The 84,656-nt window shown below is 59.7% G+C and carries 78 protein-coding genes; 40 read left to right on the top strand and 38 right to left on the bottom strand.

All coding sequences use genetic code 11. The features are described from left to right. Together PY649_RS26890 and PY649_RS26885 are read right to left on the bottom strand one after the other, a co-directional pair. Positions 1-240 (bottom strand): cysteine hydrolase family protein (locus PY649_RS26890; RefSeq protein ID WP_285871921.1); only part of this gene is annotated, 240 nt, incomplete at its 3' end. A 175-nt stretch (positions 241-415) separates the two neighbouring features. After that, entirely contained in the window at positions 416-1,411 is a 996-nt protein-coding gene (locus PY649_RS26885) for a LysR family transcriptional regulator (protein WP_285871919.1), read from the bottom strand. 173 nt (positions 1,412-1,584) lie between these two features. Here PY649_RS26885 and PY649_RS26880 point away from each other — a divergent pair, with 173 nt between their 5' ends. Together PY649_RS26880 and PY649_RS26875 are read left to right on the top strand one after the other, a co-directional pair. Next, a complete protein-coding gene (locus PY649_RS26880) occupies positions 1,585-2,130 on the top strand; it encodes a 4-hydroxylaminobenzoate lyase (RefSeq protein ID WP_285871918.1) in 546 nt (181 codons plus the stop codon). Positions 2,131-2,148: 18 nt separating this feature from the next. Next, a complete protein-coding gene (locus PY649_RS26875; RefSeq protein WP_285871917.1) occupies positions 2,149-3,150 on the top strand; it encodes a LysR family transcriptional regulator in 1,002 nt (333 codons plus the stop codon). On the opposite strand, the gene PY649_RS26870 is transcribed toward PY649_RS26875, so the two are convergent. The 5 genes from PY649_RS26870 to PY649_RS26850 form a co-directional block, all read right to left on the bottom strand. Continuing rightward, positions 3,105-4,784 carry an FAD-dependent oxidoreductase gene (locus PY649_RS26870; protein WP_285871916.1) on the bottom strand — a complete coding sequence of 560 codons (1,680 nt, stop codon included), beginning with the start codon at positions 4,782-4,784 and terminating at the stop codon, positions 3,105-3,107. The two genes, PY649_RS26875 and PY649_RS26870, sit on opposite strands and share 46 nt — an antisense overlap. Before the next feature lie 818 nt (positions 4,785-5,602). Beyond that, the gene (locus PY649_RS26865) at positions 5,603-6,373 is read right to left on the bottom strand and encodes an SDR family NAD(P)-dependent oxidoreductase (RefSeq protein WP_285871915.1); all 771 of its coding nucleotides are present in this window, start codon (positions 6,371-6,373) and stop codon (positions 5,603-5,605) included. A gap of 57 nt (positions 6,374-6,430) precedes the next feature. Next, positions 6,431-7,738: a histidinol dehydrogenase gene (gene hisD, locus PY649_RS26860; protein ID WP_285871914.1), complete on the bottom strand. Its 1,308-nt coding sequence runs from the start codon at positions 7,736-7,738 to the stop codon at positions 6,431-6,433. Positions 7,739-7,789: 51 nt separating this feature from the next. Beyond that, positions 7,790-8,755 (bottom strand): VOC family protein, encoded by a 966-nt coding sequence (locus PY649_RS26855; protein WP_285871913.1) that lies wholly within the window; start codon positions 8,753-8,755, stop codon positions 7,790-7,792. 32 nt (positions 8,756-8,787) lie between these two features. Next, on the bottom strand, positions 8,788-9,666 hold the full coding sequence (locus PY649_RS26850) for a fumarylacetoacetate hydrolase family protein (protein ID WP_285871912.1): 879 nt from the start codon (positions 9,664-9,666) through the stop codon (positions 8,788-8,790). A gap of 140 nt (positions 9,667-9,806) precedes the next feature. Here PY649_RS26850 and PY649_RS26845 point away from each other — a divergent pair, with 140 nt between their 5' ends. The 8 genes from PY649_RS26845 (at position 9,807) to PY649_RS26810 (ending at position 18,353) form a co-directional block, all read left to right on the top strand. Next, on the top strand, positions 9,807-11,444 hold the full coding sequence (locus PY649_RS26845) for a bifunctional 3-(3-hydroxy-phenyl)propionate/3-hydroxycinnamic acid hydroxylase (RefSeq protein WP_285871911.1): 1,638 nt from the start codon (positions 9,807-9,809) through the stop codon (positions 11,442-11,444). Beyond that, complete coding sequence (locus PY649_RS26840; protein ID WP_285871910.1) at positions 11,434-12,330, top strand: SMP-30/gluconolactonase/LRE family protein; 897 nt, start codon at positions 11,434-11,436, stop codon at positions 12,328-12,330. The genes PY649_RS26845 and PY649_RS26840 overlap by 11 nt, the downstream gene beginning before the upstream one ends. Before the next feature lie 26 nt (positions 12,331-12,356). Then, entirely contained in the window at positions 12,357-13,067 is a 711-nt protein-coding gene (locus PY649_RS26835) for a GntR family transcriptional regulator (RefSeq protein ID WP_285871909.1), read from the top strand. Positions 13,068-13,118: 51 nt separating this feature from the next. Further along, on the top strand, positions 13,119-14,096 hold the full coding sequence (locus PY649_RS26830) for a sugar ABC transporter substrate-binding protein (RefSeq protein WP_285871908.1): 978 nt from the start codon (positions 13,119-13,121) through the stop codon (positions 14,094-14,096). Between the two features lie 37 nt (positions 14,097-14,133). Next, positions 14,134-15,654 carry a sugar ABC transporter ATP-binding protein gene (locus PY649_RS26825; RefSeq protein WP_285871907.1) on the top strand — a complete coding sequence of 507 codons (1,521 nt, stop codon included), beginning with the start codon at positions 14,134-14,136 and terminating at the stop codon, positions 15,652-15,654. 53 nt (positions 15,655-15,707) lie between these two features. Next, positions 15,708-16,622: an ABC transporter permease gene (locus PY649_RS26820; protein WP_285871906.1), complete on the top strand. Its 915-nt coding sequence runs from the start codon at positions 15,708-15,710 to the stop codon at positions 16,620-16,622. A gap of 3 nt (positions 16,623-16,625) precedes the next feature. Continuing rightward, positions 16,626-17,570: an ABC transporter permease gene (locus PY649_RS26815; protein WP_285871905.1), complete on the top strand. Its 945-nt coding sequence runs from the start codon at positions 16,626-16,628 to the stop codon at positions 17,568-17,570. 93 nt (positions 17,571-17,663) lie between these two features. Further along, complete coding sequence (locus PY649_RS26810; protein ID WP_285871904.1) at positions 17,664-18,353, top strand: GntR family transcriptional regulator; 690 nt, start codon at positions 17,664-17,666, stop codon at positions 18,351-18,353. 51 nt (positions 18,354-18,404) lie between these two features. Here the strand turns inward: PY649_RS26810 and PY649_RS26805 are convergent, their stop codons facing one another. The 5 genes from PY649_RS26805 to PY649_RS26785 all read right to left on the bottom strand — a co-directional run bounded on the left by PY649_RS26805 (position 18,405) and on the right by PY649_RS26785 (position 22,740). Then, positions 18,405-18,917, bottom strand: a complete 513-nt coding sequence (locus tag PY649_RS26805) for a universal stress protein (protein ID WP_285871903.1) — start codon at positions 18,915-18,917, stop codon at positions 18,405-18,407. Positions 18,918-19,042: 125 nt separating this feature from the next. Next, on the bottom strand, positions 19,043-20,497 hold the full coding sequence (locus tag PY649_RS26800; RefSeq protein ID WP_285871902.1) for a GntP family permease: 1,455 nt from the start codon (positions 20,495-20,497) through the stop codon (positions 19,043-19,045). Between the two features lie 3 nt (positions 20,498-20,500). Further along, a complete protein-coding gene (locus PY649_RS26795; RefSeq protein ID WP_285871901.1) occupies positions 20,501-21,541 on the bottom strand; it encodes a patatin-like phospholipase family protein in 1,041 nt (346 codons plus the stop codon). A 147-nt stretch (positions 21,542-21,688) separates the two neighbouring features. Then, positions 21,689-22,096, bottom strand: coding sequence for an ArsR/SmtB family transcription factor (locus PY649_RS26790; protein ID WP_285871900.1), 408 nt, complete (start codon positions 22,094-22,096; stop codon positions 21,689-21,691). Beyond that, positions 22,093-22,740: a peroxiredoxin gene (locus PY649_RS26785; RefSeq protein WP_285871899.1), complete on the bottom strand. Its 648-nt coding sequence runs from the start codon at positions 22,738-22,740 to the stop codon at positions 22,093-22,095. Before PY649_RS26785 ends, PY649_RS26790 begins: the two co-directional genes overlap by 4 nt. Positions 22,741-22,867: 127 nt before the next feature. Between PY649_RS26785 and PY649_RS26780 the strand changes: the two genes are divergently transcribed. The 5 genes from PY649_RS26780 (at position 22,868) to PY649_RS26760 (ending at position 26,875) form a co-directional block, all read left to right on the top strand. Further along, positions 22,868-23,806: an MBL fold metallo-hydrolase gene (locus PY649_RS26780; RefSeq protein WP_285871898.1), complete on the top strand. Its 939-nt coding sequence runs from the start codon at positions 22,868-22,870 to the stop codon at positions 23,804-23,806. A 5-nt stretch (positions 23,807-23,811) separates the two neighbouring features. Continuing rightward, positions 23,812-24,240 carry a YeeE/YedE family protein gene (locus tag PY649_RS26775; RefSeq protein ID WP_285871897.1) on the top strand — a complete coding sequence of 143 codons (429 nt, stop codon included), beginning with the start codon at positions 23,812-23,814 and terminating at the stop codon, positions 24,238-24,240. Next, on the top strand, positions 24,240-24,680 hold the full coding sequence (locus tag PY649_RS26770) for a YeeE/YedE family protein (protein ID WP_285871896.1): 441 nt from the start codon (positions 24,240-24,242) through the stop codon (positions 24,678-24,680). The genes PY649_RS26775 and PY649_RS26770 overlap by 1 nt, the downstream gene beginning before the upstream one ends. Positions 24,681-24,746: 66 nt before the next feature. Beyond that, positions 24,747-25,538: a sulfite exporter TauE/SafE family protein gene (locus PY649_RS26765; protein ID WP_285871895.1), complete on the top strand. Its 792-nt coding sequence runs from the start codon at positions 24,747-24,749 to the stop codon at positions 25,536-25,538. Between the two features lie 128 nt (positions 25,539-25,666). After that, positions 25,667-26,875 (top strand): NnrS family protein, encoded by a 1,209-nt coding sequence (locus PY649_RS26760; RefSeq protein WP_285871894.1) that lies wholly within the window; start codon positions 25,667-25,669, stop codon positions 26,873-26,875. Between the two features lie 46 nt (positions 26,876-26,921). Here the strand turns inward: PY649_RS26760 and mog are convergent, their stop codons facing one another. The 11 genes from mog to PY649_RS26705 are packed head-to-tail and all read right to left on the bottom strand — an operon-like array spanning position 26,922 to position 40,532. Continuing rightward, on the bottom strand, positions 26,922-27,443 hold the full coding sequence (mog, locus tag PY649_RS26755) for a molybdopterin adenylyltransferase (RefSeq protein WP_285871893.1): 522 nt from the start codon (positions 27,441-27,443) through the stop codon (positions 26,922-26,924). A gap of 39 nt (positions 27,444-27,482) precedes the next feature. Beyond that, positions 27,483-27,959 (bottom strand): hypothetical protein, encoded by a 477-nt coding sequence (locus tag PY649_RS26750; RefSeq protein WP_285871892.1) that lies wholly within the window; start codon positions 27,957-27,959, stop codon positions 27,483-27,485. Positions 27,960-27,966: 7 nt separating this feature from the next. Beyond that, on the bottom strand, positions 27,967-28,536 hold the full coding sequence (locus PY649_RS26745) for a DUF2478 domain-containing protein (RefSeq protein WP_285871891.1): 570 nt from the start codon (positions 28,534-28,536) through the stop codon (positions 27,967-27,969). 56 nt (positions 28,537-28,592) lie between these two features. Continuing rightward, positions 28,593-29,840 carry a molybdopterin molybdotransferase MoeA gene (locus PY649_RS26740; protein WP_285871890.1) on the bottom strand — a complete coding sequence of 416 codons (1,248 nt, stop codon included), beginning with the start codon at positions 29,838-29,840 and terminating at the stop codon, positions 28,593-28,595. A gap of 2 nt (positions 29,841-29,842) precedes the next feature. Then, positions 29,843-30,130: a hypothetical protein gene (locus tag PY649_RS26735; protein ID WP_285871889.1), complete on the bottom strand. Its 288-nt coding sequence runs from the start codon at positions 30,128-30,130 to the stop codon at positions 29,843-29,845. A 9-nt stretch (positions 30,131-30,139) separates the two neighbouring features. After that, positions 30,140-31,036 carry a peptidylprolyl isomerase gene (locus tag PY649_RS26730; RefSeq protein ID WP_285871887.1) on the bottom strand — a complete coding sequence of 299 codons (897 nt, stop codon included), beginning with the start codon at positions 31,034-31,036 and terminating at the stop codon, positions 30,140-30,142. Between the two features lie 5 nt (positions 31,037-31,041). Then, the gene (narI, locus tag PY649_RS26725) at positions 31,042-31,773 is read right to left on the bottom strand and encodes a respiratory nitrate reductase subunit gamma (RefSeq protein ID WP_285871886.1); all 732 of its coding nucleotides are present in this window, start codon (positions 31,771-31,773) and stop codon (positions 31,042-31,044) included. Between the two features lie 13 nt (positions 31,774-31,786). Beyond that, positions 31,787-32,497 (bottom strand): nitrate reductase molybdenum cofactor assembly chaperone, encoded by a 711-nt coding sequence (narJ, locus tag PY649_RS26720; protein ID WP_285871885.1) that lies wholly within the window; start codon positions 32,495-32,497, stop codon positions 31,787-31,789. Next, entirely contained in the window at positions 32,497-34,023 is a 1,527-nt protein-coding gene (gene narH, locus PY649_RS26715; RefSeq protein WP_285871884.1) for a nitrate reductase subunit beta, read from the bottom strand. The genes narJ and narH overlap by 1 nt, the downstream gene beginning before the upstream one ends. Then, positions 34,020-37,766: a nitrate reductase subunit alpha gene (locus PY649_RS26710; RefSeq protein ID WP_285871883.1), complete on the bottom strand. Its 3,747-nt coding sequence runs from the start codon at positions 37,764-37,766 to the stop codon at positions 34,020-34,022. Before PY649_RS26710 ends, narH begins: the two co-directional genes overlap by 4 nt. A 15-nt stretch (positions 37,767-37,781) precedes the next feature. Continuing rightward, positions 37,782-40,532, bottom strand: coding sequence for a nitrate/nitrite transporter (locus tag PY649_RS26705; RefSeq protein WP_285871882.1), 2,751 nt, complete (start codon positions 40,530-40,532; stop codon positions 37,782-37,784). Between the two features lie 248 nt (positions 40,533-40,780). Between PY649_RS26705 and PY649_RS26700 the strand changes: the two genes are divergently transcribed. Next, a complete protein-coding gene (locus PY649_RS26700) occupies positions 40,781-41,500 on the top strand; it encodes a cyclic nucleotide-binding domain-containing protein (RefSeq protein ID WP_285871881.1) in 720 nt (239 codons plus the stop codon). Here the strand turns inward: PY649_RS26700 and PY649_RS26695 are convergent. From PY649_RS26695 to PY649_RS26685, 3 genes are all read right to left on the bottom strand, one after another. After that, positions 41,477-43,219, bottom strand: coding sequence for a GMC oxidoreductase (locus PY649_RS26695; protein ID WP_285871879.1), 1,743 nt, complete (start codon positions 43,217-43,219; stop codon positions 41,477-41,479). The two genes, PY649_RS26700 and PY649_RS26695, sit on opposite strands and share 24 nt — an antisense overlap. Before the next feature lie 212 nt (positions 43,220-43,431). Next, positions 43,432-44,709 (bottom strand): glycoside hydrolase family 5 protein, encoded by a 1,278-nt coding sequence (locus PY649_RS26690; protein ID WP_285871878.1) that lies wholly within the window; start codon positions 44,707-44,709, stop codon positions 43,432-43,434. Positions 44,710-44,951: 242 nt separating this feature from the next. Then, complete coding sequence (locus PY649_RS26685) at positions 44,952-45,716, bottom strand: helix-turn-helix domain-containing protein (RefSeq protein WP_285871877.1); 765 nt, start codon at positions 45,714-45,716, stop codon at positions 44,952-44,954. 12 nt (positions 45,717-45,728) lie between these two features. On the opposite strand from PY649_RS26685, the gene PY649_RS26680 reads away from it, so the two are divergent. Together PY649_RS26680 and PY649_RS26675 are read left to right on the top strand one after the other, a co-directional pair. Beyond that, positions 45,729-46,043, top strand: coding sequence for a hypothetical protein (locus PY649_RS26680; protein ID WP_285871876.1), 315 nt, complete (start codon positions 45,729-45,731; stop codon positions 46,041-46,043). A gap of 177 nt (positions 46,044-46,220) precedes the next feature. Further along, positions 46,221-47,396, top strand: a complete 1,176-nt coding sequence (locus PY649_RS26675) for a helix-turn-helix transcriptional regulator (RefSeq protein ID WP_285871875.1) — start codon at positions 46,221-46,223, stop codon at positions 47,394-47,396. Positions 47,397-47,419: 23 nt separating this feature from the next. On the opposite strand, the gene PY649_RS26670 is transcribed toward PY649_RS26675, so the two are convergent. Together PY649_RS26670 and PY649_RS26665 are read right to left on the bottom strand one after the other, a co-directional pair. Next, a complete protein-coding gene (locus tag PY649_RS26670; RefSeq protein ID WP_285871874.1) occupies positions 47,420-48,478 on the bottom strand; it encodes a helix-turn-helix transcriptional regulator in 1,059 nt (352 codons plus the stop codon). Between the two features lie 152 nt (positions 48,479-48,630). Then, positions 48,631-49,392 (bottom strand): SDR family NAD(P)-dependent oxidoreductase, encoded by a 762-nt coding sequence (locus PY649_RS26665; RefSeq protein ID WP_285871873.1) that lies wholly within the window; start codon positions 49,390-49,392, stop codon positions 48,631-48,633. Between the two features lie 518 nt (positions 49,393-49,910). On the opposite strand from PY649_RS26665, the gene PY649_RS26660 reads away from it, so the two are divergent. After that, entirely contained in the window at positions 49,911-50,429 is a 519-nt protein-coding gene (locus PY649_RS26660) for a DUF1269 domain-containing protein (protein WP_285871872.1), read from the top strand. Between the two features lie 176 nt (positions 50,430-50,605). Further along, complete coding sequence (locus PY649_RS26655; protein WP_285871871.1) at positions 50,606-52,351, top strand: metallophosphoesterase family protein; 1,746 nt, start codon at positions 50,606-50,608, stop codon at positions 52,349-52,351. Here the strand turns inward: PY649_RS26655 and PY649_RS26650 are convergent. Beyond that, positions 52,348-53,391, bottom strand: coding sequence for an AI-2E family transporter (locus PY649_RS26650; protein WP_432761414.1), 1,044 nt, complete (start codon positions 53,389-53,391; stop codon positions 52,348-52,350). The two genes, PY649_RS26655 and PY649_RS26650, sit on opposite strands and share 4 nt — an antisense overlap. Positions 53,392-53,631: 240 nt before the next feature. Further along, a complete protein-coding gene (locus PY649_RS26645; protein WP_285871922.1) occupies positions 53,632-53,901 on the bottom strand; it encodes a hypothetical protein in 270 nt (89 codons plus the stop codon). A gap of 391 nt (positions 53,902-54,292) precedes the next feature. On the opposite strand from PY649_RS26645, the gene PY649_RS26640 reads away from it, so the two are divergent. From PY649_RS26640 to PY649_RS26590, 11 genes are all read left to right on the top strand, one after another. After that, complete coding sequence (locus tag PY649_RS26640) at positions 54,293-55,720, top strand: basic amino acid/polyamine antiporter (protein ID WP_285871869.1); 1,428 nt, start codon at positions 54,293-54,295, stop codon at positions 55,718-55,720. 214 nt (positions 55,721-55,934) lie between these two features. After that, on the top strand, positions 55,935-57,368 hold the full coding sequence (locus PY649_RS26635; protein WP_285871868.1) for a basic amino acid/polyamine antiporter: 1,434 nt from the start codon (positions 55,935-55,937) through the stop codon (positions 57,366-57,368). A 14-nt stretch (positions 57,369-57,382) separates the two neighbouring features. Continuing rightward, complete coding sequence (locus PY649_RS26630; protein ID WP_285871867.1) at positions 57,383-58,639, top strand: arginine deiminase; 1,257 nt, start codon at positions 57,383-57,385, stop codon at positions 58,637-58,639. A gap of 46 nt (positions 58,640-58,685) precedes the next feature. Next, positions 58,686-59,234 (top strand): HdeD family acid-resistance protein, encoded by a 549-nt coding sequence (locus PY649_RS26625; protein ID WP_285871866.1) that lies wholly within the window; start codon positions 58,686-58,688, stop codon positions 59,232-59,234. A gap of 357 nt (positions 59,235-59,591) precedes the next feature. Further along, a complete protein-coding gene (gene cyoA, locus PY649_RS26620) occupies positions 59,592-60,557 on the top strand; it encodes a ubiquinol oxidase subunit II (protein ID WP_285871865.1) in 966 nt (321 codons plus the stop codon). Continuing rightward, positions 60,557-62,533 carry a cytochrome o ubiquinol oxidase subunit I gene (gene cyoB / locus PY649_RS26615; RefSeq protein WP_285871864.1) on the top strand — a complete coding sequence of 659 codons (1,977 nt, stop codon included), beginning with the start codon at positions 60,557-60,559 and terminating at the stop codon, positions 62,531-62,533. Before cyoA ends, cyoB begins: the two co-directional genes overlap by 1 nt. Before the next feature lie 3 nt (positions 62,534-62,536). Beyond that, on the top strand, positions 62,537-63,157 hold the full coding sequence (cyoC, locus tag PY649_RS26610) for a cytochrome o ubiquinol oxidase subunit III (RefSeq protein WP_285871863.1): 621 nt from the start codon (positions 62,537-62,539) through the stop codon (positions 63,155-63,157). Next, a complete protein-coding gene (cyoD, locus tag PY649_RS26605; protein ID WP_285871862.1) occupies positions 63,157-63,525 on the top strand; it encodes a cytochrome o ubiquinol oxidase subunit IV in 369 nt (122 codons plus the stop codon). The genes cyoC and cyoD overlap by 1 nt, the downstream gene beginning before the upstream one ends. A gap of 65 nt (positions 63,526-63,590) precedes the next feature. Further along, on the top strand, positions 63,591-64,814 hold the full coding sequence (hemA, locus tag PY649_RS26600) for a 5-aminolevulinate synthase (RefSeq protein WP_285871861.1): 1,224 nt from the start codon (positions 63,591-63,593) through the stop codon (positions 64,812-64,814). A 22-nt stretch (positions 64,815-64,836) separates the two neighbouring features. After that, positions 64,837-66,849: a DUF2849 domain-containing protein gene (locus PY649_RS26595; protein WP_285871860.1), complete on the top strand. Its 2,013-nt coding sequence runs from the start codon at positions 64,837-64,839 to the stop codon at positions 66,847-66,849. Then, the gene (locus PY649_RS26590) at positions 66,836-67,318 is read left to right on the top strand and encodes a DUF934 domain-containing protein (protein ID WP_285871859.1); all 483 of its coding nucleotides are present in this window, start codon (positions 66,836-66,838) and stop codon (positions 67,316-67,318) included. The genes PY649_RS26595 and PY649_RS26590 overlap by 14 nt, the downstream gene beginning before the upstream one ends. Positions 67,319-67,396: 78 nt before the next feature. Here the strand turns inward: PY649_RS26590 and PY649_RS26585 are convergent, their stop codons facing one another. Beyond that, a complete protein-coding gene (locus PY649_RS26585; protein WP_285871858.1) occupies positions 67,397-68,854 on the bottom strand; it encodes a catalase in 1,458 nt (485 codons plus the stop codon). Between the two features lie 123 nt (positions 68,855-68,977). Here PY649_RS26585 and PY649_RS26580 point away from each other — a divergent pair, with 123 nt between their 5' ends. The 3 genes from PY649_RS26580 to dapA all read left to right on the top strand — a co-directional run bounded on the left by PY649_RS26580 (position 68,978) and on the right by dapA (position 71,985). Then, positions 68,978-69,898: a LysR substrate-binding domain-containing protein gene (locus PY649_RS26580; RefSeq protein ID WP_285871857.1), complete on the top strand. Its 921-nt coding sequence runs from the start codon at positions 68,978-68,980 to the stop codon at positions 69,896-69,898. Between the two features lie 409 nt (positions 69,899-70,307). Continuing rightward, a complete protein-coding gene (locus PY649_RS26575) occupies positions 70,308-70,979 on the top strand; it encodes a 2-dehydro-3-deoxy-6-phosphogalactonate aldolase (protein ID WP_285871856.1) in 672 nt (223 codons plus the stop codon). Positions 70,980-71,040: 61 nt separating this feature from the next. Further along, the gene (gene dapA, locus PY649_RS26570) at positions 71,041-71,985 is read left to right on the top strand and encodes a 4-hydroxy-tetrahydrodipicolinate synthase (RefSeq protein ID WP_285871855.1); all 945 of its coding nucleotides are present in this window, start codon (positions 71,041-71,043) and stop codon (positions 71,983-71,985) included. A gap of 101 nt (positions 71,986-72,086) precedes the next feature. On the opposite strand, the gene PY649_RS26565 is transcribed toward dapA, so the two are convergent. The 6 genes from PY649_RS26565 to PY649_RS26540 all read right to left on the bottom strand — a co-directional run bounded on the left by PY649_RS26565 (position 72,087) and on the right by PY649_RS26540 (position 78,000). Beyond that, positions 72,087-72,227 carry a DUF2474 domain-containing protein gene (locus PY649_RS26565; RefSeq protein WP_285871854.1) on the bottom strand — a complete coding sequence of 47 codons (141 nt, stop codon included), beginning with the start codon at positions 72,225-72,227 and terminating at the stop codon, positions 72,087-72,089. Further along, complete coding sequence (cydB, locus tag PY649_RS26560; protein ID WP_285871853.1) at positions 72,227-73,237, bottom strand: cytochrome d ubiquinol oxidase subunit II; 1,011 nt, start codon at positions 73,235-73,237, stop codon at positions 72,227-72,229. Before cydB ends, PY649_RS26565 begins: the two co-directional genes overlap by 1 nt. A gap of 4 nt (positions 73,238-73,241) precedes the next feature. Then, a complete protein-coding gene (locus tag PY649_RS26555) occupies positions 73,242-74,675 on the bottom strand; it encodes a cytochrome ubiquinol oxidase subunit I (RefSeq protein WP_285871852.1) in 1,434 nt (477 codons plus the stop codon). 19 nt (positions 74,676-74,694) lie between these two features. Beyond that, positions 74,695-76,071, bottom strand: coding sequence for an aminotransferase-like domain-containing protein (locus tag PY649_RS26550; protein ID WP_285871851.1), 1,377 nt, complete (start codon positions 76,069-76,071; stop codon positions 74,695-74,697). Positions 76,072-76,396: 325 nt separating this feature from the next. Beyond that, on the bottom strand, positions 76,397-77,137 hold the full coding sequence (locus PY649_RS26545) for a glycosyltransferase family 25 protein (protein WP_285871850.1): 741 nt from the start codon (positions 77,135-77,137) through the stop codon (positions 76,397-76,399). Beyond that, complete coding sequence (locus tag PY649_RS26540) at positions 77,134-78,000, bottom strand: glycosyltransferase family 25 protein (RefSeq protein ID WP_285871849.1); 867 nt, start codon at positions 77,998-78,000, stop codon at positions 77,134-77,136. The genes PY649_RS26545 and PY649_RS26540 overlap by 4 nt, the downstream gene beginning before the upstream one ends. Before the next feature lie 333 nt (positions 78,001-78,333). Here PY649_RS26540 and PY649_RS26535 point away from each other — a divergent pair, with 333 nt between their 5' ends. The 4 genes from PY649_RS26535 to PY649_RS26520 all read left to right on the top strand — a co-directional run bounded on the left by PY649_RS26535 (position 78,334) and on the right by PY649_RS26520 (position 82,211). After that, positions 78,334-79,011, top strand: coding sequence for a response regulator transcription factor (locus tag PY649_RS26535; protein WP_285871848.1), 678 nt, complete (start codon positions 78,334-78,336; stop codon positions 79,009-79,011). 41 nt (positions 79,012-79,052) lie between these two features. Then, on the top strand, positions 79,053-80,348 hold the full coding sequence (locus PY649_RS26530) for an ATP-binding protein (protein ID WP_285871847.1): 1,296 nt from the start codon (positions 79,053-79,055) through the stop codon (positions 80,346-80,348). A gap of 136 nt (positions 80,349-80,484) precedes the next feature. Continuing rightward, positions 80,485-81,843, top strand: a complete 1,359-nt coding sequence (locus tag PY649_RS26525) for a cation diffusion facilitator family transporter (protein WP_285871846.1) — start codon at positions 80,485-80,487, stop codon at positions 81,841-81,843. Positions 81,844-81,935: 92 nt separating this feature from the next. Beyond that, on the top strand, positions 81,936-82,211 hold the full coding sequence (locus PY649_RS26520) for a metal-sensing transcriptional repressor (protein WP_285871845.1): 276 nt from the start codon (positions 81,936-81,938) through the stop codon (positions 82,209-82,211). Between the two features lie 62 nt (positions 82,212-82,273). Here PY649_RS26520 and PY649_RS26515 read toward each other — a convergent pair whose 3' ends face one another. Continuing rightward, entirely contained in the window at positions 82,274-83,218 is a 945-nt protein-coding gene (locus tag PY649_RS26515; RefSeq protein ID WP_285871844.1) for a DUF4118 domain-containing protein, read from the bottom strand. 100 nt (positions 83,219-83,318) lie between these two features. Between PY649_RS26515 and PY649_RS26510 the strand changes: the two genes are divergently transcribed. After that, positions 83,319-84,089: a 2-keto-4-pentenoate hydratase gene (locus PY649_RS26510; protein ID WP_285871842.1), complete on the top strand. Its 771-nt coding sequence runs from the start codon at positions 83,319-83,321 to the stop codon at positions 84,087-84,089. Between the two features lie 163 nt (positions 84,090-84,252). Further along, positions 84,253-84,489 carry a hypothetical protein gene (locus tag PY649_RS26505; protein WP_285871841.1) on the top strand — a complete coding sequence of 79 codons (237 nt, stop codon included), beginning with the start codon at positions 84,253-84,255 and terminating at the stop codon, positions 84,487-84,489. Positions 84,490-84,656: the final 167 nt, after the last annotated feature.

Here is an 84,656-nt window from a genome sequence, read left to right as displayed (position 1 = left end):
CCCCGGAAATACATCCTTGGCGACCTCGGGCACGAATTGACCGGCAAAGGTGTTGGCGGTGACGGTCGTCAGCACCGTGGGAAGCTTGAACAGCTTGGCAGCCTTGGCGATGATCTGCAGATTGTTTTTGATTTTTAGTCGGTCATGGCTCTCAACGCCCATGAACATCTGCGGCTGAAAATCAATGAGAACGAGAGCTGCGTCATCGGGTGAGAAATGTTGGAGGAAATTAGTCGCCATTTCTTTTCCTTTCGTGCTGAACGCTTCCTAGTGGAAGCGCGACAAGCCTAAGGAACAGCCCGCATCCTAAGTAGTGATCGAATGGCTGACTCTGTGTCCGCAGGAGCCGGACAGTGGACTGATCCCGCATCTTTGCAGCCTTAGGTTCGCCGGATCGCAACACACGTGCCGGCTATTACCTGAAGGTTGCCAGGTTTTCCCAGCCAGTGTCGCGCAAGGTCGCGCTCGATTCGACGATGATCCGACGCAGCCAGGCATGAGCCGGGTCCCTATTCTGACGTACATGCCAAAGGGAACTGACTTCGAGAACTGCCGTCGGAAACGGCAATTCCTGCATTTGTGCCTGCTTGCTTGCCTCCAGCGCCCGCCCCAACTGGCGCGGTACGACGGCCGCACACCCCTCGACGGCGAGCAGCGCCGGGAGCGCAAGAAAATGGGGGAGAACGACCCCTACCCTCGGCAGCGCCCCGCGCGAGCTATAGGCTTTTTCGAGGGCGTTCCTATCATACATATCCGAACGACGCGCCAGGCCGCGCTCGAGCAGATATCCATCGGCACCTTGTTCGTCGGCTCCGAACGAAACAACACAAAGCGTCATCTGCTGCAGTGTTTCCAGATTTACCGGCTGACGGACACCCATTCCGGTGATCAGTACATCATCATAGGAAAATAGCGGAGTTGAACGAAAACGGCTTGGAGTCGTCGCAAAGGTCCCAATCGCGATGTCAATTTTTCCAAGGTCGATCTGCTCGGCCAGATCGATGCGTGTCACGGGTCGGATGATGAGGTCAATGAGCGGTGCCTCCGCCCGCAGCGTTTGCAGGATGCGGGGCATGAGCAAGATTGTGGTCAGGTCATTGGCGGCAATCGTGAATGTGCGCTGGGCGGTAGCCGGATCGAAGGTGCGCGCCTCGATCGCCACCTCAAGGGAATGGAGCGCGTTACGCACGATGGGGGCGAGTTCGAGCGCCCGCTCGGTCGGCTGCATGCGCGATCCGATGCGCACGAAAATCTCATCGCCAAGCATCTCCCGAAGTCGTGCAAGGGCGTGGCTCACCGCCGATTGGGTCAGGTTCAGCTTTTGGCTTGCCCGCAGCACGCTCTCCTCTTCGATCAGCGTATTGAAAACACGCAGCAGGTTGAGGTCGAAGCGTCTGAATTCGTCGCTCATCTTATTGGATCACGCCTCACCTTGTTGTGATCGACATGCAATATCTTCGCATAGAATGAACTTCATTCATAGTTTGTTTGAGGAGGTTTCACTTCCAGCGGCCGCGACTAGCAGTATTCTCGTTGGAAATAGCCAGCCGATTTCATTCGGCTTACCGGTTTGGAGTGACCCTCATGAGCCATCGAGACGAACTTATCCGTCGCAGCATAGATTTTCTAAAGGTCGTGAAAGACATGACGCCTGGCGCAGAGCTGGAGCGCTGGCTCAACCTGACCTATGGCCCCGACACGCAACTATATCAGGATCTTGCACGGCTGATCCGGCTGGGCGTTGAGGACGGATGGGCGGCCAATGAGGAGATTTCCGGCGCAGATTATCGGCGCAGCCGCATTGCGGAGCCATCGGCCGAGACATTTCATTTCAGCATTACCGCCGTTTACATGAACAGCAAGGCGCCGTGTCCTTTTCCGGATGAAGAAGACGACGATGTGCTACGCGGACAATATCACGGCCATCCCTATGGCGAACTGAACCTCGTCGTCCCCCTCGATGAGAGCGCCGAATTGCGAGGGTTGCAAGGTTGGCAGGGTCCCGGGTGGACCGCACCCGATCCGGGCAGCAAGCACTACCCCGAGGTCAAAGGCGGTGCGCTGATCGCCCTTTTTTACTTGCCGGCGGGGCGTATCTCCTACGATTTCGTCCCCACGACGACACCGTGAAAAAGTGGTGGGCCGGCCGTGATCAGGAGCGATGATCTCAATGGGCTCTCGTGGGATGACTTCCGCATCGTCAGGGCAATCAGCGAGGCGGGAAATCTCGCGGCCGCGGCGGCTGCGCTCGGCCTGAACACGTCGACGATGTCCAGGCGCCTGACACAGGTGGAATCTGATTTAGGAACTCGCCTGTTTGAGCGGCGCCGAACCGGCTATCGCGCCACGGCATCGGGAGCGGAAGTTATTGCGCTGGCGGAACGCGTCGAACTCGATATCGTGAGCGTGGCCCATCGTATTTCCGGCGAGGCCCGGGAATACGCAGGCCACCTGAAAATCGCCAGTAACGATTCCTTCAGCATTCACTTGCTCACGCCCGTCATTGCCGACTTTCGGAAGCTTTACCCGGCGATCACCCTTGAGCTTCTAATAGGCAATACCTCGCTCAACCTGGCGCGCGGGGAAGCCGATATCGCCTTGAGAGCCACGGATACCCCGCCTGAGAACCTTTTCGGCAAAAGGATCGCGACGATCGGCTGGGCGCCGTATGGCTGCAAGGAAAATTGGCATAATTCCTGTCTGGCGCCCGAGCGGCTCTATGAGCAGACTTGGGTTGCCTATGGCTCCGAACTATCAAGTCTAACCGCCAGCAAGCTCATCGAAACCCGGGTGGCCCCGGACAAGGTCGTTTGCCGTGTCGACTCTATCGAAGCTGCTGCGGCAGCAATTGCGGCAAACATTGGCCTCGGATATTTGCCGTGCATATCGGGCGACACTCAGCCGCGCCTAACTCGCGTTGGCCCTGTGGAAGCATCGATCTCATCGGGCCTTTGGCTACTGACCCATCCCGACCTTCGTAGGCTGCAACGCATAAGCGCCTTCATGACCTTCTGTGCTTCGCAATTGGCCAAGCGACGTGCATCGATTGAAGGAATTTTGCACGATGACGCCCAGTGGCCGGCCGACGTCAACTCCACCGCTGCTCAAGCAGCGCCATCCAAGGCGGATCGTATCACCGCGGCCATTTGAGGCTCCGAGCGGCTGGTCACCGACAAAGCGGCCGGCGTGCTTTGACGGCGGATCTCGGTGACGAGATGTTCGGCGAGCCTGACGGCGAAGGCGACGGCGGGAAGCGTTGGGTTAGCCTGTCCTGACGTCGGGAAAACGCAGCTGCCGGCGACGTAGAGGTTAGCGACATCGATGACGCGACAGTCCTGATTGACGACGGCGTTCTTGCGGTCCACGCCCATCTTGGTCAGCCCGATCTGGTGGTAGCCGTCCTTGGCTTGCGAATCGATATGCTCTTCAAGACGTTCGGGTGCCGTGTCGAATATCAGCTTGCCTATTTTGCGCTCCTTGAGCCAGCGATCGAGGGTGAGATGCGCCTGGAGCGTGCCGCTGATGTCCTGTGGCAAATATCGGAATGAGACATCGAGCTTGAACTGGCCGTCCGCATCTTGCTCGTGCTTGAGAAAGGCGCGGTTTGAGCTGCTTGGAATTTGCTCCCCGTGGTAGCGAAGGCCGTATCTCATGTCTGGCATGCGCAGCACGAGATATGGTTCGGCCACGGCGTATTTTTGGCGAAGCAGCTCCAGCGCGGAATAGCTCGCGTCAAACGGATTGCGCAGTACGTTACGCAACACATTATAGTAACGGGACCGGTCGGCGTCGCGCCATGTTGCCTTGTGGACGACGGCTTTTTTACTGTTCCAGAGATATAGCAGCGAGAGCGCCGCGTCGGCCTCACCGAAAGCGGCCCTCCGGTTCGTCGGCCAAAATGCGATATTCGGCAGTTCGCGTGCCCGTTGCAGCTTAGGGCCAGGCTGAAACCGATTGCACACGAAGGTTCCGATGGATGTTCGCTTGAAGAGATACCGTTCGGCATGCTCCTTGGTGGTGAACTCGATCTGCGCGATCTGCCCAGCGAGGTGTCCCATGTAGAAGCGCCCGAGCGGCCCATCGCTTCCGCCGAACAATTGCGGAAACGCGACCTGGAGGTTCAGCAGCAGCCGGGTGTTGCCCCTGCCGCCACAGGCCAGCACATAGCGGTCGGCGCACACCTTGTACGAACCGCCCCGGCAGTTAATCGATATGGAATGCAGCCGCTCTTCCACCGAGTCGAATGCCAGAGCTTTGACCCTCGCGTCCAGGACGACGAAGAGGTTCTTCGAAGAAGCGAGTTCAGCCCTGTTGGCTCTCGCTGTGTTGCGTATTCGCGTCCAGCTTTCCCGGGATATCGGAAAATCAGCATCCGGTTCCGGCTCCGATCGCTCGCCGCTGACATTGCTGCTCAAAAGAGCCCGAGCCCGCTGGTAGAAAGGCGAAATCTCTTCGTGAGCAATGGGCCAGCCGGAGTGTGCGACATAGTCTCTTACTTCGAAGTCGATATCATCCAGCTCAACGCATTGCCCACCCCATCGTTCGGACGTCCCGCCAAGTCCGGTGGCCGAAGTAACTTGGTCCGCAGCGTGATGGATATCGTCTCCTATGTCGAACCCTGTTTCATTTTGCTGAGGTCTTTTCGATTGTTTCGGCCCGGCTTCGATAAGGAGGGTCCGCATGCCGCGCCTGCTCAATTCCAATGCAGCGGCTATACCGACCGGACCTGCGCCCACGACACACACGTCAAAACCCTGGTGAAACACCTCTGGACCCGCAAACATCTTCGCCCCCTGTTTTCGCGCTAATGTCCTTCCGGCAGTAGCCGCAATCACCCGTCCGTGCCCTGGACGGCATTGCGGATTAGTCTTGCCCCGGCAAGCTAGTGCCTCACCATTCGCAGAACAATTTCACTTAAAGTAGAATGAAATTAGCCCGTTACCTCTAGCAAAAGGATTAGTCACAGCTCGCACACTCTACCATCCCGTTCATCATCCAGCCGAAGCAAAAGGGATCGTCGATGCAACCGAAGATGGACACTGCCATGAAAGAAAACATCCTGCTCAATTTGATGCTCTCAACATGGCGATCAAGGTTTTGGCTGCGTTTTCGCGCGCGATCCTCCTGAACCCACGAACAATTCCACAGTTTTTATGTCGCAAACATGGCTGTCGCCAAAGACTTTCCGTAATATTCAGTCACGAAGATTGCGCATCGTCAGCAAAGTGAGGATCGCTTCTGCATTACATTGAGACTTGCATTAGACGGTGTGCTGGCGATATCCGCCCTGCCTCAATGAATTGCTTGAGGAAGACACGTGTACGCTCCTGCGGGGGCGTCGAAAATTTGCTCCAGGGGACCATGTTCCAGAAGGCGCATCTGTTCCAAGAATACAACCAAGCTGGATACTTCTCGCGCACATTGCATTTCGTATGTCGCCAGGATCATTGTCATTCCTTCGCGGGCAAGCTCTCGAATAGTGTCGAGAACTTCGCCGAAAAGCTCCGGATCCCAGGACTGAAATGATCTCATCGAGCGGAAGCGCCCGTAGACATTGACGCTGAATGCCCCGCCGCCGCCCCTCGCTCGGGCCTTTTTCCCTTCAATCTGCCGTCCATCCCCCGTCGAGCATAAGGGCGGAGCCTGTCATCAGAGCGGAAGCGTCGCTTGCCAGGAAGACGATCGGCGCCATGAGATCCTCCACCCTTCCGAGACGGCCGAGTTTGATACGCGACAGCACATCTGCCCTGAACGCCTCATTTTCGAAAAACGGCTTTGTCATGGGCGTCTCGATGAACGTCGGGCAAAGCGTATTGACGCGAATTTTATGCGACGCAAGCTCCAGGGCCATGCAGCGGCTGAAGCCCTCTATCGCCCATTTGGTCGCGCAATAAAGCGAACGACCGGCACTGCCGACATGGCCCATTTGCGATGACATATTGATGATGGATCCGGCGGTCCCGGCGGCGATCATGCGCTGGGCCACGGCTTGCGCCGCAAAGAATGCCGCGCGCACATTCAGGTTCATCATCAGGTCAAAATTCTCCGGCGTTGCTTCGACGAACGGCCCTGGCCGATTGGTGCCCGCATTGTTCACGAACACATGGTATTCGGGCCCGGTGGAAATCGCCGCGCGTACGGCCGGCAGGTCAGTCACGTCGACGACCAGGGTTTCGACCGCATGGCCGGCATCGCGCATGGCGCCTGCCGCTGCGCCGACGGCATCGGCATTGAGATCGCAGAGCGTCACCGCCGCGCCGGCGGATGCCAGCGCGGTCGCTGCAGCCAGCCCAAGGCCGCCACCCGCGCCCGTCACGAGCGCGCGGCGACCGTCAAGCCTGAGCGAGGGTGTCACAGGCAATTGTATCGTCATGGTCTTGTCCTGTCGGTTAAGTCGATGGAAGCGGACGCCTTGCGGCGCCCGCAGGTCTCATTCCGCCGCCGTGGCGTAGGGAATGTTGCGGCCGCCGTAGCGGCGAACGCGGATATTGGCCTGCTCGGCATGGCCCGCGAAGCCTTCGAGCATGCAGAGCCTCGAGCAATACTCGCCAATCATCGCCGAGGCCTGGTCGGTCGTGACACGCTGGAAGGTGCAGGTCTTCAGGAACTTTCCGACCCAGAGCCCGCCGGTGTAGCGCGCGGCGCCGAGTGTCGGCAGCGTGTGGTTGGTGCCTATGACCTTGTCGCCATAGGCGACATTGGTGCGAGACCCAAGGAAAAGCGCGCCGTAATTGGTCATGTTCTGAAGGAAGTAGTCGGGATCGCGGGTCATCACCTGAACATGTTCGGATGCTACGCGATCGGCCTCGCGCACCATCTCCTCATAACTGTCGCAAATGATGACCTCTCCGTAGTCCTCCCACGCCTTCGCCGCAACCGACGCTGTCGGTAGGATCGACAGGAGACGATAGACTTCCGACATCGTCTCCTCCGCGAGCTTACGGGAATTGGTCAGCAGGATGGCCGGCGAATTCGGCCCGTGTTCGGCCTGGCCAAGCAGGTCCGTGGCACACAATTCGCCGTCCACGCTTTCGTCGGCAATGACAAGCGTCTCGGTCGGACCCGCAAAGAGGTCGATCCCAACGCGGCCATAGAGCTGGCGCTTGGCCTCGGCGACGAAAGCATTGCCAGGGCCGACCAACATGTTGACGGGGGCGATGGACTGGGTTCCGAGCGCCATGGCACCAATGGCCTGCACGCCGCCGAGACAATAAATCTCATCGGCGCCCGCGAGGTGCTGCGCTGCGACAATGGCGGGAGCCGGCTTGCCCTGATAGGGCGGGGCGCAGGTGGCGACACGCTGGACACCAGCGACCTTGGCGGTGAGGACAGACATATGGGCGGACGCCAGCAGCGGATATTTCCCGCCGGGAACGTAGCAGCCGACGGAATTGACCGGAATATTGCGGTGGCCGAGGACGACGCCGGGCAGGGTCTCCACCTCGATGTCGACCATGGAGGCCCGCTGCTTTTCAGCGAAATTACGAACCTGGGCCTGGGCGAACTTGATATCCTCGATGTCGCGAGCCGAAAGCTCGGACATGCAGGCGCGGATTTCGGCGTCGGTCAGACGGAAATCCTTCCTGTCCCAATTGTCGAAGCGTACGGACAATTCGCGCACAGCCTCGTCGCCGCGCTTTTCGATGTCGGCGAGAATGGTCTCGACCGTCGCGCGCACTTTTGCCTGGTCTTCGGCGCGCAATTCGGCCGAGCGGCCGCGCTTAAGGAATTCCACCATGATAGCCTCCGTGGATTGATCAGATGACAGATTTAAAGGCAGGATCGGGTGCTATCGCAGCCGGTCGCTTTCGTAGTTGACGGCGAAGTCTTCCGGTGGCGTCGGCCCCCAGATGTAGAACGCATCCTCCGGCGCATGGTCGGCCGCCGGCCAATCATAGTCGGCAGAGACGAAATCAATGTCGGCGGAATATTCCGCGTAGCTACCCCATGGATCGCGCACGTAATGGAAGTAGTTCGATCCGAGGACGTGGCGGCCGAGCCCCCATCCCCTAGCGAAACCCTTGTCGGCCATGTGCATGGCGCCAAGCCCGATCTCATTGATCGAACCAACATCCCAGCTGAGATGATGCATGCCGGGCGCATCGGATTTGGCAAAAGCGACAAGATGATGGTCACTGCCATGGACGCCATGAAGGAAGGCTATGCCATCCCCCGATCGATCGGAAAGACGAAGACCCAGGACCTTGCAATAGAAAGCCACCGCCCTGTCGACGTCGCGCGTGAAGATCAGGATATGGGCAAACCTGCGGGGCTGCACGACCGGCGCTCGCGAGCGTAAGGGCGCACCCGCCTGATTGGCCGGAACCGAAGCATTGGGGAAGTCGGACTTCTCGCTCGGAGATGTCTTTTCCGCCACACGGATCTCGACAATGTTGCCGTCATGATCGCGGAACCAGATGCCGTTTGATTGAAATCCTTTGGGCGGATCAATCAGAGCCACGCCGCTGTCTTCGACATGCTTGCGGAACATGTAGAAATCATCTTCGAACACGCCAAAGGACAAAAAGCTGAGACGCTTATGCGGTCCTTCCGTCAGGCTTCCCCAGCGATGGGAATGACCGTGAGTATAAAGGCCTAACGCATTGCCCTCTTCCCGAACGTCCAGACCGAAGGCGGAGTAAAAGTCACTGGCGACCTGGAGATCGGGAACCTGGATGTTGAAGCCATCCATGGAATGGATGCCGAGCACGCCCGGCCTCCGGCTCGCACCTATATAGCCCATTATCGCCGTCATCGAAGCTCCTCCTCTTCATCGTTTCGGCTAGATCAGGCGGCCGCTCTGCCGGCAGCAACTTCGTCGCGGATAGAATTGACCAACAGGCCGATCCTTTCAATTTCAACTTCGCATATATCGCCATGTTTCATGTAAAGCGGCGGCTTGCGGCCGGCGCCCACGCCGGCGGGGGTGCCGGTAACGATCACGTCTCCGGGCTCGAGCGTCATCGTCTGGCTGAGGATCGACACAAGCGAGGCGACTCCGAAAACCATGTCATCGATATTGGCGCGCTGCACCACCTGCCCGTTCAGCCGCGTTTCGAGTGTGAGACCCGCACAGCCAGGTGGCAACTCATCCGCTGTCACGAAGACGGGACCGAAGGCACCGGTGGAATCGAAGTTCTTGCCGATCGTCCATTGCGGAGTGGCATGCTGGTATTCGCGGATCGAGCCATCATTAAAGATCGAATATCCGACGACATGGCGAAGCCCGTCCTGCTCGGAAATCTTCGATCCGCCCTCCCCGATGACCGCCACCAGCTCCCCTTCGAAATCGAGCGTATCGGAAGCCACCGGCCGGACGATCTCGTCGCGATGGCCGATCAGGCTGGAAGCGAAACGGGCAAACACCGTGGGATATTTTGGCTGGGCATAACCTGACTCGGCCGAATGGTCTCGATAATTCAGGCCGACGCAGAGAATTTTCGAGGCGCGGGAAATCGGGGGCAAATGCCGGATCGCCTCCTGCGAAATCAGCTTCCCATGCCGCAAAGCCTCCCCGGCTGCCTGCAACCCGGCTCCACCCGCGGCCAAAAGCGCATCCAGCGTTCCGGGAAAATCCGAATCGGAAACAAGAAGCCCTCGCAGCGCGCCATTGTCTTCAACGGCTAGCCCCTCATCGCCATTCAGCGAAAAACGTACAAAACGCATGATGCATCCTCCATGTGATGCGATAGATATCGACTAGAAGAAAATATTTGTCAAATAAAAATATATTTTCTTTCCGACGCCCCTGTGTTATCCATTAAGACATGTCGCCCGCCGGAGGTGCGGGCACAGGAGGAGCAACCATGAAAGACTACGATCTTGCCATCGTCGGGCGAGGCCCGGTCGGCCTCGCAATGGCCGCGCTGGCAGCGCAGCTGAAGCTGAAGGCGGTCATCATCGAAAAGCACCGCGATCTCTATGCCTTGCCTCGTGCGGGTCATGTCGACCACGAGATCGTCCGCCTTTTCCAGTCCCTTGGCGTGGCGGAAGCCATGCTGTCGGACAGCTACCCCACGACCGAATATGTCTGGGTCAATGCTGAGCGCAAATTGCTGCTCGAATTCGACTGGGGCGCAAAGGGCATCTCCGGCTACAATTCGGACTACATGCAGTTCCAGCCGGTTTTCGAAACGGCCCTTGGCGAAAAGCTTTCAGTGGCCGAAACGGTGGACCAACTGCTCGGCTGGGAGGCTCAGTCTCTGACCGAGCATTCTGATGGCGTAACCCTACGGCTCGCACGCACCCAAATGGTCCCCGGTCAAACGCGCCCGGTTGCTACCGACGAGATTCAGACCATCAACGCCCGCTACATCGTAGCTGCCGACGGTGCAAACAGCGGTATCCGTCGCATGCTCGGGATTGAGCGCGACGATTTCGGCTTCAATGAAAAATGGCTCGTGGTCGACGCCCGCAAGAAGCGCGACTTCTCGCTCGACTTCGATTGTGGCCAAATCTGCGATCCGCAGCGCCCTGTCACGGTATTGCCGCTCGGCAAACGCCACCGCCGATGGGAATGGGCGTTGCTGCCGGGCGAAACAAGCGCTGACCTCGAAAATCCGGAAATGGCTTGGCAGCTGCTGGCCGAACAGAACGTGTTCCCGGAAGACGTCGAAATCATCCGCCAGCTCGTCTACACCTTCGAGGCGCGCCATGCTCGGCAATGGAGCAAGGGACGGATCTTCCTCGCGGGCGACGCTGCCCATACAACACCGCCCTTCATGGGCCAGGGCATGTGCTCCGGCCTGAGGGACGCAAAGAACCTCGCCTGGAAGCTCGACCTGATCATCCGGGGCGTTTCCGAACCTTCTCTTCTCGATACCTACGAGCGGGAACGTTCGCCCCATACGCGCGACTGGACCCTCATTTCGCTCGAGGCCGGCAAAGTCCCCTGCACGCTTGATCAGGAAGAAGCGCGCCTTCGCGACGAAAGGTTCCGCTCCGGCTGGATGCCGCCGATGCCGGATTTTCCGAAACTTGTCGAAGGCATTCTGGCTTCACCCGAAACGGGCTCGCCAACCTACATCAGCGGCACGCTTAGCCTGCAGGCTCCGGTCGAACATAACGGTCAAGTCGCGCTCTTTGACGATTTCTTCCCGAGCACCCGCTTCGTCATGATCAGTACAGTGGCCAATCCGGCATCCGTCCTGACGCAGAGCCAGATCGAGAGCCTTGAGGCAATCGGGGTTTGGTTCGTCCATGTCGGCACGGCGCCGGGCGCCGATGTGCGGGATGTGGACGACGCTTATGGCGCCTATTTCCGCGACAATCATATCGAGGTTTTGATACAGCGCCCGGATTTCTATGTCTTTGGCGCAGGCGAGACACTCGCCGGTCTCGGCGCCCTCGTCGATGATCTCCTGAATCAGCTGCATCTGACCACCGACGTCCGCCACCTGCCGCGGGCCGAAGCAAGAGGCAAGGGTCACGTCAATGCCTATTGAAACCCGACAGATTGCCGAGGGCCTTGCCTGGCCGGAATCGCCACGCTGGCGAGATCACGTGCTCTATATTTCCGATGTACACAACTTCCGTATCGCCAAGTTGTTTTCCGATGGCCGTGTGGAAACGCTGTGCAAGGTGGACGGGCGTCCCGCCGGGATGGATTTTACCGCCGACGGGAAGCTGCTGCTGGCAACGGGCATCGGCCGTCAGCTTTTCGGCGTCGATCCCGTAACCGGCGCCATGGAAATCAAGACGTCGCTTCCGGCGGCCGAAAAATCTTACCTGAACGACCTCGTCGTCCATCCAAATGGTTGGGCCTGGTTCGGCGATACGGGTTTTCGCTTCGGCTTGGACACGCCGGAGAAAAGCGGCTGCTTGTGGGCCTATCATCCGCAAAAAGGATTGAAACAGGCCGCCACCGGCATCTTCTTCCCGAACGGCCTTGTCGTCAGCGCGGATGGAGCGACGCTCTATGTGGCGGAAACGTTCGGCAAGCGGATTTCCGCTTTCGATATCGACGCCGATGGCAACCTGACGAACAGGCGCATCCATGCGCAACTGCGCGGCGAGCCTGATGGTCTATCGCTGGACGCCGAAGGTTGTCTCTGGGTGCCCTTTCTCTTTCTCGGCGAATTCGCGCGCATCGCTCCGGACGGCTCGGAAGTTGAAGCGATCGCTTTCCCCGGCATGAATGCCATCGCCTGTATCGGTGGTGGCCAAGATCGCAAAACGCTTTTCCTGTGTGTTTGTAGGGCGGATCGTAGCGATCCGCAGAAGCCGATACTGGACGGCGAGATCCATATCACCACGCCTCGCTCGCCAGGCGTCGGATATCCCTGCGAGAAAATATGTCTTTCGCCAAAAAATATATTTTTCTTTACATGATATGTTTTATCAAGTAGAACATATTCATGAGCAAGCATATCGAATTCGCAACCCAGGCCGACCAGGTTCACAGCGAACTCCGGTCGGCCATCCTGAGCGGAGCACTCGCTCCGGGAGAGCGAATTCAAATGAACCTTATCGCTCCCCGCATGTCGGTCAGTCAGGGCGCCGTGAGAGAAGCCCTGTCGCGCCTGGCTGCGGAAGAGATCGTGATTGCGACGGCACAGCGTGGATACCGGGTCGCCTCGCTTTCCGGCGAGGAATTGAGCGACTTGACCGAGACCCGGATTGCGCTGGAGCAGATTTGCCTTCGCGCCTCGATTGCCGGAGGCACTGTGGAGTGGGAGGCCGCGCTGGTCGCGGCGCTGCATCGCCTGCTGCGGCTGCCGGAATTCGAGGATGAGGGTGGCACGCGACTGAGTGCGGCGTGGTCCGAAGCCCATCAGGCCTTTCACGCAGCGCTGGTTTCAGGCGCGCGCGGCGTGTGGATGAACAGGTTCCGCAGCGCGCTTTATGTTCAGGCGGAACGATACCGGCGCCTTTCCGTCCCGTTGCGGACAATGGACCGAGACGTAGCGGGCGAGCATCGCCAGCTGTGTGAGGCTGCGCTTGCCCGCGACGCGGACAGCGCCTGCGCGCTTATGCGTTCGCATCTGCTGCGGACGACAGAAATCCTGCTGCGGTCGCCCTTGCTGATGACGACCGCTCCCGCGAGGCAGGAGGCGGCGCGCGGTTGAATTGAAATCGCCGGAGGGAGCCGGCCATCGGATCAAATGGAGGAGAACATCATGATCGCCAGAACGATATTCTATACTGCAATGCTCGTGTCCAGCGTCGCATCCCTGGCCCATGCCGAGGCGGCTGGAAAGAAGCTGACCCTGCTGACCGGGCCAACCGAGGATCGTCTGATCAGTGCCTTTTCGCATGACTTTGACGACAGGGCAAAGGCAGCGGGAATGGTGGTGACGCAATTGACCAGCCCCTTCGATCCCGCCCTTCAGGCCCAGCAGCTCGACGACGCCATCGGCCAGAAACCGGACATGATCGTGCTGCAGCCGCTGAGTTCCGGTGCCGTCACCCCCGGCCTGCAACGCGCCAAAGCAGCCGGAATTCCCGTCTTTCTCGTCATTTCGCAGGTCGAGAAGGGAGATGGGTTGTCCGTCGGCACCATGGCGCTCGACGATGTGAAATCGGGTGAGTTGGCGGCCGAAGCCATGATTGCCGGATTGAAAGCCGGCGGCCGGACGACGGCGAAGGTCGCAGCCATCACGGGGTCGCTGGCCGAAGGCATCGCGCCGAAGCGCCTGGAAGGCTTTAAGGCGAGGCTCGCGAAAGAGCCATGGATCACGCTGGTTCAGGTCGAGGACGCTCAATGGATCCCACCCGTCACTGAGCAGATCGCCGGCCAGATGTTCACCAAATATGCCGCGCAAGGCGGTCTTGATGCCGTCTACGGCATGAACGATGCGATGGCAAATGCCATCATCAAGGCGGCTGATAGTGCCGGCCTCGATCTCGGCAATGCTCCCGGCCAGCTTCTCGTCATCGGTGGCGGCTGCCAGGAATCGGGCATCCGCAACATACAGGCAGGCAAGCTATATGCCACGCTAAGCGGCCCGCTTCCCTCCTATGACGGCCCGAAGGCCGCCGAGCTGATCACGGACTACTTTTCCGGCAAAGACATTCCCAAGCTGAGCGTCACGACGCCGCTGGAGATCGTCTCCAGTAAAAATCTGGACCAGTACGCCACGTCCTGCAGCTTCTGACCCCGGCACCACCGGATCCAATCGACAGGAGGACACCATGACGAACCAGCAGGGTTCGGCCGATGCCGCACGCCTTTCGGTACGGCGCCTCACCAAGCGCTTTGGAAGCATCGCCGCGATCGACGGGGTATCGCTCGATCTGCATAAGGGTGAGGTTCGCGCGCTCTGCGGCGGAAATGGTGCGGGGAAGAGCACGCTCGTCAAGATATTGACGGGTGTGCTGACACCCAGCGAAGGCAAGCTCGAAATCGATGGAAAGCAGCGCACGTTCCGCAATCCCGTCGATGCGCAGCGAGTGGGACTGGCGCTCGTCGCGCAGGAGCTCAGCCTCGCGCCCGATCTTTCGGTTCATGACAATCTGTGGCTCGGCCATGCCGATGCTCCATTTGCCAGGCGAACCGCGCGAAGTGCCGCGCTGGCAAGGGAAGCGCTGGACGCCGTCGGACTGGAATCGACCAGCCTCGACATCAAGGCTGGCCGACTTGCGCTTGCCGAGCGGCAATTGCTGGAAATTGCCCGCGGTCTCGCGCGCAACGCCTCCGTACTTATTCTCGACGAACCGACGGCAACCCTTTCCGAACGTGAAATCGCCAAGGTCTTCGACGCGGTCCACCGGCTCAAGGCAAGGGACTGCTCGGTGATATACATTACCCATCGCATGGGCGAGGTCTACGAACTCTGCGATTCTGTGACCGTGATGCGCAACGGGCGCGTCATTACCACGCAACCGGTCGCCGACATGCCGCGCAATCGGCTGCTGGAATTGATGATCGGCCGCGAGTTGACCGATGTCTATCCGTCCTCCACACGGCCGCCAGGTGCTGTGATGCTGGAGGTCTCGAATCTGCAGGTGCCTGGCGCAATCGAAGATTTCAGCTTGCAACTGCGCGCCGGCGAGATCGTCGGCATCGTGGGACAGATCGGATCAGGCGCCACGGAGAGTATCCGCGCGCTTGCCGGACTCGTTCATAACGCCCGCGGCGATGTTGCGATCGGTGGCCGCAAGTTGCCCCTGGGTGCGCCATCCACTGTGCTGAAATCCGGCGTGCGCTTCGTCTCAGAGGACCGCGCCACCGAAGGCGTCTTCCTCGACATGCCTGCCCGCACGAATCTGGTGGCGACGCGGTTTCCCGAACTGTCCAACGGGGGGCTGCTGCCTCCTGCGCGGCTCGGCCGCATCGCAACCCTGCTTGCTCAACAGGTCGGCTTCGACCCGTCGCGTCTGCATCTGGCGGCCGGACGGCTGAGTGGCGGCAATCAGCAGAAACTCGCCATCGGCCGGTGTTCCGATCGCCGGGCTCACGGCGTGATCCTGATGAACGAACCGACCCGCGGCGTCGACATGGGCGCGCGCGCGGAAATCTACCAGACGCTTCGGCGCCTTTGTGACGAGGGCAATGCTGTCCTGCTGGCCTCGACCGACCTTGAGGAGGTCGTCGGTCTTGTCGACCGGGTCATCACCATGTTTCGAGGCCGGATCGTCGGCCTGCACGAGCGCGGCGAGATTGCCGAAACCGTCATCCTGTCCGAGATCACCAATGCGCGGGAGGCAGCATGAACATGATCAGCGAAGTTTCACAATTACCCGCAAAGCGGACCGGGGGAAGACGCATGACGATGCCGTCGCTTGCCACCATCGCAAAGCTTGTCGCACTCGTGCTTCTGATCGGGCTGGCGCTGTCCACGCCAGGATTCCTGTCCCGACCCAGCCTGACGGCCCTTGCCAATGCCATGTCGCTCGTAGGCTGCGTGGCGCTCGCCATGACCTTCGTGACGATCGGAGGCAACATTATGTCGTTCAGCCTCGGCGCGACGGCGTCCGTTGCCGGCATCGTGTTCATGGCTATGCTCGGCCACGGCTTCCTCGCAGCAGCTCTTGCCGCCGTGCTGGCCGGGACGGTTATCACAGCCCTTCAGGGAAGCATCATCGGGGCGTTGCGCGCCAATCCCATCATCGTTTCGCTCGCTGCCTATGCGCTGCTGATCGGGCTGACGCAGATTATCGTCGGCCCGAAGATGGACGCGCCAAACCTCGATTATCAGTTCCTCAAGGGGCGTCTCGGCGGCATTCCGGTGTCCTTTCTCGTTTTCGCCGCCTTGACCGTGCTGGCGCAACTGATCGTCACGTTCACCCGCTTCGGTCATGAACTCATGCTGGTCGGCAGCAATGCGCGGGCAGCCGAGGCGGCGGGTATCCATGTTAGCCGCGTGACCGTCATCGCATATGCTCTGGCGGGCGTGTTGTCCGGGATCGGCGGCATCCTGATTGCCGCGCGCTTCGGTTCGGCGGACATGCAGACGGCACGTGGCTTCGAATATACGGCCATTGCCGCCGTGCTTATCGGCGGCACGGCAATTGGCGGCGGACGCGGCTCCATGGTCCAGAGCTTTCTCGGCATGGCGGCAATCGTAGTCATAAACGCACTGGTGCTTCTGCAGGGCTTCAGCATGGAATTCCAGCGGTTGACGGTCGGCCTTGCGGTGCTGGCCGTCGTCATTCTCCAGGGTTTGGGACGGAGGAACTGAGCGATGCGCAACCTTTTGAGCGAAGAAAGACGGGCGTGGGGCATTTTCGTCGTGGTGGCCTGCGCCTTGGCGTTTGCGCTTGCATGGCAAGGCGCGGCCTCACCGCAATTCGTCCTGTTCAGCATCCTGCAATATTTCGCAACCATAGCCCCGGTGGCCCTGGGGCTGGGCCTGACGATGATTGCCCGCGAATTTGATCTGTCGGTTGGCAGCGTGATGAGCCTCGCAGGCTGCATCGCCGTCATCATCGGGACCGGTGACCCGGTGATGGGAGCCATTATCGGCATTGCCGCCGGGCTCGCTATCGGACTGGCGCAGGGGCTGGCTATCACTGCGCTCGGCCTCAGTTCCATCTCCGTTTCCCTCGGTGTACTGATGACGGCGGCGGGGCTTGCCTACATCGTGACCGGCAATCTGACCGTATCGCTTGGCCGGCCGGACCTATCTGCCGCCATCAACGAGCCGATCTTCGTGATATTTTCCTGGCGTAGCTTGGTCGCCATTGCCTGTGTCGCCATCGCCGCCGTGATTTTCCGCTGGACCCGCCTCGGGGCTGATCTCATTGCGACCGGATCCGACCGAGCCGCGGCCAAAACGGCCGGCGTGCGGACAGGACGAATGGTCATCGCGATCTTCACCATCTCCGGCGGATTTGCCGCGGCAAGCGGCGTGCTGCTCACCTACGGCCTTTCGGTGGCATCTCCTTCCGGCCTGACCGATGTCCTGGTGCCCGCGATATCCGCCGCGATCATCGGCGGCGTGTCTCTCGCCGGCGGTCGGGGCAGCCCGATGGGAATTGCCTTCGGCACCTTGATCCTCTGCCTGCTCAATGCCGGATTGAATGCGCTCGGGGTCTCGCCGACCGCCCAGCAGGTCATTCTTTCCGCGGTTCTCTTCGCCGTTGCCATCACAGCTGCCCCGCGGTTTCATCGTCTTTTCGCACAATAATGCGGGGCGCCATCGTCACAGCCAGATGGCATTCTGCTCAGAAAACCTATATCTGCATAGGAAATAGATTCTGAACCAGATGCGAGGGGCTCAATGACGATGCGGCCGGCGCTCACCCAGGCGGATAGCGTTTACGAACGACTGAAGACCGACATACTGAGTTGCCGGCTTCGGCCGGGTGCGAAGATTCGTATCAACGAGGTTGCCCGCGAGCTGGAGGTTAGCCTGGGCGCTGTGCGCGAGGCCTTGTCGCGGCTTGCGGCCGAAGACATGGCGGTTGCCACCGCCCAGAAGGGCTTCAGCGTGCCGGACGTATCGATCGAGGACCTGTTGGATCTCACGGAAACGCGCATCAAGATCGAAGACCTTTGCATCCGGGCATCGATAAAGAATGGCGATATCGAATGGGAAACGGGGCTCGTCGCCGCATTCCATCGTCTGCAGCGCTTGCCCGAAACGGAAACGGCCAATGACAAGCGAATCCTCAGCGAACGCTGGGCCGCCGCCCATCAGCAGTTCCACGAGGCGATCGTCGCAGCATGCAACAGCCCGTCACTCATGAAAATCCGGGCCGTGCTCTATGCACAGACAGAGCGGTATCGCCGTCTTTCTGTTCCCATGCGCACGATAGACCGTGACGTAGCGGCGGAGCACAAGGCGATTTTCGACGCCGTCATCGCTCGCGATGCAAATCTGGCTGTGACATTGATGGACAAGCACCTCCGCCTAACGACGGAAATTCTCGTCGATTCACTCTCGAACAACGCTGCTATCGCGACCTGAAGTCCTCGGATTGACGTATCGGCGAAGGTAGATCGTCGCGCTTGTTGCACACTAGCGGACAGTCACGCAGGTGACGGTGCTAAGCTGGGCAACCTTGGTGGATACGCTGCCGAGCACCAGTTGCGACAGGCTTGAAAGGCCCCTTGCTCCACAGACGACGAGGTCGGGATGCACCTCCTCGATCACTCTGGCGATCTGTTCGGCCGCATCGCCCTCCATGAGATGTGTCGAAACTTGCTTTACGCCGCGCGTCTTGACGTCGGTGCTCGCCCTGTTGAGAATTTCAGTGCCGAGCGCCTGCAAGATGCGAAAGTTGCCTGCAGAATCCCTTGACGAAAATGTGACCGGAAGGCCGGGTACGAGTCCGGCCGACGCCTTGGAGTATAAGTCATCAAGATGCTCTGTTTCTACCATGCGTCGCAGATTGTCGTCGACCTCACCGGAAAGCAACACGTGCACCAAGTGGACCTCGGCCTCGTATGCCGCTGCAAGAACGGCACCAATCTCGGCCGCCTTATGTGCATGGTCGGACCCATCTGTGGCAATTAGGATCTTCTTGTACATGTCGTCTCCTCCCGAGCCGGTTTCAATGCGGAAAATAGCCGTGCAGATTCGCTAGAGTGACGCCTTCCCGTGCAGACCGCATTGAGGCGGATCAACGCTGATCGATATTTCCCTTTCCGAGGAATTCAGAATGACCCGAGAAAGGTTCCCAAAACGATCACTGCGATCAGTGCCAGGATTGCTCCGATAATTCCGACGACGACGATATTGCGGTAGCTTTCTCCGTGGGTCGAGCCGCAAACGGCAAGCAACGTAACGACTGCTCCGTTGTGCGGCAGGCTATCCAGTGTGCCTGACCCGATGACCGCGACACGGTGCAACAGTGCCGGGTCGAGACCTGTTTCGTGCGCGCGCGCCAGATAGGTACCGCCAAGCGCATCGAGAGCGATGGTCAGACCGCCTGAGGCTGAGCCAGTCAGCGCCGCCAGGATGTTGGTGGCCACCGCAATCGAGACGAGCGGTCCTCCGCCGATGCCGAGCACCCAGTCGCGCACGATCTCGAAGGCCGGCATCGCCGCGACGACCGCTCCAAAGCCGACCAGGCTGGCGACGGAGATCGCCGGCAGGACGGACGCGTTGGCACCTGCATCCATCGTCGCGCGCAATGTCGGCAACCGGCGAAAATTCAACGCAACGACAGTCGCGACCGCGACTGCCAGCGCCGTGACGACGGCCCACACACCACTTACCGCGGAGCGGGAGATCCCGCCCCACCGAGCTTCCGAAAGAAACCCCAGATCAAGCGATGGCAGGATTAGCAGCGACATGCTGAGATTGACGAGGATAACCACGGCGAGCGGCAACACCGCGACCAGGATGGGTGGTGTCGCTTGGGCACGCTTGCCACGCGCGATTTCGGCGGGGTCGAATTCCCTGCCGACCGAGGCGCGTTCGCGCATTTGCTCGTCGGAAGCGAGATCGTCTGATGTCGCGGGCGAGCCCTCTCCAAACTCTTCGCCGGATTTGCGCGCAGCCGCCTCGATGCGACGAAGCCACCATAGGCCGAAGCAAAGCATGATCGCGGAAGCGATTATGCCGAGTCCCGGCGCGGCAAACGGCGTCGTACCGAAGAAGGGCATCGGGATGGCGTTCTGTATCGACGGCGTTCCCGGAAATGCCGACATGGTGAAAGTAGATGTTCCAAGCACGATCGTCGCGGGCATTAGCCGCCGCGGAATGCCGGCCGACCGGAACAGCTCCTGCGCCATCGGCGCGAGGACGAAGAAGGCAACAAAGAGGCTGACACCGCCATAGGTGATCAGCGCACCGGCGATGACGACGGCAAGGATTGCGTGGTTCTTTCCGAGCCGCCGCATCATGAAATCGGCGATGGCGGTTATTGAACCGCTGTCCTCCATCAATTTGCCGAAGAGTGCGCCGAGCAGGAACAGTGGAAAGAACTGAGCAAAGAAATGCGCGGCGCTGTTCATGAAGGTCAGCGTCCAGTGTGCCAGCACTGGTTCGCTGGCAAAGAGCGCGGCGACGAGAGCGCCGAGCGGCGCCAGCAACAGCACGCTCCAGCCGCGGAAGGCGAGCCAGACCAGCAGCCCGAGCCCAATCAGGATGCCGAGAAGCCCCACCTTTCAGACCCCTTCCAGCAAGATATCGAGATCAAGCGACGAGCGGCTGCCGAGATCGCCACCATGAGCGCTTAGGAATGCATCGGCGGACCTGCGCCCCTCCTTATGCAGCATGGTCAGAAACTCCCATTCCGCATTGAGTTTTGACGAGTAGCCGAGGTCGGTCATGAGCTCGCTCGCGACCCGGTGGATGCGCATCGATGCCCAGCGCGCGCCCTCTTCGTCATCCAGCTGCGCGACCTTCCGGAGCAGAGCGATCATCTTCAGTTCCTTCAGAAGGACTGCGTTGAAAGAGACTTCGTTGAGGCGATTGAGGATCTCACGCGCGGACCGAGGTGTGCCCGGCCTTTCAACCGGATTGATCTGCACGAGGATGGTGTCCTGCGATGTGCATTCGCGGGCCAGCGGCGTGATCGTTGGATTGCCAGCATAGCCGCCATCCCAATAGGCTTCGCCATCGATCTCGACGGCTTGAAACAGGGTCGGCAGGCATGCCGAAGCAAGTAGCACGTCCGGGGTCAGCTCGCCGTTGCGGAAAATGCGGCCCCGGCCGGTGCGGACATTCGTTGCCGTTACGAACAGCTTGATTGGACTGGCCGCAAGCCGCTCGAAATCGACGGTTTCCGCCAATATGGCGCGCAGCGGATTGGAGGCGGCAGGATTGAGATCGTAGGGCGAGAATACACGCGCCATCATGTCCATCGCCACGAAAACCGGCGAGTGGTCGAGCGTCCAGCGACCGAGCAGGAAATCGAGGGGACCGCGTCGAAAGGGACTGAAGCGCGCCGCCTCGGATACTGTGCGCCAGAATGCCTCCAGCGCCTCGCGAGCGCCTTCGGCGCCGTTGGCGGTATAGCCGTGCGCCATGACCACCGCGTTCATGGCTCCGGCCGAGGTGCCCGAAATCCCCTCGATCAGCAGCCATGGCTCCTCCAAAAGACGATCGAGGACACCCCAGGAAAAAGCACCATGCGCGCCACCGCCCTGAAGGGCTAGGTCGACGCGAAGTGGCTCCCGTTGCATTGCCTTCGCAGTTGCCGGCATCGGCCTTGCCCATGTTTAGATTGTGCAGCGCACAAACACTATCGCAGATTTATGCGCTAGTCATCATCTGCTTTCATAAGACATCGCTTTTGCGATTTGCTATGTGTCATGTTCACGGGTTACGTCGCCCAATTCCGGATTGAAGTTTCAATCGGTTTTGTCGAGCCGCGCCCAGCGCGCCATCTCGCCTAGTGAAACGGCCCCGGCGCCGCGGCCGGCAGGAGCTTCCGCGGGAGTAGCCGGAACGGTTCCGCAAAACATCTCCATCAGCATCTCCATGACGACGGCGACGCGGTCATCGGCAATCGAATAGTAGATCTGCCGGGATTCGCGCCGTGTCCGGACGACGCCGGCTTGACGGAGTTCGGCCAGTTGCTGGGAGAGTGCGGGCTGCTTGAAGCCCAGTTCGTCCTGTATTTCGCCGACCGAGCGTTCCTTCTGGGCAATATGGCAGAGGAGCATCAACCGGCTCGGCGTGCCGAACAGCCGCATGAAGTCGGCAGCTTCCGCGGCCTTATCCTGCATCGCGTCGGAAAAAAGCGCCACATCGCTCACGCGCGGCGCTCCCGATAGTACCAGGTCTGGCCTTCGGCCACCTGCTCGGCGTCGTCCATGGAGGATGCCGCAGGCTCGATCAGCGGTTGACCTGGCCGCCAGCCTTCCGGCGTCAGCGCACATTCCCGGTCCGACGTCTGCAGGGCCTCGACGAGGCGCAGAAGTTCGTCTACCGAGCGGCCGACATTCATCGGATACCAGACGATGGCGCGGATTATGCCCTCCGGATCGATAGCATAGGTCGCGCGGACCGTACCGCTGTTTTCCGAGGACCTGTCGAGCATCCCATATGCCCTTGCGATGACCATTGCAGAATCCTCGATGACCGAGAACCGCACCTTTACGTCGAAGCTGCGTTCGATATCTCGCAGCCAGGCGACATGTGAATAGAGGCTGTCAACCGATAGTCCCAATAGGTCGCAATTCAGCTTGGCGAATTTTTCCTGGGCTCGGGCAAAAGCGATGAGTTCACTGGTGCAGACAGAGGTGAAGTCGGCCGGATGCGAGAAAAACAGAAGCCAACGCCCCCGATAGGTCGCCAGAGATACCTCACCGGCCGTGGAGCGGGCGGTAAAGCCCGGCGCTTTATCGTTGATCCGCAGGGCTTGTGGCACTTCATCCCTATTCGAATTCACTGTCTCCATTGCCAATCCTTTCCGTCGAACAGCCGCTGAATGGCTATAGCAGAGGCTCAGTTTCATGACTATCAAAAATACACACTTGCATATTTATTGTAAATATGTATTTTATGCATATCGACAGGAGGAACCCATGTCCGACTCCATCACCGATACGCATCTTTCACATGCTTCGGAAATCGTCCGCAACGCACTCGAAAATCGGGCGCAGCGCCCTGTAATCCAGTCGTTCTTTGACCCTGCGACCTTCACCGTCAGCCATGTCGTCCGCGATCCCGGCTCCAAGGCCTGCGCCATCGTTGACAGCGTTCTGGATTACGATCCTGCGTCCGGACGCACGACGAATTTGTCCGCTCGCGCCCTTATTGATTACGTAAAATCCGAAAATCTCGAAGTACAGTGGCTGCTCGAGACGCATGCCCATGCCGACCACCTTTCTGCAGCGCCGCTCCTGCAATCCGAGCTCGGTGGCCAGCTTGCGATCGGCTGCGAGATCATTCGCGTGCAGGAAGTCTTTGGCAAGATCTTCAATGCCGGTACGGAGTTTCAAAGGGATGGCAGCCAGTTCGACCAGCTCTTCCAGGACGGCGACCGGTTTAAGATAGGCAATCTGGATGCGACTGTCCTTCATGTACCTGGCCATACGCCCGCCTGCCTGGCCTATGTCGTCGGCGACGCCGTCTTCCCGGGCGACACGCTGTTCATGCCGGATTATGGCACGGCGCGCTGCGACTTTCCGGGAGGCGACGCGAGAACGCTTTATCGCTCCATCAAGCGCCTGACCCAACTTCCGGGCGAGGCACGCATGTTCATGTGCCATGATTACAAGGCCCCGGGCCGTGACGATTACGCCTGGGAGACGACCGTGGATGCCGAACGCACCGGCAATATCCATGTGCATCAAGGCGTGACTGAGGACGAATTCGTGGAAATGCGCAACAATCGGGATGCCGCGCTGGCGATGCCGAAGCTGATACTGCCCTCGGTGCAGGTCAATATGCGCGGGGGCAAGCTGCCTCCCGCTGAGGACAATGGTGTCCAGTACCTGAAGATCCCAGTCAACGCGTTGTAACAGATATGTCTCAGTTCAACTTCATCTGGCCGCTGTCAGGCGGCCTTCTGATCGGCCTTTCCGCCGCCCTCTACCTGCTGCTCAACGGCCGCATCGCCGGCATATCCGGATTGACGGCCTCGGCCTTCGGATGGACGGGCGTCGGCATCAGCGCGCTTGGCGTCGCATTTCTAGGCGGGATACTCGGCGGCAGCGCGATGGCGTTCGCCTATATCCGGCACGCGGAGCTCGCGATCACATCTTCGCCATTGCTTCTGGTCATCGGCGGTCTGTTGGTAGGCTTCGGCACGCGGCTTGGTTCCGGCTGCACCAGCGGCCACGGCGTCTGCGGATTGGCAAGGCTTTCACCACGTTCGATCGTCGCGACGATAACCTTCATGGTCGTCGCGGCGGCCACGGTCTTCCTGACGCGCCATATGATCGGAGGCCTGTGATGACCCAACGCATTCTTGTTTCGATCGTCTGCGGAATCCTTTTCGGCGTCGGACTGGTCGTATCTGATATGGTCAATCCCGGACGTGTACTGGCTTTCCTCGACGTCGCAGGCGCCTGGGACCCGACGCTTGCCTTTGTCATGGGCGGCGCTTTGATCCCGTCGTCGATCGCCTACGCCATCCGGCGCCGCCGCATTCGACCAGCCTTCGACAGCGAATTCCATGTTCCGGCCAGCCGCACGATCGATGGCAGGCTCGTCTCTGGGGCTGCTCTGTTCGGTCTTGGATGGGGGCTGGTCGGACTGTGTCCCGGTCCGGCGATCGCATCTCTCGTTACCGGCCGCTGGGAAACGGTCCTATTCGCTGTGGCGATGCTCGTGGGCATGCTCGCCTACCACGTCGCCTCGTCCCGGCGAGACGCGCCGCTTCAGGCTCACTGAAAAAGAGAAGTCCATGTACATTCGCTCAAGACGGGGGCCGCTTGACGGCGACCTGGGCCAGCGGCAATGACCCTTGATCTGATGCAATATGGTCTCGGGGCCTTCTCCGGCGGACTGGTCGGCTTCACGCTCGGCCTGTTCGGTGGCGGTGGATCGATCCTGGCCGTGCCTCTAATGGTCTATGTCGTCGGCGTCCCAAGCGCCCACCTGGCGATCGGAACGAGCGCCGTCGCCGTTGCCGCCAATGCCTTGGCTAATCTTGTCGGTCATGCAAGGCTCGGCAATGTCAAATGGCGTTGTGCCGGCGTCTATAGCGTCGCGGGCATTATTGGTGCCTTCCTCGGATCGAGCATCGGCAAGATGGTGGACGGACAGAAGCTGCTCATCCTGTTCGCGCTTTTGATGCTCGTCGTCGGGGCTCTGATGTTCCGCAAGCGTGGAGCGCAAGGGGACCCAGCTGCTCAATGTTCGCGAGGGAACGCACGGAAGGTCGCCGGTTTCGGCGGCCTGACGGGCGCGTTCTCCGGATTCTTCGGGATAGGCGGCGGCTTTCTCATCGTCCCTGGACTAATCGCCTCCACGGGCATGCCGATCCTCTACGCAATCGGCTCTTCCCTCGTTGCCGTGACGGCCTTCGGATTGACCACCGCTGTGAACTACGCCATATCCGGATATGTCGACTGGCTCCTGGCCGCGATCTTCATCGGCGGCGGCATCTTGGGCGGACTGCTCGGCGCCTTTCTGGCCAAACATCTCGCCGCGCGCAAGGGTGTGCTGAATAGTCTCTTTGCCACTCTTATCCTCGTTGTCGCAGCCTACATGCTCTATCGGAGCGGCGGACAGATGTTTTACGCCTAATAATTGCCCCTGGCGACGATCCAAGTTCGTTAACTTGACGATACCCTCTCGCTGCTTGCGTCCCGACAAAGAGGGAAGACGCTCCATGCCTTAAAAGATCGCCGACAGCAGTATTGCGGAGCGACGAAATGAGTAAAGTCGAACAGAAGGTAAGCCGGGCGATCCCGAGAGGGATCGCAAATACCGGACCTGTGATCTTCTCCTATGGGTTCAGGCCTTTCTTCCTTGGCGCCGGCCTTTGGGCCATCGTAGCCATGGCGATTTGGATGATGTCATTGATGGGGAGCGCTGAGGTAGGAGGCAGCTATGGCGCTGTTTATTGGCATGCGCATGAGATGCTTTTCGGCTTCTCCTCGGCCGTGTTGGCCGGCTTCCTGCTCACCGCCGTCCCGAACTGGACGGGACGCTTACCGGTCTCAGGCTGGCCGCTTGTCCTGCTCTTTTCCCTTTGGTGTGTAGGGAGAGTCGCGCTTCTCTTTCCCGATTTCGCCGGTGTTGTCCCGTCGGCCGTGCTGGAGAGCCTGTTCCTGCCGACGCTACTGTTCATTTGCGCCAGCGAAGTCGTCGCCGGTCGCAAATGGAAAGATCTGAAAGTCATTGCCGGCCTGCTGGCGCTATCGATCGCCAACATCGCTTTCCACGTTTCGGTGATCGGTGGCGCCTCTGACAACAGCATCGCCGTCCGGCTTGCCGTCAGCGCCTACGTGGCCTTGGTCACCATTGTCGGCGGACGAATCCTGCCAAGCTTCACGCGGAACTGGCTGAACCGCTTTGGAAGGGTCGATTTCCCGGTGCCCTACAATCGGTTCGATACGATAGCCATTCTTTGTGGCGTCGCCGCACTGGCCTTTTGGACAGCCCTGCCTGACAGTTCCCTCACCATCCTGCCCGCTGCCGCAGCGGCCCTGCTCCATGCCGTCCGTCTGGCGCGGTGGCGGGGCTGGACCGTGCGACGGGAAAAGCTGCTGCTCATCCTGCATGTGGCCTATGGCTTCCTCCCTCTGGGCTTCGCGTCTATCGCTCTCGGAGCAGCGGGCATTCTCAACGAATATTCCGTACTTCATGTCCTGACGATCGGAGCCATCGCCTGCATGATGCTCGCGGTCATAACAAGGGCGAGCCGCGGGCACACCGGGCGCGCACTGACCGCGTCGTGGTTGACCAGTGCTTCCTATATCCTGCTCGTCATGGCAGCCCTCGTGCGCCCGTTTGCCGAGGTTCTGCCAATCTTTGCCACCTCAATTTACGCAATCGCCGGCCTTCTTTGGATCGCGGCATTCGGTCTCTTCTGCTTAGAATATGCGCCGATGCTGCTGCTTGCCCGCCGCAGTTCGTAGGCCAGCAACGCGTTTGGGCGAAGACGCCGCCGGCCTGACGCCAATTTCATGAGGGGCGGAAAGTCGCGACAAAAGCCGGATCGGTTTCGATACGTCCGGCGCCGATCAGGTCGAGGCAATAGGGGATCGCTGGAAACACTGTGCCAAGGCAAAGATCGATCGACGACGGCTTGCCCGGCAGGTTGACGATCAGGGTGCTGCCGCGTGTGCCGGCCGACTGGCGCGAGAGAATTGCCGTCGGCACGGTCTCGAAGCTCGCGCGTCGCATAACCTCGCCGAAGCCAGGCAGTTCCTTGACGATCACAGCATGCATCGCTTCGGGTGTCTCGTCGCGCGCCGCCGGCCCGGTGCCGCCGGTCGTCAGCACCAGATCGACACGGTCCTGATCGCAGAAGTCGATTAGCGCGCGCCGGACGCTTTCGAAGCCATCGGGGACGATTCTCGGCAAAGCTGTCCAGGGAGAGACGATGGCCCGCTCCAACCATTGTCGGATCGCCGGCCCTGCGAGATCGGCATATTCGCCGCGGCTCGCGCGATCGGATATTGTGAGAATTCCAATGCGAACCATTCGAACAACCTCCGAGTACGGACAAATTCCGGCATGCAGTCAGAAGAAAACGAGACCATGAGATCCGGCAACGGCACCAAATGCGGTGACGGCCGCGAGCAACAGTAGAAATTCATGCAAACGGCTCAAACGGCGGATGGATGCCCTCGGGTCTAGCCGCGCGCTCTTTTCGAATTTCAGATGCAGTAGCGGTTCGATCGCAAACAGCATGAGCATGAAGATGAGCCATACGCCGAACATCGCCGACATCCACCAGAATTCCGGATCGGCGAACCGGTCCCAGAGGTCCATCCTGTAAGTCATCCAGAGACCCGTTGCACCTGCGAGCGGGACCGAGACTCGAACCTGTGCCGAAAAATGCCGTTCGACGCTTTCAAACAGCGTCAGCGCGTCTTCGGCGATCCGCTGCGATCTAGCCAGAGGCAATACGACCAATGTCACGAAGCTTAGCCCGCCGATCCAATGGATCACGGAGAGGACGTGCAGGGCGCGGGCCACCACGATGTCATCCATCATTTGCCCTTCACGCAACCACCTTCAGCGCATCGTCGGCAGGCCAATAGATGGACCGCAGACGCTTTGCAGCCACCAGCCGATCGGAGGCAAGATCCGCCAGCTCGATCTCCTGTGCAAACCCGGCTGTGAAATCGCGAAACGGCTCGAGATTGATGGCAGGGACTCCGATCAGGACGGGAACCGAAAGTTCCAGCGCCCTTGCGATCAGCGATCTGAATCCGCCGCCCTCCACCTCGGTCTTCCCGAATTTGCAGAGAACCAGCAGGTCGGTCCGGTCGGATAAACCGGCTTCCGCGGCCTCGCATGCACTCAGTAACCGGTCGGTATTCAGGACACAGCCGCGGGCATGGGGGCCGCGATCATCGGATATCGCGCGGACCTCGTCTGTCGCGAGGTCGCGGAGATACATATCGCATTTCGTGCGGCCGGGCTTCGCCTGACTGTGCTGAACGAGCCCGGCCAGCCGCATGCCCTGATCAGCCATTGTCGCGGTGACATCCTGCAGAAAGGCCTCGAACTCCGATCCCTTCGAATAGACGATCCCGGTGATCGGGAAGATTGGATGAGCGATTTGCATGCGGTCTCCTTCAAACAGAAATCAGCGCCAGATTGACAGGCGCAGCACCATCGCGTTCACGCATCGGAATGCGATTGATCGAATGGAAGCACCTCAAGGACGGCGCCCGCTTCCACAGCGGTCTGAGCATTGGGTACGATGACGATGGCATCGGCGCATGCCATCGTCATTATTCGGTGAGAGCCGTCGGGTCCGCAGCGATGGGCGATCAGACGCCCTCGCTCGACGCTCAACCGAACGGGGAGCAAGTCCGTGCGATCCGGCTTGTGGGTGAAGGTAAAGGTCATCTCCGCCGTCATACGGTCAACCGGCGCCTGACCGAGAAGAACCCTCGTCATGGGGCGCACGAAGGCGAGCGCCGCAAAGGCTGCCGCTTGCGGATTGCCCGGAAGTCCGACAAAACACGCATTGCCGAGCTTTCCAAACGCCAAGGGCTTGCCGGGCTTCATTGCGACCTTCACGACATCCAGCTCGCCGCCGGCCCGCAGGACGGCATCGCGAACGTGATCCCCTTCTCCGACCGACATACCAGCTGACGTGATCACAATGTCAGCGGTTTCCTTGATCTCCTGGAGTGCGCGCGTGATTGCCGCCGGATCATCAGAAAACGTCAGCGATACGACATCTATGTTCGGCCCCGCCAGCAGCGCAGCGAGCATGGGACCATTGGAATCGTAAATCGCGCCCGGCGGGAGCGGTGTGCCGGCGGCGTGAAGTTCGGAGCCCGTCGTCAGAACGGTGATCCTGAGAGGACGGACAACAGCAACAGTGTCGATCCCAAGGGCGCCGAGCAGCGCAATTTCCTTCCAGCCGATGATACGGCCCCGGTCGAGGACGACGCTTCCCTGTGTTACGTCCTCTCCAGCCCTCCGGATGTGGGCGCCGGGCTTCAAATCCAGACCAAGCTGCACGAGATCGCCTCGGCGTGTCACATGCTCCTGCATCACGACGGTATCGGCACCGCTCGGAAGTGCGGCGCCCGTCATGATGCGGTGAGCCGTACCCGGCGCGAGCACACCCGGCGGATCGCCGGCTATCGTGCGGCCGGTCACCGGAAGAACGGAAGGTACGCCGCCCTTGCCGGCGATATGGACGGCATATCCGTCCATGGCGGCTTGATCGAATGGCGGGAGGGACCGCGGCGCCTCGATCGGTGCGGCCAGGATGCGTCCTCGGGCGTGGGCCAATGGCACATCGTCTCGGAGATCGAGCGGTGTGGCGAGCGCCATTGCGGCTAGGCGCGCCGCTTCGAACGACACCATGACCCTTTCGAAGTGGTAGCAGTCTGGGAGGAGAGCAGGCATCGTCAAGCCGCCTCGCCCGCTTCTGGCAGGACTTTGTGCAGGATGGCGCGGACAGCGGCAAGGGTCGGATCCTCGGCGCGGTTCATGATGCCGATCAGTTGGACAAAGTGATCGTCTGAAGCTGTCTCCATGAACGACCGAACGGCCGCGGCAAGATAGGCGGCCGGTTCCATGGCTTCGGCAGCGGCCGCCTTTTCGACCCGCTCGGCCAAGCCTTCCATGCCGACCGCTCCGATGACGGCGGCCGCAGTCTGCGGATTGTCAAGCGAAGCGATGATAGATCCCAGCATGTCCTACCCTCACTGAACCAAGGGGGTGGCTGCACCCTCGAGAGCGATACCCCTGATGTCGGCACGGCCGATCAACAGCGCGATGTATTGTGCCGTCGCCTGTCGGCGGACATGGTCTTCGAGATAGTCGGCGATCCGGTTCCTGACTGCCTCGAACGGCAGCAGCGCCCCCTCGATCTTCCGTACCAGCCGAATGAGATGGACGCCGTACCGGGTTTCGACCGGAGCGGATATTTCACCGGGAGTAAGAGCGGCGAGCGCGGCTTCGAATTCCGGCGTCGTTTCCCCCGGGCTGATCTGCCCGAGGCTACCGCCGACTTCCCTCGAGGGGCAGTCGGAACAGTCCCTCGCAAGGGCTGCAAAGCGCCCCGGCTCCTGCGCCAAAACGGCGGCAAGCGAAACGGCCTTCTCCTGAGCTTCGACAAATGCCGCGGCATCCTGCCTATTTGCGGCAATCAGAATATGATCCGCCTCGAAGAGTGGTGGCGTCACAAAGCGCTTGCGATTGTTCTCGTAGAAGCGCCGCAGCATCTCTTCGTCCGCTTCGGGGATTTGTACCTCGCGTTCGACGAGTGCGCGCAGGAGTGCGTCTTCGTCGGTCTCCATCCGCCCGTCCGTATCTCTTTGCGGGCTGGCGGTCATGGCGAGGCGTTGCGCTTCGTGCAGGAGCAACTGACGGACGACAAGCGCCCGCGTTGCCGCGTGCCAGGCCGCGCCTGGATTGACGGCCGGAAAATTTTGCGTCTCAGCGGCGATATCCTTGCGGGAAATCGAAACACCGTTGACGCTTACTGGCGGCATGGTAACGGGCTCGGAGGATGCTGCCCGAACCGGGGCATGTTCATGTCGGTGATCATGGCCTTCCTGGGCCCGTTCTGTCGTGCGGTCGATGATGATCGAAACCATGTTCTTCACTCCGCCGGATGCTTGTAGGACCGCGCGGGATGCCGCTCGCGCGAGTAGCGACTGCGCACGACCTGATAGCCGGGTCGCCCGAGATACCAGATCGGTGCGCTCCAGACGTGGACCAGCCGGGTGAAGGGAAACAGCAGAAAGATCGTCATGCCGAGGATCAGGTGCATCTTGAAGATCGGATTCGCGTCCGCGACGTAAGCGGCAGCGGACGGCTGCAACGTCAGAATGCCTTGCGCCCAGTTCATGAACTTCACCATCTCGTGGCCGTCCATGTGGTTGAGGGAGACAAAAATGGTGGAGAGGCCGAGCGTGAGCTGCAGCCAGAGAATGAGCAGGATTGCCATGTCGCCAAAGCTCGACGTGGCGCGGATGCGCGGATCAAAGAAACGGCGATGCGCAAGAAGGGATATCCCGATGAAACAGGCGATGCCGGCGAGGCCACCGACGACGATCGCGAGTCCCTGCTTGAAACCATGCGAGACACCGAGCCAATCGAAGACGGCAATCGGCGTGAGCAATCCGCCGGCATGGCCGATGAAGATCACCAATATGCCGACATGAAAGAGGTTCGATCCCCAGCGCAACTGGCTGCGGCGCAGCAACTGGGAGGAGCCTGTTTTCCAGGTATATTGCTCGCGGTCGAAACGAATGAGGCTCCCGAGCAGGAAGATGGTGAGGCAAAAATACGGATACCAGCCGAACAATGCGGAATTGATGGTCTCTGACATCGTTGTTCCTCCTTCAACCGGCATTGGTGCGCGCGTCGCGGCGCGCCGCGCGCAGACGGGTCTGAAGCCGTTCGTTGGAACAGCCATCCATGCCACTGCTTCCGGGGCCGAAAGTGACGGCCGTCTCTTCCCATTCAGCGTCAAGCGCGGCGAGATCGCTATCCAGCTCTTCGGCCAATTCCTGTCGGTCGGAGGTGTCGAGAGATACGCCCGCCATGACACGGATCGCGGTCAGAACCGCCGCATATGGAGAATTCCTGTGTACGAGGCGTTCTTCAAGCGCTGCAAGGATGTGTACGGTTTCTGCGAGAAGGTTCAGCGCCTCATCCCGTGGTCTGGTCGACAGATATTCCAGGAACAGCGGTAGGTAATCCGGCAGTTCGTTGGCGGAGAGTTCCAGCCCGCCTTTCTCATATAGCGAGGCGAGGTCGACCATGGCCTGGCCGCGATCGCGGCTTTCCCCGTGCACATGCTCGAAGAGGTGGAGCGAAAGGCGCCGAGTTCTATCGAAAAGCTCGACATAACGCTCCTGCAACTCGAAAAGATCGAGCGAGGCGAGATCCTCGAGGAGCGGCCGAAGTGCCCTGGCGGCAGAAGATGGTACGAGCCTCTCGGAAGTGATTACCTCCTCGATCTCCGCTACGCTGCCGCAAAGCTCTTCGGTCGGATAGGTCAGAAGCGCGGACAGCGCCCGGAAAGTGAGATTTTCCTGTCTCTCGGGCATCATGCGATCTCCATCGGGTTTGAGGCTTTCTTCGGCTGTTTCGCGCCGAAGAGATTGGGCTCGCTCGTTCCGCCAGAGCAGCCGTTGCCAAACGAGAAACCGCAGGAGCCGCGAAGATCGTAGGCGTCTTCGCTCCATTCGCGATGCGCCGTCGGAATGACGAAGCGATCCTCGTAGTTCGCAATCGCCATGATCCGGTACATGTCTTCAATGTCGGCGCCGGTCAGTCCGACCTTTTCGGCGATACGCTCATCGATGCGCCCGTCAATGGACTTGGCGCGCATGTAACCCCGCATGGCCAGCATGCGTTCGAGAGCCAGCGCGACCGGGTCCTCGTTGCCTGCGGTCAGCAGATTAGCAAGGTATTGCAACGGGATACGCAGCGAGCGGACATCCGGCATGTCGCCATCAAGACCCATCCTGCCGGCGGCTGCGGCCGACTGTATGGGCGAAAGCGGCGGCACGTACCAGACCATCGGCAGGGTGCGGTATTCCGGATGCAGCGGGAATGCGACCTTCCAGTCCATAGCCATCTTCCAGATCGGTGATGTGAGAGCCGCCTCGATCCAGGCTTCCGGCACACCATCGGCGCGGGCCTGTGCGATCACTTTCGGATCCTTGGGATCAAGGAAGAGATCGAGCTGCGCCTGATAGAGGTCTTTCTCATCGGGGACGCTTGCCGCCGCCTCGATACGGTCGGCGTCATAGAGCAGGACGCCGAGATAACGGATACGCCCGACGCAAGTCTCCGAACAGACCGTCGGTTGGCCGGCCTCAATGCGCGGATAGCAGAAGATGCACTTCTCCGATTTGCCCGACGACCAATTGTAATAGATCTTCTTGTAGGGGCAGCCAGAGACGCACATGCGCCAGCCGCGGCACTTGTCCTGGTCAATCAGAACGATGCCGTCCTCCTCGCGCTTGTAGATGGCACCGGATGGGCATACCGCCGCGCAAGCCGGATTGAGGCAGTGTTCGCACAGCCTCGGCAGATACATCATGAAGGTATTTTCGAACTGGCCGTAGATTTCCTTCTCGATGCCTTCGAAATTGACGTCCTTCGAGCGCTTTTCGAATTCACCGCCCAGGATTTCCTCCCAGTTCGGACCCCATTCGATCTTTTCCATGCGTTCACCGGACACCAGCGACCGAGGCCGGGCTGTCGGGACGGCTTTCGATTCCTTCGCCGTATGCAGATGCTCATAGTCGAAGGTGAAGGGCTCGTAATAATCGTCGATCTGCGGGAGATCCGGATTGGCGAAAATATTGGCCAGGATGCGCCATTTCGCGCCCATCTTCGGCTCGATCTTGCCGTTACGCTTGCGCCGCCAGCCGCCGTTCCACTTCGTCTGGTTCTCCCATTCGCGGGGATAGCCCAGGCCGGGCTTGGTCTCGACATTGTTGAACCAGGCATATTCGACACCTTCGCGGCTGGTCCAGACGTTCTTGCAGGTGACGGAACAGGTGTGACAGCCGATGCATTTATCGAGGTTCAACACCATTGCGATCTGGGCACGAATCTTCATTCTGCGGCCTCCTTCGGCGCATTGGTTGAGAGCGGCCCCTCAAGCCAATCGATCTTGGACATCTTGCGGACGACGATGAACTCGTCGCGGTTGGAACCCACGGTTCCGTAATAGTTGAACCCGTAGGCCAGCTGGGCGTAGCCGCCGATCATATGCGTGGGCTTCAATACGGTGCGCGTTACCGAATTATGGATGCCGCCGCGGTTGCCGGTCATCTCGGAGCCCGGCGTGTTTATGATCTTCTCCTGGGCGTGGTACATCAGCATCATGCCCTGCTTGATGCGCTGAGAGACGACGGCGCGGGCGGTCAACGCGCCATTGGCGTTGAAGACTTCCACCCAGTCGTTGTCGACGATGCCGGCCGACTTCGCATCCACTTCGGATATCCAGACGACCGGCCCGCCGCGATTCAGCGTCAGCATCAGCAGGTTGTCCGTATAGGTGGAATGGATGCCCCATTTCTGATGCGGCGTCAGGAAATTGAGAACGATCTCCTTGTTGCCGTTCGGGCGTCGATCCTTGACGACGGCGATCGTCTTCAGGTCGACCGGTGGCTTCCAGGTGACGAATCCTTCGCCGAAAGCGCGCATCCAGAGATGATCCTGGTAAAGCTGCTGACGGCCGGTGAGCGTACGCCAAGGGATCAGTTCATGGACGTTCGTATAGCCGGCATTGTAGCAGACCTTTTCGCTCTCGATGCCCGACCATGTCGGCGACGAGATGATCTTGCGCGGCTGCGCCTGGATGTCGCGGTACCGGATCTTCTCGTCTTCTTTCGGCACTGCAAGATGCGCGTGCTCTCGGCCCGTTGCCTTCGACAACGCATCCCAGGCCTTCACCGCCACTTCACCGTTCGTCTCGGGCGCGAGCATCAGGATGACCTCGGCCGCATCGATATCGGTGTCTATCTTCGGAAGGCCCTTTGCAGCGCCATTCTCGTGCACGCCGTTGAGCGCCCCGAGCGCCGCGACTTCATGCTCGGTCTTCCAGCTGATGCCCTTGCCGCCGTTGCCGATAGAGGTCATGAGCGGCCCCAGCGCCGTGAATCGCGCGTAGATATTGGGATAGTCACGTTCGATGACCGCAACCGACGGCATGGTACGGCCCGCGATCGGCTCGATCTCGCCGCGCTTCCAGTCCTTCACGTCGAAGGCCTGCGCCATTTCTCCAGGGCTGTCGTGCTGGATCGGCGTCAGAACGACATCTTGCTCGACGCCAAGCACCTCTGGCGCGACACGCGAGAAGGCCTTTGCGATGCCTTTGTATATTTCCCAATCGGAGCGGGCTTCCCAAGCCGGATCCACCGCAGCTGACAGCGGATGAATAAAGGGATGCATGTCCGAGGTGTTGAGGTCGTTCTTCTCGTACCAGGTGGCGGTCGGCAGCACGATGTCGGAATAGACGCAGGTAGTCGACATGCGGAAGTCGAGCGTCACCAAAAGATCGAGCTTGCCGCGCGGCGCCTCGTCATGCCACACGACTTCCTTATTGCGCACTGCGCCTTGTTCGCCGAGATCCTTGCCCATCACGCCGTTCTCGGTGCCGAGCAGGTGCTTCAGAAAATACTCGTGCCCCTTGCCAGAAGAGCCGAGCAGGTTGGAGCGCCAGACAAACATGTTGCGCGGCCAATTGGCCGGATCGTCCGGATCGTGGCAGGCAAGCTCGAGCTCGCCGGATTTCAGCCCCTTCGCCACGTAGTCTTTCGGTTCCAGGCCCGCCTCCTTCGCCTTCTTGGCGATCGAAAGCGAGTTTATTTTCAACTGCGGTGCCGACGGCAGCCAACCCATGCGTTCGGCGCGAACGTTGTAGTCGATGAAGCTCTGGTTCCAGTCACCCTCCGGAGCGGTCGGGGACAGGATTTCGGAAGCCGTCAGCGTCTCGTAACGCCATTGATCCGTGTGCGCATAGAAGAAGGAGGTCGAGTTCATGTGACGCGGCGGACGGGCCCAATCGAGCGCGAAAGCAAGCGGCGTCCAACCGGTCTGCGGTCTCAGCTTCTCCTGACCGACATAGTGGGACCAACCGCCGCCCGATTGACCGATCGCCCCGCAGAAGACGAGGAGATTGATCACGCCGCGATAGTTCATGTCCATGTTGTACCAATGGTTCATGCCCGCACCGATGATGATCATCGAGCGGCCGTTGGTCTTTTCGGCATTGGTGGCAAATTCGCGCGCGACGGTAATGATCGCGTCGCGCTTGACGCCGGTGATACGTTCCGCCCAGGCGGGTGTGAAAGGTATGTCCGCGTCATAGTCGTGGGCGACATTTGCGCCGCCGAAGCCACGCTCGAGGCCATAGTTCGCCATCATCAGGTCATAGACGGTGGCAACTTTAACCGGGTTGCCAGCGGCGTCCTTGAGCGTTCGCACCGGGATATTGCGGGTCAGGATCTCGCCATGGTCCGTCGCAACGAAATGCTCGCTTGCACGGCCACCGAAATAGGGAAAATCCACCTGCTCTATCGTCGCCGCGTCCTCGCCCGCAAGCGATAGCTTGAGACTTATGTCGCGCCCGCGCCCGTCCTTTTGCTCGAGATTCCATTTGGCTTGCTCACCCCAGCGATAACCGACGGAGCCTAGGGGAGCGACCAGTTCGCCCGTCTTTTCGTCGATCGCGACGGCCTTCCATTCCGGATTGTTGGTCTCGCCCAGCCCCCCGTCGAGCTCGGAAGCACGCAACAGGCGTTCGGGAACCAGCTTGCCATTTTGTTCGGCAAGCCGCACCAGGAACGGCATGTCGGTATAGCGACGGGTATAGTCGTCGAAATAGGGAACCGTGCGGTCGAGATAATATTCCCGCAGAATGACATGGCCCATGGCGAGCGCCAGCGCAGCATCCGTTCCCTGCTTGGGATTGAGCCAGATATCGGCGAATTTCGTTGCCTCGGCATAGTCGGGGCTGACGACGGCGCTCTTGGTGCCCTTGTAGCGGACCTCCGTATAGAAATGCGCATCCGGCGTGCGCGTCTGCGGCACGTTTGAGCCCCAGAGAATAATGAAGCCGGCATTGTACCAGTCGGCACTTTCCGGCACGTCCGTCTGCTCGCCCCAGGTCTGGGGGCTTGCCGGTGGCAGGTCGCAGTACCAGTCGTAGAAGGACATGCACACGCCGCCAAGCAGCGAGAGATAGCGCGAACCCGCCGCGTACGAGACCATCGACATGGCCGGGATCGGCGAGAAGCCGATAATGCGGTCGGGGCCATGCGCCTTGATCGTATAGGCGTTGGCGGCTGCAATGATCTCGTTCACCTCGTCCCATTTCGCGCGCACGAAGCCGCCATGGCCGCGAATGGAGATATAGGACTTGCGCTTTTCCGCATCCTCGACGATCGACGCCCAGGCGGCGGCCGGCGCCATGGTCGCCCTCGCCTTGCGCCAGAGCTTCAACAGCCGCCCGCGGATCATCGGATATTTCACGCGCGCGCCGGAATAGAGATACCAGCTATAGGACGCGCCACGCGAACAGCCGCGCGGTTCATGGTTCGGCAGATCCGGCCGAGTGCGCGGATAATCCGTCTGCTGGGTCTCCCAGGTGACGATGCCTCCCTTGACGTAGATCTTCCAGGAACAGGAGCCCGTGCAGTTCACCCCATGGGTGGAGCGCACGATCTTGTCGTGCTGCCAGCGTTTGCGGTAGCCATCCTCCCACGAGCGATCTTCGTTCGTGACGATGCCATGACCGTTTGAGAATTCATCGACGTTCTTCCGGAAGAAGGTCAGCCGGTCGAGGAAATGGGACATGTATTTCTCCTGGTCTTATTCGGCAGCGGCCGCTTTGCCAGCGGTGTTGCGCTTGCCGCGCTCGATGTCGTGAAGCAGGCCGCCCTTGCGGGTATAGGCAACCCAGGTGAGCACAAGGCAGCTCACATAGAAGATGAGGAAGGCCCAGAGGGCGGCTTCGGCCCCACCTGCGAACCTGATCGAAAGGCCGTAGCCCATCGGGATGAAGAAGGCGCCGAAGGCGGCGATTGCCGAAGTGAAGCCAGTGATCGCGGCCGATTCCTTCTCCGCCTGCAGGCGACGAGTTTCAGGGGCGGCATCGGGCATCAGCCGGGTCATTTCCCTGCCCATGATCGCCGGGATCATCTGGAAGGTTGACGCATTGCCGACACCCGTGGCGAAGAAGAGCACAAGGAACGAGATGAAGAAGCCCAGGAAGGCGCCCGGTTGGTCTTTCGTCGCAATGAACCAGAGGACACCTCCGGCGCCGATCATCATCAGAACGAAGACCCAGAAGGTTACGCGTGCACCGCCATAACGATCGGCGAGCCAGCCTGTCGCGGACCGGGAGAGCGCGCCAACGAGCGGGCCCAGGAAGGCGAATTGCAGTGCGTTGACATCGGGAAACAGCGTTTTGGTAAGCAGCGGGAAGCCGGCCGAATAACCGATGAACGAGCCGAAGGTGCCGGTATAGAGCCAGCACATGATCCAGTTGTGCCGACGCTGGAAGATGACCGCCTGCTCGGCGAAGGAAGCCTTGGCCGAAGCGATGTCGTTCATCCCGAACCAGGAGGCGAAGGCCGAGATCGCGATGAAGGGAACGAAGAAGAAGCCGGCATTCTGCAGCCAGAGCGGTGCTTCGCCGGCCGTTCCTTTCGTCATGACCGGATCGCCACCGAACCAGCCGAAGATGCCGGCGGTGATGACGAGCGGAACGACGAACTGGACCACACTCACGCCGAGATTGCCGAGACCGGCATTGAGAGCCAGCGCATTGCCCTTTTCCGACCTCGGAAAGAAGAAGGAAATATTGGACATCGACGAGGCGAAATTACCACCGCCGAAGCCGCAAAGCAGAGCAAGAAGAAGGAAGACGATATAGGGCGTATCCGGGTTCTGCACCGCATATCCGATGCCGAGCGCCGGGATGATCAGCGACCAGGTGGTCAGCGTGGTCCACAGACGTCCGCCAAAAATCGGCACCATGAAGGAGTAGAATATCCGGAATGTCGCGCCTGAAATGCCAGGTAGAGCTGCAAGCCAGAAGAGCTGGTCCGTCGTAAAGGTGAAGCCGACGAGCGGCAGCTTTGCGACCACCACCGACCAGACCTGCCAGATGGCAAAGGAAAGGAGCAGCGCCGGGATCGAAAGCCACAGATTGCGGCGTGCGATGCGGCGACCCTTAGCCGCCCAGAAGGATGGATCCTCCGGATGCCAGTCCCTCAGCACGGCTCCTTCAGCGGACGAGACCTTTTCCGGCTGAGGCATGCCCTGCATTTCTGGGAAGGGAGGCAGAACCTCGAGCGCGTTTCCGGCAGCGCGGCGCTCCATCTGGCGAACGGAGACGTGCATCCACAAAAGCGCAGCCGAGACCAGAAGGAAGAGCGCCATGAAGCAGCTCGTCCACAAGCCGGTGAGATCGAGCAGAACACCAAAGAGGATCGGCAGGACGAAGCCGCCAAGACCGCCGATCATGCCGACCAGCCCGCCGACGGCGCCGACGTGAGCCGGATAATAGACGGGAATGTGCTTGTAGACGGCAGCTTTTCCAAGCGCCATGAAGAAGCCGAGAATGAAGACTGTCACCGTGAAGCCGACGAGTCCCATCTCGATGTGGAAGGTAATCGGACCAGCCACGGTGCGGACGGCGTAGTCGGCCGGCGGATAGGCAAGGATGAAGGTTGCGATGACAGAGACGAAGAAGGTCCAATAAAGCACGCGCCGTGCGCCATAGACATCAGATAGATGGCCGCCGTAGGCGCGGAAAAGGCTGGCGGGAATGGAGAAGCACGCGGCGATCACGCCGGCCGTGCGGATGTCCAGCCCATAGACGGCGACGAGATATTGCGGCAGCCAAAGGGCCAGGGCCACGAAGGCACCGAAGACGAAGAAATAATAGAGTGAGAAGCGCCAAACCTGAACGTTCTTCAGCGGTTCGAGCTCCAACCAGGCACTCTTTGGCTTGACCCCCGTCCTGCGGCGTTCGACCAGAACCGGATCATCCTTGGTGGTGAACCAGAAGATAACCGCCATGACGACGAGTGCCGCGGCCCATATCTCCGCCACGGCCTGCCAGCCCCAGGCAACGAGCACCAGCGGCGCAAGCAACTTAGTCACTGCGGAGCCGACATTGCCGGCTCCGAAGATGCCGAGCGCCACGCCTTGTCTTTCCGGAGGGAACCATCGCGACACATAAGCAACGCCGACGGCAAACGAGCCACCTGCGATACCGACGCCGAACGCCGCCAGAAGCATTTGCGGGTAGGTATGCGCATAGGTCAGGATAAAGGTCGCCGCAGCCGCTGCAAGCATGGTCGCGACGAAGACCACGCGACCTCCGTAACGGTCAGTCCAGATGCCGAGCGCGACCCGGATCAGCGATCCCGTGAGGATCGGCGTTCCGACCAGAAGTCCGAACTCGGTTTCGCTAAGACCGAGCTCCTCCCGTATTCGAATACCGATAATTGCAAAGATAGTCCAAGCGGCAAAGCATACCGTGAAGGCAACGGTGCTCGCGCCTAGGGCGGTGCGTTGATCTCTGCTGTCGAACTTCTGGATAGCAGGCATAAGCATATTCCGTTCGTGACGATGAATGACAAGTCTTCAGTCCCGAGAAAAATAGCGATTAACGCCGCCGACCACTTTGATTTGGATCAAACACAACCCAACGCGCAAAATAACGCTCAAGTTAATCAGGAGCGTTTGCGAGAATTTGCTTAATATAGGTCCAAAAATTGATTATTTTATACTTGCTACTTGATAATTATCAATCACGCACTGTAAACAGGCCGTCCGCCCGTACAAGGAGACACGCGATGCGATCGGAAAATGCTGCCAAGGTTCGGCAGTTGGCATTGTTTAGAGAGCTGCATGATAGCACGTTCCGGGACTTGATCGAAACGAGTTTTCTTCAGCGATTCCCGCGTGGCGTGAATCTTATTCGCGAAAACGAGCCGGCGGATTTCCTCCATGTGGTCGTGGAGGGGCTGGTCGAAATGTATGCGGCAACGGACATGCGGGAGACGACTTTGGAAATCATTGCTCCGGTCGGTATTTTCATCCTCGCCGCCGTCCTCAACGACCAGGTTTATCTTCAGTCCGCCAGAACATTGGAGCCATCCACCATTCTGATGATACCCGCGGAAAAAGTGCGTCACGCCATGGAAACCGATCAGGCCTTCATGCGCGCGATTGTCATGGAACTCGCGGCAAGTTATCGCCGGACAATCAAGGACCTTAAGAGTCAGAAAATGAGGAGCGGCGCCGAGCGGCTGGCAAACTGGCTCCTGCGCATGCAAAGGGAGCGCGGGCGAAATGGTGTCGTGGAAATTCCCGTCGAGAAACGTGTCCTCGCTTCGCACCTGGGGATGACGCCCGAAAACCTATCGCGCGCTTTTCTCACTCTGCGATCTCACGGCGTGAAGGTACACGGCTCGCGTGTTGAAATCGAACGGCTGGACGCCCTTCTTGTTTTTGCGAAACCAGACCCCTTGATCGACGATCCTGAAAATTTATTCCGACAGACTTCCAGCTAGCACTAAGCCCTTTGCCAGTTCCGCATTCAGGTGATCGGCGAGCCTTATGGCAAAGGCCAGGATCATTAATGTCGGATTTGCATGGCCGCTGGTCGGGAATACCGATCCGCCGGCAACATAGAGATTGGGCAAGCCGTGAACCCTGCAATCCTGGTCGACAACGCCTGTCTTCGCGTCGGCCGACATTCGTGTCGTGCCAAGCGTATGCGCCATGTCGATGATGACGACATCCTGCGGTCTGCGTTCGAGTGCCCAATTTTCAAGCATCGGGGCAGGCAGGCCGGCGCTCATCAGGGCTGTGCGTGAGAGCTCCGCGATTCTGAGGAGCGTCTGGCGTTCGACATCGTTGATCCGCCAATCGACCTTGGCGAGCGGAATGCCAAACCGGTCCTTCCGGCCGCTCAGGCTGATCCTGCTGTCGGGGTTCGGAATCTGCTCCGAGATCGCATCGATCCCCAAGCCGATCAGCTTGTGCGGCACGCCGTGATCCTGGAATTCATTGGCGACCACATTCGGGGACAGTCTGATCGCGGTGTTGACCACGAGATCCTTGAAGACCTTGGGCGTCCGGTTGTCGGAAAGGACTTTCATTCCGATTCCCTTCGCGATAAGTCCGGAACCTGACGCAACCGAAAGCAGGTCGCGTCCGACATTTGTACTGCGCCTGCGCAACAGCTTCTTCAATGCATCCCACGGATCGTCCGGCGCCCGCTCTGAGACGAAGTAAACGGCGGCGTTCAGCAACTGCTCGCGCTCCTGTATCTCCGGTGTCAGCGCCAGGCCATGCATGAACATATGCGCGCGGCCATTGTGGTGAACGCCGAAGAAGCCGAACAGCTTGGCAAGTACGGCCATTTGGTCGGTCGGAATTCTGCCGATGCGCGCTCCCGGATGATCCATCAGATATCGCCCGACGACACCGTGGTGATTGCCAATTCCGTTCGAAAACACATCGTTGGATGCCAGCAGCAGCCTGGCGTTTTCAATCCCGCTCGCCGCCAGCACGCACAATCTGGCCTCGATGCGGGCGCGCTTGCCTTCCATGCTGACGACGTCGAGATGCGAGAAACGCGATCCGTCGGGGCTCAGGCCGACACGCGTCACGGTCGCATTCAGAAGAACATGAGTATTATCCGGCCGCCGCGCCATGAATTCGTTCCCGAAGCGCATGACGTCGAGCCGATCTACGCGCGAGCGGGCAAACTGCCAATAGAAGGAATGAAGTCCCTCCTTCTCAAAACGGCTCGGCGGCTCCTTGGGGCTGAGGTTCAGCACATCCATTGCACGCAGGAGATAAGAATCGATTTGCGCGCGATCGACCGGCCATCCCGAATTTGGAACCCAGGAGCGAGCCTTGAAGTCAATGGCGCTGAAAGGTGCCGATTTCCCGGCCCAGGCATGCGTCGACCCCCCGAGCGCCCGGCAGCGAACACCGAAGGGCTGCATCTCCTGCGACCAGAATCCAGCTTGAGGGCTGTGAAATGTGATCCGCTTGAAAAACTGCTCCTCTGACATCGGCTGGCCAACGTTCTCGACCTCGTTGAGTGCCGAATGCTCGGGGTTTTCGAGTTCAAGCCCACTTTCGACGACGAGCACCTTTCTGCCCGCCCCAGCGCATTGCGCTGCGATGGTCAGCCCCGTGGGACCGCCCCCTACGACAACGAGGTCCGCCGCAATGATCGAATTGTCGTCATAGTTGGACAGTCGCTCGATTTTCATCCGGGTCATTTCCGTCAACGCGAACAGATATTCCGATGCCAGGAGCGCTAGATTAGCTTTTACGAAATTTTCGACAAGTAACCAAAAAGTCGGAAGCCTTAATACCGGTATAAATTCGATACCTTTATGCGTCGGCACCTAACACCAAAGACTAACTTGCGCGGCGATGTCGAAACTTGCCAATCGGAAGTTGGATTATCTTCCGGATGATCCTATGGCTTTTGATCGGAAATCGGACGGCCGCTATTCGGCGCGCGGAACAGTGCATCGATCACATCCGCGTGTCGGATATTCCTGTCAAACCGGCTGTGGGCCGCCAGCCGCATCAGCCCGGCGAAGGCCTCGTCAGCCTTGGGCTTTTTGCCTTCACCCCGCAGATAGCTGGCGAGACGGCGATACTGGGTGTTGCTAGGAATTTCGAGCGGATTGTTGCTACCGATCTTCTTTAGTGGCCACATGGACCAGCCGATGTCGTTCTTCTCTGCCAGCTCGACCGCGCGGGAATACCAGTCGTTGGAGTTCTCTCCCGTCTCGCCGTTCCACAGCGGCATGTCATATTGCGCGCGTAGTTTCAGGAAAGGCTCGATCGACTCCTGCGTCGTGGCGGTCCAATATTTGTGATAGCTCAGCACCGTGTTGCGGTCGGCGACGGGCAACAGACCGGCATAGTTGTTGCCCCAGCAATTGCCTTCGATGATCAGCATGTGGTTGGTATCGACGGAGCGGATCGCCCGGATGGTTCGCTCGTAAAGGTCCTGTAGCGGTTTGTTGCCGGTTTCGCTACAGCCGTGGATGTCGGCCTTGTCCTGGAAACCCCAGTTCGGTTCGTTGAGAAGATCATAACCGGCGATGGTCGGCTCATCTTTGTAGCGCCGGGCGATCTCGGCCCACAGCGCGATCATCTTCGTCTGATTGTCGCCACTCTCCCATAGGGACGGCTTTTGCGGATCGCGGTCAGAAATCGCCAGATCGTTGCCCTGGCCACCGGGCGCGGCGTGCAGATCGAGGATCAGAACCATGCGATCGGCCTTGAGCCAGGCGATCAAGGCATCGACGCGCCGAAACCCTTCCTCGTTCCAGACGATTTTACCGGTGCCACTCTTACCTGCCCTATCTTTGATGAACAGGTTCCAATGCATCGGCAGGCGCACGCTGTTGAAACCCCAGCCGGCCATGGCGTCGATATCGGCTTTCGTAACCGCATTGTCGCGCCACGACCGATAGAACTGCTCGGTCTTCCGCGCACCGATGATCTCTGAAATGCGGCTGCGGATGACACGCTGGGCGCCAAGATTGGACAGGCCTAGCATATAGCCTTCCTGGACCATCCATCCGCCCAGCGCCATGCCACGCAGGATCAGCGGTTTGCCGTTACCGTCGGCAATCCGCTGGTGATCGGCATGAACGAATCCCTGAGCGTGGGCTTCTGGCGAAAGGAGGCCCAAAGACACGGCCAACAGCACGGCGAAGGCAAGCAGATGGTTTTTCATCGGCACATCCAGCGTTTTCACCAGTTTGACGCCGGATGAGGCCAAAGCAAGGCCGTGCGCCGTGATGTCAGGTTAACCGGCGTAGCAAGGAGCAGTGGGCAAGTGTGTTCGGACCATGCCGATCCGGATCGAAGATATCCTGACCGCATAGCCGCAAGACGGCCTTCCAGATCGGATAGCAGCAACCGCGATGGGGCACTGTTTGGTCTGGAGGCAATGTCTGGTCCTGATAACGCCTGGTGTCAGGCGGAAAGACCACGCAACAGGTATTCGAGACTTGAGACGTGGTTGGCTTCCTGAGGTCTGGATTGTCCGACGAGATACCCGCAGCCATTCCATCCGGCCTCCCGCGCTTCCTTGGGGGTTACGCCGAATTCGTGCCGGAAGGTTCGGCTGTAGGCAGAGGCGTCGTAGAAACCCCATTGCTCCGCTATGCACGCGATTGGACGCATATCCGAACTGTCGGACAAGGCGTCCCGCGTGCGAAGCAAGCGCTGACGCCTGATATAGGCCGATATGCCGCCAAGCGGTTCAAACAGTCTGTACAGGCGGGATCTCGACACACCGAGTTCGATGCAGAGCATATCCGGGGTCAGATCGGCTTGTGCAAGCCTGAGGTCGATCAACCGTCGCGCCCGCTCGATCAATATCGAATTGATTGGTTTTTTGGCCTCCGCGATCCGGTTTCGCGACGGCGCCAGGCACATGGCCATGAGGCAGCGGGTAGCTTCGACGACATGGGGGAGTTCCGTCATCCGCAGCTCAGGCAAGGATCGATTGAGGAGAAGCAGGTAGTCTCCCAGCAGCGACCCGAGCCGGCCAGCAGCCTCGGCGTTCGACTTGTCATCGAGCTCGAAGGACGAGGCGAACAGATCGCGCGGCATGAACAAGGCGAGGGCTCCATCCGCCTCCATCTCCGCTTCGAAAGGCTTTGACAGGCAGTGCAGGCGCGGCAAAGCCCTACCGTTCGCAGGAGCGTCGCCGGGCTTCGATGAATGAAACGGCATCAGTACGTACCAATGATCAAGTCTGGCTTTTCTGATGTGCCGCCAGTGGTGAGCATACCCTTGTCCCGGCAGCTTGGTCCGGGTGAAAACCAGCTTTCCGAGATCCCAAACCATCTGGCGCGCCGGAAAAGACGCATCCTCGCTCTTGGCGAGAGAAAGATCCCAAACGCCTTCGTGAGCGGCGCGAAAAACGTCGAATTGATCTCTCGGAGGGAAAGCGGCCGTCGTAAAATCTATAAAACACGACAGCCTGTCATCTCGAAGCTGTTTCCGATCGCCGATTTTCAACGGGGACATACTGGTCATCGACGTACTCCAAAGCGCTAAGGCCTACGAAGTTGCTTACACGTCCACAGTCCTGTTCTTGTTATGGTCAGGAATCCCTCTGAAATGCCTGTGCAACAAACGGATTTCTGCCGGTCTTTCGCTGCGCAACTGGAAAACCATGTGGCGCATTTCATGCCAAAATAACGCAACCACAATAACAAGGTAGGCCATCATCGATTGTTGTCAATCGCCGACTCTACCAAAGATTTCAGCTTGTTATTTAAGCGATTGCGAATTATTTTCCCCCTTGAAAAATACTGTTTTTTCTTCTGCAGGCTTGCCCGTGAGTTGGGCCCAGATTCGGACCTGACATCAACATCAACACCTACTTATCGTAGACGTGTCTTATGGTTGGTCGCCATGCATAAATCCTTGGAGCATCAATCCTTGGAACTTGATCTGAGGGGCATCCAAAGCGAACTTCGCCATAACGAGTTCGTGCGAATCAGCGATGCGCTCGGCCCCACCGAAGGCATTTTCCGCACCAGGGAACACGGCCACTATCGGCGGATCGACGATTTCATCTTCCTTTACGTGCAGAATTTCGAAGTCCTTCAATCTCATAGCGTCGCGATGGCACGCAGAGGCTTCGTCTGCATTCAGATAACCATCAAGGGTTCTTATCAGCGCCTGGTCGGTGATCATGTCGAACGTGTCAACGCGGCACAGATGCAGATCACCAATTGCCCGCGCTCCATCTCGGAGGCTGCGGCCGGGGCAAAATTCCGCGGGATAATGATTGCTTGCGACAGACAATATTTTCTCAATCATTTCGGTCTGAGGCCTGACAACATTCCGGCCATGTACAAGCCAATCTTCCTCACGGATGTGGGAATGGCGGACGCCTTGAGGCTGCCCCCAACACCCTCCATCATCACCACCACAGATCAGATCATTTCGTGCAGGTACGAAGAGCCGTTGAAGATGATGTACCTCAAGGCGAAGACCATCGAGATCATCTGTGACGTCGTCGCACAGCTCAACGCTCTTTCCCTGCGAAGGGGAACCCGCTTGCGCTCCGCTGATGGCAAGGCCCAGGCGATCAAAACCGCGGCGGCGATCTACAGGCGAGAGATCCACAACCAACCCACCATCAAGCAGATGGCGCTTCGTGTCGGACTTAACCACAATGAGCTGACGATAGGCTTTCGCGAGCTATTCGGTGCCACGCCCCATGCTTATGCGCGGATGGTGAGAATGGAAGAAGCCAGGGTTCTGCTGAGCGCTGGGCAGCTGTCGATCAGCGAAATCGCGCGGCGCGTCGGCTACGAAGGCTATTCAAGCTTTTCGCGCGCCTATCATATGCACTACGGCCATGCCCCTTCCCTTATTGAGGGTCGTGGCGACACGTAACCGGCTGCAAGGTCTGGAAGCGTCTATCCAGCGAAGGTCAGCATGTTACCAAGGCTCTGCCCGTGCAAAGGAGGCCGGGTCTTGGTTTCGGCGAAAATGTGCAGACTGTCGCGAATTGCTTCTGAGCGGACATCTCGTGGCGAGATACCGAACTCGTGCCTGAAGGCCCGCGTGAAGGCGGAGGGATCGATAAAACCCCACTGCTCGGCGATCTGACAGATTGGCCGTCGGTCGTCATGGTTGGAAAGCGCTTTGCGCGTTTGAAGCAACCGCTCGCGACGAATATAGGCGTGGATGCCGCCGTTTGCTTCGAAAAGCCGATAAAGACGTGCCCTCGAAAGGCCGAGGTCCCTGCAAAGGCTGTCGACGGTCAAATCCGCATCAATGAGCTTGCGCGCGATCAGCTGCCGCGCCCGTTCCATGATCGTCCGATCGATCGGACTTTGTGCCTTTGCCATGCCGTCGCGCGATGGAGCCAAACATGCGGCAAGAAGGGCACGAGTGGCATCGACGATATAGGACGTCTCCGTCAATCGGACCTCATGCAACGACCTGCGCAGGAGCAGCATGTAATCCGCAAGCAGCGACCCTAGCCCGCCACCGAACTGGGTGTTTGCCATGTGGTCACCGGGCACGAACAAATCCCGGGGCACGTAAAGGGCCAGACTGCCCGATGCCGCCGTTTGCGCTTCAAATGGCTTTGCAAGGCAGTGCAAGGTCGGCATGGCGGCCGGAATTTCCTCGCAGTCGTCGGAGCCGGACGACTGTAGCGCTAGCAGGATGTACCAATGGTCGAATATCGCCTTCCTCAAATGGTGCCATCCATAAACATAGCCGTCGCCGGGAAGTCTGGTATAGGCGAACACCATCTTCCCGAGATCCCAAACGACTTGCCGCGCCGGAAAAGTGGGGCCGTTGCTTCGGATAAGCCAACCCTCTTCGACCCCTTCCCTCATGGACCGAAAGGCATCGAACTGCTCGTGCGGCGGATATTCCAGTGTGGTGAAATCGATCGAAGCCGTCAGCGTGTCGCCGACACCTGCGACGTCGATGGCATGCAAGAGCTGAGACATATTGATCATATGAATGCTCCTGACGATTGGTGGGCCCCATCCCACGTCACTCACGAACAAGACTATTGATTGTCGCTACACGTTGAACATGCTCGTGAAGATTAGATATAGGCGGGTGAAGATCGGTGTTATCGGAATGAGATTGCAACTATGCCGAATCATCACCGGAACCAGCCTCCGTCTACGGGCAGCGCCACGCCGTTCACCTGAGCCGCGGCGTCGGAACAGAAAAAGGCGGCGAGCGAACCGAGATGGTCCGGCGCCTTCAGCTCATAGGATAGTTGCAACTCTCCAACAGCTGTTCGCCGGCGGGCCTTGGGGCGGCGGCCGTTGGGAGGTTTGGCATCGCTACTGATCGTCTTGACGTGGGGGCTGGGCACCCAGCCGGGACAAATCACATTGCAGGTAACGCCGCGGCCTACAAGATCGAGCGCCACATCCTTCGTCAAACCGATCACGCCGTATTTCGATGCCTGGGCCGCGCTTTTGTTTTCGGCATCGGCGCGGCACATGGGTGCAACATTGATGATTCTTCCCCAACCGCGCTCAAGCATCTGTGGAAGAACCGCACGTATTGTGAGCCACACAGCCGTCAGATTGACCGCGATCGTTGCGTCCCATTGTTGGGCGGCAGATATATGCGCGGAATCAGCCGGTTGCATGCCGGCATTGTTGACCAGGATGTCGACACGCCCCATGGCATCGGTTGAATAACCGATGAGCTTGTTGGCCTCGTCCGTATTCGATAGATCTGCTGCGCCGAACGCCACGCGAACACCATAGACTTTGGCGATTTCCCTGCAGAGTGCTTCATTCGCCGAGGTGTCCCCGGGCCCATTGATCACGAGATCAGCGCCGCCCGCGGCTAGTTTGCAGGCAATACCAAGGCCGATACCGCTCGTCGAACCGGTTACGACTGCCACCCGCCCTTTCAAGATGACATCTCCTTCCCTGAAACCCGCAGAAAATCTTCCTTCCGGTTCCGAGAGGGCTGCAGCGCCATCGTCCTAAAGCGAGATGCCGAAAGACTGTGCAAGATTTCGGCTGACATCCCCCAACCCGCTTCTTACCGCGGGGCGGATCTGGGAACAGGCCGATGCAACCGTTGCCTGTCTGGCCACACAATTCGGAATATCTAGCACTGATTTTGTAGCTTGGATGAGCCGGGCTTAACATGGCCTGAAATCTCATTTCTGATCACAGAATCCCATATATTGCCTTGCAGGAGGGGGTTTGCCCTCGCTCCCCCTCAGAGGATGCCCGCCTCGCCGTGACGGGGCCAGAATATGATTGCCGTTCAGCGCTGAAGATGCGAGCGACCTCCGATTGCCACTTCAGAAAGAGACGGTGCGCACAGTTGCGGGATTCTGAACTAATTTCTTCGCAAAGCTGAAAACATACAATGCCCGCGATCCAACCTAATGTCGTCGAGGGAGCCCCCATGTCAGATCTCATCGTCATCGTTTACCCCACGGAATCCAAGGCCGAGGAAGTCCGGCAGCGGCTCCTTGAGCTGCAGAAGGAATATTTGATCAAGCTTGGCGACGCTGTGATCGCCACCAAGACGGAGTCTGGAAAGATCAAGCTCAACCAGCTCATGAACACGACGGCAACGGGCGCGATCTCGGGCAGCTTCTGGGGCCTGCTCATCGGCGTGCTGTTTCTCAACCCGATCCTTGGCGTAGCCGTCGGTGCCGCATCGGGCGCCATTGGCGGCGCATTGACCGACGTCGGTATAAACGACGCCTTTATGAAGGACCTTGCCGCCAGCCTACATCCGGGAAATGGCGCCTTATTCCTGCTGGTCCAGTCGATCACCTCCGACAAGGTATTGAAGGAAATCCAGGGATACGGCGGCCACGTGCTCAAGACGTCACTCGACGAAACCAAGGAACAGATCCTTCGCGACGCTCTTGAAAGTGCTTCCAAGGCGGCTGAACCGGACGCTGCAAAGAAGTAGTTTCGCGCGACACCCGACGAGCTGCCGAAAAGATGCCGGGATGTATCCTGTGCGTCGTTTGAGAGATCGACGCCAGGCTCCCCCTTGCGCAGCGATAATGCATTCTGAGCGAGGAAAAGGAGATCAACAATCTTTTCCGTGGTGCGACCCGTTCAGATAGGCGTTATTTGAATTTGATGACCAAGCTGATCGATCCCAGAATGGGCGACGTCGAAGCGGACGCCTCCAGCACCAAGCGGCGCTCGCTGCTGTCTCTGGCCGGCAGCCTTCTTGCGGAAATCAGCCTTCCTAAACTCATCCTGGTCTGGTTCTCGCTGATCGCCTTGCCGGCCTTGCTGCTAGGGTTGGTGCCGCTTGTCGGCACGGCCTGGCTGGCACAGTTCTCGCGCAGCCTCGCAAGTTCTTACCGGGGCATCTGGCCATTCATCATCCTGATGATCGTTGCAGCGATCGGCTGGCTCGGCGGTAAGCCGCTGCATCGGGCCGCGGAACAGGGCTTCTGGTCTCTGAATTCGCTGGCGATACAACCGGCTTACGCGCTGTTCCGCGAAGGTGTGCGCCATCTTCTGGAAGCGATGTTCGAGAGCCGGCTGAACGAGAAACGTCGCGCCCGGTTGCGCTGTGTGAGTGCAGCCGTCGCGGGCCTGCTTCTATGTCTTTTCTCCCTGGCCGTGATTGCCATTGGCTGGCCCTATTCACGTTGGACGGGCGAGCTCTCCGACTTGACGGTACCTCTTTCACTTGTCGTTCCCACCCTCGCCAACGCGCTCATCATCCTCTGCATCTATTGCGCAGGGGCAGCACTGGTCTGGGGCCTCGCCGACGCCGCCATGGACCAGCCGCAGGGCTTCACGGGCTTCAGCGATCAATCGGAGCTAACACGGAAATGGCGGGTCGCACACCTGTCCGACATCCATGTCGTCGGCGAGCAATATGGCTTTCGCATCGAGAGCGGACGGTCGGGCCCGCGCGGCAACGACCGGCTGGCTCAGCTTCTTGCGAGGCTCTCGGCGATCGACAGCGAAAATCGTCTGGATCATATCCTGATCACCGGCGATATAACCGATGCCGGTCGATCACCCGAATGGGCAGAATTTTTGACCGCGCTGTCGCGTTATCCGGAGTTGGCCGAACGAACGCTTCTTCTGCCCGGCAATCACGATATCAACGTCGTGGACCGAGCCAATCCCGCCCGGCTTGACCTTCCGATCAGTCCTGCCCGACGGCTGCGGGAGATGCGGGCGCTTTCCGGGATGGCGGCAGTGCAGTCCAGCAAGGTTCGCGTGGTGGATCACTCGACCTGGGAACTCGGCACGACCCTCGCCGAGGCACTGGTGCCATACCACGCCGATATCGCAACCTTCGCCGACCGCGGGGGCTTTCGGCTGGCTGCGAGCCTTGCCCCGGTCTGGGCAGACGCCTTCCCGATGATCCTGCCGCCGGACGGAGATGACGGTCTCGGATTCATCCTGCTGGATTCCACCGCTCAGACGCATTTCTCCTTCACGAATGCCCTCGGGTTGATATCGTCCGAACAGTCCCGGGCGACCACGGCGGTTGTAGAGCGGTTTCCACACGCCTCCTGGATCGTGGCTCTGCACCATCATCTGATCGAATATCCAGGCCTTTCGAAGGCGTTTTCGGTGCGGATCGGCACCGCCTTGATCAACGGCTCCTGGTTCGTGCGGCAACTGCAGCAGTTTGGCGACCGGATCATCGTCATGCATGGCCATCGCCATATCGACTGGATAGGACACTGCGGGAAGCTTAAGATCGTCTCGGCCCCTTCTCCCGTCATGGGGAGCACCGGCGAACACGTCACCCATTTTCACGTCCACACGCTTGGGATCGACCGGGAAGGCGCGTTGGTGATGCTTCCGCCGGAACGCGTGGGCGTCCCAGGTTCCGATCTCTCCGTTTAGCGCCGTTCCTTCCCGTCATCCTTGGCTCTCTGCAAATCCGCCAGCCACCGGGTCGCAGGAGATTGCTCACAGAATGTCAGTACAGCGATCGTGATCGGAACCCCGATGAATGCGCCGAACAGCCCCCAGATTACCGTCCACAGGAAAACCGAAAACAGCACCACGAACGACGAAATGGCCAGTGCGCTCCCGGCCACGCGAGGCTCGATATAGCTGCCGAATGTGAACTGGACGACATTGAGGCATGCGAAGACGATCAGCGCAGACTGCAGGGATTCGAATTGGGCCAATGCATAGAGCGTCGGCAACAAGGTGGCGATGAACGGCCCGATGAACGGTATGTAATTCAAGGTGAAGGCGATGATGCCCCACTCGGCGGCGAATTGAAGCCCGAACGAAAGAGCAAACACCCAGACCATTGTTCCGGTCACGATGCTCATGATCGTCCTGATCAGCATATAGCGGCGAAGCTTGGCGGCTGTCAGGCTGCAGCCGTCGATCAATATACGCGCCGTTTCCGTGCCCATCACCGTCCGAATCCTTCGGCTGACCGGGGCGATTTCGAGAAGCCCGAGCAGCACATAGACGAGGACCACGAGCCAGAAAGAAATCAAGGTGTTGAGACGCGCCGTCAGCCCCTGCAGCATTCCCATGGCCCAACGCATGTTGAAATGCTCGCTCCAAATGCCGGCGACGACTACACCATGGTCCTCCAGCCAGATGACAGCGTGGTCGTAAAGCATCTGGAAGCGTGGGGCGTCCGATATCAATGATCGCGCGATACGCCCGAAACCCCAGGCCGCCACGGAAGCGAAGAGGACAAACACGATGAGGACGACCGCGACCACAAGCGCCAACGCGAGGAGCTGCGGCAGATAGGACTGAAGCGTCCTTTGCATCGGCCATACGATGGCAATGATGAACAAGGCACAAGCGACCGGCGCAAAAATGACAGCAGCAAGATGGAGAGTGGTAAGGACCGCTATTGCGGCGATTATGCCGAGGAGAACGAGAATGGTTCGATCATTAGCCATGAATATCCATCGGAGCGTAAGAAACGATATCGTCGACTCTGTCGAAACTATTATGGATATCAGACCGAAGCCGCACGACGGCCGAAGGCGTCATCCTACGTGCTGATCTTGTCCTTGTATATCGTCCCGTCCTTCATGATCATCAGGAAATTCTTGTCGGGATTGGCGAACGAGGTAGCCGATATGTGTGGCGGGCGCATCACGCGACCTGCAAGAAAACATGGCTCCCCTCGTTCACTTGTGCGGTCATCGCACCCATTGGCCATGGATGAACATCCACTCGCCGTTGCGTTTGGTCCAGCGCGGCTGTCGATAGTGGAAGCCATGTCTCGCGGGAATCCAACGGCCGGGCACCCATACATAGTCGCGCCTGCGGACGCTCCATTCCCAGTATCCTGGCACCCAGACCTGACCACGCCGTGGCGGCGGTCTTCGCTCAGGGCGAGGGCGTGGAGGTGGACGGTTCGGTCGACTCCCTCTCTGGGCGTCTGCGTCATCTATGGGGAGGATCGCCATTATTGGCGCGATGGCGGCACCAGTCAGAAGTGCCTTCAGTAAGAAACGTCGTGAAAACATAGCTTCCCACCTATTGGCTGCCGGCAAGCTTTTGCCGAAGGAGCGAATAGAGCTTAGCTCACGATTATCCGTTCGTGATGAGCAGAGAATCTCATCCTTATGCAGAACGGCTCAATTGCGCCAAGGTTGCGGTAACGATTGCGAGCAGAGGGATTCCGGCAACACGGATGCGTAAGGGGCCTGAACGATACGCCACCGGGAAAGGATTGGGACCGGAAGCACAACTTTAGGATTCTTTGCCGATCACAGCGCCACATGGAAAAGGCTAGAATACCTGGATGCGGGCTAACAGCCCGACGTTTCCGATCATCCGGCTTCGAGTCATCAGTCCATGATTTCCGCTTCTGAACAGAAATTTTCGGTATGGACGCTGATGGCGATGTGCGTCGGCTCGATGGTCGGTGCGGGGATTTTCTCGCTGCCGCAAGCCTTCGGTCGAGCAACGGGACCATTTGGGGCTGTCATCGCCTGGTCAATCGCCGGCATCGGCATGCTCATGCTGGCCTTCGTGTTCCAGTCGCTCTCCCGACGCAAGCCAGATCTCGATGCCGGCATCTACGCCTACGCCAAGGCCGGCTTCGGCGACTATCTCGGCTTCCTGTCGGCGCTAGGCTACTGGTCGGCGGCTCTTCTCGGCAACGTCTCCTATTTCGTACTGATCAAGTCGACGCTCGGCCTGTTCTTCCCAATCTTCGGAGAAGGCAACACCGTTGCCGCGATCGCGACTTCCTCAGTCCTTCTTTGGGTTGTTCATTTTCTCATCCTGCGCGGAATAAAGGGGGCGGCGGCAGTCAACAGGATCGTCACCTTCGCGAAGATCATACCCATACTCCTGTTCATCGTCCTGGTATTCTACGGCTTCAAGGCTGATGTCTTCCGAGCCAATTTCTGGGGTAGCGGGGCGACTTTCGGCGACATTGCAGGTCAGGTCCGTGCGACAATGCTCGTCACTGTCTTCGTATTCGTCGGCATCGAAGGGGCAAGCGTCTATTCGCGTTATGCCCGCAATCGCTCCGATGTCGGCATCGCGACGCTCTTTGGATTCCTCGGAGTGCTCTGCCTGCTCGTTCTGGTGACGATGCTGTCCTACGGAGTGATGCAGAACGCGGATCTCGCTCAGCTTAGAAACCCGTCGATGGCCGGCGTTTTCGAGGCCGTGGTCGGTCCCTGGGGCGCCCTGTTCGTCAGCGCGGGCTTGATCATTTCCGTGGCAGGCGCCTATTTGTCCTGGGTTCTTCTCGCCGCCGAAATCTTGTTTTCGGCCTCGAAATACGACACCATGCCCCGCTTTCTCTCCCACGAGAACAGGAACGGTGTTCCGTCCCATGCGCTGTGGCTCACCAATATTGTCGTCCAGATATTTCTGATCCTCACGTTGTTTGCCCAATATGCCTTCCGGCTTGCGCTCGAGCTGACGAGTTCGATGATACTCATCCCCTATCTCCTTGTCGCAGCCTACGGCGTCAAGCTCGCCTGGACAGGCGAAACCTACGATCGCGATCCGGCCGGTCATCGCGGTGATCTCGTGCGATCGGGTATCGCGCTCATCTATACGATTTGGCTGATTTACGCGGCTGGAGCCACGCATCTTCTGCTGTCCGCCGCCATCTATGGTCCCGGCAGCATTCTGTTCGTCATGACGCGTCGCGAGCAGCGCAGAGCCATCTTCAGCATGGCCGAGCTGACCATGTTCGCGGTAGCAGCCATCGGCGCCGTCGTCGCAATCTACGCGATCGTTACCGGCCGCATTACCATCTGAACCGTTGCTTAGCTGAGCAAGAAATCGGATACGTGAACTACCCAGGCCATGAAATCCCGAGACGACCAAGGGCAGGCGCTCAGAACAACTACATTTCCCTTTCCTAAAAAAGGGACGCTCGGCACAAAGGTGAGATTTTCAGCTCATTCGCTGGTGGCAAAATTCAGGCATAAAATCTCAAGACGCAACCTGCGAGCAATCGGATTGGTGTCGTATGGCTTCGGGCTCCACGCAAAAGTTTTCGTTGTTCGCGCTGACAGCGATGGTTGTCGGCTCGATGGTGGGTGCGGGTATCTTCTCGCTGCCTCGTACTTTCGGGGCCGCGACCGGCCCGTTTGGCGCGATCATCGCTTGGTGTATAGCCGGCGGCGGCATGTACATGCTCGCCCGCATCTTCCAGGCGCTGGCGGAACGCAAGCCGGATCTTGACGCTGGCGTCTATGCCTATGCCAAGGCCGGATTCGGCGACTATCCCGGTTTCCTGTCGGCCTTCGGCTACTGGATCGGCAGCTGCATCGGCAACGTCTCCTACTGGGTACTGATCAAGTCCACGCTTGGCCGATTCTTCCCGGTCTTCGGCGACGGCAACACGCTCGTCGCAATCGTCGTCGCTTCGATCGGTATATGGCTGTTCCACTTCATGATCCTCAGGGGCGTGCAACAGGCCGCCTTCATCAACACAGTCGTCACGGTCGCCAAGATCGTGCCCATCCTCACCTTCATCGTGCTGCTTGCCGTCGCCTTTAAGCTCGATCTGTTTCGCGGCAATTTCTGGGGTGGCGAAGGGATGCCGGCAGCCTCTCTTCTGGAGCAAGTCCGGGCGACGATGTTGGCGACGGTCTTCGTCTTCATCGGTATCGAGGGTGCGAGCAATTACTCGCGCTATGCGCAGACGCGTGCCGATGTCGGTACGGCGACCATTATCGGATTCGTCGGCGTTACCGCGCTTATGGTGTTGGTGACGCTGTTACCCTACGCCGTCCTGCAGCGTCCGGAGATCGCAGGCATGACACAGCCTTCGATGGCGGGTGTTCTGGCGGCCGTTGTCGGGCCGTGGGGAGCGGTCTTCATCAGCGCTGGTGTCATCGTTTCGGTTTTGGGCGCTTATCTGGCCTGGTCGCTGGTGTGTGCGGAAGTTCTCTACGTTGCCGCTCGCACGGACGACATGCCACGCCTCTTCGGCACCGAAAACCAGAACAAGGTTCCGGCGGCGGCACTTTGGCTGACAAATGTCATCGTCCAGCTTTTCGTGATCAGCACCTACTGGTCTCGGGACGCGTTCGCGCTGATGCTGAATCTCACCAGCGCCATGTCACTGATCCCCTACCTCTTCGTCGCGGCATACGGCTATCTGGTCGCGCGGCGCGGGGAGACCTACGAGGTCAGGCCGGAGGAGCGCAGACGCGACCTCATCATCGCCGGTATTGCCGTGATCTATACGATCTTCATGATCATCGCCGGTGGATTGAAGTTTGTCCTTCTATCGGCACTTCTCTACGCTCCCGGCACGATCCTCTACTTCTGGGCCCGCCGCGAGCAGGGCAAGCAGATCTTCAACACGACCGCCGACTGGATAATCTTCGCCGCTGCAGTCATCGGCTGCATTGCCGCGATCGCCGGATTGTCCACCGGCTACCTGACAATCTGAAGAGGAGGTAATGCATGTCTTCTGCAAGCTCCACTCAACAAGCTTTCGGGGTTCATTCCGAGGTTGGCCAGCTGCGCAAGGTCATGGTTTGCGCGCCCGGCCGCGCCCATAAACGTCTGACACCGACCAATTGCGATGCTCTTCTCTTCGACGATGTCCTTTGGGTCGATAATGCGAAGCGCGACCACTTCGATTTCATGAACAAGATGCGCGACCGCGGCGTCGAAGTCTTGGAAATGCATAATCTTCTTGCACAAACGGTGGCAGTTCCCGAGGCCAAGAAGTGGATTCTCGACAATCAGGTCGTGCCGAACCAGATCGGTCTCGGCCTCATCAACGAGGTTCGCTCCTATCTCGAAGGACTGTCGGACCGCGAACTGGCCGAAACACTGATTGGCGGCTTGTCGACCTTCGAATTCCCGGAAAGTGTCGGTGGCGAGCAGCTGGCGCTGATCCGCGATGCGGCTGGCGTCAATGAATATCTGCTGCCGCCGCTGCCGAACACGCTCTACACGCGTGACACTACATGCTGGATCTATGGCGGGGTGACGCTCAATGCGCTCTACTGGCCGGCACGCCACGAGGAGACCATCCTGACGACCTCGATCTACAAGTTCCATCCGGACTTCGCGGGAAAGGTCAATGTCTGGTGGGGTGATCCCACGAAGGATTGGGGCCTGGCCACGTTTGAAGGCGGGGACGTCATGCCAATCGGCAAGGGTAACGTGCTGATCGGCATGAGCGAACGGACATCCCGTCAGGCCATCAGCCAGGTCGCCGCCGCTCTCTTCGAAAAGGGCGCGGCCGAGCGCGTCATCGTGGCGGCCATGCCGAAACTGCGCGCCGCCATGCATCTCGATACGGTCTTCACTTTCGCCGACCGCGACTGCGTTCTGCTCTATCCGGATATTGTCGACGGCATCGAGGCTTTCTCCTACCGCCCGGACGGCAACGGCGGCGTCGAGTTCCATCGCGATAAGGGCAGCTTCGTCGACACCGTGCGCGACGCGCTCGGGCTGAAGAAGATGCGCGTCGTTGAAACCGGCGGCAATGACTATACGCGCGAGCGGACGCAATGGGACAGCGGCGCGAACCTCGTCTGCGCCTCGCCGGGTGTCGTCTATGCCTATGACCGCAATACCTATGTGAACACATTGCTGCGCAAAGAGGGCATCGAGGTGATCACCATCGTCGGCGCCGAACTCGGGCGCGGGCGCGGTGGCGGCCATTGCATGACATGCCCGATCGTCCGTGACGCGGTCGACTATTAGGAGGATAATGCGAGGGCCGCGGCAAGGGAGAACCGGAGGTGCCGTCATGAGCAACGTGAACCAATGGGCCGGAACCGACCATACCCGATGGGTCTGGTTTCTTTGCCTTGGCATTGCGCTCGTCGCAGGCGGCATTCTCGCGATCATGTTACCCGCAATATCGAGCATTGCAGCAGGCCTCGTGCTGGGGCTCGTCCTGGCGGTTGTGGGCATTATGCAGATCGTCCAGGCCTTTCGCGTAACGGCCTGGACTGGTTTTGTCTGGGGACTGCTGGTCGGCATTGTTCAGCTTGTCGGCGGTATCCTCATCTACCTCAATCCGCTGGCAGGCGCGATCGCCCTCACCCTGCTGATCGCACTGGTCTTCATCGTTCAGGGGATCGCGCATATCCTGATGGCATTACGGCTGCGGCCCCAGATCGGTTGGGGCTGGCTTGCGATTTCCGGTATCATCGCCCTTGTCGCGGGCGCCTTGCTCGCGTTTAAAATGCCATTCTCAGGCATTTATACCCCAGGAACGGTTACGGGAATTTCTCTTCTTGTGGCTGGAGGCGCCTATCTCGCAATGGCCGCATCGTCGCGCAGAGCGCATTAGGGCAGCACCGACCATTGCCTCAATCACCCTAGATATGTGGCTTTCAGCGCGCTCGTTGAAGGCTGGCCTTAAGGCGTTTTCGCTGACCAGCGCTCCTATGTCCCAGCCGATCACGATACCGGATCGCAGCTTTCCGACAGACACCATCGTCTGAGCAGCCTTCGCGCGGCTGATGTATGGCTACGTGTCTCCAACACCATACACGTCCATCTGCTTGCCCATCCATATCCGCCAACATCGGTCACTTTGCCGCACGATTGTCGGGGCGGCTTGGATTGATTGTCGACGGAAATGCTGTTAGCCCATGCATACAAACTCAAGTGTACGGCATATACGCCTATATTTTGGAATAAATGTATGCTTCCTCGTGAAAGACAATTGCCGTCGGCTCCTCAAGGGAACGCCGACGCTCTCCGGTGGCTTCGCCTGGGAGGCGCGTTCCTGCTCCTTCTTCCGCTGACCGCCTGCGAACATATCGAACTCCTCAACCCGAAGGGCGATATCGCAGCCCAGGAAAAGACGCTGATCCTCGTCGCCCTCGGGCTGATGCTGCTGGTCGTCATCCCCGTCATGGTGCTGACCGTCGTCTTTGCGTGGCGCTATCGCGCGAGCAATACTAAGGCCACCTATGCGCCGACCTGGGCGCACTCGACATCGATCGAGGTCGTCATCTGGACCATTCCATGCCTGATCGTCACCACCCTGGCGGTCATGATCTGGGAGACGACGCATACACTCGATCCATACAAACCGCTCATAACAAAGAACCAGCCGGTTCGGGTCGAGGTCGTCGCGCTGAACTGGAAATGGCTATTCATCTATCCGGATTACGGCATCGCCTCTGTCAATCACCTGGCGATCCCGGTCGATACGCCGATCGAGTTCAAGCTGACGGCGGAATCGATGATGAATTCCTTCTTCATCCCGCAGCTCGGCAGCCAGATCTACGCAATGGCCGGCATGCGGACGCAGCTGCATCTCATCGCCAACGAGCCCGGCACCTATGAAGGCCTTTCCTCCGCCTTCAGCGGCCCCGGCTTTTCCGACATGCATTTCGATGTCGCGGCGACGAATGCGGAAGATTTCGCGGGCTGGATCGCCAAGGTCAAGGACTCTCCCCTGAAGCTCGACGCGGCGACTTACCAGACCTTGGAACAGCCGAGCATCAAGAACCCGGTCACCGTCTATGCCGGCGTCGAGCCCGCCCTCTTCGACACGATCGTCAACCGCTTCATGTCGGGCCGAATGTCCGAAATGGCCTTTGCGACCTCCGACGTCTGCACGGCGCAAACCCTTCCCCCCATTGCCTGGAACAAGAACTGATGCTTGGTAAACTCACTCTCGACGCTATCCCTTTCGACGAGCCGATCATCGTGGGAACGGGCGCGGTCGTCGCCCTGCTCGGCCTCGCGATCCTTGCCTGGATCACCTATAACGGCTGGTGGAAATATCTCTGGAGCGAATGGATCACCTCGGTCGACCACAAGAAGATCGGCGTGATGTATTTCGGGCTCGGCCTGGTCATGCTGCTGCGCGGCTTTGCCGACGCCATCATGATGCGTGCCCAGCAGGCGATCGCCAGCAACGACGCGGCCGGCTATCTGCCGCCGCACCATTATGATCAGATCTTCACCGCCCATGGCGTGATCATGATCTTCTTCGTGGCGACCCCCTTCATCCTCGGCCTGATGAATGTCGTCGTGCCGTTGCAGCTCGGTGCCCGCGACGTTGCCTATCCGTTCGTCAACTCGCTCGGCTTCTGGCTTTCGGCCGTGGGTGCCGTTCTCGTCATGATCTCGATGTTCGTCGGCGATTTCGCCGCGACCGGCTGGGTCGCCTATCCGCCGCTCTCCGAACTCGGCTACAGCCCGACGGTCGGCGTCGATTACTACATCTGGTCGCTGCAGATCTCCGGCCTCGGCACCACGCTTGCCGGCATCAACTTCGTCGTCACAATCCTCCGCATGCGTGCACCCGGCATGACATTGATGAAGATGCCTGTCTTCGTCTGGACGGCGCTGATCACCAATATCCTGATCGTCGCGATCTTCCCGGTCCTGACCGCTACCCTCGCGCTGCTGGCCGCCGACCGTTACTTCGACATGCATTTCTTCACCAACGAGCTCGGTGGCAATGCGATGATGTACATCAACCTCATCTGGGTTTGGGGTCATCCGGAAGTCTACGTGCTGATCTTGCCGTGCTTCGGCGTCTATTCGGAGGTGATTGCGACCTTCTCGGGCAAGCCGCTCTTCGGCTACAAGTCGATGGTCTATGCCACCTCGTCGATCGGCATCCTCTCCTTCTTCGTCTGGCTGCATCACTTCTTCACCATGGGTTCCGGCGCCAACGTCAATGCCTTCTTCGGCATCATGACGACGATCATCTCGATCCCGACGGGCGTGAAGCTGTTCAATTGGCTGTTCACGATGTTCCGCGGGCGCATCCGCTTTCATTCCGCCACGCTCTGGACCATCGGCTTCATGGTCACCTTCGCCGGGGGCGGCATGACCGGCGTGCTGCTGGCCGTCCCCGGCGCCGATTTCGTCCTGCACAACAGCCTGTTCCTGGTCGCCCATTTCCATAACGTCATCATCGGCGGCGTGGTCTTCGGCTGCCTCGCGGGCATGAGCTTCTGGTTTCCCAAGGTCTTCGGCTTCACGCTCAACGAGTTCTGGGGGAAGGTCTCGTTCTGGTGCTGGATGGTCGGCTACTGGCTCGCCTTCACGCCGCTCTACGTCCTCGGCTTCAAAGGCATGACGCGCCGCATGAACCACTACGACGTGCCCGGCTGGCATCCCTATCTGGTGGTGGCGCTAATCGGGGCTGTCATCATCGGCCTTGGCATCCTCGCGCTCTTGATCCAGCTTTTTGTCAGCATTCGCGACCGCAAGCAGAACAGGGACGTCACCGGCGATCCCTGGGACGCCCGCAGCCTGGAATGGGCGACCGCTTCGCCGGCCCCTTTCTACAACTTCGCCCATATCCCCGAGATCACCTCGCTCGAGCAGCATTGGGAGAACAAGCAGACCGGTCGCGCCAACGAGCGGGCGTGGGGATACGAGGATATCCATATGCCGCGCAACACCGCGGCCGGCTTCGTCATCTCCGCCTTCAGCTTCATCCTGTGTTTCGCGCTCATCTGGCACATGTGGGTCTTCGCCGCCTTCGGCCTCCTCGGCATGATCGCGACTTTCATCGCCCGAACCTACGACCGCGACGTCGACTACTACGTGCCGGCGGCAGAGGTCGCCCGAATCGAAAACGCACGCTTCGCCCTGTTGCGAAAAGGAGTATGACGGATGAATATCGTCGTTAAGTCCACGCACGGACTCCAAAAGTCTGCCGGCCATGGCCATGAGCACGACAGCGGTTCCAATACCGTGCTGGGCTTCTGGATCTATCTGATGAGCGACTGCCTCATCTTCGCGACGCTGTTCGCCACCTTCGGCGTGCTCGCGACAAATACTGCCGGCGCGCCCGGCGGCAAAGAGCTCTTCGACCTTCCCTATGTCGCGCTCGAAACCGTGGTGCTGCTGATCAGCAGCTTCACCTTCGGCATGGCTGGTCTCCAGCTACAGGCCGGCGCCAAAAGCCGTGTCATCGAATGGCTGGCCATCACCTTCGTCTGCGGCGCCGCCTTCATCGTCATGGAAGTGCATGAATTCATCGCCCTCATTCAGGAAGGCGTCGGGCCTGATCGCAGCGCCTTCCTCTCGGCCTATTTCACGCTGGTCGGCACGCATGGCCTGCATGTTACCGCCGGCCTGATCTGGCTGGCGACCATGATGCATCAGGTCTCCCGCTTTGGGCTGGATCACATCGTCCGCCGTCGGCTCGCCTGCCTCAGCCTCTTCTGGCACTTCCTCGACCTGATCTGGATCTGTGTCTTCACCTTCGTCTATCTGCGCGGTGTTATCTGATGTCCCATCCCTCCTCTCACGCCGCCCCCGGCCCCTCGCATGCCAGCCTGAAATCCTACGTCGTCGGCTTCGCGCTCTCGCTGGCGTTGACCGGACTCTCCTTTGGCGCCGTCATGAGCGGGATCGTTCCCCGGGACTCGATCCTGCCGGCGATCACCGCCCTCGCAGTGGTGCAGCTGATCGTGCAGCTCGTCTTCTTCCTGCATCTCGGTACCGCGCCCGAACAGCGCGGCAACACGACGATATTTCTTCTGACGATCATGCTCATCGCCATCATCGTCAGCGGCTCGCTCTGGGTGATCCATAACGCCAACGTCAACATGATGCCCACGAACATGACGATCGACCGCGCGATGTCGCACGACTGACAACCCTTCACATTCCCAAAGCCGCCGGACGCCCGCATGGTGGGGCGGCAGAAAAGAGCAAGGCCATGGATTATGCCGCAAGATTTGAGGCCCTCATTAGCGAGCTGAAACTCGACGGGCGCTACCGCACCTTCGTTGAGCTCGAGCGCATCGCCGGCGAATTCCCGAGCGCGCTCTGGCACGGCCCGACGGGCGAGACCCGCCACGTGACCGTCTGGTGCAGCAACGATTATCTCGGCATGGGCCAGCATCCGGACGTGCTTGCCGCCATGCATGGCGCCATCGACGACTTCGGCGCCGGCACCGGCGGCACCCGCAACATCTCCGGCACCAACCGCCAGCATGTGGCGCTGGAAACGGCGCTCGCGGACCTGCACGGCAAGGAAGCCGCCCTGATCTTCACCTCCGGCTGGATCTCGAACCTCGCCGCGCTCGGCACCCTCGGCAAGCTGCTGCCGGGCTGCGCCATCTTCTCCGATGCACTGAACCACAATTCGATGATCGAGGGCATCCGCCGCTCCGGCGCCGAGCGCTTCATCTTCCGCCACAACGATCCCGCCCATCTCGACGAGCTGATGAGCGCTATCGATCCGGCGCGGCCGAAGATCGTCGCCTTCGAGAGCGTCTACAGCATGGACGGCGATATCGCGCCGATCGCCGCCATCTGCGACGTCGCCGAAAAGCATGGCGCCATCACCTATCTCGACGAAGTGCACGCCGTCGGCCTCTACGGGGCGCATGGCGGCGGCATTGCCGAACAGCAGGGACTCGCGGACCGGCTGACGATCATCGAGGGTACGCTCGCCAAGGCCTTCGGCACCATGGGCGGCTATATCACCGGCCCGGCTCTCCTGATGGATGTCGTGCGCAGCTTTGCCGACAGCTTCATCTTCACCACCTCCATGTGCCCGCATCTCGCAGCCGGGGCGCTTGCGGCCGTGCAGCACCTGAAGGCACATCCGGAAGAGCGGGCGGAGCAGCAGGCGAATGTCCGACAGCTCAAGGCGATGCTGAGGGCTGCCGATATGCCGATCCTCGACAGCCCGAGCCATATCCTGCCGCTGATCATCAGCGACGCGCATCTTTGCCGCCAGACCAGCGAGCTGCTGCTGACACGCCACAACATCTACGTCCAGCCGATCAACTATCCGACCGTCGCCCGCGGCCAAGAGCGGCTCCGGATCACGCCGACGCCCTTCCACACCGAGGCGCATATGCGCGCCCTCGTCGAAGGGCTCATCGACGTGCGCGAGCGGCTCGGCTGGCACCGCCTGCAGACCGCGGCCTGATTCCTGGGAGGAGAGAGACAATATGACCGCACATCTGATCACCGCCAACCGGCTCGCCGACGGCGTCGCCGTCTGGTTGGACGCCAAAAGCCGCTGGATCGAGGACGTCGAAAAGGCAGCGCCGGTTGATGCCGCCGAGCTTGCCGAGGCGCTGAAAATGGCGCGCCTCAGCGAGCATGGCAACATCGTCGTCGACGTGCGCGAGATCGGCGCGGAGGCGACTGATGGCGCATGGATACCCGAGGCTAGGCGTGAGCGGCTACGCGGCTCGGGGCCGAGCGTGCGTCCCGACCTTGCAAAGAAAGCGCCGGGCGCTCGATGGACCGAACCGCCCTTCCCCGAGCCGCCGTCGTCTTTCTCGGCGTCTCCCTATGCCGGCATCTACCGCTACGACGAATATGACCGACAGTTCCTACGCGACCGCGCCAAGCAGTTCCGCCGGCAGGTGGAACGACGGCTTTCCGGCGAGCTCAGCGAGGAAGAGTTCAAGCCGCTGAGGCTGATGAACGGCCTCTATCTACAGCTTCACGGCTACATGCTGCGGGTCGCCTTGCCCTATGGCGTGCTCAGCGCCGCGCAAATGCGCCAACTTGCCTATGTGGCCAGGCATTACGACCGCGGCTACGGGCATTTCACAACGCGCCAAAATATCCAGTTCAACTGGCCGCGACTAAAGGATGCGCCCGATATCCTGGCGGTCCTCGCGGAAGCCGATCTGCATGCGATCCAGACCAGCGGCAATTGCGTGCGCAACGTCACGACAGACCATTTCGCCGGCGCCGCGGCCGAGGAAGTGGTCGACCCGAGGCTTTATGCAGAAATCCTCCGGCAGTGGTCGACGGACCACCCGGAATTCACCTACCTGCCGCGCAAATTCAAGATCGCCATCACCGGCAGCCCACAGGATCGTGCAGCGGTGCGTGTCCATGACATCGGTATTCTGGCAAGCCGAAACGCCGCCGGCGAACCGGGCTTCACCATATATGCCGGTGGCGGCCTTGGCCGCACACCCGTCGTCGGCACCAAGGTGCGCGACTGGCTGCCCGTGCGCGACCTGCTGCGCTATGTCGAGGCGATCCTGCGGGTCTACAACGCGCTCGGCCGGCGCGACAACATCTACAAGGCACGCATCAAGATCCTGCTGCGCGAAATGAAGCCGGAGAACTTCATCCGGATGATCGAAGAAGAATTCGCCGCCCTGCCGGCCGATCACTGCGTGTTGGAGGACGAGATCGTCGAAGCCGTGGCCGCGCGCTTCGTTCCGCCGCCCTTCGAGGAGATGCGACATAGGCCGGCCGAATTCGACCGCGCCCTGGCCGAAGATCGCGCCTTCCGCGCCTGGGTGAAGACGAACACGCATCCGCACCGACAGCCGGGCTATATTTCCGCCGTCGTCTCGCTGAAGCCTGTCGGCGGCATACCGGGCGATGTCAGTGCCGAAGAGATGGAGGTTGTCGCCGATCTTGCCGATCGGTATTCCTTCGGCGAAATCCGGATTTCCCATGAACAGAATCTCGTGCTGCCGCATGTGCGCAAGCATGATCTGCGCGCGCTCTGGCAGGGACTGGTGGAGGCGAAGCTTGCGGGCGGCAATATTGGCCTGATCACTGATATCATCGCCTGTCCGGGCATCGATTATTGCGCCCTGGCTACCGCGCGCTCAATTCCCGTCGCGCAGCGTATCGCCGAGCGCTTCGCCGATCCCTCGCGCCAGCAAGAGATAGGCGCGATCGATCTCAATATCTCCGGCTGCATCAATGCCTGCGGCCATCACCATGTTGGCCATATCGGCCTGCTCGGCGTCGATAAGAACGGCGAGGAGGTCTACCAGATCACGCTCGGCGGTTCGGCCGACGACAAGGCTTCGATCGGCAACATCATCGGCCCGTCAGTTTCCTCGGAAAACGTGGTCGACGCCATCGAGGCGATCGTCGATGCCTATATCGGCAACCGCATCGAGGATGAGAGCTTCATTGACACCTATCGGCGGCTCGGCGCCGATCCCTTCAAGGAGGCCGTTTATGGCGCTGGTTAATCAGCTCGGGAACGAAATCCCTGATCGCTGGATCTATCCGGAAGCGGGTGAAAAAGGTTCGTTCAAGCCCTACGGCATCGGATCATTCGATCTGCTGCAGGAACTCGGCGCGATATCCGGCGAAGCACGTCCCACCGGTGTCCTGCTGGCGCCGGAGACGTCAGCGGACCTCGTGGCGCCGTTTCTCGACAAGCTCGATCTGGTGATCATCCCGTTTCCGAAATTCCGCGACGGTCGCGGTTTCACGAGCGCTCGGTCGCTGCGGCAGCGCCACGGCTTCATGGGGGATATCAGGGCCATCGGCCATATCCTCCCGGATCAATTGGCGCTGCTGGCGCAATGCGGCTTCACATCAATCGTCACGCCGGCAGAGCACCCGGCCACGCAATGGCGGCAGCCTTCCGCCGACGGCGCCGGAAGTGCGCGTCCCCAACCTCTCCTTCAACGGCTCGTGAAACGCGGAAACTAAGAAGGCGCCGGGAGGAGAACCCCGGCGCCTTTCCATTTGAGCCGACTTGCGATCATTGGCCGTCGGCCGCGCTAAGCATCAGCGGGCGGCAAGCCGCGCCACTGCGTCCGCTACGCCACGACCATATTCAGGGTCGGCCTTGGCGCAATTGTCGATATGCCTTTGCTTGACCTCGTCTCTGGCGTCGCCCATCGCACGGGCCGTATTGTCGAAGAGCGCCTGCTTCTGTGCCGGCGTCATCATGCGGAAAAGGTCACCCGGCTGCTGATAGTGGTCCTCGTCGACACGATGGTCCCAATGATCAGCCGCACCTGATATCTCGAGCGGCGGCTCGTTGAGCTGCGGCTGATCCGACCACTCGCCCTTGCTGTTCGGCCAGTAGGTCGGCGTGCCCCCAAGATTTCCATCGGTCCGCATCGCACCGTCGCGGTGATAGCTGTGGAAGGGACAACGCGGCGCATTGACCGGAATGTGATGGTGGTTGACGCCGAGCCGGTAACGCTGCGCATCGCCGTAGGAAAAGAGCCGCGCCTGCAGCATCTTGTCAGGCGAATAACCAATGCCCGGAACGATGTTTGCCGGCGTGAAGGCCGCTTGCTCAATTTCGGCGAAGACATTCTCGGGATTGCGGTTCAGTTCCATCACGCCGACCTCGATCAGCGGAAACTCCTTCTTCGACCATACCTTGGTGAGGTCGAAGGGGTTATACTTGAACGTCTTTGCCTGATCCTCGGTCATGACCTGGATGAACAGCGTCCACCGCGGAAAATCGCCGCGCTGGATGCTTTCATAGAGATCGCGATGATGGGACTCGCGGTCACGCCCAACCAACGCTTCTGCTTCCACGTCACTGAGGTTTTCGATGCCCTGCTGGGTGCGGAAATGGAACTTGACCCAGGTTCTTTGATTATCCCCGTTTATGAAACTGTAGGTGTGGCTCCCGAACGCATGCATATGACGGAAGCTTCTCGGAATGCCGCGTTCGCTCATGACGATCGTGACCTGATGGAGGGCTTCCGGCAGAAGCGACCAGAAATCCCAGTTGTTGTCGGCTGATCTCATTCCCGTGCGAGGATCGCGCTTGATCGCGTGATTGAGATCGGGGAAGCGGAGCGGATCCCGGAAAAAGAAGACCGGAGTATTGTTCCCGACAACATCCCAATTTCCCTCTTCGGTATAAAAGCGGAAGGCACAGCCGCGGATATCGCGTTCGGCATCCGCAGCGCCGCGCTCGCCGGCGACCGTGGAAAAGCGAACCACCATCGGCGTCTGCTTGCCGATCTCGGAGAAGATATTCGCTTTCGTGTAGCGCGTGACGTCTTGCGTCACGGTAAACGTGCCATGCGCGCCGGCCCCTTTCGCATGCATGCGGCGCTCGGGGATCACCTCTCTGGCGAAGTGCGCGAGTTTTTCGAGAAGCCAGACATCCTGGAGCAGTGCGGGTCCGCGGGGACCTGCAGTCTGAATGTTGACGTTGTCGCTGACAGGCGCACCATTGGCATGAGTGAGATGCGGTCTTTTCGTGTCGGTTGTCATGAATCGCTCCGTCGGTTGAAGTTCCAAACGGACCTTGCCAGTTGCGCTCTTAAAGATAAAAGATATTAATCCTATTTGATTGATAGGCACAGCCTATATGGTCACCTCATGGAGTTCAACGCGTTGAATGGTTTGGCAAACCTGAGCGGACTATCGCTGCGAGATCTCGAATATGTTGTGGCAGTCGCGGAATATGGCAGCTTCGTCAAGGCGGCGGAGGCGTGCGGAGTGTCCCAGCCCTCGCTATCCGGCCAGATCCGAAAGCTGGAGAGCTGGGTGGGGGTGACGATTTTTGAGCGAACGACGCGGCGCGTGATCGTCACTACCGAAGGGCAGAAATTCCTCGGCCAGGCCCGGATCGTCTTGAACGAAGCACGTTCACTCCTGGCCATCGCACGCCGCGGACAAGCCCCTTTTGGAGGCTCGTTGCGGCTGGCTGCCATAGCGACCCTCGGTCCCTATCTCTTTCCCCGCATCCTGGGTGCCTTCAAGAACGAATTCCCGGAGTTGAAGCTCATTCTCGGAGAAGGCTTGACCGACGATCTTGTCGAACGCCTGATCGGTGGAGAACTCGACGCTGTTCTTCTGTCGTTGCCACTGGAACAGCGGGCGCTGACGGTCATGCCCCTATTTGTCGAGCCTTTCCTGCTCGCTTCACCTGAGGCGCACCCTGCGAGCCTACCGGGCGGACCGGCATGGGAAGCGCTTGGCGGGACCGAACGGCTTCTCCTGGGCGAAGGGCATTGCCTGCGGGAGCAGGCCTTGGCAGCGTGTTCCTCGCCGGAGAGCGCGACGCGACATGCGACGAGCCTCGAAACACTGAAATATATGGTCGCGGCTGGCGAGGGATGTACGCTGGTCCCCACGCTGGCGCGAGGTAATGGAGAATTCATCCACTATACCCCCCTCCCCGACCGACGGTATTCCCGAACGATCGGCCTCGCGTGGAGACGTAGCGATCCTCGTGATGACGACTTCCGCGGGCTGGCGCTTGGCCTGAAAAAGATTTCACTGGCACTGGACCCGAACTTGCAACCGACGTGATCGCCGTGCCTCGGATGGGCCGCGGACGGCAGAAAGCCATTCCGCTGTTTTCCAGACCCGTTGTGATCGCGATTGGAGGACACCTGCTGCCGGCCGACTGTGCCCTTTGCCATGCATCAATGGTGCTTGCTTGGCAGTCCAGCCTTGAGGGCGAGACCGTTTCCGCTCCTGATTTTTAGACCTTCCATACGCCATGAACTCGCTTGCGTTGTTTTCAAGCTCTTCGGAGAAAAAAAGACATTGCGATACAAAACGTATGGGTGTAATCCATACAAATAGACGCTTCTCAAAAATGCGTCCTGGACGCGGTGATGCAATCGCCTCCGGTAGAGAGGATTGTTTCTCGACGATATTGCCAGCCCCGCAAGCCTATCAACGCGTATGGCTTGCTTAGAGAAGGACCGTACAAATGAACTACCGTATGCCGCATTCGGATGGAACCCATATGAAGCTCAATGATGCGCTGCAGGCCTGCCCGCTTATCGCCGTCCTGCGCTGGATCACGCCGGAAGAGGTTGAGGGGGTCACCGGAGCCCTTGTCGAAGCAGGCTTCAGGTTGATCGAGGTTCCCCTGAATTCACCGAACCCCTACGTCAGCATCGAGCGGATCGCGTCCCGCTTCGGCGACACGGCGGTTATCGGCGCCGGCACCGTCATGTCTCCCGAAAGCGTCGCGCGCGTGGGGGATGCAGGTGGCCGGCTGATCGTGATGCCGCATGCCGATGCGGCGGTCATTCGTGCCACCCGCGAGCATGGTTTCGCATGCTTCCCCGGTGTGGCCACGCCGACAGAGGGTTTTTCAGCCCTCGCCGCCGGAGCCGACGGTCTCAAGATCTTTCCGGCCGAGGCCATATCACCTGCCGTACTCAAGGCCTGGCGGGCGGTCTTTACCAAGGAGGTGCCGCTGATGCCCACCGGCGGAATTACGCCCGAGACCATGGCGTCCTGGGTCAAGGTTGGCGCTAGCGGATTCGGTATCGGCGGTAATCTCTATCGTCCTGGAAAGAGCGTGGGTGAAATTCGCTCGGCGGCTCAGTCTTTCATCAACGCTTGGCGCGATGCGGTTCGGGCCAGCGCCTAGGGCACTCACGGATCCTTGAAGCCCGCCCCGATCAGCTCGCCCTAACGCTTGAATGGCAATCATGACACCTGCAACAACCCTCCGTCACTCGCCTTGTGATCTGCTGCCCGCTGGCAGCATTCCAGCGCTGGTGACACCGATGTGCGAGGATGGCAGCATCGATTGGTCGTCATTCCGGGCACTGATCGACTGGCACGCGGCATCCGGCACCAATGCCATCGTGGTCATGGGATCGACGGGCGAAACGGCCACTGCTTCGATTGAGGAGCATTGCGAACTGATCAAGGTCGCTGTCGAGCATGCCAACGGCCGCCTGCCGATCATCGCGGGAACCGGAGCGAATTCGACGATCGAAGCCATTGAACTCACGGAATTCGCGCGCAAAGCCGGCGCCTCGGCAGCCCTTTCCGTCGCACCCTATTACAACAAGCCGACGCAGTACGGGCTGTTCGTCCATTTTGCGGCCATCGCCGAAGCAGTTGACATGCCGCTGATCCTCTACAACGTTCCGAGCCGGACGGCCGTGGATCTGCACAACGAAACGGTAATCAGGCTCGCGCAGATCCCCAATGTGGCCGGCATCAAAGATGCAACGGGTGACATCGGGCGCGCCATCGATTTGATGCGGCAGGCGCCGGAAGGCTTCGCTCTCTACAGCGGCGACGACCCCACTGCCGCTGCCCTGATGCTCCTCGGCGCGCGCGGCAATATTTCCGTCACCGCAAATGTCATTCCCGAAATCATGGCCCGCCTCTGCGCCGCTGCACGTGGCGGCGATGTCGCTACCGTGCGCGAAATCAGTCGCCGAATCGCACCGCTCAACGCCGCGATGTTCGTTGAGACCAACCCGATACCCGTCAAGTGGGCGCTCGCACAGATGGGAAAACTTCTACCCTTCTATCGACTGCCGTTGACGCCTCTCGGATCCGACAAGCACTCGATCATCGAAGACGCACTGGCATTCGCGCTCGGCACTGGCGATCCGGTGCTTCGCGCCGCAAGCTGAGGCGATCCTGGCGGCCGATCACGCCCAGTCCCCGCGATCGCGTTGCCGCGCTCCGAGCAAATTCGCCGAGGACAGCTCAGATGTGTCTGGACGGAACCGGCTCAGGCCGTCATTCCGGCCATGCTTAGCAACAGACGGAAGACCATGGCGACGATCGCGAGCGCGAATACGCTCGCGGCCCAAATCAGGACAAGCCACCCCAGCCTTCGCAGCCAGTTCCTGCGGCTTGTGACGGAAGGCATCAGTGATACCCCTCGCCCGGCCTCACCTTGCCGCGAAACACATAGTAGGACCAGGCGGTATAGGCGAGGATAAAGGGAATGATGAAGAGCGCGCCGACCAGCGTGAAGCCCATGCTCTGCGGCGGAGCGGCCGCATCCCAGATCGAGACCGATGGCGGAATGATGTTGGGCCAGAGGCTGATCGCGAGGCCGCTATAGCCCATGAACAGCATGAAGAGCGCCAGCACGAAGGGCCCGGCATGGGCCGTCTCGCGCTGAAGGCTCCTGACGATCCCATAGGTTGCCAGCAACACCAGGATTGGTACGGGTGCGAAGAAGATCATGTTCGGGAGCGCGAACCAGCGGTCCGCGACAGCGGTATGAGCAAACGGCGTCCAGAGGCTGACGATGATGATCACCGCAAGAAGGGCAATCGTAACCACCCGGGCGAGCTCTTTCATGCGTCGCTGCAGCGTGCCTTCCGTCTTCATGACGAGCCAGGTGGAACCGAGCAGTGCATAGGAGACGAGCAGGCCGAGGCCTGTGAACAGGCTGAAGGGCGTCAGCCAGTCGAACAGCCCACCGGAATAGGCGCCGTTTGTGATCTCAAAACCGTTGATGAACGCGCCCAGTGCCACGCCTTGCGAGAAGGCGGCGATATAGGAACCCCAGGCGAAGGCCTTGTCCCAGAAGGGCTTGTGCGCCTCATCCGCCTTGAAGCGGAATTCGAAGGCGACACCACGCCAGATCAGTCCGACGAGCATCAGCACCAGCGGCAGGTAGAGCGCGCTCAAGATCACCGCATAGGCGAGCGGAAAGGCGGCGAAAAGTGCCGCCCCGCCGAGTACCAGCCAGGTCTCGTTGCCGTCCCAGACCGGCGCGACAGTGTTGACCATCGTGTCCCGATCCTCACGGTTCGAGACGAAAGGAAAAAGAATGCCGATGCCGAGGTCGAAACCGTCCATGATGACATACATCATCAGGCCAAAGCCGATGATGATCGCCCAGATGAAAGGAAGATCAATGCCCATAGCCTCAGGCCTCCTTGTGCCCGGAAAGATCGACGGACGGATTGATGTCGTCGGGTGCAGCCGACAGCGGCCGCGCCGGCCGGAGCGACTGCCCCTTGTCTTGCGGCGGATGATCGTCGAAGGGCTGCGGTCCCATGGCCACCAGTTTCAGCATATAGCTGATGCCCGTGCCGAAGACGGCGAAATATACGACAATGAAGACGATCAGCGTGGTGGAGAGCGCCAGCGCGGAGTGGTTTGAAACCGCGTCCTTCGTGCGCATCACCCCATAAACGATCCAGGGCTGCCGGCCGATCTCCGTCGTCAGCCAGCCGGCGAGGATGGCGACCAGCCCGGCCGGCCCCATCAGGGTGGCGAAGCGCAGGAAGAGCTTCGAGTCGTAGAGCCCACCGCGCCAGCGCAGATAGAGGCTCCAGACGCCAAGCAGGAGCATCAGCAGCCCGAGCCCGACCATCAGCCGGAAGGTCCAGAAGACGACGGTCGAGTTTGGCCGATCCTCCGGTGCGAATTCCTTGAGACCGGGAATATGGCCGTTGATGTCGTGGGTCAGGATCAGGCTGCCGAGATAGGGAATCTCGATTGCGTAGCGCGTCGTTTCGGCCGTCATATCGGGGAGGCCGAAAAGGGTCAGCGGCACGCTCTCGCCAGGTATGTTCTCCCAATGGCCCTCGACCGCGGCGATCTTGGCGGGCTGATATTGGAGCGTATTCAAGCCATGCTGGTCGCCGACGAAGATCTGGATCGGCGCCACGACGAGCACCATCCACATCGCCATCGACAGCATGGTGCGCACCGCCGGCGTCGCCCGACCACGCAGCAGATGCCAGGCGCCCGAAGCTCCGACGAAAAGCGCCGTCGCCAGATAGGCGGCGATGGTCATATGCGCCAGGCGATAAGGGAAGGACGGATTGAAGATCACCTTCAGCCAGTCGACCGGCACGATACGTCCACCGATCACCTCGTATCCTTGCGGTGTCTGCATCCAGCTATTGGAGGCAAGTATCCAGGTGGCCGAGATCAGCGTACCTATCGCCACCATGATCGTCGCAAAGAAGTGCAGGCCGGGGCCGACCTTGTTCCAGCCAAACAGCATGACGCCGAGGAAACCCGCCTCGAGGAAGAAAGCCGTCAGCACCTCATAGGTCAGCAGCGGCCCGGTGATACTGCCGGCGAAAGACGAAAAATAGCTCCAGTTGGTGCCGAACTGGTAGGCCATGACCAGGCCGGAGACGACGCCCATCGCGAAGTTGACGGCGAAGATCTTCGACCAGAAGTGATAGAGGTCGCGATAGACCGCCTGCTGCCTCCACAGCCACAGACCCTCGAGCACCACCAGATAGCTGGCGAGCCCGATGGTGATCGCCGGAAAGATGATGTGAAAGGAAATTGTGAAACCAAACTGGATCCGCGCCAGCTCTAGTGCCGTTAGTCCAAACATGTTCGTTCTCCGAAGAAACTCAGACCACAGCTCTAGACGTCAGCGACGGCTGGGCGAGCAGGCTCGACAACAGGGTGAGCGCGTCTTCCAACGCGCCGCGATCGGGCGCCACACCGAGCGAAATTCGGACAGCTTCCCTCGGGTAGGCCGTCGTCGCGAAGATCGAACTTGGAACGATCGAGACTCCGGCGCGATCGGCATGTTCGGCGAAATCGGCTGCGCGCCAGTGATCGGGCAAATGCAGCCAGAGATGGTGTCCGTGCGGATCGGCTGCAAACGCAGTATCTCCGAAGATGGAAGACGCCAGCTTCTGACGCTCGACATTCTCAGCCCGGATGGCATCGGTGATCCCCTCCAATGTGCCGTCACCGATCCAACGACTTGCCAGCGCCGACATCAGCGGCGGCGCCATGAGGATCGTCGCGCGCAGCACGCCTGCGAGCCGAAGCGCCTGGCTGGCACTGGGGGCCACTACATAGGCCACGCGCAGGGCGGGCGTGGCGCACTTCGAGAGCGTGGCAATGTGCCATGTGATGCTGCTCGCCAGCTCTCCCATAGCGACGAGCCGTTCGGGTCGCAGCGGCGTATAGGGATCGTCCTCGACGATCGCGATGCCATGCTTGCGCGCAAGGGCAGCAAGCGCACGCCGCCGTTCCTCGGGCAGAGTAGCCGTTGTCGGATTGTCTATTGTCGGGACCAAATACAGCGCCTTCGGTGTCTTTTCCCGGCAGGCTCGTTCGAAGGCGTCTGGAATGATACCCTCGCCATCCATGGCAAGCGGTTCCACCACGATTCCCTGCTGTGCCGCGACCGCCTTCAACCCGGGATAGGTCACTGCGCCCGCTGCGATCACGTCGCCACGGGCAAGCAGAAGATCGCAGACGGCAAAAAGAGCGCTTTGAGCGCCGCCGGCGAGGACAACCCGGTCAGCGGAGACGCCTTCGATCCTGTGGCTCAACCAGTTGGCCGCCGCCTGCCTGTCGGCTTCCGCACCGTTGCTCTCCTGATAATGCAGACTAAGCAAGCCGCGCGGCCCGCCAAGGATATCGGCAATTCCCTGCGGAAATATCCTCTTCAGGTTTGCAGCCGGTGGCTGGGGCGGAATGTTCATGCTGAGATCAATCAACGGCTGAACCGGCGCTCCCGGCTCTCCGTCAAGCGTCTCACGGATGAATGTGCCCCGCCCGGCTTGAGCCTCGACAATGCCGCGACGCCGCGCTTCGTTAAATGCCCGCGTTACCGTCGTCAGGTCGACGCCGAGCGCCTCGGCGATCGCGCGCTGTGGCGGAAGCCGGTCACCTCTGGAGACGCGCCCCGAACGGATGTCGGCCTCAAGCGCCTCGACGATCCCGAGGTACTTCATGCGTGCGCTTTCGATCAGCCGCGGCTTCCACATCGCATTCTCCAATTATGTATGGTTAGTGGGCATACATCGCAGTTATCATGTATGGAGAACGATGGGAAGATTATACGGAGGTATACTGGTTGTATACGACGGCCAATATACTTCCGAAAAGCTCAGCATTTGCCGGATGCCGAAGACCAGCTCGGATGCCTTGCGTCGTTGCTGAGAACTGTACGAATGCAAGTATAACGCTTGCATCACGGTCTCTGCTCAGTCTACCGCTCTCCCGTGAGGGAGAATGGTGCGAGCACCGTCCGCCTTTCCGAATGCCGGTGCGCGCGGGGTTCTGCAACAGAAATCCCTGGCGCCAGCTCCCTCAGATCGCCAGCGCGTAGCGAATGCGCCGGAAATATTCGGCGGCGCGCAAAAGGTGCGTAGGCAGGCGTTTCGGGCCGACGAATTTGACCTGGCTGTAATCCGCCCGACTACCGATCTGGCTGTTGCTGCTATGGCTCATCAAGCTCACGATATTATGCCTGACGGTAAGCACGTTCGAGCCGTGATGCCAGCCCCTTTCGAGCGCGACATCGAAGGGAAACCTCATGGCGCGCAGGAACGGCAGGGCCCTGCCTGCACCGCGCCTGGTGATGACGTAGCAGGCAGCCGAACCCTGTGGCCCATGCAGGCACCGGCCAATTTCGTCGCCGAATGCGCTTGTTGCGACGCTGAGAAACCCGCGACTTCGATGATTGAAGAGTTTGACCACATCCGCATCGGGAGTGGCCTCAAGAATGGCGATCGCCCTTTTCGTCAGATCGACCGTGATCTCGATGTCGTCCTCCATGACGAGCGCGGCGTCGAAATCGCTCTCAAGAAGAGTGGAGAGGCATTTGATGTGGCTGCGATAGCAACCATATTCGCCCGGAAGGATGGTTCGCCCCCCATGCCGAGCAAAGCCTTTCCAATCCACGTCTCGAAAATCTTCCTGCGACAGCTCGTGTCCGTCGGTGGCGGCCACTCTGATGACATCAATGCAGTACTCGTCTGCTCTCGCGCGCACAGCGGCCCATCGATCGGCAGACCTGTCGAGGTTGATGATGTAGACGCCGAGCTTCATCGCGGCTCGCCGACCTGTGTGACCTTGCTATCAAGCAAAGGCATCATGCGTTTTTCGGCTTTGGTGCTTCCGCGGATAACAGCCGCCGCGCGCCCCATCGCGAGAAGACCGAGCAGCCGCGCAAGCCGGAAAAACAGCCGGCTGGACTCGACGAAGATCCTGTACGGCATGACCGTGACGTAATGCAGTTTTGACCTGTGGAAATCTCCGCGTTTCCCTTGGATCTGTGAAGGCAGGCCCAGTTGCTGATCTATGGGGAGAGGAACGACAAAGGCCGACTTCAAGCCGGCAAAAAACTCAAGATCGAATGCCAAGTCGAAAGGCAACTGCATCGGCGTAAGCTTCCGGATAAACCACTCTGCCGCGCGGCGATTGATGATGTAGGCACCAGAACCCTTTTCCCGGGTTAAGGCCACCGCCAAGCTACGCCTATCCGTCAGTCGGGAGTAGCGGAATTTTCGGCCAGCGCTCACCGTCGAAAGGCGCAGGATATCCCATTTTTCGTTCTGCTTGAGCGCCCCATCCAAGAGCTCCACGAGGTCATCCGGAAACTCGAGATCATCCTCCAGAATAAGAGCAAACTCGCCGCTCGAAGCAAGAAGGCGCCTCGCACACTCGATATGGCTCAGATAACAGCCGACTTCCCCAGGATTGCGCCGGCGACCATGTTTGAAGCGAAAGGCGACCTCATTGAAATCCGGTATTGGAAACTCGATGGAGGCGCCCTCTACGGCCGACACCCGCTCGGCGGCAAGCCCAATGCTCCCTAGCTTCTGTTGCATGGTAACCAACCGATCGGCCGCGCGATCGAGGTTGATCAAATAAATCTTCAGCGACGCTTCGCCAGGCTTCGCATTTATCATGCCGCATCCACTCCAAGGCGGTGGTTTCACCGCCACATCGGGAGCGACCATGTTCAGCTTGGCTTACGGCACACTTACAGAATCCTGGCGAAAAGATGAAATCTGCCTTCATTCAGTGCCTTCGATCCGGGTCAGACGGCAAACCGACAGGTTGGCCGCATTCGCCCGATCTCCTCACCACCGATACTGGATGCCGAGCAACATTTTCTTCCTCCGGACATAAGAGTGTCCGACTTCTGGCTCACGACAATGAAATCCGGTAAACCGCTCACCTTGATTGGTGGTGTCGAGCGCAATTCAACTTTCGGCACGGCAAGAGAGATAGGACATTCCATGCGCGTGTTATTGGTCGAAGACAATGGCAAGCTCGCCGCCGTGACGCATGACGCGATGCGCGCCCATGGCTTCACCGTCGATCATGTCGCCAACGCGCATGATGCCGAAGAAGCCGCCGCGACGGTTGATTATGATTCCATCATATTGGATCTCGGTTTGCCCGATCGTGACGGCCTGACGCTGATCGAACCGTTGCGAAAGATTGCTCCGTCGACACCGCTATTGATCCTGACCGCACGCGATGCGTCGAGCTCGATCATCGATGCGCTCGACAGCGGCGCCGACGACTATCTTTGCAAGCCATTTGTGATGGGGGTGCTGATTTCTCGTCTGCGCGCAATCATGCGTCGCGGCGAACCTCGTCACGGCACTATCTTGCAGCTCGGCGACGTCACATTCGATCCAAGCCAGTATTCCGCCTCCGTCGGCGAGACGCCGCTATCTCTCAGCCGCCGCGAATTTGCCGCACTGCATCTTTTCTTGCGCCGCCCCAATCATGTCCTGTCGAAAGCGGAGGTCGAAGAAGCAATCTATGGTTTTGATGACGAGCTGAGCTCCAATGCCATCGAAGTTCTGCTGCATCGATTGCGCAAGAAGCTTCAAGCGGCGGGATCGGCCCTCTATATCCACAACATGCGCGGCATTGGCTATATGCTCAGGGAAAAGCGCCCTTGAAGCGACCGCGCCTCACACTTCTTCAGCGGTTGATCCTGGCAATGTCGATCGTTGCCGTCGTCGCGATTTGCGCAAGCGCGGTGTTCCTGTACTTCCGCTTTCAAGCCTCGAATGAGGCATTTCGCGAGGAGACCCTGTCGACCTTTGCCGAGAATTTACGCCACGAATTGGCAACGGACCCGCAGCTTTCAAGCTCCCCCGCGCAGGTGCTCAAGACACGTATTCACGAGCTGCGAGGCCAATTTGCCGTGGTCAACAGCGGGGGCGAAATCATCGCTTCTTCCGGTCTTCAGGAACCTTTGATTCCCTATGCCGGTGATCATACCAAGTATTTTCAGCTTCCTGCCCATCAAGGACAGAAGACGCTGTTCGGGGTTTCTCTGCCAATCGCCCAAGGTAGCTTGGCAGGCGTCATACAGGTTGCCTTCCCGAAAGAGCACGTCCTGTTCGACAGCATCCTTGAGGAATTTGTCGGGGATATTGCCTGGATCTGGATTCCGTTTGTGCTGATACTCTTGGCGACAAACATTGTTGTCCTGGGCCTTGCGTTGAGGCCGTTGCGCGTCGCAGCGCAAGAGGCCGCGCAAATCGGCCCATCAAGCATTGCGACACGACTGACGGAAAGCGGCATGCCGAATGACGTCCTTGCATTGATCCGATCGGTAAATGCGGCGCTAGACCGGCTGCAGGGCGGCTTTCTGTCACTGGAGCAGTTTTCCGGTCAATTGGCTCATGAACTGCGCACGCCGCTGGCCGTTGCCAAAGCCCGCCTATCCCTTTCGCAGGACCATATCGCCCGCGTCGTCGAGAAGGATTTTGAAGACGTCGAGCGCGTGATAACGCAACTCGTCGACCGGGTCCGTGTGAGGACACTTCACTATGAAGCGACCGACGTCGTCGATCTGGGAGCGGTCGCCGCGGATGTCGCCCGTTATCTCGCCCCGACGATCATTGAGGCTGGCCGCAATATCGAGTTGAGAACGGAAAACAGCCCTGTGCTGGTCAGCGGCGCCAGGGATTTCATCTTTCGAGCCCTTCGCAACCTCGTCGAAAACGCATTACATCACAGTCCCGAAAACGGAGTGATCACCATCGTCGTCTTCAGCGGCGGAATCAAAGTCATGGATCAAGGTTCCGGGTTCCCGCAAAGGCGCCTGGACGGCGGTAGCGAACTATTGGGCGAAACAGATCGCAAGGACGGATTGGGACTCGGTCTCGCCATTGTCGCCGAAACGATGGCCGCGCATGACGGACGACTGGTATTAGCGAATCTTCCTACTGGCGGTGCGGTCGCAACCATGGCTTTTGACCGCCCGCTTCCTGCGTCACACATCTGAGCACATGAGAAAGATCGATTTCATTCGTTGACCTCTGGCGAGCACTTGACGTTATCCTCTCCAGGAGGATAGGAGAAGCCAGCTTCCCATCCGCGCCGCATCTGTTTGTGAGCGCAAGCAAAGGTGACGAGGATACATGTTCACGACGATCAAGGAATGGTTCGGTTTTGGCGCGCACGACCATCATCATGGTCACGGGCACAACCATGGAGGACACGGTCACTCCCATGCGGAGGCGGGAGGGCACGGCCATACCCACGGTGTCGTCGATCCGAGCATCGCCGCGTCGGAACGCGGTATCTGGGCAATCAAGTGGTCGTTTGTCATCCTCGCGATCACGGCGATCCTGCAATTGATCGTCGTCTTTGCCTCCGGCTCCGTGGCGCTTCTGGCCGACACCATCCACAATATCGGTGATGCCACCACCGCCATACCTCTCTGGATCGCCTTCGCGCTGGTCCGGCGTCCGCCGACGGCGAGGTTCAACTACGGCCTCGGCCGCGTGGAGGACTTCGCCGGCATGTTGATCGTCCTCATCATCCTGTTCAGCGCTATCGTTGCCGGATACGAGGCCATCGACCGTCTGATCCACCCGCAACCGATTGCCCAGCTCGCCGCCGTCGCCGTCGCAGGTGTGATCGGCTTCATCGGCAATGAGGCCGTGGCGGTATTCCGCATCAGAGTCGGCCGCGAGATGAACAGCGCTGCGCTGGTTGCCGACGGTTACCACGCCAGGATCGACGGCCTGACAAGTCTTGCGGTTGTTGTCGGCGCGGTCGGCGTCTGGCTCGGCTTTCCGCTCGCCGACCCGATCATCGGCTTGCTCATCACGATCGCGATTTTCGGTATCGTCTGGCAGTCGGCCCGCGCCGTCATCACGCGCAGCCTCGACGGCGTGGAGCCGGGGGTCGCCGACGAAGTACGGCATGCCGCGGAGCACGTCCCCGGCATCAAAAGTGTAACGGACGTCAAGGCCCGTTGGCTCGGTCACAAGCTGCACACGGACGTAACAGTCGCCATCGACGGCGCGAAATCGGTCGAGGAGGCGAACGAAATTCTGTCGGCCCTGAGGACGGAACTGGAGGCTCACCTGCCGGCCCTCGGCTCGGCCACCATCCAGTTACACGCAACCGGAGTATCACCGGCGGCCGCGGACGGACACCATCATGGACATCACCATGCGCCGGCTCCCTCCAAGGTGGAATCGCCAGTTGCAACGGGCCTTCTCGAGATCGTCGACACGCCTGAAGGCGAACGGATGCGCCTGACGCTTTCTTCTCAAATGGACGGTCTGCGGGCAACTGTAGAGATCAAACGTCCGGGCGGCGTCGAGACACTTCAGCTCGTTCGATTGCACGACGATCATCACGCTTTTCAGAGCACGGAGGCTCCGGCGGAACCACATGAGTTCGACGCGGTGCTCAAGCTCGTTGCGGGCGATCGGTTGGAAGAGCTTCCCTTCCGGATGGAGGAGCCGGAAGGACATCATCATTGAGCCGCGCGCCGGACGAAATTCCGCGTTCGCGGCAATAGCGATCCACGGCGCCGTCCGTTGACACCAATCCCCTCCTGCAGGATACAGGCAGCATGACAGGACACACGCACGCAACTCACCCGGAAATCGTCAAGCGGCTCAAGCGAGCCGAAGGACATTTGAAGAGCGTTATCGCCATGATCGAGGGCGGCAAGCCATGCCTCGACATCGCGCAGCAGCTTTCCGCTGTCGAGAAGGCGATCATCAACGCGAAGCGGACTCTGATCCAGGACCACCTTGATCACTGCCTCGAGGAGACGGTCGGCGCACTTCCCAAGGACCGGCGGCAGTCGATCGACGAGTTCAAGACGATCACCAAATATCTATGAGCGGACGAGGCGTTTCCTCGCGGCCGACCTCGAGACGTTACCACGCTCCTATTGAGACAGGCTCAGGCCTCGCAGCGGCCGATCGTTGCACCCAGCATCAGCGCGACAATCTCGATGATCCCATCCGGATTGGATGGACGACGCTCCGGATCGAATGCAACGCCAATGACAATTGTCCGGTCGGATGTCGTTCGGGCTGGCCAGAAATCGAACCGGGATTTGTCGAAGGGATAAACGCCTCCCGCCACGCTCGCATTCGACTCAAATGCCGTTTTCGCCGCATCGATTTCCACTTGAGTTAGATTTGTTCCGCCCCCGACCTTGATCTCGTCGCTTTCGGCGAAAATGACGGCGACCGGAGCCTGAAAGATCGACGCCAGGACGGAACGAGTAAGACTTGTTGCTTCCTCCGCGGAGGTCGCTGCAATCATCTGTCGCCCATAGGTCTGCAGTTTGTTCTGGTGTAGACGGAAGCGGTCAAGCTCCGCCTTGTCGCGCCGCTTCGTCGACACAATGGTGCTGGTTACGCAGCCGACGATGAAGAGCAGCGCGATAGCCCAGATGTTGGCGGTGTCCGCTACCGCAAGGGAGAAACGGGGCTCGGTGAAAAAGAAGTTATATGCGAGGGCTCCGAGAAGTGCGGAGAACAATGCCGGACCAAGGCCGAAAGCCACGCTGCTGATGACAACTGGCAGAACATAAATGAGCGACAGGTTGGGAATTGTCTCGTAGCGCTCAAAGCCGGCAGCAACCGCCGTGGCCAGCAGCACCATAATCGGAGACGCAAGATATTGGATGACTGACGGCAGGTCTGACAGGCTCAGGTCGCGAGCAGGAGTGGCATTTGCGGCGACCCCATGTTTGCGCTGGTCGATATCTTTATCCAAGGACATGAACAAATCCTCCTCATAGATGGAAGTGGCCTGTCGCGGATTTGAATTCCATGGGGAAACAATGTGAGATTTATAAACGTTGTATAAAGGTGCGGCGTTCGGAGCCAGCACCACTATGAGATTTTGATTTCTTCGAGCATGCGTTCGAATGGAATACTAATGCGCTCCTGTCCAATTTCGCCTGCACAGCCAATTTTGCGAATTGGAGCATGCGATGTACTTCGAACTCAAGGACGCCACCGCCGGCATCCTTGCCAAAAGCCGCCTCCACGACGATCTCTGCGATCTTCCCCTGAACCTGATCGGTTCGGAAAGAGAGGCATACGATATCCAAGCGACTGCGCAGGATATTTTGGGTTTCGAACGAAAGGGCTTTGCGATCATCGGTACGAGCGAGGCGTCGCTGCGGGCGCTGCGTCTGACCAAGCCTGTCTATTCCGAAATACCTCCTTTGTCGCTTCTCTCGGGCGTAAAGGAACTCCGGCTTCCGCCGGGAGCGATGGGCGCCCAGTGCGAGTTCGCATTCACGATGCTGCGCGCATATCCCGATGACGGCGAGCCGATCCATATCGAAACTCTGAGCGACGCCATTCTGGACTGCCGGCCGGCGATCGGAATCATCGGCCGCAGAACCCGCCAAGCATTCCCGGGTAACAATGTGGCGATTGCGGACTTCGGCCTGCATGTTGCCACGATCTGCGGCGATGACGTCCGCGACGTCTCACTCGGCGAACTCGCGGAGATCGACGTGACGACCTTTCTGTTCAGGCAGACTGTCTTTTCCGGAAAGTCGGCGTCGGTCATGGGTAATCCTTTGAACGCCGTCGCCTGGCTCGCTAGACAACTTGCCGCGAACGGCCGTCAGCTCGAACCAAACGATGTCGTCGCCACCGGTTCCTGCACGACAATTCATCAGGTCTCGTCAGGTCAGCATCTGGCGGTCGACTTCGGCCCACTCGGCCAGGTCGAGTGCGTCTTTGCCTGAAAAAACGGAATTCGAAAGGACATAAAATGCAGCCGCAACGGAAACCATTCGTGGTCGAAATCAAGAAGAAAAGGCCGCTACGACCGAAGCCTTCGGCCGCAAGGGTGGAATCCGAAGCAAAAGGTCCTGCAGACTTGGTCGCCCACCGCGAGGTTCGGGCATAATGGTCAGCCGCAGCATCCCGCATGAATACTTCGTTCTCAACGGCACCAGGGGCGTCGGGCCGGTCGTGGGTCACGTTCGCGGCAAGCCGATACGCGGTTCCGTAATCGACAGGCACGGCAGCCACTACCATTTCGTCGGTATGGCCGCGCGCGATCGTCGCGGACGGCTCGACGTGATGTCGTTGCGCCGTGGCGAGTGGATCGTCGCACCGGACTTGATCTACGAAGAGGCCTAGGGCAGACCGCAAACGCTTAAGGGCGCGGGAGTGCCGCGCCCCGAAACGATCATGCCGGCAAAACCGGCGTGGGCGCCGGACGGAACGAAAGATGTCGTTCAATTTCGGCGCGCTTTGGTTCGAGCGACTCGGGCAGGCAGAGGGATTGACCAAGATCTTCCTTGTCC

The organism is Rhizobium mayense, assembly GCF_030272705.1.
Classification (GTDB): domain Bacteria; phylum Pseudomonadota; class Alphaproteobacteria; order Rhizobiales; family Rhizobiaceae; genus Rhizobium; species Rhizobium mayense.
Note: the sequence above shows the minus strand (reverse complement) of the source record. Positions and strands in the feature narration are given on the sequence as shown.

Coding starts and splice junctions, on each gene's coding strand:
- PY649_RS26885 (WP_285871919.1), bottom strand. CDS start 1,411: ATGAGCGACGAATTCAGACGCTTCGACCTCAACCTGCTGCGTGTTTTC.
- PY649_RS26880 (WP_285871918.1), top strand. CDS start 1,585: ATGAGCCATCGAGACGAACTTATCCGTCGCAGCATAGATTTTCTAAAG.
- PY649_RS26870 (WP_285871916.1), bottom strand. CDS start 4,784: ATGTTTGCGGGTCCAGAGGTGTTTCACCAGGGTTTTGACGTGTGTGTC.
- PY649_RS26865 (WP_285871915.1), bottom strand. CDS start 6,373: ATGACGATACAATTGCCTGTGACACCCTCGCTCAGGCTTGACGGTCGC.
- hisD (WP_285871914.1), bottom strand. CDS start 7,738: ATGGTGGAATTCCTTAAGCGCGGCCGCTCGGCCGAATTGCGCGCCGAA.
- PY649_RS26855 (WP_285871913.1), bottom strand. CDS start 8,755: ATGACGGCGATAATGGGCTATATAGGTGCGAGCCGGAGGCCGGGCGTG.
- PY649_RS26850 (WP_285871912.1), bottom strand. CDS start 9,666: ATGCGTTTTGTACGTTTTTCGCTGAATGGCGATGAGGGGCTAGCCGTT.
- PY649_RS26845 (WP_285871911.1), top strand. CDS start 9,807: ATGAAAGACTACGATCTTGCCATCGTCGGGCGAGGCCCGGTCGGCCTC.
- PY649_RS26840 (WP_285871910.1), top strand. CDS start 11,434: ATGCCTATTGAAACCCGACAGATTGCCGAGGGCCTTGCCTGGCCGGAA.
- PY649_RS26835 (WP_285871909.1), top strand. CDS start 12,357: ATGAGCAAGCATATCGAATTCGCAACCCAGGCCGACCAGGTTCACAGC.
- PY649_RS26830 (WP_285871908.1), top strand. CDS start 13,119: ATGATCGCCAGAACGATATTCTATACTGCAATGCTCGTGTCCAGCGTC.
- PY649_RS26825 (WP_285871907.1), top strand. CDS start 14,134: ATGACGAACCAGCAGGGTTCGGCCGATGCCGCACGCCTTTCGGTACGG.
- PY649_RS26820 (WP_285871906.1), top strand. CDS start 15,708: ATGACGATGCCGTCGCTTGCCACCATCGCAAAGCTTGTCGCACTCGTG.
- PY649_RS26815 (WP_285871905.1), top strand. CDS start 16,626: ATGCGCAACCTTTTGAGCGAAGAAAGACGGGCGTGGGGCATTTTCGTC.
- PY649_RS26810 (WP_285871904.1), top strand. CDS start 17,664: ATGACGATGCGGCCGGCGCTCACCCAGGCGGATAGCGTTTACGAACGA.
- PY649_RS26805 (WP_285871903.1), bottom strand. CDS start 18,917: ATGTACAAGAAGATCCTAATTGCCACAGATGGGTCCGACCATGCACAT.
- PY649_RS26795 (WP_285871901.1), bottom strand. CDS start 21,541: ATGCCGGCAACTGCGAAGGCAATGCAACGGGAGCCACTTCGCGTCGAC.
- PY649_RS26785 (WP_285871899.1), bottom strand. CDS start 22,740: ATGGAGACAGTGAATTCGAATAGGGATGAAGTGCCACAAGCCCTGCGG.
- PY649_RS26780 (WP_285871898.1), top strand. CDS start 22,868: ATGTCCGACTCCATCACCGATACGCATCTTTCACATGCTTCGGAAATC.
- PY649_RS26775 (WP_285871897.1), top strand. CDS start 23,812: ATGTCTCAGTTCAACTTCATCTGGCCGCTGTCAGGCGGCCTTCTGATC.
- PY649_RS26770 (WP_285871896.1), top strand. CDS start 24,240: ATGACCCAACGCATTCTTGTTTCGATCGTCTGCGGAATCCTTTTCGGC.
- PY649_RS26765 (WP_285871895.1), top strand. CDS start 24,747: ATGACCCTTGATCTGATGCAATATGGTCTCGGGGCCTTCTCCGGCGGA.
- PY649_RS26760 (WP_285871894.1), top strand. CDS start 25,667: ATGAGTAAAGTCGAACAGAAGGTAAGCCGGGCGATCCCGAGAGGGATC.
- mog (WP_285871893.1), bottom strand. CDS start 27,443: ATGGTTCGCATTGGAATTCTCACAATATCCGATCGCGCGAGCCGCGGC.
- PY649_RS26750 (WP_285871892.1), bottom strand. CDS start 27,959: ATGATGGATGACATCGTGGTGGCCCGCGCCCTGCACGTCCTCTCCGTG.
- PY649_RS26745 (WP_285871891.1), bottom strand. CDS start 28,536: ATGCAAATCGCTCATCCAATCTTCCCGATCACCGGGATCGTCTATTCG.
- PY649_RS26740 (WP_285871890.1), bottom strand. CDS start 29,840: ATGCCTGCTCTCCTCCCAGACTGCTACCACTTCGAAAGGGTCATGGTG.
- PY649_RS26735 (WP_285871889.1), bottom strand. CDS start 30,130: ATGCTGGGATCTATCATCGCTTCGCTTGACAATCCGCAGACTGCGGCC.
- PY649_RS26730 (WP_285871887.1), bottom strand. CDS start 31,036: ATGGTTTCGATCATCATCGACCGCACGACAGAACGGGCCCAGGAAGGC.
- narI (WP_285871886.1), bottom strand. CDS start 31,773: ATGTCAGAGACCATCAATTCCGCATTGTTCGGCTGGTATCCGTATTTT.
- narJ (WP_285871885.1), bottom strand. CDS start 32,497: ATGCCCGAGAGACAGGAAAATCTCACTTTCCGGGCGCTGTCCGCGCTT.
- narH (WP_285871884.1), bottom strand. CDS start 34,023: ATGAAGATTCGTGCCCAGATCGCAATGGTGTTGAACCTCGATAAATGC.
- PY649_RS26710 (WP_285871883.1), bottom strand. CDS start 37,766: ATGTCCCATTTCCTCGACCGGCTGACCTTCTTCCGGAAGAACGTCGAT.
- PY649_RS26705 (WP_285871882.1), bottom strand. CDS start 40,532: ATGCCTGCTATCCAGAAGTTCGACAGCAGAGATCAACGCACCGCCCTA.
- PY649_RS26700 (WP_285871881.1), top strand. CDS start 40,781: ATGCGATCGGAAAATGCTGCCAAGGTTCGGCAGTTGGCATTGTTTAGA.
- PY649_RS26695 (WP_285871879.1), bottom strand. CDS start 43,219: ATGAAAATCGAGCGACTGTCCAACTATGACGACAATTCGATCATTGCG.
- PY649_RS26690 (WP_285871878.1), bottom strand. CDS start 44,709: ATGAAAAACCATCTGCTTGCCTTCGCCGTGCTGTTGGCCGTGTCTTTG.
- PY649_RS26685 (WP_285871877.1), bottom strand. CDS start 45,716: ATGCCGTTTCATTCATCGAAGCCCGGCGACGCTCCTGCGAACGGTAGG.
- PY649_RS26680 (WP_285871876.1), top strand. CDS start 45,729: ATGATCAAGTCTGGCTTTTCTGATGTGCCGCCAGTGGTGAGCATACCC.
- PY649_RS26670 (WP_285871874.1), bottom strand. CDS start 48,478: ATGATCAATATGTCTCAGCTCTTGCATGCCATCGACGTCGCAGGTGTC.
- PY649_RS26660 (WP_285871872.1), top strand. CDS start 49,911: ATGTCAGATCTCATCGTCATCGTTTACCCCACGGAATCCAAGGCCGAG.
- PY649_RS26655 (WP_285871871.1), top strand. CDS start 50,606: ATGACCAAGCTGATCGATCCCAGAATGGGCGACGTCGAAGCGGACGCC.
- PY649_RS26645 (WP_285871922.1), bottom strand. CDS start 53,901: ATGGCGATCCTCCCCATAGATGACGCAGACGCCCAGAGAGGGAGTCGA.
- PY649_RS26640 (WP_285871869.1), top strand. CDS start 54,293: ATGATTTCCGCTTCTGAACAGAAATTTTCGGTATGGACGCTGATGGCG.
- PY649_RS26635 (WP_285871868.1), top strand. CDS start 55,935: ATGGCTTCGGGCTCCACGCAAAAGTTTTCGTTGTTCGCGCTGACAGCG.
- PY649_RS26630 (WP_285871867.1), top strand. CDS start 57,383: ATGTCTTCTGCAAGCTCCACTCAACAAGCTTTCGGGGTTCATTCCGAG.
- PY649_RS26625 (WP_285871866.1), top strand. CDS start 58,686: ATGAGCAACGTGAACCAATGGGCCGGAACCGACCATACCCGATGGGTC.
- cyoA (WP_285871865.1), top strand. CDS start 59,592: ATGCTTCCTCGTGAAAGACAATTGCCGTCGGCTCCTCAAGGGAACGCC.
- cyoB (WP_285871864.1), top strand. CDS start 60,557: ATGCTTGGTAAACTCACTCTCGACGCTATCCCTTTCGACGAGCCGATC.
- cyoC (WP_285871863.1), top strand. CDS start 62,537: ATGAATATCGTCGTTAAGTCCACGCACGGACTCCAAAAGTCTGCCGGC.
- cyoD (WP_285871862.1), top strand. CDS start 63,157: ATGTCCCATCCCTCCTCTCACGCCGCCCCCGGCCCCTCGCATGCCAGC.
- hemA (WP_285871861.1), top strand. CDS start 63,591: ATGGATTATGCCGCAAGATTTGAGGCCCTCATTAGCGAGCTGAAACTC.
- PY649_RS26595 (WP_285871860.1), top strand. CDS start 64,837: ATGACCGCACATCTGATCACCGCCAACCGGCTCGCCGACGGCGTCGCC.
- PY649_RS26590 (WP_285871859.1), top strand. CDS start 66,836: ATGGCGCTGGTTAATCAGCTCGGGAACGAAATCCCTGATCGCTGGATC.
- PY649_RS26585 (WP_285871858.1), bottom strand. CDS start 68,854: ATGACAACCGACACGAAAAGACCGCATCTCACTCATGCCAATGGTGCG.
- PY649_RS26575 (WP_285871856.1), top strand. CDS start 70,308: ATGAACTACCGTATGCCGCATTCGGATGGAACCCATATGAAGCTCAAT.
- dapA (WP_285871855.1), top strand. CDS start 71,041: ATGACACCTGCAACAACCCTCCGTCACTCGCCTTGTGATCTGCTGCCC.
- PY649_RS26565 (WP_285871854.1), bottom strand. CDS start 72,227: ATGCCTTCCGTCACAAGCCGCAGGAACTGGCTGCGAAGGCTGGGGTGG.
- cydB (WP_285871853.1), bottom strand. CDS start 73,237: ATGGGCATTGATCTTCCTTTCATCTGGGCGATCATCATCGGCTTTGGC.
- PY649_RS26555 (WP_285871852.1), bottom strand. CDS start 74,675: ATGTTTGGACTAACGGCACTAGAGCTGGCGCGGATCCAGTTTGGTTTC.
- PY649_RS26550 (WP_285871851.1), bottom strand. CDS start 76,071: ATGTGGAAGCCGCGGCTGATCGAAAGCGCACGCATGAAGTACCTCGGG.
- PY649_RS26545 (WP_285871850.1), bottom strand. CDS start 77,137: ATGAAGCTCGGCGTCTACATCATCAACCTCGACAGGTCTGCCGATCGA.
- PY649_RS26540 (WP_285871849.1), bottom strand. CDS start 78,000: ATGATAAATGCGAAGCCTGGCGAAGCGTCGCTGAAGATTTATTTGATC.
- PY649_RS26535 (WP_285871848.1), top strand. CDS start 78,334: ATGCGCGTGTTATTGGTCGAAGACAATGGCAAGCTCGCCGCCGTGACG.
- PY649_RS26530 (WP_285871847.1), top strand. CDS start 79,053: ATGTCGATCGTTGCCGTCGTCGCGATTTGCGCAAGCGCGGTGTTCCTG.
- PY649_RS26525 (WP_285871846.1), top strand. CDS start 80,485: ATGTTCACGACGATCAAGGAATGGTTCGGTTTTGGCGCGCACGACCAT.
- PY649_RS26520 (WP_285871845.1), top strand. CDS start 81,936: ATGACAGGACACACGCACGCAACTCACCCGGAAATCGTCAAGCGGCTC.
- PY649_RS26510 (WP_285871842.1), top strand. CDS start 83,319: ATGTACTTCGAACTCAAGGACGCCACCGCCGGCATCCTTGCCAAAAGC.
- PY649_RS26505 (WP_285871841.1), top strand. CDS start 84,253: ATGGTCAGCCGCAGCATCCCGCATGAATACTTCGTTCTCAACGGCACC.